Genomic DNA, 115,343 nt, shown 5'->3' with positions numbered 1-115,343 from the left:
ACTTTGCGGCTTTTGCGAAATGTGTTTTCCATGTTGAATCTTCCTCCTCATGTCTGGGTTGGGGTTCGGCAGATTGCACGCAGAGATGACGTGATTTTTCTGCACTGTTTTTTCTCCACCAGGATGACTGGGTTATCCCGAAGTTGTTTCCCCTTCTATCAGCAAAGCCCTTGCCAACTCTTGCCCTGAACTCAAAAAAACCATTCAAGCCGCTGATACTAAAGGATTTTTTCCAAAAAACAAAAATCTGTGGACCTGTTGACAGGAGGAAAATGCTTGTGCAAATATGAGACATGTTTATTTTTCGGCAAGCATTCAGCTGCAATACCCCATCGCTCCGCAACCCGTGGTGGCTGAGTGCCGCAGTGAATGTTTGAGCCGCAGGCGAGTTATCATCGCAAGCGATGCCGCCACGGCCTGCGACGCATGCTGAACCGGTACATTTTACGAAAGGAATCTGGATGAGTATCTGGTCACTCAAGCGGGGATTGAGTCTGCGGGTCTCACTGCTGCTGTATCTGGTTCTGCCACTGATCATCGTGCTGGCCGTCACCGGCTACTACAGCTTGGAGCGTCTGGAGCAGCAGGTTGAAAAACGCATGCAGGAGGATATTGAACTCATTGCCCGCGCTATCCGCGGCCCCCTGGAGCATTCCCTTGAGCATGGCCGCGAGGGGGGCCTGGCGCAAACCCTGGCCTCGGCCTTTCGCATCGGACGAGTCTATGGGGTTTACGTGTACGATGCCGGCGGCAGAAAAATCGCTTCCAGCGGCCCCCGCGAACCCGAGGTTCACAGCGTGGAACTCGCCGAACTCGCCGCCAAGGGCGACCGGGTGGGTGGTTATCAGGACGCGCGCGGCGCACAGATTTATTCCTACTTCGTACCCCTTTCCGACTCGGTGGGGCGCAATACCGGACTGTTGCAACTCACCCGCGAAGGCCGTGATTTTCAGAATTATATCGAGCGGGTACGCAAACAGGCTCTGGTTCTGCTGAGCCTGCTTGCGCTACTGCTGGTGGGCATTGTCATTTACGCTCACCACCGAGTTATCGGGCGCAATCTCGCTGCCCTGGTGGGCTGTATGGCACGCATCGAAAAAGGCGATCGCTCGCACCGGGCGGTTGCCTGCGGACCCCGGGAAATGCGCCACCTGGCGGTGGGCATGAACGCCATGCTCGACAGCATCGCCCGCTCAGAAAATGAGTTGGAACAGCGCCGCCGGAACCAGATCGAGCTTGAACAAAGATTGCTGCAATCTCAAAAAATGGCCGCCATCGGACAACTGGCCGCGGGGGTCGCCCATGAGTTGGGTACGCCCCTGAGCGTCGTATCCGGAAAAGCTCAGCGCATGCTGCGCAAGCCGGATTTACCGGCCCCTATCGCCGAGGTATTCGGTCAGATTCGCGACGCGGTGCAGCGCATGGAGCATATCGTGCGGCAACTCCTCGACTTCGGCCGTAGCAATCCCTTACGCCTGCGGACCGCCGCCCTGGATGCCCTTGCCGAATCCGCCGCCGCACAGGTGCGCGAGGAGGCAACGGCCAAAGAGGTTACCCTCAGGCTTGAAGGCCCGCAGCCAGCACCGCGCACAGAGATCGACACGGTGCGTATGGAGCAAGTCCTCATGAACCTGCTGCTCAACGCGATTCAGGCCACCGACCCCGGCGGTCGCGTCGATCTGCGCTGGTTTGCGGATGACCAGACTCTAGGCTTTGAGGTCGCTGATGACGGGCCTGGTGTGCCGGAAGAGCTGCACAACCGGCTTTTCGAGCCTTTTTTCACGACCAAGCCCGTCGGCGAAGGCACCGGATTGGGACTGGCGGTCGCCCAAGCGGCGGCACGGGACCACGGGGGGCGCCTGAGCATCGGCCGCTCCGAATCGGGCGGAGCGCTGTTCACCTTGATCCTGGAAAAATCCGGAGAAAATAAATGAAAAAGCTCGCAAGACGAACGGCAGCCGAACGAGAAAAAATTCTGGTGGTGGAGGATGACGCAGCACTGCGCGCGCTGCTTGAAGAAGAGTTTCGCGACGCCGGGCTGCGTGTGCGCACCGCCGCCGATGCCGCTGCGGCCTGGTCACAAGTCGAGCGCTGGTCTCCCGACCTGGTGGTCAGCGACCTGCGCTTGCCGGGAGCCGACGGCCTGGCGCTGCTCAGCCGCATCAGAGAACTGGCGGCGCCGCCGGCATTTCTCATCATGACTGCCTTCGGCACCGTATCCCAAGCCGTGGAAGCGCTCAAACAGGGCGCCGACGAATTTCTCACCAAGCCTCTCGACCTCGACCACCTGATGCTCTGCACCCGGCGCCTGCTCGAAAACCGGCGCCTGCGCATGGATGTGCAGCGCTTCCGCGAAGTCCTTGGCAGCAGCGATTTTCACGGCATCATCGGGCGCAGCAGCGTAATGAACCAACTGTTTGCAACTCTCAAGCAGGTAGCTCTGGCAACCGGTCCGGTACTGATCACCGGCGAAAGCGGTGTCGGCAAGGACCTGATCGCCCGCGCCGTGCACCAGGAAAGCCCGCGCAAGCAGGGCCCTTTTATCGCCGTCAATTGTGCCGGCATCCCCACCGAGTTGCTGGAAAGCGAATTTTTCGGCCACGCCGCCGGCTCCTTCACCGGCGCCGGCCAGGCCCGCAAGGGTTTGTTTGCCGAAGCCGAAGGCGGCACCCTGTTCCTCGACGAAATCGCCGAGATGCCCATCGAATTACAGGTCAAACTTCTGCGCATTCTCCAGGACGGAAAAGTGCGTCCCGTCGGCGCCAACCGCGAAACTCAGATCGATGTGCGGATTGTGGCCGCCACCAACCGCAACCTCGAAGAACAGGTCCGCAGCGGCCGTTTCCGCGAGGATCTTTATTTTCGACTGGAAACCTTCGGCCTGCATGTTCCTCCCCTGCGTGAGCGCGGCGAGGATCTCGATCTGCTGGCCGCGCGCTTCGTCGACATCCTGAGCACACAAATGGAGCGCGAAGTATGGGGCATATCGGACGACGCCCTGAAGTTGCTGCGCAGCTATCCTTTTCCGGGCAATGTGCGCGAATTACGCAACGCGATCGAACGGGCGGTCGCCTTCTGCAACGGCCGCGAAATCGCGCCGGGGCACCTCCCCGAGCGCATCCGCAAACACCAGGGGAGCTTGCCGCAAGGCGGTGGAAACTCTCTCTTGGCGGATCTGCTGCCCGACGACCAGCTTCCAAGTCTGGATGACCTGGGAAACCGCTATGTGACATTTGTTCTGGAGCGTTTAGGCGGCAACAAACGACGCGCGGCACAGATACTCAACATCAGCCGGGCAACCCTTTATCGCCGACTGGAATTGTGCGCGGAAACGGATAGCACAGGACAGCCTGCAGAAAACCTGTGACAAAAAAAACACGCTCCCCAAGATGGAACCTATGCCCGAAGAACTTCATGAAAATGACCGGAATGCCGAATTGAGTGCCATCAAGGGGTACAATGAGAGTAGCGCCATGGCCACCGAGGTGGGGGACAATGGAACCAAGACGATGTTGGAAGCAATTCTCAAAGATGAGGAAGAGCATATCGACTGGTTGGAAGCCCAGCAGGATCAGATTGAGCAGATGGGAATTCAGCTTTACCTGGCCGAGCAGATCGGCTGAAAGACCTCGCACTGGCGGCAGGTTGACTATTTCGCGAGTAAATCCAAACTTGAGGAGGGCTGAACAGCCCGCCTTTTTTCATACAAACAAACCCTCAGAACCAAAACCTTGCTTTTTGATTTCGGTCAGGGGCTGATCACAACAGGACGGATCAGTCCGGACCACTCTGCGCCGGCAACCATTTTTTCAGCATCTGCTTCAGGGATTGAGTATCAATGGGCTTGGAGAGGTAATCGTTCATTCCGACCTCTAGACAGCGGAGCCGATCGGCTTCCATGACATGGGCGGTCATGGCCACCACCGGGATATCCGGATTGCGCACCGCGGATTGAGCCTGGCGGATGCGTCGAGTCGCTTCATAGCCATCCACTTCCGGCATGGAAACATCCATGAACACCAGGTCGTAAGGTCGCTCCTCCAGAGCCCTGACCGCCTCGGCGCCGTCGGCCACGGCATCCACGCGCAGACCCATTTTTTCGAGCAGGCGCACGGCCACCAGTTGATTGACGCTGTTGTCTTCGGCCAGAAGAATCCGCGCATTGCAAAAAAATGTCGTGTTTGGCTGCTGCGTATCCGGCGGTGACGGCCCCCCGGCAGCATCTAAGGCAGCCGTGCGCGGCAGCATTTCCGGAACATCCGCAAGGCTCTGCAGGGACAAGCGCGCCGTGAACCAAAAGAGCGAACCTTCCCCGTCGTCATTGCTCTCGACACCGATACTGCCGCCCATCATCTCCGCGAGCTGTTTGCAGATGGCTAGGCCCAGACCTGAGCCACCGAATTTGCGCGTGGTCGAGGCATCAAGCTGAGAAAAGGCCTGAAACAATTTTTCCTGCCCCTCTTTCGCAATACCGATGCCGGTGTCGCAAACAGAAAATTTGAGAATTACTTCGGACTGCAGTTCCTCCTGCACAACCACCTGCACCGCCACCCTGCCCTGAGGAGTGAACTTGATGGCGTTATCCACCAGGTTGGTCAGAATCTGCCGCAGGCGCCCGGGGTCGCCCTGCAACAAATGCGGGACATCGGCGGCAGCCTCGCAGGAAAATTCCAGGCCTTTGTTCCGGGCATGCAAAGCCATCAACGCATTGAAGTCTTCGAGAAACTCCCGCAGGTCGAAATCAAGAATCTCCAGATCCAGCTTTCCCGCTTCGATTTTCGAAAAGTCCAGAATACTGTTGATCAAAACCATGAGGGACTCGGCGCTGCTGCGCACCCCTTGGGCGTAGTAGCGTTGCTCTTCATCGAGGCGGCTGTCGAGGAGCAGACCAGCCATCCCGATCACCCCGTTCATGGGAGTGCGGATTTCATGACTGATGGTGGCGAGAAACTCACTCTTGGCCAAATTGGCGCGCTCGGCCTGACGCGCAAGATTCGCGGCGTGCTCCATGGCCGTTTCCAGCCGCTGGTTGGTCGCCTGCAGATCCTCGGCCGCCTGCCGTCGCTCGGCAATTTCGATGCGCAGTTCTTCAGTTTGTTTGCGTACGGTTTTGCGCAGGGCGCGCGACCAGAGAAGGGCTCCGACCAACAGCAGCAGGATGGGAATGACGATCCAGAGAAAAACTTTCAGAACGTCGAGAAAAACAATTTCGGGCTTTTCATAGCCGCCGAGCCAAGCCGCGTAAATCTCTCGAAATTCGCCGGTAGCGCGAAGGTTGGCCAGTCCCTCGCTGAAGTGAGCCAGCAACCACTCGTTGTGCCTCGGCACGGCGTAGCAGTACTCGGGCGAGCGCACCGAATGATCGGAAAGTTGCAAATTGCCCCAACCATACTTCTCGACCCAGTACAGAGCGGGCAATTTTGCCACCAGTGCGACGTCATGGTTGCCCTCTGCCAGCAAGCGCAGGGCCTCTTTCTGGGATAGGACGGGGAAAATCTGCTCGGCTAAGCCCAGGTCGAGGGCGGCATCATGCATGATATCGCCCTCCATCACCAAAATGGAGAGTCCGTCAAGCTCCTTCAGGCCACCGGGCATCCGTGCCCCGGCTCTTACCACGATGGCATGATTAACAATGGAATGCGCTGGAGTAAAATCAAAGACATCCTCGCGCTCCAGTGAATAGAACATCCCCTGCACCACGTCGATTTCGCGGCGCTCCAGAGCCTGGCGGATTTCCTTCCAAGGGCCGAGCCGGATGCTGATGTCCAGGCCCAGTTGTCGGGCAATAGCGCGCGTCAGATCAACATTGAAGCCGGCCGGTTCACCGTTCTCATCGAGAAATTCAAAGGGCGGATAATCGCTGTCGCCGCCGACAACAATGCGGCGCCGCTCCTTCAGGAGATTTTCAATAGGACCCAACCATTTGTTGCGCAGGCGCTGAAAGGTGCCATCGGCCATGACGATGGACAGGCCCTCGTTAAGAATGCCGAGCAGTTCCTTGTCGCCGGCGCGCACGGCAAAACAGAAAGCCTGGGAAAATTCATCCAGAGGCGGGCCGACAATCCGCAGGTTGCTCAACCCCTGCTTGGCGATCAGCTGCTGGGCGACCAGCTTCTGTACGACCACCGCATCATGGCGACCTTCGGCCAGTTCGCGCAAAGCATCTTCGAAGGTGGCGGTGGTGACGATGCGGGTGTCGTCAAGGTCGATGCGGCGCAGAAACTCTTCAGCGTTGTCGCCGCGCATGACCGCGACCTGCCGGCCGGCCAGATCATCCGGAGAGAGAATGTCGGTCGTGGTCTCGCGCACCACGAGGGTGCCGTGCAGGGTGATGTAGGGCACGGTAAAGTCAAAGATTTCCTCGCGCTCCGGGGTGCGCCCCACCAGTGGCAGCACCTGCACCCGGCCTTGAGACAAAAATTCTTTGACCTCGCTCCAGGGGCCGATACGAAAGGAAACTTCGCGCCCCATGGCTTTCAGAGCGGCGCGCAGAAGCTCAACGGAAAAACCGTCCGCCTGATTATCCTCGGTGACAATGCAGAAGGGGGGAAAATCGTACTCGCTCGCCGAAAGGATTACAGAGGAACCAGGCGGCGTTTCCGCTAATTTTGTTGGCTCAGCCTGAGCCGGTCCAAGCCAAAGCAGAATAAACACAAAAAGCAGCGCGCCTTGCGTCAGAGCTGAAGCACCCAAAAGCTCAAGCGTCTGCTTTAATTGAAGAAAATATCTTGTGCTTCCAGCCATGGAAAGAGAACTCTCTGTTTTTCCTAACCTGCCGATTTCGATTTTGACACAAAAACATTTTAATGTAAATCCTTAGGCAGCAACTGTTCTTCAGAAAATCCAGGTGGCTGGCCGAACCGTAAATCAGGAAGAGCATGCTGCGCGGGAATTAACTTCTGTGAAAAATTGAAAAAACACCAAGACATGCTAGAAATACCAGATAAGATTTAACCATTAACAAATCAGCCTTGAATTGGTTTGCCTTCAGACACAGAAGCGCAACAACATCATAATGTGAGGGGCAGCGAATGGTCTCAGCGGGAGCACGATCCAAAAATCTGAAACTGGGTGAACTTCTGGTCACCTATCAGTTGATTACCAGGAAACAACTGGAGGAGGCGCGGCGTCTCCAGGACCAGTCGGGCGAGCGCCTCGGCTCGGTCCTGGTAGGACTCGACTATATTTCGGTGGATGCCTTGCTGGATTCTCTTGGCAAACAGTACGGCCGCCCCACTGTCGATTTGTTCAAGACGGATATCGCTCCCAAATTCCTTGACCTGATCCCGTTGGAAAAGATGAAAAAATATCGGGCGATTCCCTATGCCATCTCCGGCCAGCGAATCAGCTTGGCAATGGTTGAACCCAACGACCTGGCGGCGGCCAAGGAACTTCAGTTCATTCTGGGAATGGCAATGGAGCTGCACGTGGCTCCAGCCTTCCAGATCATGGCAGCCCTTGCCCTGCGGGAAAAAATGCAGGGCGGCCCCACCAGAGCGATCACCGGCCAACAAATTCTCCAGGTCTGCACGGGCAAGGTTCGCGCCGCCAACCTCGAGGCACCCGACATTGAAGAGCTCTTCAGCCTGCTGCTCCAGGAAGATGCGTCTGATTTGCTGCTGGTCGCAGGGGCGCCGCCGAGCATCAAAAAAAATAACGAAATTCGCAGACTCTCAAGCTCCTTTCTCACTCCGCAGCAGGTTAAGGTATATGCCCAAAAGCTGATGAGCGAGGGCCAGCTCAAGCGTTTCATCCAGGAGAAAGAACTGGACTATGCTCTCACCATTCCGGAACTGGGGCGCTTCCGGATCAACGTCTACCGGCAACGCAACTCCCTTTCGATCGCGGTGCGCCCGATCATCGACGAGATTCCAAGTCCGGAGAAATTACGGCTGCCGCCCTGGCTCGCCGATATCGCCATGAAAAGCCAGGGGCTGATCCTGCTGACCGGCCCAACCGGCCACGGCAAAACCACCACCCTGGCCGCCATGGTGGATATCATCAACAGCCGCTGCAAAAAAAACATCATCACCATCGAAGACCCCATCGAATACCTGCACCGCCACAAATCGAGCAACGTCAACCAGCGGGAGGTGGGCGTGGACACCGACTCCTTCCAGGTCGGCCTGCGTCATGTGCTGCGCGAAGCTCCCGATGTCATCGTTATCGGCGAAATGCGCGACCCACAGAGCTTTGCCATCGCCCTGCAGGCGGCTGACACGGGCCACCTGGTCCTCAGCTGCCTGCACGCCAACAACGCCATCCTGGCCATCAGCCGGATCATCGACGTTTTTCCCCCTGAACAGCAGCGCCAGATCCGGGTGCAGATGGCCGACAATTTCCTGCTGGTCCTCAATCAACGGCTGGTCGCGCGCAAAGATGGCAAGGGCCGGGTTCTGGCATACGAAAAGTTGACCAACAGCTACCGGGTACGCAACCTCATCCGGGAAGGCAAAGAGCACCAGATCCGCAGCCTGATGCAGCAATCGATGGAAGATTTCGAATCCATCGACCTCAGTCTGGCGCGCCTATGCATCGAGGGAACCATCACCACCGAAGCGGCCATGTATTACTGCCAGGATGAAGTCTTCTTCAACGATCTGCTGCGCAAGGGGCGCGGACTTCTTCAGCAGAACACGGCATTGAGATAACCTGTGAGCTCACACCGGGATTCGTGAGTGCAGAAACTTTCAGGGCGCGAAACCATCACGGTGTAACAAAAAAAGGGCGGGCTGCCATGGCAACCTGCCCTTTTTTCCGTCTGTTTTCCGGCCTTCTATTTCACCAGGTATTTCCCCACCCAGTTTTTCGAGAACTGAAAGGCCGTGCGACCGCAGCGCTTGCTCTTGTCGTGGCTCCACTTGATGGCGGCCTGCTCGACATCCTTGCTCCAGGGAACTTCCCGCTGCAATTGCTTGCTCCAACGCTCAAGACAAAGCTTGACGGCTTCGAGGTAGCGGTCCTGGGAAAAAACATGAAAGGGCACCCAAAGACCAAAACGGTCGGAAAGGGAACTTTTCTCCTCCTGGATTTCGCTCTGCTGCAACTCGCCCTTGACGTACTTGCCGCCAAGATGGTCGCCGTCGTATTCGGGCAACAGGTAGCGGCGGTTGGAGGTGACATAGATCAGCACGTTTTCAGGCGCCGAATAGACCGAACCGTCTAGAGCGCTTTTGAGCATTTTATACGAAAGCTCACCGGTCTCGAAGGTCAGGTCGTCACACAACATGATGTAGCGATAAGGCTGATCCTCAATGGCGGCGAAGATCTCGGAGATGTAGATCAGGTCTTCTTTCTCCACCTGGATAACACGCAAGCCCTGGTCGCCGTACTCGTTGAGCAGGGCCTTGACGATGGAGGACTTGCCGGTGCCGCGCGAACCCCAGAGCAAAGCATTGTTGGCCGGCAGCCCCTGCAGGAACTGGCGGGTGTTGTTGACCATGATCTTCTTCTGCTCGTCGACGCCGAGCAATTCGTCGAGGCGCGTGGTGTCGGTCACCTTGACCGGTTCGAGATAGCCGGAAAAAGAGTGGCGACGCCAGTTGGCGGCGTGGCAGGTTGTCCAGTCCACCGGCTTGGTGGCCCGAGGCAGCAGCATTTCCACGGAGCCGAGCACCCGCTCAAGCTGCGCGACGACTTCAGGTTTGATGTTGATCATCCAAGATTCTCTCTTTCAGAAACAGATATTCAGGTCGGTTGCACGGACCAGGGGCGCAAGCGATGTGCATGTGAATGCAGCTGATGCGGGATCTTTTTACCAGGGAAAGAACCTGCCGGAGGGCACTGCACAGCCGGAAAAGCGCGCCGCCTGTATACGCCAGATCGGCACGTGCTGTCAAATCGAAAGTCAACAATTGTTCTGCGGCTTCCAACTGTTAGAATACAGGTGACGGCTCAGCTGCAACGTTCGAGAGTGCCGTAGGGTGCGGAGGTTGAGTGCGGCGCATGCTGAACAGCGACGAATGCACATTGTATAAAACCGCCTGTTTGCAAGGAACGATGGTAGGCGAGATTATTTAAACAAGCGCGGAGGTACAGCTCATGCAAACCACACCGAGAAAAACCACGGCGGTCGGTATCAACCACGTCGCCCTTGAGGTCGGCGATGTGGATGAGGCCCTGGCCTTTTACGGCGAACTGTTCAACTTCAAGTTGCGCGGGCGCAAAGACAAGATGGCCTTCATCGATCTGGGCGATCAATATCTCGCCTTGAGCGAGGGACGCAGCCAGGACCCCGACACCAAACGCCACTTCGGCCTGGTCGTCGACGACCGCGAAGCCATGCGCCCCCTGGTGCAACGGCTCGGCTGCAGAATCCTGCCCAGCCCGTTTCCCTCCGGTCTGGATTTTCTCGACCCCTGGGGCAATCACATTCAGGTAGTCGAATACGCCTCCGTGCAGTTCACCAAGAGTCCTGAGGTCTTAGCCGGCATGGGCCTGCCCGAGCTGCGCAAAGAGGAACAGGCGCTGAATGAACTCAAGGACAAGGGGGTGGCTTAGCCTTTCGGGCAATGATATGCAGGACCGGGACCAAAAGGGAGGTCCTATGCCGGGGATGGGGGTGTGCGCGGGCAGATAAAGGGCATTTTCCCATCGCTGCCCTTTCAAGCCATTTTCCCTCTGCCCTTACGCGGGAAATGGAGTTATAATCCGCCGACTCTCAGGCTTTGAATCCGCGCTTTTATCTCCTAAGGTTTCTTTGTGTCCGAACAGCCGGCAGCTCGTTAATCTTTACGCCGAAACCATCGGCGGCTGGTCACGGCCCCTGATTCTGACCGCCGCCTTCGTCCCCATGTTCAGTACCACTCTAACCTGCGTCGACGGCTATCCGCGCGCTCTGGCTGCCTGCTGCAGCCTCATCGGCGATCTGCCGCCCAAACGCTTCCGGCAGATCCAGAATCTGTGGACCATTCTGGCGGTGTGCAGCGCATCCCTGGTGGTGCTGTTTTTTGTCCAAAACCTGGTGCAGCTGCTCACCTTTGCCGCCATCATCTCCTTTATGACCTCGCCAATTCTCGCCTACATCAATTACCGCGTCATGTGCGGCGCCAACGTGCCCGCCGCCCAGCGCCCAGGTCCTATCCTCAAAACCCTCAGCTGGTTGGGCCTGGCTTTTTTCACGTTGATGGCCGCCGGTTTCCTTTTCGCAACCTTCGTCCACAGAGGATGAGATGCTCGAAGAAAAACAACTACACCGAAACGGCCTCCCGGCATGGCAGGCAATTGCCATTTCGAGAGATTTTCCAGCACGGGAAAAAGGTAACGGGGCGACAGAAAACTTTACACTGCATGTCGAAAAACTTTACACATCTTCGCCTTTTTCATTTTTCAATAAAAATTCCCATTACACTTCAGACACATAGAAAATGGCGCAATTCATGCTTAATACGCTTAAACAAATCTTTCTCGCGAGGTAAAAAGCATGAAAACTCTCTCCACTTTTGTCATGGCGGCGCTGCTCAGCGTTGCATTTTTCTCAAACGCCGATGCAATTATGCTCAATGCGACAAAAGACGCCTATGTCTTTGCCAACGCTGCGAATACAAATTTCGGCAGCGAGCAGATCAACCTTCTTAAACGCCAGGGAAGCACGCAACATAATCGCAAGAGCTACATCGGTTTTGACCTCAGTGGTCTGGGTCCGGCACCGATTACCGCGGCGACGCTCACTCTGAATTTCGTTGACAGCAACTTGGGAACTCTCAATAGCGACGGTCTTAACACGGCCTTCGAATTTGAACTTTTTGGACTTATGGACCAAACCTTGGATGGATGGGGAGAAAACTCCATCACCTGGAACAACGCCCCGGCCAACATGTCTGGATATTCCCTGGGTGCCTCCGCCGTATCGCTTGGCACCTTCAGTCTTCTGGGGAAAGGGATCGGCACCTACGATTTCAGCAGTCTCCTGCTGGCCGATTTTCTTAATGCCGATACCAATAATCTTGCGACGCTCATTCTGCGGCGAAATACCGACCAGACAAGTGCCAACGTCAACACCTATGTCCACGCTTTTGCGTCTCTGGAATCCCAGGCTGGTGCAAAACTCACCATCGAGCAAATACACGCGCCCATTCCCGAGCCATCCACGGTTATTCTTTTGGGTGCAGGCCTGGCGGGACTCGGCTTCATGAGGTGGCGCAGAAAATCCTGACACCGCGCGCGGCTGACCGCAGCGAAGAATTCTGACAAAAAGAGGGGCCAGGCTACTAAATAGCCTGGCCCCTCTTTTTTACTACGCATGTCGAGATGCAACCGTCGCCGAGAATAAGGGGACAGGCTGGTTTTTGTTCAACATCTCAGACTGTCCCCTTTTTGAGGTTCTGTACCCCTATTGGCCACGAGCCATAGAGAGTCCAGCCGGTTTTCAAACTCAGAGCGATGGCCGGCAAAGCGCCCATGAGATTCACCCGCAGGATCTCTGGCAAGGGTTGGAGGGCCTGATGCTCATACCTTACCCACCGGCGCCAGATAAACGGTGAACTCCTCCGCGCCGTCCACCCCGAGCAGTTGGTCCATGAGATCCTGGCGGTAGGCGGCAATGGCGCAGGTACCGGCACCGATGGCTTCGCAGGCAAGGTAAAGATTCTGGCAGACATGGCCGGCATCGAGAGCGATGACCTTGTAGGAGGCTTCGGCATAACGCCATTCGCTGCGCGCCGGAAGCGCCGTCCAGACAAAGGTCACAGCCCCCCCACCGGCAAAACCCTGGCCATGTGTCGCCTCGGTGAGGGATGCGGCCAGATCGGCGGGGGTACGCTCTTTGGTCAGCGCATGATCGAGGGGCAGGTAACGATAGATGCCAGGGACAAGTCCCGCGACGTTGAGGACGCAGAGATAGGTTTCAAAAGGATGGCGACAACCCGCCGAGGGTACGGTGCGTAAAACCGCCGCCTCGTGCAGACGCTCGCGCACCCCCTGTGTGGCCCAGAGCAAAAAGGCCAGTTCGTCAAGACTCAGGGGTGATGAACGAAAGCGGCGCCGGCTTGCGCGCCGGGCGATAGCGGTTGCCAGATCACAGGGCGGTGTATTCCACGCGTCCGGCGCCGCCAAAACGATGAGCTCGGAGCTCGGCGCGACGGGCTTCTGCATCGGCAACGGCGCCTCGCCCCGCGCCTGCGGCGTGTTGCGCCAGTTGACCTCCGGACGAATGTAATCGGTAAGAAACCAACGGCCAGCGTCCTTGGTAATGGTTGGCTTGCGCATACAGACCTCCATATGTTTTTCAGAAGTCTATCAGAAACTCGCCGGCGCTTGGGGACGCTGGTAACTTATGTAACTTTTGTCCTATCCTCAATTGCCCGCCTCTTCCGGATTGCTTTAATGCCCGCAACATGTGTGCGGCCGCTCATCCTTGCCAACTCCGTCAATGTCGCCCCGGTTTCTTTGTGCGCGCGTTCAAAAAATTGCGCTCGGGCGGCGCTCACCGACCTGCTGCGACCTACGCCAAGGATTTCATCCACCGTGATCCCGGTGTGGCGCGACACTTGTGCCAAAATATCCTCGATCGTAATTTTTTCCCGGCTCTTTTCCCTCCCCTGACACGCAAGAACCGCATCCGTGAAAGTCTTACCGCCGAGGATTCTGGGATCTCCGCCGCCACCGGCCTGATTTCCTCCGCGGGCGTGGCCTAATTCCAGCCGCGTTCCCTGGCCGATGCCATCGGCGACAAAATCGCGGTAGGCGGACACGGCCCGGTTGCGCGTCGCGGAAAATCTCGACAGGACTGCCTCCACCTCTTGCCCCACACGTGCCTTCTGCCCGACCAAGGCGGCATGCCCGGCATAGGGGTAGTTTTCCAATTCCTCAAGACTTGCGAGGGCACCTGCACGCACCGGATTAAGATGAATGTACCGGACTAGTTCCAGAAAATACGTCTCTTCCTCAACGACAAGGCTCTTGTAGCGATTCTGGAAAAGATGGCCCTGGCGCTTGTGGCGAAGGTTGAACCGAACCGCATAGCCAGTCAGCAACCGGCGCATCATCGTGGGCAAAGCCGTATCGGTCGGCTGAAGAAGCAGATGAACGTGATTGGCCATAAGCGCCCAGGCATACAGACGCGGTGCGCCGGATTGGGCAAGAAGCCCGCCGAGTCTGTCGAGAAAATTCTCGTGATCGGGTTTATCCCGAAAGATATTGCGCCCCTCGATGCCTCGGGCCATAACGTGGTGAAATAAGCCCGGGGCATGGATTCTTGGCTGACGTGGCATGGCTCCCTCCTGATTACATAAAAAACACAATAAGTTACAAAAGTTACCAGCGTCCCTTGGTGGAGATACGCCTTTGAACTCAGGGCAGAATTGTCGATAGATATGCCTCGCGGTCAAAATCTTTAAAGAGAATCAAACTTATGTCTTCCAACTCTGTCCCCTTGAGCGATTCCATAAGTTTTTCTGCTTCGAGTTGAGCTTGTGGCGCTCGAGCAAACAACAAGGCACCGACACGATTGATTTCGTTGAGCGGATCTTCACCATCTATTTCACTATAGGCTTCCGCCACTTGCTGGTAGCACCTCTGGACATACAATCCGTTTTCACCAGTTCGCTCACCCAGCATGCAGCGCAACATCAGCAAGGAAAGATCGCGATCCAACTCAAGGACATCATCCAGAACATGTTTTGCCGTTTTATAATTCCCCTTTCCAACTAAGCCTAAGGCCCGATCTTTCAGCAAAGCGATTTCTTCGGTTTTGCCAATTTGAATTGAAAAATTATCCTGCCCAGTTTTTTGTTTTTCGTCGACAAAGGAAGAAGTTCGGTTGACGGGCATTTCCTCAGGATGAGAATCTTTTCGGCACGCAACAAGCCCCAAGGCAAGAAGAAAGCATAGAATTTGAATCAGGCTACGCATCAATTCACTCCACTACACGTATTGGTATTTTTATATATCCCAGCGCAGGAATCGGGGCCACTTGGCCGCCTAGGCCAGAAAAAACATACCCGCCCTTCAACTCTAAAACCAGATCTTTTCCGATAACTGGTTCAGGGAGTGTAACTTTAGTGGATCCGACAGGTGAATATCTATCATTAGCCCACATCTCATCGCCACTTCGCGCAAAGGAGCTTTGTGCCAGGATTTCATTCTGAAAATGAACAGTTGCAGTCATAAAAAATCGGATATGCCCAACTCTACCTGCTGCAGTAAATCCACTGGATGAAATATAGAGTTCAAGCCCACGTACAACAATACTTCCTTTGAAAATGAAAGCCCCATTAAGCCCCACACCTTCAGCCGGTAGATAAGCCACTTGTCGCACTTGATAGTTTTCAAGTGATGGTTGGTAGTAGAGGTTTCCAAAATTTGAACTTTTGGTTTGGGGAAAAATGTGATGAATCCCTCGTGCCTTAAGCGCCTGCGCGGCCTTGACCGCGGGCATGGGCACAGCAGCGCAGATCTGATAACTGGTCGGGCCATTGAGGCTTGCGCCGCCCTGCCCGCCCAGGGTAACGGTTTTGCCGAAGATGCGCACCCGCCCGTCGGCGGTGACGATGAAGCCGCCGCCGTTTTGGGCGAAAGTCAGATCGCCGCCGCCCAGGCCCTGGATGTTGATGTCCTTGGCCGATTGAATGTGGATGGCGCCGTTGAGCACGCTGAAAGTCGCCTCGGGTCCACGCACGGTGAGTTTCTGGTTGTGCGCAACGTCAAAGTGCAGGCCCTCGGCGCTGGTCATTTCGGTGTTGCGGGCGCTTTCCATGTGCAGACCGGCGGCGGCCTGATGGCGCTGGTCGGTGGCGGCCTGGTGGTGGATTTCGCCGTTGCGGGTCAAAGTGGCGTGGCGGTTCAAGATGCTCTGGCGTCGGTCGTTGCCGCTGCTTTCGGTGAGGTCGGCGCCGCATTGGAGTTTTTGGGTCTTTTTGGCCTGCACCTGCATGGCGCCCTGGTGGGAGGCAAGAGCGATGCGCTGCCCGAGGGCCTGGGCGTTGAGTTCGAGGATGTTTTTGCCGGCGAAGGTGGCGAGGCGAATCACCTCCTGGTCTCGGGCATCGTCCATGAGCAGATGATTATCGGCAGCGGTGCGCAGCAGATTTTGGCTGCGGTTGGCGCTGGTGACCGGGTTGCGCACGGCGGGGTTGGGCAGCGCACCGATGAGGATGGGTCGGTCGGGATCGTTGTTGAGGCAGCTCAAGAGCACCTCGGCGCCCTCGTGCAGGGGAAAATGCAGTCCGGCAGATTGTTCGCCGGGCAGGCCTCCGTGTGGGCTTAAGCGCCGCAGAGGGATGCTCGCCTGGCCATGGGGCGCAGCGCCTGTATCGAAGTGGGCGCGCGCCAGGCTTCTGCCCTGTTCGTCGAGAGGGGCTTCGGACCCAGCGCCTTCGATGCGCGCGCTGAAAGTAAAGGGGATCTCGGGGGGCGCGGGGTGCGGCGGACGAAAGGAGGTGGCGCGGGGAATCAGGGTTGCGTCACAGCTCAGGGCCAGATCGGCGCCCGCGGCCTGCTGCCCTGCCGGCTGGCTGAGGCGCAATTTGATGGCGGTGACCAGATAGTCGCCGCTGGTTCCAGGCGCAAAGGATTCGGCGTCGAGCGCCACCACCGAGCCGGGCGCCAGGTCGGCGACATCGGCTTGAGCCTCAAGGTGAAAGCGCTGCACGCCGGCCTGCTCGGCGAGTATCTGCGCCTGGCGCTGGGCGTGGTGCGGATCGCCCGCGCCGGGAGCAAAGTGGGTCCGGCGCAGACCCGTGCAAGCTTCGGGGCCGACCAGCGCGGCGCTCGCCGTAAGGGCCTGGGCACAATTGGCGGCGCTGCGATCGAGCACTTGGAATTCATCGGCCGTCAGGCGCCGACGTGCGCGCAGCGAGCGAATGCCGCAAGCCTGGGGCTCAAGTCCGGCCCCGGGCCGATAGCGCAGGGGCATGCCGGGGCGCTCGGGCACCTGCGCGTTGTGATCGCAGAAGCAGAGAACTTCACCCTCCGGCCCAGCTTCGCTCCAATAAAAGATTCCGTCTTTGGCGAGCAGTCGCGTAAGAAAGGCCAGATCGCTTTCAGCGACTTGCAGCGTCCAGGGATGAACCGGATAGGGCCGCGAAAGCCGCAGGCACACCGCGGATTCTTCAATGCCGTGGGCTGCAAGGATTGCGAATAAAATCTCGGGCAGACTTTTCTGGAGAAAAATTCGCGTATCGCGTTGCAGGCGCAAGCGCGAGAGCACCGATTCGACGCTCAAGGCAAAACGCGGCCGCCCGTCGGGATGGCGGCCCTGCTCTTCGCAGGCGGTGAGAATGCCGCACAGGCTGCGGCGACTGCCGTCGGGGCCGAGGACGTCGACAATTGCTGCCTGGCCAAGCAGGTCGACGGGAGAAAGCTCTGCAGGCGCAAGCACCTCGAGACGACAGCAGAAAGGGTGTGAGAGTTTTTCGTCACCGGACAGGGACAGAGCGGGCAGGTCAAGACCGCCCACCCGCACGTGGAGACGCGCGTTGCGAGCATTCAAGGGCATGAGAATTCCCCTCCAGGGGCTGAAACCATTTCAAAAAAACCGCGTCTGAGACGCGAATTTTCATTAATAGACGGATTTTGGCGGTGAAGCAAGAACTTTTTGCGGGGTTAATCGAATGCGCGGCAGCCTGATTACACTCTCCTCGCTTAAGAGTAACTCAAGGCTACAACCGCTTATTCGCCGCCACCTCTTTCCCCCAGCATGGCACGCAGACCCAGGAGTACGACCCCAAGGGCGTCCGGAGGAGTTTTCACCTCGATGGCCGTGGCAGCGGCCAGGCGTTTTCCCATCCCCGGCACCAAAGATCCACCTCCGGTAAGAACGATGCCGCTCTCGATGATCTCGCAACCAAGGTCGTGAGGCGCCGAATGCAAAAAGTCGGCGGCAGTGGCGACCATGCGCCCGACCACAGGTTCCAGCATAGCCCATATTGCCGCCTGCGTAACGACAACCCGCACCGGGGCGGCAACATCAGACCGACTTCCGTTGATGGTCACCGGCTCATCGACCCCATCGCTTCCGTCGACACCCACGCGCATCAGAATCCGCGCGGCTTCTGCTGATGTGATGTTGATTCTTTCGCTAGCGAGGAAGCCTTGGCGCAGCTGTTCACGCAAATCGGCACAACCAATTCGGGCGGCACTTGAGACAAGAATCCCGCCTGTGCGAAGGATGGCACAATCCGTCACACCCTCGCCCACGTCGACAATCATTTGGGCATAATGCGAGCTGATGTCCACCGCAGCCCCCAGGGCGGCGGCGCGCGGTTCAGGAATAATTTCAACCTCAGATGCGCCCGCGGCGCGCATGGCAGCACACAGCAAGTCGCGTTCGCTCTCCTGCATGTCCGTCGGTGCGCCAACGAACACACGGGGTCCAAGGATTCCCCACCTTCTGGCTTTCTCCAAACAAGGGCGAAGGATCTCTGCAACCGCCTGGGGATCGGCAACGACCCCCTTTCGCAACGGCGGCTGGGGGGCGGCATCCAAGGCAAAGATGGAGATTTCGCCGTGACTCGTCGCCACCCGGATAAAGGCGGTGCCCAAATCGACGGCGACCTGGGCGCGCCAGGAACGCAATATGTGAAAGTCAGTCACGCCAGCCCTCCTTGCCGGGGGCCTCCAAGGCTGCGCACAACCGTGGAGTACAACGAAAAAAGGCCACGGACTCCTGAGTCTGCGACCTGGCGTTATCGGGGATTGGGAAAGTCAGGATTCTTATTCAAAATCCATCCTTGCGCCCCCTGGGCCGGCTGCGCGCCAAGGGAGTGTTCAGAAACTTGGTTTCGATATTTTTTACGAGGGAAGACTTCATGATAGAGCCAAGCTAGCAGAAGGTACCGATGGAATCAAGCCGTTCCGGCATCCAGCCACATCCCCACACCATCCAGTAACGCATGCACCGCCTCCTCGAAACTTCCCCGCCCGTCCCTCCTCTTGTTGCCGCAGAGTTGCCGCGGCAACGAAAAAGATACAAAATCCGTGATAACGAGGGCTTTTTTGCGTTTTTTCAGGCGCCGTGACAATATAACGCCAAATTGCTGTAATATTTGAAATTGGCGACCTGGGTGAAGTCTGGGCTGACGTTTCCTTGCGCGTTCAGGCGTGGTTGCGTGGCTGAGAAAAAGTAGAATGGCAAAAGCCATCCAGAAAACAATTTTTGGGGATCTTCTCCACCCGCTGAATGCAGCCCTCAGCTGTTTCATGCAAGGTTCCTTTCGACGCCCGACCCGACAGGATGCTTTTTGTCTACAATTGTCTACAATAATAACAGTGAAGAGCCGCAGGTGCAGCTCATCAACCAAGGAAAACATTGATGGGCAGGCTCAGCTCCGCGCCTGAGGGCACTGGGGCGGGTCGGACCTATGTAATAAAAAATCGTTCAAAGAAGTCCCTGATGTCAATCGTTGAGACCTGCCCCCCCTAAGTGCCCCATGTCTTTGAAATTGAGAATTTGGGGCACTAGGTTCTGATATCCGGTAAACGAGCGTAGGTCGTATTTACGCAGGCTGCTGCAGGAAGGATTATTTATGAAAACCATCGTGACTATGACCTTGAACCCGGCCATCGACAAGAGCGCAGGTGTTGATCACGTCGTTGCAGAGCGGAAACTCTATTGCAAACCGCCTCGTTTTGAACCCGGAGGGGGCGGGGTGAATGTTAGCCGGGCTATAAGAAAATTAGGCGGAGATTCCCTTCTCCTTTATCCCGCGGGAGGGTTGACCGGCGCGCGACTGAAAGAACTCCTGGTTCAGGAAGGCCTCAACCATCGGCCGTTTCCCATCGAGGGAATGATCCGGGAGAGTCTGGTCATCCTGGAGGAATCCACCGGCCTGCAGTATCGTTTCGGAATGCCGGGACCAGCACTTCAACCGGAAGAATGGGAGCCATTTATTCAGGAGCTGGAGGCCATGGAGCCTTCACCGGATTATGTGGTGGCCAGCGGGAGCCTTCCGCCGGGTGTGCCCCCTGACTTTTATGCACAGGTTGCTCGTGCCGGAAAGAAGAGAGGTGCAAAAGCGATTATCGACGTTTCGGGTGAAGCCCTGGAGGCAGGCCTTCAGGAAGGGGTATTTTTGATCAAACCCAATGTCCGCGAATTTCAAGAACTGGTCGGCAAGGAGGTCAAAGAAGAATCGCAGATCAAGGCTGAGGCCCAAAAGATGGTCAAGAGCGGTCGGTGCGAGGTGCTGGTGATCTCTCTTGGCGCGGCAGGCGCCCTGGTGGTCTCAGAGGAGTTTGCCGAACACATCATTCCTCCCACCGTGCCCATTGTCAGCAAGGTCGGGGCCGGGGACAGCATGGTGGCCGGCATCGTCTTGAGCCTTGCCCGGGGAAACCCGCTCAGGGAATCCCTCTTTTTTGGCGTGGCAGCCGGTTCGGCAGCCGTCATGACGCCGGGAACGGAGCTATGTCGGAGGGAGGACGCCGAGAGGTTATATGAGAGCATTATTACCAGGGCTTGAAGAACTGACGTGGGATCGCATGTGCAGGGTCGGACCAAGTCAAACTGCCGACATATAATAACACTCATCCCCAAAATGGGCATTATTCGGCGCTATGGGCCGATTTTCGGGGGTGAAATCGACCCCGTAGCTTTCCTGAGATTCGCGCAACACAAATGAATCTCCCACCGATACCACGTCACGACCCTTCCCTCGCATTCCGAGCATCTGCTGTGTTTTCCTGACGAAATCCGCGCCCCCACGGCGATGCTCTTCGACCAGAAATCCTCCCTCCGGCGTCGCTCATAACTTAACGCCTCTTCTATCCATTCGCGATGGGCTCTTGCCAACTTTTCCCGGATGTAAGTAAAATCCATGGTTTGAGTCTAACTGTCCCCATGGAAAGGGAGGGGGGGAGGAATCTCAGTAATTCAGCCTGATCGTTAGATCTATGTTTTGTCCATCATATGAAAAACTGGCGGCAGAAAACGCAGGCGCGCCGAATTCGTCAATGGTCGTATTTGAAAAACCGTAGCCTTCCTTGGGGACACCAAGCCAATTGGTATCAAGCTCGCCGTTCATGTTCTCATCATGGATGACTGCGATCGCATAGGTTCCCGGTGGGATATCCGAAAAGAAGCATTGCGCTTTTGTCTTCTGAATTTTCCTTATTGTAATTGCCTTTGCCGAACCCAGAAATTTATCGGGAAAACCTTCTGGTGATTCGAAAATTCCACACGCAATATTTCCAGTACTGTTTTTTATGTTCGGAATTTTCACGTGAATTCCCGGGCATGATGATTGGGCGAAAGCGGTGGCGGGAAGATGCGCAAACACCAGCACTGCACACAATGCCACACACCGAACTCCCCTAGAGACCCGCGTCACCGGATAACTGACGGCAGAGACCAACGCGGACTTCCGATGAGTTGACTCACTCATGATCTTCCTCATAATTCCGATATCCGTAGCATGGTTGAATCCACCGTTAGACACATAACGAATGCGTGAGGCTCACAAATAAAGCGTACCCCATTTTTTAGACCATAAAAAGTCACCGGTCAAATTTTCCAGATCGACTTGTTAGTTTGGATACCTGGCCCCATGTATCTTTGTGTTTCACGCGAAAATCGACGGACCCGGGCAAGCCGCCGGGCAAGCCCGCCGGCAAACCGGGTCGGACCTGCGCAACATAGCGTTAATGCGTCACTTCCTCGCAAAAAAAGCCGCCTCAGAAGCCTTAGAGACCACTTTTTGATTGTAAAATGGCCCATCTAAGCTCGTTTTCCCGAAAAATACACCACGAGCGAATTTGAGCAGAAATTCTTTTTTATGGCAGCGGTGTGTGATGTGCCAGACGTGTCCTGGCAAAAAGTAGCGACATGCGCACGGCATCCTACCCCCCCTCCTCTTAAACACTTCATTTGATAGCCAAAATGGGCCGTTTAAGGGCCAAAACAGCCTATCAGATCGATGTTTTTCGACGTATATTCAAATACTTGAGAAGGTCCGACCCCGCACAAGGTCCAGCCGGCAATTTTACTTGCCCAAGTTAATGTCTAGCCGCGGGAAGTTCTCGCGGAATTTCTTTTCGCTCATATTGATCAGTTTTTGTCCTTCAGAAATTTCGCTTCTGCCGCGCTCAATATCATCTTGACCTCTTTTAAGCTCACGTTCCGCCGATTTCACGCGCTTTTCTCCATCCTTGACACGCTTCTCACCTGTCTCCACCAGTTTCGCACCTTTCTCCCAATCTTTCGTAAGTTGGTTTTTCAGGTCTACCTGCGCTCCCCCTTCGGTCGCGTGCTGCCTCATAAGATCTGCAGTAGTCGGTGGTTTATTTGCGCAGCCAGCCAATGCGAAAAGACAGAGGCTAATGATTACCCAAGATTTTACTAACGGTTTTCTCATAACTTTACTCCCTACAGGGTTGATTGAGTACAACTACTTTTTGTTTGATTGTCCATTAGGCGGCCAAGAGGGACCGGAAAAGGGCCTGGTTATGTCTCCACGTCTTCCCGGAAGGAGTTCTGAAGAACAGATCCCTTTATAGGCATGGCCTTTGATGTGCGCGCACATCTGGAGTGTGCTGTGCCTAAGTAAGTATAGGCAACGAGTGTGCCGGTGGGGACCTGAGAGGAAGAGGACCTCAATCTACTGATTTTACAAGGCATAAATAACGAGGATGTGCGGGGAGAAAAAAAACCGTCATTCGTATACTGCCAAACTAGACATATCTGCTATATGTGACGGGCAGAGAGAGCGAACTCTTTTTGCTTAATGGTCTGGGTATCGGGGAAAGGGGGGGACGCTCTTAGGAGAAAAAAATAACTTTCCCCTCATGCTTGAAACCATTGGTCCCTGTAAGCACCTCCCCGCGAAACTTAATTTCTCTGGAGCGTCCCCCGCCTCCGCATGTGTATTCCAGGATATTGAATTCGTAGCGGTCTTCCCATTTCCCCTCCAAACCAATCCAACTGTTCATTTGTCAATGTGTAGACCTGACACCTCTCCTTTCGGCGTAAACGGAATTGTGAGATAAAAGCAAAAACCGTCGGGACGCTCACCGACTGCCCACCTCATCCATGAACGCTTCCAACTCTTCTTCGAACACCGCCCACACCCGCTGCGACAAGGCATCGAAGAACTCACGGGTGGCGATGCGCGGTACCTTGAGGTGCGGATTGGGATCGTCGAATACTTCGGCGGGCAGGCAGTATTCTTGCTTGGTGTAGCCTTGGCGCAGCTCCAGCGCCAGCCCGCGTAGAAAGGCGCGGCGCACGGCGGCGCGCAAATCGACGGTGCTGACTTCGAGGCCATGCTCGCTCTTGAGGCAGACTTGCACCATCTCCGAGCAGATGCCTTTGGGCATATCGAAGAACTTGCACAGTCCGATCATATCGAAACCAACGATCTGCAACTTATCTGCGGTAATCGCCTGCACCCAGGAATCCAGATCCGCCTTGCCTTCGCGAATAAGCATGCCGTAGGTGCCCATGGACATATGACCGCCGGCGATGGCCCAGGCGTAGCCGGGGTTGGTTTCGGGCTGATAGGCCGCGATTTCCAATCCCTTGACCTGATAGGCGTAAGCCTCTTCGCCAGTGCTTTGCGCCAAACGTTGGGAGCCCTGGCCAATCTCAGGATACTGGCCGCGCCCGGCGCGCTCGACCAACTCCTTGATTTTGCCGAAATCGCCGAACACGGCGCCGTTGAGCAGCGGTTGGTCGGGATGGCGCGCGTTATAGGAAAGCACGTAAGACACCGTCACACCTAGGGAGATGGCGTCCATGCCGTAGTTGTCGCACAGGTGAATGAGCGCGGCGGCCTGCCCGGCATCGTGCAGGCCGAGGTTGGTGCCAAGCAGATTCAGGGGTTCGTAGTCGAATTTGGCGAGGAATTTTCCGGCGCTGCCGTCAGGCAAGCGCTCGTGGATGTTGTTGTGGCAGGTGATGCCGCACCGGAAACAGGCCTCGGTCTTGATGAAATAATCCTTATCAACGTTTTCGCGGAAGAGCTTTTCGGGCAGATCGTTGCCCTGGGGACGAAAGTTGTTGACCGGCACCGCATGGAAGGGCTGCATGACGTCGTAGGCGCCCCAGGTGCCGCCACCGCCGCCACGGCTGACGGGTTGCAGTCGCAAAGAGCCGCCGCCTTTGACGACGTTGAGGTTGACCTGCTTCATCTCGGGCGTAAGGGGCTTGAGCTTGTCAGCGCTTTGCGCCACCAGGGCCAGCACGTTTTTGTAGCCCATGAGGCTGCCCAGGCCGCCGCGTCCGGCAAACCGGCTCTTATCCTCACCGGTGCGCAACTGATTCTCGGTGCTGCACGCCACGGCGCCCATGAAAACCTCTTCCCAGTTTTCGCCGGCCGGGCCGATGGCGGCGAAATGCGCATCGGCGTAGTCTTTCTGCAGCCGCATGATCTTGTCGTGGGTGAGCAGACCGCGCAGATGCCCGGCCGGCTTGAGCTCCACCACCGGCCCGCTCTTCCCTTCGCGGATCAGCACGTAAACGGGTGTTTCGCTACGGTTTTCGAAGACCAGTTCATCGAGGCCGGTCCACTTGAACTTGGCGCCGAACTTGCCGCTGGCCGCCGACCACATGGCCGCGGGCGCTCCCTTCTTCGGCGCCTTGATGGGACTGTAGCCGGAAAAATAGATGCGCATGCCGGTCATGGCGCGGCTGCCGGTGAGCAGGCCGGTATTGACGATGAGGGGATTCTCGTCGCAGTAGGCATGCATGATGCGCCGTGCGGCGAGATCCTGAAAAGAGCGACCGAAACCGCCGAGGACATCCTCGAGATTGCGGCAGGGAACGTCATTGTAGGTCACCGACCCGCTTTTCAGATCGACGACGGCGCGCTTGTAGAAAATCTTCTGCGGTTCCCTGACAGGATCGGTGGTCAGAATTTTCATGGTTGAGTCTCTCCCTGTGATGAAAAACGTCCTTGTGCTCAGCCCCCGTCGAGGAGGGGCAGAAGCATCAGGCAGTCGCCGTCCTTGAGTTCCTGGGCGATACTGCAATGCACGTCGTTGACGATCACCGTACCGAGCAACTGATCGGAAAAGCCAAGGTCCCGCACCACGTCCGCCACCCGCGTTCCGGCAGGATAGTCGAGGATCTCATCCTTGAAACGATCGATGCGGAATACGCCGTAGAGCTTCACGCGAATCTTCACAAGTAAACCTCAGGGCGCCGTGTAGGCGGTCTTGACGATGGTGAAAAACTCCCGCGCGTAGCTGCCCTGCTCGCGCGGCCCGAAGCTCGAGCCCTTGCGTCCGCCGAAAGGCACGTGATAATCGACCCCGGCGGTGGGCAGGTTGATCATCACCAGTCCGGCCTGGGCGCGTTTTTTGAAATCGCTCGCATGTTTGAGCGATGTGGTGACGATGCCCGAGGTCAGACCGAATTCGGTGTCGTTGGCCACCGCCAGGGCCGCTTCGTAGTCCTTGACGCGAATGACTGTGGCGATGGGGCCGAAAATCTCTTCGCGATTGATGCGCATGCTGTTATCGGTGTCGGTGAAGAGCGCCGGAGACAGATAGAAGCCCTCTTTGTCTCGGCTCAGCAATTCGCCGCCGTATGCCAGGCGGGCCCCCTCGTCGCGGCCGAGACGCAGATAGGCGAGATCCTGATCAAGCTGGGCCTGATCCACCACCGGGCCGATGTCGGTGCCCTCCTTGAGGGCATCGTCGACGCGCAGGGTCTGCATTTTTTCAACCATTTCCTGCACGAAGCGATCATGGATGCCATCGGTGGCAATCAGGCGGCTGGATGCGGTGCAGCGCTGGCCGGTGGAATAAAAGGCGCCCTGGATGGCGCAATGCACCGCGACGTCAAGGTCGGCGTCATCGAGAACCACCAGGGGATTCTTGCCGCCCATCTCCAGTTGCACGCGCGCGCCGCGCGCCACCATCTGCGGTGCCAGGCTGCGGCCGACGGCGTTGGAGCCGGTGAAGGTCAGGGCGTCGACCTGCGGCGATTCGATGAGGGCTGCGCCCACCTCCGCGCCCGATCCCATCACCAGGTTGAAAACTCCGGCGGGCAGGCCGCTGCGCGTAATGATTTCGGTGAGCGCCCAGGCCGAGCCCGGCACCAGGCCGGCGGGTTTGAACAGCACGCAGTTGCCGCAGGCCAGCGCCGGGGCGATTTTCCAGGCGGGGATGGCGATGGGAAAATTCCACGGCGCGATGACCGCCACCACGCCCACCGGCTCGCGACTCACCTCGACGTCGACGCCGGGGCGCACCGAGGGCAAGTGTTCGCCGCCCGGCCGCAGCACTTCCCCGGCGAAATACTTGAAAACCATGCCGGCACGGGCGACTTCACCGATGCCTTCGGGCAGGGTCTTGCCTTCTTCGCGCGACAGCAGGCGTCCGAGTTCCTCGCGGCGCGCCAGGATCTCCGAGCCGATGCGATCAAGGATGTCGTGGCGCTCCTGAATGCCCACCGCCTGCCAAGGCTCAAAGGCAGCACGCGCGGCGGCCACGGCAGCCGCGGCCTGCCGGCGGTCGGCCTGGGCATAGACGCCGATCAAATCGGCATGGTCGGAGGGGTTGATATTGGGTTTTTCGCCGTCGCCGGCCAGCCACTCTCCGTTGATGAAATTTTTGTAGAGCATCAGTCCTCCTTTGGCCCAGGCTCCTGACTCATGACCTCGAGCAGTACCGCGCGCAATTTCGGTTTCAACGCATCGACCTTGTCGCTGTAGCCTTTCTGTAGAGCGATCTGAAATTTTTCGAACAGGCGTCGCCGCTCGACAGGCCATCCCGCTGTCATCCCCTGTTTGCCCTCGGGCAGTGCCACCGCCGTCTCCTCACGGCGGGCATGGGCCCAGTTGCTGACGCACTGAAAATAAATCAGCGCGCGGTCGAGCAACACAAACATCAACTGCGGATTACGCAGCGGGCCGACCTGGACCCGACAGCCGCCCAGCTCACGGGTAAAGGGTCCCAAATCGACTTTGAGGCGCGACAAGGGCCGGGTGCCGCTCCATCCGGCCAAGCCACCGGCCAGACCACCACCGAGGGTAAAAATGCCAAAGGTGGTGCCCGCCGCCGCGCCATCCATCGCCGCCCCGAAAGCGGCACCGGCAGTGGCCAGAGCCAGGCTCAGCTGGTTGCGCGTCAGACCGAGCACCTGCCAGGTTTCGGCAGCGAAAAGATCCTTGTCCACAACCGTTTCGGCCACCAGGTCGGCATTGAACTTGTTGTGCAGAAACCTGGCCTTGAGATTCTTCCAGCACTTCTGTTCGAGGTCACTGAGCCTGACCTGAAAGTCCGCGACCAGTTTGTCATGCAGGCGCTGCCTGGCGGACTCATCTTCGCCTTCACTGATGTCTGCGAGGGTCAGGGTCAGAGACTCTTCGAGCAGATGCAGGATGGCATCGGCGGAGGCTTCCAGGCGTCCGTGCCAGTCGTCCCGCAGGGCCTCGACCACGCGCGCCAGTGGCCGGCCCCAGTCCTGCTCGATGTATTGCAGGGCCTGCAGGAGGGTGATGCGCTCATGAAAGGTGGCGCGATGGGCGTTGAACTGCAGATTGGCATTGAAGGTCTTGGCGAAGGCGGCTTTCCACTCCGCGACATAGGAGGTTTCGTCAGCCTTGGGATTGATCACCGCCATGCGGGGGCGGCCGGTGAGGCGCAGAATTTCCATTTCCGCCTCGTCATTGGCGCGCAGGGGCCGCGAACCATCGACCACATAGACAATGCCGGCGTTGTCAAGCAGTGGCCGCAACAGCTCGCAGTCGTCGCTAAAGCGCGGATCGCCTTCGTGGGTGCGGATAAAATCCGCGAGCATCTCTTCGGCAGGGCCGCTGTAATTGTGCATCCAGCGCAAGGTCTGCACCGGCATCTGAAAACCAGGGGTATCGATGAAGCGCACCAGGGTTTCGCCGTCGATGCGAATAGCGTAGGGCGTACACACCCGCGTTTCGCCCGGTACCGAACTGATGGGCACCAGATCATCCTCGGTCAGGGTGGAAACCACCGAGGATTTGCCTTCGTTGGGATGCCCCACCACCGCAAACACCGGCACTTCAGCCATGGGATACCCCTCCCCAGTTATGCACCAGCAGCCAGGGATCACCCAGGGCCGCCAGGCGTTGGCGCCAGATATCGAACTCATGCTCCGGGGTGGAACTTCCCCAGCGTCCCGGCGTTTCGCGCCCGACCAGGCCGATGACCAGCAGGCGCCCCGGTCCCAGGGTGCGGCGCAGGGCCTTGAGATATTCCAGGGTGGCGACAATGCAGGGCTGCCAGCCTTCGAGAATCAGCAATACGGCGACCTTTTCGTCTGTTTCGCCAAGGGTGTCCAGGATCGCGGCATCCTGCTCTTCATCCAGGTCAACCTCGGCCAAGGATTGCACCTCGGCACCAAATTCCTCGCGCACCTCGGTTTCCAGGCGCTCGGCAGCGGGCCGTTGCCGCAATTCCACGGGCACCAGCACACGCAGGGCCGCAAAACCGGTGTGAGCTTCCTCGGGCGGGAAATCACAGACAGAAGCCTGCTGCGCCTCGCCCGCGTTTTCGCGGCCAAGCTGCACCTGGGGATGCTGCATGCGCCGGACCAGAGCCTCACAACGGGCGTCCCGAAACGAGAGCCTGCGTCGCGCATGGCGCGCCCCCCACCAGGAGGCGCCCAGCAACATCAAGCGCGGCACGACGGCATATAACAAAATCGCCCAGAGCAGAAAATACCACCAGGATTGCAGATCGGTGCTGACCAATTGCTGCAAGCCTTCTTTGAGAAAGACGCGCGACCCCGCCACCTGCTCCAGGGTCGGGTGCGACAGGGGCGGATCGAGAAAGGTGCTCCAGGGCCGCGCCAGGGCCACGGCGAAGCCATGCACCTGCTCGGCTGACAGACGGGCGGTGGTCTGCCAGCTGAAGGCCAGATCAGCGATCCAGCCCCGCAAAAAAACCGCCGCCAGCACCCCCAGCGAGAATCCCACGGCCGCCAGTTGCATCAACCCGTAGGCCAGCCAGCCCATGGCGCCGACATAAAGACCGCCACGGCCGCGTAGCACGCCCCAGCCCTGCGCCATGGCCATGCGCCCCTGGCTCGCGCCGCGCCCGCCAAGAAAGGCGTAAGCGCGGCGGGCCACGCGCGCCAGCAACGCCCCGGTCAGCCAGAAGCCCAGGCGGCCGGCCGGCGTGCCGCGGCGGAACAGGCGCACGGCGGGCAACAGAACCGACACCAGGCTCGCCGCAAAGGGCAGCCCCACCAGCAGCCCCAGGGCTGCAAACAGGTTAATGGGCCGATCGCCCGCGTAGCTCAGAACCCCCCAGGCGAGCCCCGCGCCAAACAGACCGCCGAGGAAAAACAGCAGCAAGCGCAGGGGACGCAGAATGAGCGCCACCACCTCTCCCGGCAGCGGCGCGGCGCCGGACTTGCGGAGCGCCTCGCGGCGCAACTCGACCCAGCGGCGCAGCAGGCGGCGGCGATCCTCTTCAGCGCTCAGATGCGCCCGATACAGGGCTCGATCACGGCGGGCCAGGGTCGCGGCATCGGTTTCGCCGTCCTGGAGCAGAAGATACTCCAGGTCGACGAGATCGGCGACCGTCCAGTCTGGAGAAGCGTTTTTCGACATAAACTCAACAGCGCAGGTTGAATAGCGGCAGCCATTGTCCGGCACGAACCGGCCAAACGGTTAAATGCAGAAGTATACGGGAATTCTAAGGGCAAGTGGGTCTTGAGGCAAGGAGCTTTGCGCGGAAAAGCGGAATGGATGAGCGAGCCAGGCCTCGTGCGCGCCCCTGCGGAAACCAGAGCCTCGATTTCAAGGCCCTGGCGTCGCAGGGGGCACATCAAATGAGGGGAGGTATTAATCAGCGCAAGTGAAAAGTCAGCGTCGATGTATAGGTCTGATAGTCACAGAGTTCAGGGGTCGGGTGCGGCTCCTGCATTCTTGCGACGATCTTCCAAAAACCTGCGCTGCTCAGAGGAATGCGCGCCTCGCCCGCCTCATCCGTCTCGGCGCTCAGCGCATATTCCTCGTCGCCCCTGTAACCGTCCCAAGTGGCTTCGAGGGTGCCGCTGAAAGGCGCGCCGCGAAACAGCACCCGCACCGGAAATTCGTCACCGGCTTGGAGGGCGGCAGGGTCGGCCAGGGGCAGAATTTCCAGGGGATGTCCCACCGCTTGCCCAGGGGTACCCTCCGTTCCGCCGCGAGAAATCAGGGTTTTCATGCTGTTTTCCGACTGGCTGCAACTCAGCGCTTCGGGATAATCAGCGCGCGAACCGCGTTTTCCACCATCAGCGGTCAGGGAATAAAAACTCGGCACCTGCGTCGCGGCCAGCACATGCAGGCCGGTGTCCGCCAGGGGACCGGCGCTGTGCGCATCTCCGGGGCTCAGGACAAGATCGCGAACGCTACCGTCGGGAAGCACCAGATGCACCGCGGCGATGCGCTCGACAGCGAGGATGCCGTCGCGGGGAAACTCGTGCCCCCAGCTGAGCTCGAAGCGCAGGGGATTTTGTTCCAGCACGGTAAGCCAGGGATAGTGGGCATGTGCCGGGGTCAGGACCAGGCACAACAGAAGCACGGCCGGAAGCAGGGAACGCATCACCAAAGAGACGGATTGCGGCATGACAAGATTTCCTTTGCAAGCAGTTTTAGAAACGGGCATTGAGCCCGGCGACGACGCTGCGGCCCTGGCGGAAGGCAAACTCCTTATCGCCCTTGTTGGACTCAAAGATGTTGCCGAAATCCAGGGAGGCGGTGACCTGCGGTCCGAGTTCGCGCCACAGGCGCACATCGACGATCTGATGGGCGTCGACGCGCTGGGTGTTGGCCGTGTTGCGATACTGACGGCCCACCGCCAGCAGGGTCGTTTCAACCCCGGTCAGACCGTCGGCCGCGACGTAGCCGGGAATCAGCGCCGCCGTATAATTGGGCACGTAGGGCAGATCCAGGTCGGTGTCGCGGTTTTCCGCCGAAGTCCAGGCGCCGCTGCCGCGCAGGGTGAAGCCGCGCGGGCCGCCCGCGCGAAAGGCCAGTTCAGCTCCTTGGATACGCGCTTTCTGAACGTTCTCGTAGCTTTCGATGGGCAGTGCCAGATCATCCTCGGAGATGCGCCCCGTATCAAAACGCACGACCATGTCTTTGATGTCCGTGCGGAACACTCCGAAACTTCCCCAGAGCAGCCCCCCCCACCAGGTTTGCTCGACACTCAGGTTGGCATTGATGGCGGTTTCGGGATCGAGGTTGGGGTTGGATTCATGGTAGGTGTCGCCGTGGCGGTAAAGCCCTTCGTAGTAGAGCTGGCGGATGGTCGGGGACTTGAAGGCGCGGCCCACGGAAGCCCGCCAAGTGGTGGCTTCGCCGGTGCGCAGACTTGCCGAGAACTTGGGATTGAATTCACCGCCGAAGCGGGAATGGTCCTCAAAACGCACACCCGGCACCAGAATCAGCCTCTCGTTGAGGAGCCAGATTTCATCCTGGATAAACACACTGTAGATATCGACATTTTCCTTGACCTTGACCTGAGCCTCCAGGGCCCCGTCGCGGTAATTATTGAACAGATAGTCAAGGCGCTGGCGCTGAGCTTCTGCCCCTACCGTCAGCCAGTGCCGCTCACCGAAATAGGTGTAGACGGTCTCGGCCTGATAGTAGCCGATATCGCCGAAGCGAAAGCCATGGGGGAACCCATCGTAACCCTGCTCGAAATCCTGGTTGAAGCGGTATCCCGAGAGGGTCCAGGCGTGGCGGTCATCCTTGTAATTAAGGGCTGCGGAGGCCCGGTAGTCATCGAGTTTGCGATCATAGCGCGCGGTTGCCGGCGGCGCGTCGCGGCGCGACCAGGCCAGGTCGCCGGCCAGATCGACGGACCAGGTATCGGTCAACGCGGTATGCCATTTGCCCAGGACCGAGTCGCGGCGGGTCGTTTGCGGGACACGGTCGCTGCCCTCGTCGGATTGATGGGCGAATTGCAGCATAACGCCCGAGGATTCGCCGACCGGCGCCCCGAGATTGGCATGCACCAGGGCGGTGCGCCGCGTCGGGTCTTCGGCCTTGACCCCGGCGCGCGGCAGAACGTCGTAGAGGCCGTAATTGATTCCGCCGGCGACACTGGCCTGCGCCGGCACCGCGCGGGTAATGATGTTGATGACTCCCGCCATGGCATCAGCGCCGTACAGAGCGGAGCTGGCGCCTTTGACCACCTCGATGCGCTCGATCATGCTCAGGGGAATCTGGTTGAGGCTGATGCCGTAGTCGCCGTGGGCGCCCAGGCCGCCGTGGATGCGCTTGCCGTCCACCAGAATCAACCCGTAGCCTTCGTTGAGCTGCAGCCCGCGCACGGTCAGGCGCAGGTTGTCCGAAGCCAGGGTATCGTCGAGATTGGTGGCGGAAACTCCCGGCAGAGTGCGTAGCAGCTGGGGAAGATTCTGCACCGGGGCGCGTTCGATCTCTTCGCGGCTGATGACCAGGGTTTCAACGGGCACATCCGCCAGGGCGTGGGGCGAGCGGGTACCGGTGACCACCACGTCCTGCAGATTAACGGGTTGCGCCGCCGCCGTGGCGGCAACGACCGGCGACAGCAACAAGGCAACAGCAAAAGCAGTGGGAAGCCAACGACTCATACACATGGGCAAAACAATCCTTTCCTGTTTGAATTCTTTTCGACAATGAGAACCTGCCCAATGCCAATCCACGGGAAACATGAAGTGTGACTTTTTCCTTTTTCGTGCCACCATAAGGAAATAGACTTCGTCCGTCAAGGCTTTTAACACACCTTTTTTGTTTTCGTGCTACGCCATCAACGCTTGGGGTGGCGCGCTTGGTCTGTTGGAAATTTTATTAGATTTCGCGCAGAGTGAAGGTGGCCATTTGGCTGGACCCGCCAAGATGCAGATGAACAGCTCCGAGATCGGCAAAAACCACCGCATAGCCGTTGCGCGCGGCAACGCCTTCGGCCCAGGATTTGAATTTGGCCCGCGTCCATTCAAAGCGATGGCCACGGTGGCGCATAACCCCTTCGGCCAGACCATGCAGGACATTGTAGTCACGGTTGGGTGTGGTAATCACCACCAGCCGCGGGCGATAAGCGTCAAACACCGCATGTTCCACCTGCGACAGGCGACTGGGGTCAAGATGCTCAATGGTTTCAACCAGCAGCGCCGCATCAAAGCCGTCCAGCCCTGCGACGGGCTGAGTGTAGGAGCCATGCACCAGGTCAAGGCGTTCCTCTTGTCCCGCACGCAGACCCTGCGCCGCCTCCAGGGCCTGCGGCGAGACATCCATGCCGACGATCCTGGTGAACTGGGGTTCGGCAAGCAGGAGGGCGAGCATTTCGCCGCGGCCGCAACCAAGATCGAGAACCGACTGCACGCCATGGGCCAGCAGCACCTGCAAGACTGTCGTGAGACGCTCATCGTGAAGAGGAGTGGGCATAGCAGCCTTTCCGTGAGTTTTTCAGGTGCGGTAAAGCGCCTGAAAGGCAACCACCTTCCGGGCAGATTAGATCAACCCGCAAAAATCATCCACCCTTTGGCGCCGAATCGCCAATGAAATAACCTTTTCCCAGCGGGTCATTCCGACCCAGCGGGTCACAATGACCCAGTGCACAGCTTCCGCGCGAGACCACTACAGCCTTCGCCCTGCCCCTCTAACTCATTAGAAGTACACGCAAAAAAACTTACCTCACAATGCCGTAAACATCTGGCACAACTGTTGCGCTAAGGGCGACAACCTGTAATGCGCAAGGCATTACATTCAATGACGAAAGGAGAGAGAGGGATGGGTATTTCCCGGAGGAACTTTTTGAAAGGGAGCGGCGCTGCCGTCGGGGCCGTCGCCCTGAGCCGCACCCCGGCCGAGGCGGGACCGGATTCACCGGATCTGCGCACCAAAGGCCTGCAAAGCACCACCACCATCTGCCCCTACTGCGCGGTCGGCTGCGGCATGATCGTGCACACCAAGGGCGGACGCATCGTCAATATCGAGGGCGATCCCGAGCACCCCATCAACCGCGGTTCGCTCTGCTCCAAAGGCAGCGCCATGTACCAGGTGGCCAACAACGAGCGGCGCCTGACCAAGGTACAGTACCGCGCCCCGGGCAGCGACCGCTGGGAGGAGAAGTCCTGGGATTGGGCCATGGACCGCATCGCCAAGCTCATGAAGGAGTCGCGCGACCGTAACTTTATCGCCAGCGAAACCATCGACGGCAAAACCTATCGCGTCAATCGCAACGAGGGCATGGCCTTTCTCGGCGGCGCAGCCCTGGACAGCGAAGAGTGCTACCTGTGGAGCAAGTTCTCACGCGCCATGGGCGTTGGGTACCTCGAACACCAGGCGCGAATATGACACAGCGCTACGGTCGCCGGTCTGGCGGCCTCAATCGGTCGTGGTGCCATGACCAATCACTGGAACGACATTCAGCACGCCGATGTCATTCTGGCCATTGGTTCCAACCCCGCTGAAAACCATCCCATCTCCTTCAAATATGTGGAGAAGGCCATCGACAAGGGCGCCAAGCTCATCAGCGTCGACCCACGCTTTACCCGTACGTCCTCCAAAGCCCAGATCTACGCCCAGTTGCGGCCGGGCACCGACATCGCATTTATGGGTGGGCTGATCAATTACACCCTGGAAAACGAACTGTTTCACAAGGAATATGTCCTCAACTATACCAACGCCGCTTTCATCGTGGACGACAATTACGATTTCGACGAGGGCATCTTCTCCGGCTTCTCACCCGAAACCTACAGCTACGACAAAAAGAGCTGGCGCTACAAAACCGCCGCGGATGGCCAACCCCTCAAGGATATGAGCCTGCAGGACCCGCGTTGTGTTTACCAGTTGCTCAAAGCCCATTTCGCCGAATACACCCCGGCCAAGGTGTGCGAGGTCACCGGCACTGCCATTCAGGACTACATGGCCGTGGCACGCGCCTTCTGTGAAACGGGGCGCAGCGACAAGGCGGGCACCATCATGTATGCCATGGGCACCACCCAGCACACCTACGGCACCCAGAACGTTCGCTCCTACGCCATGCTGCAACTGCTGCTGGGCAACGTGGGCATCGCCGGGGGCGGCATCAACGCCCTGCGCGGCGAGTGCAACGTGCAGGGCTCAACGGACTATGCCTTGCTTTTCCACATCCTGCCCGGCTACATGAAATCGCCCGAATACGACGACGTGGACCTGTCCACCTGGTTGAAAAACGTCACGCCGGTCGCCACCGACCCCAAAAGCGCCAACTGGTGGAGCAACATGCCCAAATATATGGTCAGTCTGCTCAAGGCTTTCTGGGGCGAGCATGCCACCGCGGCCAACGATTTCGGCTACGACTATCTGCCCAAACGCAGCGGCAACTACTCCTACATCATGCTCATGGAGCGCCTGCAGCAGGGTGGCTTCGATGGGATGTTCTGCATGGGGACCAACCCCATCGTCGGCGGACCGGATTCCCTGGGCATCGGCCGGGGGCTGGACAAACTCAAATGGATGGTGTCCGCCGATCTGTGGGAGACCGATACCAGCGTCTTCTGGAAACGCCCCGGCGTCAATCCCAAGGATATCCAGACCGAAGTGTTCAATTTGCCGGCCGCCAGTTCGGTGGAAAAAGAGGGCAGCATCTCCAACTCGGGACGCTGGGCCCAATGGCGCTACAAAGCGGTGGAGCCGCCAGGTCATGCCGAAAGCGACGCCTTTATCATCGATCAGCTCTATCGTCGCCTGAAGAACCTCTATTCTCAAGGCGGCGTGTTCCCCGAGCCCATCGTCAACCTGGCGTGGAATTACGGCGACGGCCATGAACCGGACATCGAAATGGTCGCGAGAGAGACCAACGGCTTTTTCACCCGCGACGTGCAGATCGGCGGCAAGCTCTACAAAAAGGGCGAGCAGGTGCCGGCCTTCACCGCGCTGCAAGACGACGGCTCGACCGTTTCGGGTAACTGGCTCTATTGCGGCTCCTACACGGAAGAAGATGGCAACAAGTTGAAACGTCGCGGCCAGGAAGACCCCACCGGCCTTGAAATGTATCCCAACTGGTCCTGGTGCTGGCCGGTCAACCGCCGCATTCTCTACAACCGCGCCTCCGTCGACCCCGATGGTCGCCCCTGGAATCCGAAGAAAATCGTCATCGCCTGGAATGAGACGACAGGTCGCTGGGACGGCGACGTGCCTGATGGTGGCTGGCCGCCCATGAACAAGCCCGGCGGACGCTATCCCTTCATCATGGTCGCCGAAGGCTTCGGCCGGCTGTTCTCCGCGGGTCTTGCCGATGGTCCTTTCCCGGCGCATTACGAGCCCATGGAGAGTCCCACGGAAAATCTTTTCTGTAAGCAGCAGACCAACCCGGCGGTGCGCCCCCCGGCCAGGCTCAGCGATCGCGAGAAATTCCCCTACATCGGCACCTCCTACCGGGTGTCCGAACACTGGCAGGCAGGCTCCATGACCCGCAATCTGCCTTGGCTGGTGGAACTGGTGCCGGATATGTTTGTGGAAATGAGCGAAGGACTGGCACGCTGGAAAGGGATCAACAACGGCGATATGGTCACGATCTCATCGGAACGCGGCGCCATTGAAGCACGCGCCCTGATAACCTCGCGCATCAAACCCTTGCGCGTCGGCGGACGGATGATCGAGCAGGTCGGCCTGCCCTGGCATTTCGGCTTCGCCGGACTGGCTAAGGGTGACAGCGCCAATGTTCTTACGGCGGCGGTGGGCTGTGCCAACACCACCATCCCCGAATACAAGGCGTTTCTCTGCAACATCGAGAAAGGGGGTAAGAAGGCATGAGTGCACAAAAAGATTTCAGCCGCAACAAGGCATTTCTCATCGACCTGACCAAATGCACCGGCTGCCGCGGCTGCCAGGTGGCATGTAAGCAGTGGAACCAATTAAAGGCTGAAGAGACCACCTTCTTTACCGGCGAGGGCTACGAGAACCCCCCCGCTATGAGCGAATTCACTTTCACCCGCATCAAATTCCGCGACTATGAGCGCAACGGGCAGAACGAATTCGCCTTCTACAAAGAAATGTGCATGCACTGCAACGATGCGGCCTGCGTCTCGGTATGCCCCGTCGCCGCCTTCGTCAAGACCCCCGAAGGCCCGGTCATTTACAAGGACAAGACCTGCATCGGCTGCCGTTTCTGCATGATCGCCTGCCCCTTCGGCGTGCCGACTTACGAATGGAGCAAGGCCTTTCCCCTGGTGCGCAAGTGCACCGGCTGTTACAGCCGCGTCAAGGAAGGCCTCGAACCGGCCTGCGTGACCACCTGCCCCACGGCCATCACCTACGGCCCGCGCGACGAGATGATCAAGGAGGCCGAGCGGCGTTTGGCCGCTTTTCCGGACCGTTACCTGCAGAAGGTCTACGGCAAGGACGAGGCCGGCGGCACCTGCGTCATTTACCTCACGGCGCTACCCTTCGATGAACTCGGCTTCAAACCGGTGACCATGCGCGCCCTGCCCTCCTACACCTGGCAGGCCCTGCGTCTGGTTCCGGGGGTGTTCATCGGCGTAGGAGCCACTCTCTCGGCCGTCTCCTGGTTCCAGCACCGCAAAGAGCGGGTGAAAAAGGAACAGGCGGGCATGCTTTCAGCCATGTTTCAGCATCCCGAAGAGCAGAAAGAAAGCGCGCAAAAAGGAACGGAAGCAGATCTCCCCGCACGCGGGAAGGCTTCCGCAGATGCCAAGGAGGATCAGCACTCATGACCGCCGCCAAATCCGTCATTAATGAAATACAGGGCTATCACCGCTTCATCAAATTTCTCATTTTCCTCGTCGCTCTGGCTGCGGTGGGTGGTGCGATCCGTTTCATCTTCGGCCTCGGCGCCACCACCAATCTCAACGACACCTACCCTTGGGGCCTGTGGATTTCCTTTGACGTGGTCACGGCCGTGCCCTTGGCGGCCGGTGCTTTCACCGTCGGCGTCGTAGCCCATGTGTTCCGCATCGAAAAGCTCGAACCCCTGGTGCGGCCGGCCATCGTCACCGGTTTCCTCGGCTATTCGCTGGTGTGTGTCGGACTGCTCCTCGATCTGGGTCAGCCGCAACGCGGCGTCTATGTTCTCTTCCCCTGGAACTGGAACGTGCATTCACCCATGTTCGAAGTCTCCATGTGCGTCATGGCCTACACCACGGTGCTGTTTCTCGAGTTTCTGCATCCAGTGTCGGAGCGTTTCGGCTGGCATATTCCCCTGCGCCTGCTGCGCAACCTGCAGGTGCCTTTTGCGATTCTCGCGGCGATGATTTCGACCCTGCATCAGTCGACCCTGGGCACCTTCTTCCTCATCGCGGTGGATAAGCTGCATGCCCTCTGGTACACGCCGCTGCTGCCCCTGCAATTCTGGCTCTCGGCGATCTTCACCGGCTTGTGCATCGTCATGCTCGAAGCCAGCCTCTGCCACCGCTACATGAACCAGCCTGATGAATCCAAGCTGCTGGCGACCTTGACGCGTATCGTACCCTGGGTCATGGGCGCCTACATGATCGCCAAATTCGTGCCCCTTATTGCCGCGCCCCAGGGGCCGCTCTTTGATCGCCCGGTCCTGACCACTCTGTTCGTGGTCGAGATCACCGTCGGCCTGCTGCTGCCTTTCTGGATGTTTCTCCAGAGCCGCATCCGCACCGACAAATCCATGCAGTTGCGCGCCGCCGGTCTGGTCATCTTCGGCCTGGTGCTCAACCGCTTCAATGTGTCCATGTTCGCCATGATCCAACCGGGCCAGCAGATATATGTCCCCAACATCCTTGAATCGGTGGTGACCATCGGCATCATCGCCGCGCACATTTTGTTCTTCGTGCTCATTGCCAAATACTTCCCGATCTTCGAGCATCATCCGGAAACCGTCGACTACTCCATTCCCGACCGCTTCCACAAGATCGAGAGGGCCGAAGAATCACAGGCCGTCGAGCCACAGTCTACATCTCGGACTAAACCGATCCCCGTGGTGGATCCGCAGTAACCTCGAAGCTGCGCGATCTGCTCGTCTGATGATGAAAAAAGCCCGCGACTTGCATGTCGCGGGCTTTTTTTTAAGAGGCAGAAACACCCTGACAAAAAAGGATCGGCGAGGGACGGGTAGAACAGGATCGGATCAGTGCGATTTCGTGATCATCGGCAGGTGCACGGTGAAAGTGGCGCCCCGGCCGGGTTCGCTATCTACATCCAAGGCTCCGCCAAGAGCCTGTACGATGCCGTAAGAAACCGCAAGTCCAAGCCCCGTACCTGTCTTTTTGGTGGTAAAGAAGGGATTGAAGATCATTGCACGCACCTCGGGAGCAATCCCCGGCCCGCTATCCGCGACCCGCACCTCAAGACGACTCGCGTCGCAACCGGTGGTGACACGCAGAATCCCGCCGTTCTCCATGGCTTGCACCGCATTGAGCACAAGGTTGGTAAACACCTGGCGCAATTTTTCCCGGTCGGCTGCCAGAAGGGGAAGATCGGCGGCAAAGCTGCGCACCACCTCGATTCCGGCAAAACTGACCTGATGCGAGGCCTGGGCGAGAATGTCGTCGAGCAGGGCATTGATCTCGACATCTTCGCGCGCCGCGGGGGGAAGATTCTGCTCGCGCGCAAAGAGCAACAGGCTCTGAGTAATGCGTGAAATACGCTCGGTGTGCTTGAGGATTTCCAAAACCTCTTCGCGCCCGGCATCTTCGTCTTTGAGACGACGGCGAAGAATTTCAACATTGCCACGGATGATGGCCGCGGGGTTATTGATTTCATGGGCGACGCCGGAAGCCAGGGAGCCGATGGCAGCCAGCTTCTCCTTGCGCACCAGCTCTTCCTGGGTGCGCAGCAGTTCACGGTTCTTTTCTTCCAGCGCCTGGGTGCGCTCGACCACCTTGACCTCGAGGCTGCGGTTGAGGTCATCAAGTTCCGCGAGGGTTTTTTTGAGGGCGGCATCGGCCTGCTTACGCGCAGTGATATCGACAAATGTCACCACCGCTCCTTCGATCAGCCCCCGCTCGTTGTGAATGGGCGTGGCGGTGTATTCGCCGGAAAAAGCGCTCCCATCGGGTCGCAAAAACAAATGGTCCTCGTCTCGTATCACCGCACCATCCTGCAGAACCTGATTCAAAAGGCCGGGTGTGGCACAGGGAGGAGTCTGCCCGTCGGGCGACCGATAAAAGATGCGGCGATGATCACCGCCGATGATTTCATCGGCAGGGGAGCCGAGTAGGCGCGCACCGGCGGGATTGATGAAGGAGGCCCGCCCGGTGCGATCCAGCCCGAGAATGCCCTCCCCTGCCGAGTTGAGAATCAGCTCGTTGTGCCGTCGCAACCGGCCCATAATCCTGACCTGATTTCCCACCCGGCGTGAAATCAGCCAACCCAGGCCAAGAAAGCCGCCCATGACCAAAACGCTGAGCAGCATCAGATTGCTCAGTCCGCGCATCAGACTCTCCTCGGCCTGGCGGGTCACCGTCCGGCTCCGCAGACTGGCCAGTTCAGCCATCACGGGATGTATCTGTTCAATGCGGGCGAAGAGTTCCTGCGCGCGTTCCTGTAGCCCTTCGCGCTCTTGGCGCAGAAGGAGGGCATCGGCACTGAGACGGAACAGCCCGCCCTCGCCGAGGCGAATGGTCTGGTATTCAGCGAGGACCTGATGACCACGCCCGAAGAGACCATCGCGCAAAGCAAGCACCTGCCCCGGCGCCAACCCGGCGGCATCCACATCGTCCTGCGCCAGCCAGAGGAGTTGCTGTTCGAGACGATCGAGGACCGGCTTGAGCTGATTATCACGTAGATCGGCGAGGTGATCGAGCTGATCCTCTCCCGCCAGGGTTTCCACCAGCCGCGATAGTTCAGCCAGTTCGGTGCGAACTTCCTTGACGATGCGCGAGCGCAGATCGGCCTGCATTTCGAGAAATTCCTGCGCCAGGGCCGCGGAATGGCGGGCATCGGCCTGCCGCCAGCGTCTCAAGACCTTGGCTTCCTCCAACCGCTGACGACCTTCGAGGGTCTCCGCCGCGGCGCGCATTTCTTCGAGAAGCAAACGCATCTGCCCAAGGGTGCGCTTTTCGCGCTGGTCGGCGGCGACCGGAATATAGCGCATCACCCAGGCCATCGCCTGGGAGCGCAAATCGGCAAGGTCGCGCCCCGCGGCGTGCAGATCATCAAAGGTTCGGGCGCCGGAATGCTCAACGAACTCGTTGGCCAGAGTGCGGGCAATCGCGGTGAATTCGTCGGCTGAAAACTCCTCAGTGCGCACCAGATTTCCCTGCAGCAGCAGGCTGATGTCGCTGCGCGCGTCCTGTCCCAAACGCTGTAGGCGCTCGGCAGACTGGACCAGTTGACGGTCCTGCTCGAACATCTGGATCCGCTCGCGATTCAAGGTCAGCAGCGTCCAGCCGACCAGACCGTTGGTCAGAGCGCCTGAAAGCAAGCCGATGGACACCAGGGTCCAGACCAGCAACAGTACGGTGCGACGATGATCGCCGGACATCAGGGGCGCTCCGGAACCAAGTCGGCGATTTGCGGCCAATCCATAGGCATCAGACGGCCCTGGCGCAGAAGGGTGGGCCACACCTGGTCACTGGCCTGGTGACGCTGGGGGCCGAGTTGCAAAGGGCGCCCCAATCCCAGATCAATACGCCCCAGAGTCTCCAGGGCATCGATCAAGCTCTCGCGGCTCGGCACGCCCTGCACCCGCGCCAGGCCCAGTCCCAACAATCGCGCCGCCAGATAACCTTCCATGGCCGCAAAGGTCGGTGAAAGTTCGGGAGCCAGGCTGTGCAGGTCGCTCAGGTAATCATCCACAACCCTCAGGCTGCGATCCCGTGGGTGAGGAACCACCTGGGTCACCACCACGCCTTCAACCCCAGGTCCCAACGCTTCGGCCAAAAAATCTCCGCCGACAAACGAGACGCTCAGAAACAGGGATTCGAGCCCGGCTTCGCGGGCCAGGCGCACAAACTTTGCGCAGGGGTCATAGGCGCCGACCATGATGATGGCGCGCGGCGTTTTTTCGGCAAGCAGAACATCGGCCAAGGCGTTTTCCACCGCCAGGGTGTTGCGCGGATAACGAACATGCAGAACCTGGCGCTCATCGGCAAGACCATGACGACGCAGGGCTGAAAAACCTGAAACGTATCCGGAATCTCCATAACCGTCGCGCTGGGTGAAAAAGGCGATATCCTCCGGTTGCAACCCGCCGTGGCGCACCAGTGCATCGACCATGGCATCGATTTCCTCGGTGTAGCCGGCGCGCAAATTGATGACGTAGCGTTCGGGGGGGGTCTGACGCAGCACGCCGGCGCCGGTAAAGGGCGCAAAGAACAACACCCGGTGCTCGCGAATCACCGGCAGCGAGGCGATGGCGGTGGGCGTTCCCACGTTGCCGATGATCGCCAGCACCTGTTTTTCTTCGATAAGCCGCCGCATGTTGGGCGCCGTGCGCGCAGGCTCATACCCGTCGTCAAGAACCACCAGGCGCAGTTTTCGACCATCGACGCCGCCGTCGCGATTGATGCGCTCGAGTCCCAGCAGCACGCCGTCGCGCATGGCGGTGCCCAGTTCGGCAGTGGGCCCGGTCAGGGCGGTGGACATGCCGAGCAAAATGTCCGCGGCGTAAACACTTTGGACCGGCAAGAGCAGTATCAGCAGCAAAATGACGCGGACACGAAGCATGGCTGGCCTATGCAAAATAAGGGATCAAAGGGGATAACCTTGGCCGTTTATGGCTTGTCGAGCGACAGATCGTAATCTTGGATTTTACGATCCAGGGTGCGGCGGGTAATGTCGAGCATGCGGGCGGCGCGACTCTTGTTCCAACCCGTGCGGCTTAAAATCCGTGCGACCTGCAGACGCTCGGCATCGCGCAGGGTCAAAGGCTCCGTGCCGTCCTCGCACTTATCCAAACTTTTCGGACGGCTGAGTTGCAAGGGCAGATCCTCGGGCCCGATATAGGGTCCCCGAGCGAGAATGGTTCCGCGCTCGATAACATTCTGCAATTCGCGCACATTGCCCGGCCAGGAGTAATTGCGCAGGGCTTCCAGGGCCTGCGGAGCAATACCTTCAAAATTGCGCCCCAGGCGTATGGCGGCGCGTTCCAGGAAATGCCGGGCCAGGATTTCCACGTCTTCGGGACGCTCGCGCAAGGGAGGCAACTGCAGGGCAAACACATTGAGGCGATAAAAGAGATCTTCGCGAAAGGTTCCCGCAGCCACCATTTCTTCAAGATCTTTGTTGGTCGCGGCGACAAAGCGTACATCGACGCGCTTGGCACGGGTCGACCCGACAGGGATAAATTCCCCTTCCTGTAATACCCGCAGCAGCTTGGCTTGCAGGCCGGGACTCAATTCGCCGACTTCGTCCAAAAACAGCGTGCCCCCATCAGCCTCTTCCAGAAGACCTTTCTGGTTTTGTGCCGCGCCGGTAAAGGCCCCGCGCACATGACCGAAAAGCTGGCTCTCGAGCAAAGTTTCCGTCAGCGCCGCGCAGTTAATGGCAAGAAAACGCCGCTCGGTGCGCGGGCTGGCGTAATGAATGGCGGCCGCGACCAGTTCCTTGCCGGTGCCGCTTTCTCCCAAAAGCAGAACGCACACGTCGCTCTCGGCCACGCGCAGCGCCATATCGTGCACCTCACGGAAGCGGCGGCTGCGATAGATGATCTCTCCAGGCGCCAGGCGACTTTGCAGATCCTTTTTCAGGGCGCGGTTTTCCGCCACCAATTGCTGACGCTCGAAACAGCGCCCGAGGACCGTTTCCAGGCGTTCTTCAGGAAAGGGCTTGGTGAGGTAGTCGAAGGCACCCTGCTTGATGGCGTCCACCGCCGAATCGATGGTGCCGTAGCCGGTCATCATGACCACACCAAGCTCCGGATATTTCTCGCGAACCCGTGCCAGGACCGCCAATCCATCCATCTCGGGCATGCGAATATCGAGCAGCAGCACTCCACTCTGCTCTTCCTCTTTTTCCAGAACCGCGAGCAACTCCAGTGCCGAGGCGAAGGTTCTCACATCGAAGCCCCAGTCCGACACGGTTTTGCTCAGATAGCGCAGCATCCCTTCTTCGTCGTCGCAGATATAAATTCGTCGTGTCATCAAGTCTCCACAGCCACCGGCAACACTAACACACGCCAATGAATAAAAAAACACCGTTTAACATCTTCCCAATCAACGACCTGGATAAAATGTATACACTGTATGAAAAAAATATACAACCGCGTCATTCCGCCCGAGGCGCGCCCCTATCATCAGGCCAAGCCCTAACATTCCGTAAACACAACCTATTTCACAAAATTAGAACGTTGGTATGGGGCTTGCTCTTATGGCGTCAACGCTATTTTGTCCATGGTCGGCAGAAGACTGGCAGAAGACACTTTGACCGGTTTTGTCGCCGACATATTTTTTTCACTGGAAAGGAGTCGAGGATGAAGCTGAATAGACGCGGTTTCCTCAAAGTTTCGGGCGGCGCGGTAGGCGCCTCCGTTCTGGGCATCGGTCTGAAACCCGCCGAAGCCTATGCCCAACCCCTGGCGATTCAGTACGCCCGGGAAACAACCACCATCTGCCCCTATTGCTCGGTGGGCTGCGGCCTCATCGTGCACAACCAGGGCGGAACGATCATCAACACCGAGGGCGATCCGGATCACCCCATCAATCGCGGAACCCTGTGCCCCAAGGGCTCGTCGGTGTATCAACTGCACCACAACAAAGCCCGTGTCAGAGAGCCCATGTATCGCGGCAAGGGCGAGCGTGAGTGGCGCAAGGTTTCCTGGGACTGGGCCTTCGACCAGATTGCGCGGCGCGTCAAGAGCACCCGCGACGCAAGTTTCATGGAGACGAATGAAAAAGGCGAGACGGTCAACCGCACCGACGCCATCGCCTCCATCGGCAGCGCTGCCCTGGACAATGAGGAATGCTACCTTTATCAAAAATTTCTGCGCGGCCTGGGACTGGTTTACATCGAACACCAGGCACGTATATGACACTCCGCCACGGTTGCCAGTTTGGCAGCCACCTTCGGCCGCGGCGCCATGACCAATCACTGGATCGACCTCCGCAACGCGGACGTGATCCTTATGATGGGCGCCAACCCCGCTGAAAACCACCCCATCTCCTTTAAATACGTTCTCGAAGCCAAGGATCGCGGCGCCACCCTGATCAGCGTCGATCCGCGCTTCACCCGCACATCGTCCAAAGCCGACATCTACGCCGCCCTGCGTTCGGGCACCGACATCCCCTTTCTCGGCGGGATGATCCACTACATCCTTGAAAACCAGTTGTTCCAGGACGAATACGTACGGCTCTATACCAACGCCTCCTTCCTGGTACGCGAAGACTTCAAGATGCCCGGGGAACTCGACGGCCTGTTCTCGGGCTACAATGCCGAGAGCCGCAGCTACGACAAATCGGCCTGGTCGTTTCAGCGCAATGAAGACGGCACTCCCAAGACCGATCCGACCATGCAGGATCCCAATTGTGTTTTCCAACTGATGCGCAAGCACTACGCGCGCTACACCCCTGAGGTGGTCTCCGATATCACCGGCACCCCCCAGGACAAACTGCTGGCGGTTTATGAAGCCTACGCCGCCACGGGCAAGCGCGACAAGGTGGCGACGATCATGTACGCCATGGGCTGGACCCAGCATACCGTGGGCACCCAGAACATTCGCACCATGGCCATGATTCAGTTGCTGCTCGGCAATATCGGCCTGGCCGGCGGCGGGGTCAACGCCCTGCGCGGCGAATCCAACGTCCAGGGCTCAACCGATTATGGCCTGCTCTTCCACATCCTGCCCGGCTACCTGCCGACGCCGACGGCGAATCTGCCCGATCTGGAGAGCTACATCAAGCGTCACACCCCCGCGACCAGCGACCCCAAAAGCGCCAACTGGTGGGGCAATCGCGGCAAGTACATCACCTCGCTGATGCGCGCCTACTACGATCACAGCCTGGGCGCAGAACAGGGCTTCGGCTACGACTACATGCCCAAGCTCGACGCCGGGCAGAATGGCTCCTGGCTGATGCTCTTCGATCGCATGTTCGAGGGCGGCATCAAGGGCTTCTTCGCCTGGGGCCAGAACCCCGCCTGCTCGGGCTCCGATTCGAACAAGGTTCGAACAGCTCTGAGCAAGCTCGACTGGATGGTGACCGCCAACCTGTTCGACAACGAAACCGCCTCCTTCTGGAAGGGCCCGGGCGTCAACCCGGCCGAAATCGACACCGAAGTGTTCTTTCTGCCGGCGGCCGCCTTCTTCGAGAAAGAGGGCTCGGTCACCAACTCGGGACGCCTGGCGCAGTGGCGCTACGAAGGCGCCAAGCCGGTGGGTAATTCCAAACCTGACGGCGATATGATCAATGAGCTGTATTTCCGCATCCGGCAGCTATATGCCACCGAGGGCGGCGCATTCCCCGATCCGATTCTCAACCTCTCCTGGAATTACGGCTTCAAGCTGCCTAACGGCTACATCCCGCACATCGACCCCCATGTCATTGCCAAGGAGATCAACGGGTACTTCGTCGAGGACAAGGAAATCGGCGGACGCCTCTACAAAAAAGGCGAACAGGTCCCGAGCTTTGCCCTGTTGCAGGACGACGGCTCGACATCCTCGGGCAACTGGCTGTACTGCAACAGCTATACCGAGCAGGGCAACATGATGGCGCGGCGTGGGCAAAAGGATCCCAGCGGCATCGGCCTGCACCCCGAGTGGGCCTGGTGCTGGCCGGTCAACCGGCGTATCATCTACAATCGCGCCTCCGTCGACGGCCAGGGACGTCCCTGGGATCCCAAACGGCCGGTCATCTGGTGGACGGGCAATGCCTGGGCGGGCGACGTGCCCGATGGCGGCTGGCGGCCCATGGACGACAGCGCCGGCAAAAAGCCCTTCATCATGACCGCCGACGGGGTCGCCAATCTCTTTGCTCCCGGCTTGAACGACGGGCCGTTCCCGGAGCATTACGAGGCCCTGGAGTGCCCCCTGGACAAAAACCCGTTCCACAACCAGCGCATCAACCCGACCATCCGTCTGTTCCCGAAGGATGAATACTTCAGCTGCGATACGCGCTATCCCTATGTGGCCAGCACCTATCGCGTAACGGAACACTGGCAGACCGGGGTCATGACGCGCAACACCCCCTGGCTGATGGAAATGCAGCCGCAGAACTTCGTCGAGTTGAGTGTGGAACTTGGTCGGGAAAAAGGCATCAAGAACGGCGACTGGTGCGTGGTCTCCTCAGGGCGCGGCAAGGTCGAAGCCGTGGCTGTCGTTACCCCGCGCTTCAAACCCTTCAAGGTGCAGAACATGACCATCCACCAGGTCGGGCTGCCTTATCATTACGGCTGGCATTCACCCAAATCCGGGGACAGCGCCAACCTGCTGACGCCGACCATCGGCGATGCCAACACCATGATTCCGGAAACCAAGGCGTTCATGGTCAATGTCGAGAAGAAAAGGGGGTAATAAACGATGGCAAGAAAAGCATTTCTAATCGACATGAGTCGCTGCATCGCTTGCCGCGCCTGCCAGGTCGGCTGCAAACAGTGGAACAAACTTGAACCTGACGCGACGGTCAACCGCGGCAGCTATGAAAATCCGCCGCAGCTCACGCCGCAGCTCTACAACCAGATCAAGTTCATTGAACAGGAAAACGGCGATGATCTGCGTTGGCTGTTTCTCAACAAACGCTGCATGCACTGCGCCGACGCCGGCTGCGTCAAAGTCTGCCCCTCGGCAGGTGCCCTCTACCACACTCCCGACGGGATGGTGGGCTTTGATCAGAACAAGTGCATCGAGTGCCACTACTGCGTCAACGGCTGCCCCTTCGACGTGCCACGCTACGACGCGCGCAAGAAGGTCACCAAGTGCCATGCCTGCATCGACCGCATCGCCAACGGCATGGCTCCGGCCTGCGTCAAGTCTTGCCCGACGCAGACCCTGCGCTTTGGCGACCGCGACACGCTTATCGCCGAAGCCAAGGCCGCAGGGAAAAAGGTCTACGGCGAGAACGACCTCAAGGGTCTGGGCGCCGTCTACATCCTCGAGGATTCACCCGAGACCTACAACCTGCCGGCGAAACCGGCCATTCCGGCCTCCGTCTTCCTGTGGAAGGACGTCGTCAAGCCCTTAGGCATCCTCGGCTTCTGGGGCGCCGTCGGCGCGGCACTGCTGCATTACGTGACCTTCGGACCAAATAAACTGGAGGATTACGGCCGCAGACATGATGATGAGATGGACAACAACGAGCACGACACTCCGCAGAAAGGGGCATAATCCATGAGCAGATTTGTTGAGCGCTTCAATGTCGTCGAGCGGGTCCTGCACTGGTTCATGGTGGTGGCCTTTTTTCTGCTGGTCTTTACCGGGCTGGGCCTTTACGCTCACACCTTCTATGGCTACTTCGACTTCTTCGGCGGGCCACATCAGTCCATGCTGATTCACAAGTGGGCGGGCTTGGTGTTTTTCACCTCGTCGCTGCTGCTGGCCTTCAACCACTTGAAGGAACTCTTCACTTTTGACCAGGACGACCTGCTGTGGATGAAAAAATGCGGGGGGTACCTGTCCAAGGGGCATGAGCATATTCCTCAGGGCAAATTCAATTGCGGCCAAAAACTGTTCGGTGTCTTTTCCTTGTTCGCGACGCTGATCATGGGCCTCACCGGTCTTGTCCTGTGGTTCGCGGACGGCCTGGGACGCAGTCTGGTTCAATACTCGCTGCTTCTACACAGCCTGTTCTTCGTTCTGTTCGTGATAGCAGCCATCGTGCATATCTATCTGACGACTCTAGGCAACCCGGGGACGATTTCCAGCATGCTCTACGGCACCGTCACCAAAAGCTGGGCGAAAATGCACGCCAGCAAATGGTACCGTAAAGTTGAAAAAGGCTAAAGCATCATTAACGACTAAGTAGCCATAATGAACGAAATGGACGGGGTGAACCGGGTACAATCAACTGGTATGATTGAACTGGCTCATGCCCGTCCATTCTTTCGTTTCGGAGGTTCCCCAATGCATGGAAAGAAATTCTGTTTAGTTTTACTGATCTTGTTGTGGGCGACGGCCGCGGCGGCCGTCGACATTCCCCTCGACCGGGCGCCGGTGCGCGGCCCCGCCGATGCGCCGGTCACCATCATCGAATTTCTCGATTTTCAATGACCCTTCTGTCAGGCGGTCGGTCCGACCGTCAATCGGGTGATTGAGGAATACGGCGATCAGGTGCGGCTGGCGATCATCCATCACCCCTATCGCTACCGCGACTATGCGCACCTGTCCGCCCAGGCCGCAGAAGCGGCACGGGCTCAAGGAAAATTCTGGGAAATGCACGACCTGATGCTGGAGCGCAAACGGCTTGACCGCGACAGCCTCGTCGGCTATGCGGGCGAGTTGAATCTGGATGTGGCGCGCTTTACCCGCGAACTGGACGGAGAAAAATATCTGGCACGGATCAACCAGGATGTGGATTTGGCACAAAAGCTCGACATCTACCAGACACCCACGTTCTTCATCAACGGCCGCAAGATTGTGGGAGAGCGCCCTTTCGAAGATTTCAAAAAAATCATCGATGAAGAACTTGCGAAAGCAAAATCCACGGGAGACTAAAAAGATGCGCTGGTTCATCTCCTTGGCATTGCTGCTGATAGGGTTCGGCGCAACCTGCCCGGCTCTTGCCGCGCCCGAGGTCAAGCTTCCCGCGCCCCTGGCGCAATTGCAGGCGCCGCCCGCCGAACGCGTGGAGCTGGGACGCATGCTATTTTTCGACCGGCGCCTTTCGGGCGACGGCACCATGAGTTGCGCCGTCTGCCACGACCCCCAGCGGGCCTATGGCGACGGCCGCGCTCTGTCAGGAGCTTATCCGACAACCAGGCACTGGCGACACACCCAGAGCCTGATCAATGTCGCCTATCTTCATACCTTTCTCTGGGACGGGCGCAGTGAGAGCCTTGAGCAGCAGGCCGAAGGTCCGATCCACTCATCCTTCGAGATGAACCTGCATCTGGACTTCATGGTCGAGAAGCTGCGTGAAACCCCAGGATATCCCGAGCTTTTTCGCCAGGCCTACGACAGTGAAATCACGCGCGCATCGATTGCCTCGGCTCTGGCTGACTTCCAGCGCAGCCTCATCGTGCGTGATTCACCCTTCGATCTGTATCTGAAAGGCAACCCTGATGCCCTGAGCAATGCGGCGCGGAGCGGCATGGCACTGTTTTACGGCAAAGCCAACTGTCATCGTTGCCACAGCGGCTCTCTGCTATCCGACCAGAAGTTTCACAATACGGGGGTGGGTGAAACTGAGGAGCTGCGCAAAGATACGCAACGGCGTGCCGCCCGCCATTTCTTTCAGGTGCAGATGGGCCTGGAGCGCAGCGATCGCGACCCGGGGCGTTATGCCGTCACCCACAACCCGGAGGACCTGGGCGCCTTTCGCACACCGCCCCTGCGCCAGGTCGCGGACACCGCTCCCTATATGCACAACGGCAGCATCGCGACCCTGGAAGCGGTCATTGCCTTTTACAACCGTGGCGGCGGCGAGGATCCCGACAAATCGAGATTGTTGCAGCCCCTGGAGTTGACGGCCGAGGAAAAAGCCGATCTGCTCGCTTTTTTAACCAGCCTGTCGGGAACGGTTCCGGTGGTAGGCCCGCCGGTGCTTCCCTGATGCCGAAACCCGGTCATAAATAAGAGGAGTGTCTAGCATGGAGTATATTGAACAACGTCGCCGCCGGTTAAATGACCTGCGCCGCATTCGCCCGCAATTTTCTGAAATATTCGATTTTTACGGCAGCCTCTACGCATTTCTCGCCGAACAGAACGAACCATTTCTGAAACTCGCACCGAAAACGGAGCCCACCCATTTTGAACAGGGCTTTCCCCTGCTCACGGCCGAAAGCTTTGACGTCAACCCTGCCCGCACCCGCACCTTTCTGCGCGATCTCATCGCGGTTTTGCACCGCCACGGGCAACAGGGCCAGGAAGAGCTGGCGCATATCGACGAATCCCTGAAAAAACAGAGCCTTGACCCCGTACCCCTATTCGGCGCCTATGTGGAACGCGACCGCGCCCTGTTCGCCAAGACCGCCGAGGATCTTGCCTGCGAACCCGCGGTGCTCGAATACATCATCGGCCTTGCCTGCTCCTTTGCGCTCCACCAGGCTCGCGAAAACGGGCTTGCCGCCCCCGAGGGCGAGTGGCCGCACGGCTACTGTCCCCTGTGCGGAAGCGTCCCGGTCATGGGCGAACTCCAGGGCGACGAAGGGCGGCTGGTCCTGCACTGCGGCACCTGCGGCGAAAACTGGCCCGGCGCACGGCGCAGCTGCACCAGTTGCGGCAACCGCGATGAAAAGACCCTGGAATATTTTACCGCCGGCGAAGACAAGGCCTACCGCGTCAACGTCTGTCGTAAATGCGACAGTTACCTCAAGGTGGTCGACAGTCGCGAGGCGGGCCTGAACCTGCCCATGGATATTGAAGACGTCAGCACCCTGCATCTCGATCTGCTCGCCCAGCGTGAAGGCTTCACCCGAATCAAGCGCGACTTCCCCGGCGGGGCAGAGAAAACTTCGGATACTCATTGATCCGCGACCTGTATACCGCTGTGATCCAGGTGGGTGATTTTGACCCACCCTTTTTTACGCAATCCAGGCCGCAAAGCCCATAAACACAGCATTTTTGCAAAAGGCACAGTTTCTGCTTTCCGTTTACGGCATCGCCGGACAGATCCGCACACAAGGCAGGAGTCGACCATGGAAAAAGGCTTGAGACGTGGCATCGTTCGCTTTGAACGCGACCAGTTCAAAAACTTTGAGCGCCCCCTGGTTCAGGAATACCCCCTGGAACTCATCGTCAACGAACGCCCCCTGGCGACGCTGATCAGCTCGCCTCACCAACTCAACTTTCTGATCATGGGCTTTTTGCGGCTGCAAGGGTTCATCAGCAGCATGGATGAGGTTCTGAGCCTCGGCGTTTGCGCCGATTTCGGAAGCGCCCGCGTCCAGGTGCGCGGCGCAATCCCCGAACGCCTCAAGCCGACGCTGACCTCGGGTTGCGGTACCGGTATCACCTTTAACCTGGCACGCACCCTCAGGCCACGGACGGAAACAGTGTCGGCCGAAAAATTCTCACCTGCCGCGGTCTTCCAGTTAATGAAGGATCTCGCGCGCAAGGCCGAAAGCTACGCCAGCCACGGGGGCATTCATTCCGCCGCGGTGGGTGACGGCGTCAGGCTCATGCTGTTTGCCGAGGATCTCGGCCGACACAACACCCTTGATCGCATCGCCGGCGAAGCCCTGTTCCGCGGCATCGACCTGGCGGGACGCATACTCGTGACTTCCGGGCGTATTTCCACGGAAATGGTGGCGAAGGCCGCCTTTCTGGGCATCGCCCTGATCGCCTCGCGCACCTCGCCCACCGACAAAGCCATCGAGCTGGCCGAGCAGGCCGGCATCACCCTGGTCGGCTATGTGCGGGGTGAAACCTTCGAGGTGTACAGCCACGCCGCGCGCCTCGCGCCCGGCGTACCCGATAAAAAAATCGCCGGCATCACCGGCGTCATTCTGGCCGGCGGCGAAAGCCGGCGCATGGGTTGCGACAAGTCGCTGTTGCCCGTGGAGGGCGCGCGCTTCATCGATCACATTTATCGGCGCCTGAGCGCTTTGTTCGACGAGGTGATTATCGTCACCAACTCGCCGAGCCTTTATCAAGACATCCCCTGCCGCAAGGTGCCCGACATCTACTACGCCAAGGGCGCACTGGCTGGCATTCACTCAGGCCTGTGCCACGCTCGCCATGAGCGCATTTTCGCCGTGGCCTGCGACATGCCGTTTCTCAAACCAGATGTCATCCGTGATCTCTGCGCCCATGCCGAACAAGGCGAGGTGGTCATCCCCCAGAGTCCGCGCGGTCCCGAGCCCCTGCACGCCCTCTATCATAAGAACTGCCTGCCCGCCATCGAGCAAGTCCTCGACCAGGGCCGCAAACGCATCGTCGCCTTTTTTCCCGCCGTGCAGGTGCACGAAGTGGCCCTCGCCGAACTTGCCCAACACGACGCCGAGGGCAAGAGCTTCCGCAACATCAACACCCCCGAGGAATACTTCCAGTGCCGCACGGGGCAGCACACAGATCAGCCCGGCGAGCTGCCGCAGGTCTTGCAGAAACAGCAATCCTGATCAGCGCAGGCACTGAAACAGCCCCATGCACCACAGGCAGCTGCCGCAGGGTTCGCTCTGGGCGTGGCAGTCATGCTCGAAGTTTTCGGCCTGCACCAGGTCGCAGGGTGCTACGGCGCAATTGGAGCAGAAGGGGTAGTCGTAGCGAATCACCTTGGCGCGAAAATCCCGGAAGGCCGGGGCGTTCCAGATATCAAGCAGCGCGTTCTCGTTGAGGTCGCCGAAAACCTTGGGCTGCACCTTCTGCTCCCAACCCATGGCGTAGCAGTTGAAGCGGTGCCAGAGAAAATAGCAGGGATAAACCTTGCCATCCCAGGCGACAAACGCCCCGCCCTCTTCCACGAACTCACAGCTGCGCTGGTGCTTGGGCAGAATTTCCGGCAGGCGCAGATCAACCCCGCACTCCGCGGCCACCCGCCGGCTTTCGGCAAACACCGCCGCCACCTCGTCAAGCAAGCCCTCATCCACCGCCATCAGGCTGCGCAGATCAAGCACGATTCCCTGCGCCACCGCCTCGTTCCTCATCTGTTCCACCAGCTTGTAGAGACGCTGTTCGTCTTCGCTGCGCGTGGTGGCGTAGCGGATCAGGCTCTTGAAGTAGCGTCGGATGTCAAGACCCTGATTTCGGGCGATGTCCCGCCACTTGTGAAACAACTGCAAGGCTTCGGCAGTTACCGTGGGATAGGCGGCCTGGACCGCATGCTCTTCATCGTAGGGCAGCATGTGGGTGATGAGGGCAAAACTTGCACCACGCTCGGCCGCCCACCGAATGGCGCGGGGCAGTTCCCGCAGGTTGTCGCGCATGGCGACGAATTCCATGCCAATTTCCAGACGGCTCGCGGGCTGTTCGGTCCTGGCCTTAACCAGGGAATTCATCGCGCGCTCCACGGCGTGGATATCGCCGCCTTCGCGCACCTTACGGAACAACTCCGGGGAGGTCGCGTCGACCGACAGACAGATCTTATCAAGACCCGCTTTGACCAGTGTGCTTGCCCGCTTTTCGCTGATCAGCAATCCGTTACTTTGAAAACCCACCCAGGCTGATTCCGGCATGTGAGTTTTGGCGCGCGCGATCATCTCTTCCAGACGCGGGTGCAGCAGGGGTTCGCCGACGCCGTTGAGAATCAGCGCTTCAAGGTGAGCAAACGCGGGCTTGAGGGCGGCAAAGGTCACCTCGCTGAGATCTCCCTCGCAGATACCGCTGCCGGGATTCTGCTTCATGCACATGAAGCATTCCATGTTGCAGCGGGTGGTCACCTCGACAAACAGCTTGGCTGGAAATTTCGCCAGGGCGGGATGATCTTCCGCGGCAGGCCGAAAATGCCCGCAGGGTTCGCTCGCATTCATGATCCTATCTCCTCTACAGCTTGATCAGCGTAAAAAACAAAGTCCTCCACACAATTTAACCCACAAAGCAGTTCAGGGGTCTTTGATGGAGGTCAAGTCTGATCCATTTTAACAGCTTGAGCAGCCCTAAAAAAGCGGGGGAAGACACGGCTTCCCCCATTGCAACAGGTGGAGAGTGAGGAGGCACTCGCTCGCCAGATTGTTCGGTCGTGCATTTGCTCCCGGAGGCCAGCCCGGAGGAAGCTCGCGTTAAAAAGGAAGCCGCCCGGTAGACATCAGCATGAACGCCGGAAGCCACAGGCCAAGAGGCACCCAGGCGATAAGCGACCAGGCCAGGGTGTTGGCCTGGACCTTACCATAGGCGTTGAGCCAGACCTGCACGGTAAGAACTGTGTAACCCAGGCAGGCAAAGGCGAAATAGTAGCTTTGGGCGATGAGAACACTGCCGTCCGCGGCGACACCGCCGGTAAAGAAGAGCACCATGTAGATAAACGAAATAATCGCAACCCCAAGGCTGACGTTACCCACCGAGCGCAGATCCTCGAGCCCGGCCAGCAGGGCATAGGCGACCGTGCAGTAAAGCAGGCCATGAGCAAAAAGCAGGCCGCCGGTGAAGGGGTCTTTAAACAGCGCGGTTTGCAGAAACGCCCCGAGAACCACGACCAGGCCGACAAAGCCCGTGATCGCGCCGGTGCCCTTGGCCTCGCCCTTGCCGAGAAACAGAATGGCCACGGAAATCCACATCAGACTGATGGCTATCAGTATGGCTAAAGTCATTATTTTTCTCCGTCTTTCAGATTCTCTCACTCCCGAACATCCTGGTTCGGGAGTGAGAGGATGTTGATTATTCGGCCGTGGTCGGATCGATGATGCCGCTAACTTCGGCAATGCTGTCCGCCGGAAAACCGCCTTGCTGAGCGTGTTCCCGCACCAGTTCAGCATTGGGGGCAATGTAGACGCAATAGACCTTGTCGTGCGTCACGTAACTTTGCACCCACTGGATTTTTGGCCCCAACTGGTTGAGCACACCGCAGGATTTCTGCGAAATACCCTGAAGCTGCTCGGCGGAGAGTTCGCCGGCACCGGGAATGCTGCGTTCGATAATGTACTTGGGCATTGCATGACCCCTTAAGGTTTAAGGTTGGTAGATAAAATCAAGGCCTTCATACCCGCAGGCCGGGCACTTTACCGGGACCCTCTCTTGTTGGTCCTTCGGGGTCGCGCAGGCGCTCAGAGAAAAAACCAGCATTGCTGCGACCATGAGCAAGATCAGCTTTTTCATGGGTTGTTTCCTTTCGTTTAGAAATTAACGATCGCGCCCAGGGCGATGGTTTTTGTTTTTTCTTCGGCTGTGCCGATGGAGATTTCGTTGATGTTGTATTCGGCCACCAGCTTAAAGTAGGCATTGACATCATAGAACACCGCCCCGGTTACAGTCTCATTCTGCCACTTGGGGCTGGTCGGGGTGGAATCCAGCTCGTTTTCGCCGTAAGAAATGACGAATCTGGCAGGGCCGTAGGTATAGGAGCCCTGCAGAAGATAACCGCTGCTATCAAGTTCGTCACCTGCCTCAGCCAGGGGCAGGCCAAGGGTCGCATCGGCGCCGGGCCCCAGCAGGAAACCCAGGCCTTCGGCGTTGAAGCCTGAGGCATGCAGGCTGAAACCGGCGTAGCGCGCCCGCACACCGTAAGAAACGCCCTTACTCGTGAGATCGGATCCGGTAGCCAGGGTGGTTTTTGACTTCTGGTAGAGAAAACCGCTCCAGGCGGTAATATCGCCACGCTCAAATTTGTAGTTGTAGGTCAACTCGCCCTCGAAGCGCGGTGCTTTTTCTTGTCCGTCGTCGATGGTTCGCGACGGGTCGACAGCGCCGATCGCGAGCTTAAACCCATGGAACTCAGGCGTGCGGTAGGTGATTTGTGCCGAGGGGAAGGGGTAGGTATAACCGGTGCCGATATTGCCGAAGGAGACACCCGCACCATCGATCAGGCTCAGGGTATCGCTCACATTGCCGTACCCGAGCAGAATTTCATCCAGAAAAATATTCGAGCGGTTGAACAGAGTGAAATCCTTGCCGAAAAGCACCTGGCCCCAATCGGCATCTACGGTGGCGTAGAACTGACGGACATCAATGCCGGTTTCGGTGAGATTATTGTCACTGTCGTTAATGGTCACCCAGAAAGAAGAGCGGCCGCCGAGTTTGAGATCTCCCACCTGTCTGCTGAAATTAAACCCGATCCAGTTGGGCAAAAATCCCATTTTCACCCGGGACTGGTCGCGGTCTTCGACATTCGGGTTTCCTAATTCCTCAAGCAGCGCCCGCATCTCCGCATTCTTGTCGCTGCTGCTGAAAACATAGAAAGTATTGAACGAGCCGTCCACGCTGAAAGTTGTCTCATTGGCGTCGTAGAGGGTTATGGCAGCCTGAGCTGCATGCGGAAGGGCCAGGCAGACAAAAATCCCGATCAGAATTAAGCCCCGAATCTTACCTAACATTGATACCTCCTGAGAGTGGGAAGGGGTGAAATTGCTCTCCTCGAATCACTAGCGGCCGGCGGAGACGGTTCCTTCTTGCAAAAGCCCCGTACTCCAATGTCTCTGTCCTCCTTTGGCGCCCGTTTCACCGCAGCCAAATACCGGGAAAAGCAATTTCGGAATCTGCATTTACACAGGAACTGCTGGCAGGAAGTGCAACGGTGGTGCCAACGAGTAAAACGGTGGTTTTTTCTTTAAAAACCAGAAAAATTGGGCTTGTCTCAAAGAGTCGAAAAGATGCTATAGTGAAGACCGAGATGATGTTCTGGAAAATTGAAACAGTTTTCCAGGTAATCAGGTGCGGAAAGTCTCTACAGCGTGGAATTTCCTCCCAATCAGCTGAGAACATTGAGTCCAGCGAAAACATTATATTCGCTTAACGGGAAACACTGTTTGACAACTGGGTATACCTATTGCTTATGCTTTTATTGACTGTCGCACTCGGGTACGGGGAACGGATGGAAAAACAGCGCGCAAGGAATTAACCATGGGGCAAGATGAAAAAAAGAAAAATCCCGCCCTTCATCATTGCAAATTTGAAGTGCCGGAAATCATTTTCGGACGTGGCCTGCTCACCCAGATCGGCTCCTGCGCCCGGCGCCTCGGCGGCAACAAGGTCTTCCTTGTCAGCGATCAGGGTCTGTTCAACGCCGGCTGGGTTGACCAAGCCATGCACAGCCTGCTGGAAGCCGGGCTGAATTTCGTCTACTTCGACCAGATCACCCCTAACCCCAAGGATCATGAAGTCGAAACCGGAGCCAGGGAGTACATCCGCCAGGGCGCCGACGTCATCGTCGGGCTGGGTGGCGGCAGCGCCATGGACGCCGCCAAAGGCATTGCCATCCTGGTCTCCAACGGCGGAAACATCCGCGACTTTGAAGGCTCGGACAAAATCAGCCGCCCTCTGCCGCCGCTGGTCCTGTGTCCGACGACCTGCGGTACCGGCTCAGATGTTTCCCAGTTCGCCATAATCAACGACACCCAGCGCCACTGCAAATTGACGATCATGAGCCGCTGCGTGGCCCCCGACATCAGTCTCACCGATCCCGATACCCTGGCGACCTTGCCGGAAGAGTTTATCTGCACCACCGCCACCGATGCCTTGAGCCACGCCCTGGAAGCCTATTTTTCAGTGGCCTCCTCGACCCTTACCGACGTAAATGCCATCCGCGCCCTGAGCCTGCTCTCCGACGGGCTGGTCAGGGCGGTGCGCGAACAGCAACCGGACGATCTGGAACGCATGGCACGGGCCAGCCTGCACGCCGGCATGGCTTTTTCCAATTCTCTGCTCGGCATCGTTCACGCGCTTGCTCACCCCATCGGCGGCCTCTACGACATCAATCACGGCAGCGTCAATGCGGTACTGCTTTCCGAGGTGATCCGCTACGACCTGCCGGTGGTAACCGAAAAGCTTCCGGAGCTGGCCTGGACCCTGGCACGACACAAAGACCTGAGCGACCGGGACGCGGCCGAGGTGGTCGAGGAAAAAATCGAGCACATGCTCGATGCCGCCGGCGCACCTCGCACCCTGAGCAGCCTGGGAGTAAAGCGCGAGGATCTGCCCCAACTGGCGCACAATGCCCTGAGCGATGTGTGCATTCTGACGTCACCACGTGAGGCTGACGAAACCGATCTGCTGCGGATTCTGGAAAGAGCCTTTTGATGGACGAGATCAAGCCAACCCGCATCGATGAGGCGAGCCTGGATCGCCTGCTTGGCATCGAGAGCTCGAAAATCGGCTACTATGCTGAGGTCAAACAGAAAATCCGCGAGCTGGAAGTGGCCAACGCCAGCCTGCACGCGAAAAAAAGCGAGCTGCAGGCGGTGTTTGACTCCATCAGCGACGGGGTGCTGGTGTACAACGGCAGCGGGCGCATCCAGCACCGCAATCACGTCTGCCCACAGCTGTTTCCCGAACAGACCATGCCGGGAAAAACCTGCCGCGACCTGTTTCATCCCGAAGCGGAGAATGCGCCCGCACAGTGCCCGGTTGAAAAAGCCCTCGGCGGCGAAAGCAACCAGATGTCCTTCACCAACAGCAGCGCCGGGGACGAAAACCGCTATTTCGACGTAACCGCCTCGCCCATTTTCGATCCCCAGGGGCAGACTCGCGCCCTGGTGTTTTTGCGCGACGTCACGGTACGCCGCGTTCAGGAACTGCAACTGGTGCAAGCCGAAAAAATGTCGAGCATCGGCATGCTCGCCGCCGGCGTCGCCCACGAGATCAACAACCCCCTGACCTCGGTGGCCGGCTATGCAGAGGCGCTGCTGCGGCGCTTGCGCGAAAATCCGCGACTGCAAGAGAATCTGGGCCTGGAGGTGTTTCCCGAGTACCTCCAGGTGATCATGCGCGAAGCCTATCGCTGCAAAAATATCATCGACAGCTTGCTGACTTTCAGCCGCCGCTCCGATGGTTCGGTGGGGTTGGTGGACATTAACGAGGTCATCGACGAAGTGCTCGACCTGGTCCGCAACAAAGCCAGCCAGGAAGAGGTCGGCATTGAGGAAGACCGTCAACGCGACATCCCGCGCATCAATGCCGATGCCGCCGCTCTACGCCAGGTGTTCATGAACCTGACCATGAATGCCATTCAGGCCATCAAGGGGCCGGGACGCATCAGAATCCGCACCCTCGCCGTCGACGACGAAGTGATGGTGGAAATCCGCGACTCAGGATGCGGCATCCCGCCGGAGCATCTCGATCAGATCTGGGATCCGTTTTTCACCACCAAATCCGTCGGCGACGGCCTGGGGTTGGGCCTGGCCATCACCCACAGCATTATCGAGCGACACCAAGGCCGCATTGAGGTGGCCAGTCAGGTGAACAGAGGTTGCACTTTCAAGGTGAGATTACCTGTATGTCAAATGTAAAGCGTGGCGATGTCGCCAAAGTTCTGATTGTGGAAGACGAAAGACCCCTGCGCGAGCTGCTGCAGTCCGAGCTGCGCCGCAGCGGCCACAGAGTTCAGGTCGCCGGCAATGGCGAGGAAGGACTGGCCCGTTACCGCGAAGAGATTTTCAACGTGGTGCTGCTCGATATCCGCATGCCCGGCAGCGACGGCGTCGAAATACTCAAGCAGATGAAGAGCGAATCCAGCGTTCCCGAGATCATCATGTTCACCGGGCACGGCACCATCGAAACAGCCGTTGAATGCATCAAGCACGGTGCCTACGATTACCTGACCAAGCCCGTCAAGCTCGACGAGCTTGACCTGGTCATCACCAAGGCCCATGAAAAAAACCGCCTGCGACTCGAAAACATCAGCCTTAAACTCGAAATGCAGAAACTCGACAATCACCAGATCGTCGGCAAGAGTCAGGCGATTACGCAGGTGCTCGACACGGTGAAACGCTGGGGGGCCGTCGACGAGCATGTGCTTATTTTCGGTGAGAGCGGTACCGGCAAGGAACTGGTGGCGCGCGCGGTGCACGAAAGCAGTCCCCGGGCGCAAAAACCCTTTGTCACCGTCAATTGCGGGCGCCTTGACGTGAACACCGCCGAGAGCGAGCTGTTCGGCCACATGCAGGGCGCCTTTACCAGCGCGGTCAAAGGTCGCGCAGGGCTGTTCGAACTGGCGCATCAGGGCACGCTGTTCATGGATGAAGTCTCGGAAATGACTCTCGATGTCCAGGTCAAGCTGCTGCGCATCCTCGAAACCGGCACATTCCGGCGCCTGGGGGGAAATCGGGACATCAGCGTCGATGTGCGCTTTGTCTTCGCCACCAACAAAAAGCTCGAAGACAAAGTCGATGCCGGCGAGTTTCGCGATGACCTCTTTCATCGCATCAACATGCTGCCCATTCTTATCCCGCCGCTACGCGAGCGCGCCGAGGACATCCTGCCCCTGGCCTGGTTTTTTCTGCAAAGCAGCTCCGGACCCGGCCAAGGCCCTTGGGAGATATCGCCTGAAGCCATGGCCTCCCTGCGTGCCTACCACTGGCCGGGCAACGTGCGTGAGTTGCGCAACACCATGCGCCGCGCTTCGATTCTGGCCGCAGAGCGGGTGATTACCGCCGATCTATTACCCTTTGCCCCGCCCAAACTCTTTCCTGCCGAGGTTCAGCTCGGCGCGACCCCGCAAGCGCCGCCCCTGCCGCTGTGGGTTATTGAGCGTGAGCACATTCGCAATGTTCTGGACAAGGTTGAAGGCAACAAAAGCAGGGCGGCGAAGATCCTCGAAATCGACCGCAAAACCCTCTACACCAAATTGGACCGCTACGATTTGCCGGCTTAGGGGTTTGAGGGTTGTGTGGCATTTCTCCCCAACATCCCGTGTCGTTCATTGGGTAGCTTCTCCACACTGTGGACATTTTCTCCGCCGGAAACCGACAATGACAGAACCATGGAACCCTCGACCGCAACATCCGACAACCTGAAAGGCCTGCTTCGCCGGGCAGGCCTGCGCCCACCACACACCCTGACTCTTGCCATCACCGGCGCCTGCAATCTGCAATGCCGTCACTGCTGGGTCGAAGGGGGCGTGTCCACCTCCGCCGCGCATGTGCCGGCAGCAAAGCTGCGCCGCGTCATGCAGGAGTTTGCAGATCTAGGTGGCCAGGGCCTGCGCCTGACCGGCGGCGAACCCCTCTGCCATCCCGAATGGCTCGAACTGCTGCGCTTCGCCCGCCATCTCGAAATGCCCCACCTTGGCGTGCAAACCAACGCCAACCTGATCAAAAAAAACCAAGCGGCGGCCTTGCGCGACCTTGATTTTTCCGGACTCTCCATCCAGGTCAGCCTCGACGGGGCGTGCGCCACCAGCCATGATCTGGTGCGCGGCGAGGGCGCCTTCGCCGGGGCCATGGCGGGCTTGCAGCACCTTATTGCCGCAGGACTCGCGCCACGTCTGAGCCTGTTCTTTACAGAGATGCGCCACAACCTCGATGAAATTCCGGCGCTCCTGGAACGCGCCGACGAACTCGGCATCGCCTCCGTCGTCAGCGGCTCGCTGGTGCGCTGCGGCCGTGCTGCCGAGGATGCGCTCATCGCCCCGGCCGAAACCGAGCAATATCTGCGCCTCCTCGAACGCTACGAAACCGATTCCGGCTTCAGGGCTCTTTATCGGAAAATCGGCAGGATCGCCGCCCTGGAATGGCAAACACCGAACAAGACGACGAGACAAGACTGCACCTTTGTCGAAAATCCCTACCTCACCGCGGCCGGTCGCCTCTACCCCTGCGTTCTGTGTCATGCCGACCCCTATGCGGTGAGCGGCGTATTCGACAAACCCCTCGCGGAAGCATTCTCCCTTGGGGCACCCTTGTGGGCATCCCTGCTGGAAATCAGTCGCAGTCGGGCCGAAACAATTCCCCAATGCCACGCCTGCGCCGATCGCGATACCTGCGGCGCGGGCTGCATGGGTCGCGCCTGGGGCAGTTGCGGCGATTTTTTCGCCAGCGAGGACCGCTGCGCCCTGCGCCGCGCCGTTTATGCACATCGCAAATCCGCTGCAAACCCGTCCTGAGCGGGGCAAAACTCCCCAGTGTGGACAAACGCCCTAGGCTGCCACGCCCATCCTCCCTTCAACCTGTTTCGGAATTCCCCGCACTCTCACAGCGACCCCTGACGCCCTCCCTCAAAAGCCCGCAAACCGGCACTATAAAACAGTATTTCCGTTTGGCACCCTCCTTGCTCTGTAGACAACCCAGTGTCGCCACAGGCTTGGATGAACATTAACCAAGTGTTTAATGGAGGCCACCAAAGGTTTCGCTAAAACAAAGTTATGAGGAGGTGGCGGAGTGTCTCAGACACCGGCCACCAAGGATGCGGCAGCAAGTAAACTCTCACCAGCAACAGGAGGAAGTACACATGCCCCATTTCAAAGACGCAAAACGCAAGCTCTCCAACGAACGACAGGAATATCCCATCAGGATGCAGCACGCCTACCCTTCGGTGAACGTCGGCTGGGGTGCGCATACCATGGTCGGCAACGAAGCCAAGGCCCTGGGCATGAGCAATGCTCTCATCGTCACCACCGGTCTCAGAGGCACCGGGATCATCGAGACCATCCAGGGCGTGCTCAAGCATGCCGGCGTTTCCTCCGAAGTTTTTGACAAGGCCACCCCCAATCCCAAAGACTTTGAAGTCATGGAGGGCGCCAAGGTGCTTTCCTCGGGCAAGTTCGACGGCATCATCAGCATAGGCGGCGGCAGCACCACCGACTGCGCCAAAGCGATCAAGCTGGTTTACAGCCACGACGGTCAGGACGTGCGCAGTTTCGAAGGCGCCTTCAAAGCGACCAAGAAGAACAAGCTCCCCCAACTCGCCATCAATACCACCTCGGGCACCGGGTCGGAAGTCTCTTGCTTCTCGATCATCAACCACACCGAGAAAATGTACAAAATGGCTCTGTTCGATCCGGCATGCACCCCGAGCAAATCGATCAACGATCCCTTGCTGCACCAGTGCATGCCCGGCGATCTCGCCGCCTACACCGGCATGGATGCTTTGGCCCATGCCGTTGAAGCCATCGCCTCACGCCTGTGCGTACAGTCGGCCTACGGGCCGGGCCTCTGGGCGATCACCGAAATCTTCGGCAACTTGCGTCAGTCGGCTGCCAACCGCAACAACGATAAGGCCATCGAGCAGATGGTGTGGGCGGAGATGGCCGCCGCCTACAGCTTCAACAGCGCCGGTCTGGGCATCATTCACAGCATGGCACACGCCATGGGCGGTCTCTATGACTCACCCCACGGTCTGTGCAACGCCATCGCCATGGTTGACGTATGCCGCCTCAACCTGCCCGCCTGCCCCGAGCGCTTCGCCATGATGGCGCGTGCCGCCGGTATCAATACTGAGGGAATGTCTGACATCAAAGCCGGTGAGAAGTTCATCGATATGATTCAGGAACTCAAGGATGACCTGGGCATCACCACCCGGTTCGGGGATCTCGGGCTGCAGGAAAAAGACCTCGACGGGCTGTCCAAGTTCGCCGCGGCAGACATCTGCTCCGAAGGCAACCCGGTGGATATCGGCTTTGAAAATATGCGCGCCGTGTTCAAAGGCTGCATGTAAATTGCACAGTAACCGAATAGACCGGTAGTTCATAGGCCGCTGGGCCCGGAGAGTTTCTTCTCGCCGGGTCCAGCGGCGCTCTTGCGTTGGCAACTATTATTTTCCTCACCCCACGAGGCTGACCATGATGACTCAACTAGAGGTAAAAGATGGGCTGCGCGACGGCGGCTATATCGCCGACGAAGCCATCGCCACCGCAGTTTTTCTCGCACTGCGGATGGAAAAACCAATACTTATCGAGGGACCGCCCGGTGTTGGCAAAACGGGCCTGGCCAAGACCCTCTCCCAGGTCATGGACTTTCCGCTGGTGCGCTTGCAATGCTATGAAGGGATCGACGAAGGCAAGGCTCTCTATGATTGGGAATACGGCAAGCAGCTGCTCTACACCCAGATGCTGCGAACCCAGCTCGACAACCGACTCGCCGAAGCAACCGACCTGCGCGACGCCGTGGAGCAGTTGGCCAGTGAGGAAAGTCTGTTTTTCTCCCGCAATTTTCTGGTCCAACGCCCGGTGCTGCGCAGTTTCCTCTCGGAAAAGCGCTCGGTTCTGCTGATCGACGAGATCGACCGTTCCGATGATGAATTCGAAGCCCTGCTGCTGGAGTGCCTGAGCGATTTTCAGGTGTCGATTCCCGAGTTGGGAGTGATCGAGGCCAAAAGAAAACCCCTGGCCATCCTTACCAGCAACGGCACCCGCATGATTTCCGACGCCCTGCGGCGTCGCTGCCTCTACCTCTACATCGACTACCCTGAGTTGGAGCGCGAAGTGCAGATCGTTCGCGCCCGCTTTCCCGATATCTGTGAAGAACTGGCGCAGCAGATGGTGGGCTTTCTGCGCAAGGCCCGCGAACTCAACCTGCGCAAGCCCCCCAGCGTCTCGGAAACCCTCGACTGGGCGGAAGTCCTTTCCATCCTGCATGTGTCCAAACTGACGCCGGACGTGGTCGCCAACACCGTCGGCGTCATCTCCAAGCATCAGGCCGACCTGCAGCGGGTGGTGGAACTGGCCGCCGAGGAACTAGGCTGAGCATGGAAACCATCATCACCAGATTCGTCGCCGAATTGCGCAAGGAAGGTCTGCGGGTCTCACCCGGCGAGAGCCTTGATGCAGTTTGCGCTTTGGCGCATGGCGGTTTGGAAGGACGCGGAGCGGTGCGCAGCCTGCTGCGCCTGACCCTGGTGAAGAATATTCATGACATGGAGAGTTTCGACAGGGTTTTCGAGCGCTTTTTCAGCAGCGGAGCCAACGGCGAGGGACCTGACCCCGCCGACCTGCTGCAGGAAGCGATCCTGAGCATGGAAGCCGAGGAGATGCTCGGCACCAACCCGGACATGGTCAATGAAAACATGAGCCTGGCCATGGTCGAAGCGGGACTGAGCCCCGAAGATCTCAAAGACCTGCAGAGCCTCAAGGAAATCGGTCTCGATCAGCTCGACGGCTCGGAAATGGAGATCCGCCTCAAGGATTACCAGGGGGCGATGCAAGCCCCGCGACCCTCCATGCGCATGCCGCAGAATCCTGTCACCATGGCCTTCAAACACCCCAGCGGGCAAAAGCGTCCTCTGACTTTTTCCCAGCAGGAACTCGACGCCATGCATGATGCGGTTTCGCGCATGCTCATGCGTCTGAAAAAAGACATCCGCCGCGTCAAAAACATGGAGAACCGCGGCAAAATCCATGTCATTCGCACCATCCAGAAAAACTATCGCCACGGCATGGTGCCCTTTCATCTGGTCCTGCGCCGCAGGCGCAAGCAGAAACCACGCCTGGTGGTGCTGTGCGACGTGAGCTTTTCCGTCAGCCATGCCTCTCAATTCATGCTCTTGCTGCTGCATACCCTGCACAACCGTTTGATGGATGTACGCAGCTTCATCTTCAACGCGGAGCTGGCTGAAATCACGGAAATGCTCGCCAATGCGCCCATCAACACGATGATGGAGGCCATTGACAGCGGCGAGATCGTCAACCTGGACGACAACAGCGATTACGGCAAGGTCTTTGAAACCTTCAAAGAGAAATTTCTCGAAAACCTGCGCGGGCGCCCGGCGGTCATTTTTCTCGGCGATGCGCGCAATAACTACAACAAGCCCAATGACTGGGTGCTTGAGCAGTTGCGCGAGAAGGCCGGCTACATGCTGTGGCTGACCCCCGAAGACCGTGAGCTATGGAAAAGGGGCGATTGCCTGATCGATACCTACGGCGCTTATTGCGACAAGGTCGAGGTGGTTAAAAATGTTGAGGAATTAAACCAGGTTGTCGAAGATCTGTTCCGCAATATTTATCTTGAGGAGGACCACCGCTCCATGCGCGAGATCAAAAAAGCCGAGGAAGAGCAGGACGATGATTATCGCCACTATTACACGCGAGGAGGCGGCAATTCGACGCCAAGCCTCGATCCCACAGGGCGCAGCCACTGGTAAGCCGGCGCCGGAAACCCACAGGAGGAACAATGCATTGCGACAGCAAGGACCACTCAAAGCACATGTGCGCTTTTAAGTCCCAGGGGTTGGATGACTGCATCAAGGCCCTGTCCGACAAACCGACCATTCATTGCAACCATTGCGGTGCCCCGGCCAACAGCAGCAAGAACGTTTGCGCTGCTCACCTGGGAGAGACAGCGCCCAGTGTTGAAGGCGGCCACGGTGTTGTCGGCCTTGATGAAATCGGCAAACCGCACGCGGGAGGAAAGAAACCGGCCGACAGCAAGGCGGATATCGAGATGAAAGAGGTTGCGGAGGACGGTTTCTGCGGGGGATACTGAGCGGGTGATCGCCAAACTTCTCATCAACGGCCTGCGCTTTCGCCTTCTCAAGCGCCGCGGCAAGCCCCACCGGCTCGAATCCCTGAGCCTGGAGGTGACGCACCGCTGCATCTGCCGCTGTGATATGTGCAACATCTGGAAAACACCCGCTACAGTTTCTGACCTGGATCTCACCGAATGGCTCGCCGTGCTTCGCTCGCCGGCGCTTCGGCACCTCAAGGAACTCGACATCACCGGCGGAGAGCCCTTCCTGCGCAGCGACCTGGGTGAACTTATTCGGCAGATCGCCGCTTTGCAGCCTGACCACTTTCCCGCCCTGCGCACCCTGTCGATCACCACAAACGCCCTGCTCACCGAGCGCGTTGCGCACATCGTCCGCGAAAGCATCGGCCCCCTTCACGCGCGCGGCATCGACATGGTTCTGGCTTGCGGCGTGGATGCCGTGGGCAAGCTTCACGATCGCATCCGCAATTATCCCGGCGCCTGGGGGCACTTTGAGCAAACCCTGTCAGCTTTGAATGACATCAGGGACAAACATGCCAACCTGATTCTCGGCCTCAAAACCACGATCGTGCCGCTGAACGTCCACGAACTCCAACGCATTGCCGAATTCGCTGCCGAACACCAGTTGTTTACCATTATCTCCCCGTGCATCCTGACGCCCAACCGCTTTGCCAACCTGGACAAGGCCAAGGATCTGCGCTTCAGCCCCGCAGACATCAAAAAGATGATCGATTTCTACAAAAGTCCCAGGTTCGCCTGGAGCGGCCACCGCGAAGCCATGCTCGGCTATCTCAGAACCGGAAAAATCGTCAAGCCCTGCACGGCGGGCTTCAATACCCTGTTCGCGCGGCACAATGGCGAGATCTTCCCCTGTCCGGTCCTGGCAGAGTCCTTGGGAAATGTCCGGTCGCAGTCTCTGGAGAGTCTCTATCGCTGTACGGCCGCCAACCGCTTTCGCCAAAAGGTCGGAGCCTTTGCCGAATGCAGCCAGTGTACCGAGCCAGGGATGGAGCGCATCGCCTGGCCTCTCGAAGGTTTTACCTTGCTGGGCTTTCTGGCCGAAAGAGGAGGAAAGGATTTCCGCGATCTGGTCCGGCACATGGGACTGGATAAATACCTGTAGTGTGCCACGTGCGCCCAAGATGCAGAGGAAAGGCCTTTGAACAAACACCAGGAAATTCCAACCCAACAGACCACTGCGGAGGCTCAAATCGAAGAACTGCGCTGCCGCCTTGAACGCCTCGAGGCCTCGCGCGACAGATATGCCCAGCTCTACGATCAAGCCCCCGTGGGGTATTTCACTTTGGACGACGCAGGCGGGATTCGCTTGGCGAACCGGCTGGGCGCCAAGTTTCTGGGGGTCGAATCCAGCGCACTGATTGGGCGCAATTTCTCGCAGTTCGTCGCCGCTGACGCCCGCCTGGCTTTCGCAGAATTCCTGCGCCGGGTCTTTGCCGATCAGAGTAAGCAGACCTGCCGGCTGCGGCTTGCACAGCCAAGCCCCAACCCGCTGTATGTGCGTATCGAGGCTCTGGCGAGCGAAGCCGGCGGCGAGTGCCTCGCTGTGCTGGTGGATATCAGCGAGAAACAACGCGCGGAACAAGCGCTGGCGGAGAGTGAATACAATCTGGCCAAGGCCCAGAGCATGACCCATGTGGGCTCCTGGAGCTTTGATCCGGAATCCGGGGAGGTTCAAGCCTCGGCCGAGCTGTTGCGTATTTTGCACCTGCGGCCTGAAGAAACCACCCAGGAAGCCTTTGCCCGGGTGGTGCACCCCGAAGACTACGACAGCGTCATGGAACACCTGCGGTTGGGGGTCGAGCAAGGCAAAACCTATGAGATCGAACATCGCCTGCTTTTTGACGACGGTGGCTTGCGCTGGGTCTATTCCATCGTCGAACCTGCCCTCAACATTGCGGGTAAGGTTATCAAACTCTACGGAACCACCCAGGACATCACCCAGCGCAAACAGGCCGAGGTCGACTTGCGCAACAAAACAAACGAACTGCAAACCATTTTTGATTCCATAGGCGACGGTATCTCGGTTTACGACCATGACGGCCGGATCCAGCATCACAACCTGATCAGTCCGCGGATTTTTCCTCAGGAGACCCTGCCGGGCAAGTCCTGCCAGGACATCTTTCATCCCGAATCCGCTGCCGAATCGCACGACTGCCCCGTCGAAAGGGCGCTCCAGGGCGAGCGGGTGGATACATGCCTGGTCAGCGCAAACGAGGGGCAGCCAACCCGTTATCTAGACATCACCGCAACCCCGATCCGCGACACCCTCGGCGAGAAGAACCGCGCCCTGGTTTTCTTCCGCGACGTTTCCGAGAAGCGCTTGCAGGAAATGCATCTCATCCAGACTGAAAAAATGTCGAGTATCGGCGTGCTGGCCACCGGCATCGCGCATGAAATCAACAATCCTCTGACCTCGGTGGCTGGCTGCGCGGAGGCGCTGCTGCGCCGCTTCCGTGATGAACCCATCCTCAAAGAGGATGTACGCCTCGATGTCTTTCCCCATTATCTCGAAGTGATCGTGCGCGAATCCTACCGCTGCAAGGACATCATCGACCACTTGCTCAGCTTCAGCCGCAAATCCGACGGCACGACCGTCAAGGTCGACATCAACCGCGTTCTGCGCGAGGTAATTGAACTGTTGCGCTACCAGCCGGGCTACCAGAAGATTCAGGTCATCACCGACCTCAGGGGGGATCTCCCGCGCATTTCCGGCGACCCCTCCGGCCTGCGCCAGGTCTGTATGAACCTGCTGGTCAACGCCCATCAGGCCATTGCGGAGCAAGGCCGGGTTGAGGTCAGAACCTCCAGGGAGGATGACACCCGCATCGCGGTCGTGATCAGCGATACGGGCAGCGGCATGGAGCCGCAAATTCGCGAGAAGATCTGGGAGCCATTTTTCACCACAAAAGAAGTAGGCCAGGGCGTCGGCCTCGGCCTGGCCCTGACCTACAACATCATCAAACGCCATGGCGGCGAAATCCGGCTGGAAAGCAGAGTCGGCGCAGGATCGCAATTCACCGTGCTACTGCCCATCGGGCGGGAGGAGCAGCTATGAGCATTGAATACCTCGGCGAAAAGGTATTTCTGCAAGAAAGCAAAGACGCCGCACAGGTCTGGGTGCTCAGGGGCACCCACAAGAACATTTACGCCATGGAGTTGGACAAGACGGGTTTTTCTTTGCCGGTCTGGTCAAGCGAGGAGAAAGCCGCCGACTTTGTGAAAAACGCCAGACCCATTGGACAGAAATATAAACCCGAGGCGGTTCCCCTGGGAGTTTTCTCCCAGACGTGGTTGTCGGACCAGAGCATGGCGATTGCCGAACTGCAAATCAACCCGGACGGCAAATCGACCCGGGTGCTGGTCATCACCAAGGAGGAATTCTGGTCCATCCAGGCCTAGACATAATGGCTAGCGCTCCTCTTCGGCCCGCGTTTTCTGCCCGGCCTGGTGAATCCCGAGAAAAAACCGGTGGGGGCCGGGTACGCCCGGCGGCACAAAGGCAACGCGGTCGCCCGGATGAACGCGGTGGTCCAACTCGTAAGTCCGATGGTTGCAGAAAACCGCCTCGATGCGATCCAGGGGCAACTCCAGATCCAGGGCGATCTCACGCGCCGTTCGACCTTCCGGCGGCAGTTCAAGCTCAACGGTTGTCGCAAGCCCCCGGCTGCGGCGCAGGCTGTGCAGAACGCCAAACATGCGAACGGTGACCAGAGTGGACTCTTTTGCCGAGTTATTTTCCATGGGACAATCCTTCGATGCATGGTATTAGAATGTCTTTCGCTCCGTCTCACACCCCCGTTAATGTATGCAAAAAAAGAGCCCGACCCACCCTAAACTCCGGATTAGCCCGCGAGGATCATGCCCGACTGGTACTTTTTCAGCATAGCGGCCCTTGGTCTCTTGGGAGCCCAGCGCTTTCTCTACAAGGTCGCAGCCGAGCGCAACTGCAGCGCGCCTCTGACCACCGCCGTGTTCATGGGCACGGTCACACTGTTGAGCAGCCTGGTCTTTTTCATCTCCGCCGAACCTGCGGGCGCCCTGTTGCCCCTGGCGCTTCTGGCCTTGGTCAACAGCCTGTCCTTTACTCTGGCCACGGTCGCCAACATGGAAGCCCTCAAGCACCTGCCGGCCGCCATTACCTTTCCCCTCACGCGAATGAGCCTGCTGGTGGTGATCGTTTTTTCCGTTGTTTACTTCGGGGAACGACCAGGGCTTTTTCAATGGATGGGAATTCTGCTGGGATTTGCCGTCGTAGCGCTTCTCGCAAGGGAATCAGGCAGCGCAACCCTGCCGCGCGGCAAGGCGGCAACCGGGCTGCTGCTAATCGGGATCTGCGTGGTGTGCGGAGCGACCGCCGCCATCTCCAGCAAGTTTGCGGCGATCTCCACCAGCAAATCCGGATTCATGGCTCTGTCCTATTTTCTGGCCACCCTGTTCTCCCTGATGATTGAAAAAAAATGGATCCGTGAACAAACTCCGGCGCGCACCGGCGACGCCGTAAAGATCGGTCTGTTCATGGGCTTGCTCAATTTTTTCGGGTTTTATGCCTTTCTCATCGCCCTGGAAAGCGGGCCGCTGTCCATCATCGCCCTGATCACCGGTATGCATTTCGTCATCGCCATCGCCCTCTCAGCCCTCATCTATCGCGAAAAGCTGACCTCCACGCGCCTCCTGGCTATCGTCCTGACGTTGCTTGCGGTGTTCTTCATTCAGTTGTAATGCGCCCAGGAGCACCGACCTGGTCGCGGCCGCAATTCAATCCGCACAGCGCGTTCTCGCTTAGTGGCTTTTCAGCCATTCAATGGCTTCGTCTTGCCGGGTAAAGGACATCAGGGTGTATCCGGCGTTCTTGAACGCCAACTCGATGAATTCATGGGAATCGTCGCCTTGATCGAGCAAAAAGGCTGAGATCGCCGACTTTGGAAATTTAATCTCGGGCAATTCCTTATAGGCAAAGACGTAATTTTTGGCGACGGATTGAATATTCGGCGCTCCTCTGACATCAAAAAGAAACTTTTTGAGATTAAATTCCTCGCCGAGCTTGCGGGCCTCACAGCCAAATTCAAGGGCGAAATTGCTGGTGATGGGCTTGAAAACTTCAATCAGAACATAGTCCTGCCCTTCAGGTATAGATACCCGGAAATCCATGGTTTTCCTCTTTTTTTAACGGTCGAGGTCGAAAGGACACAACCAGACTGAGAAGTCGCGGAGATCATCGGAAAGAAAACGGCAGATTTCAGCGTCTCAAAACAATATTAAGGAATTATAGCGACATTTCAAGCCTTCTGCCGCGCCAAAGAGCAGCGTGCTTTATTACGACTTCTTGCTATGCTTTTCGGTAGGGTTAAAAAATGCCCGCATCCTCGCCGATACCTCCAAGAACCTCGTATTTTACGGGGCAGCAATTGGGAGAATATTAAATCCATGAAGAGTCTACCCTCAGTCTTGTTGCTTTTTCTGTTGGCTTCTCTATCGGCCTGCAGCTCCGTCTATTACGGAGCCATGGAAAAGGTGGGAATTCACAAACGCGACATCATGGTGGATCGCGTCAAGGTCGCGCGCGACACTCAGCAGGAAGCCAAGGAGCAATTTCTAACGGCCATGGAGCACTACAAGAGCGTGGTCAATTTTGAGGGCGGGGATCTGGAGCGGGCTTACAACCGGTTCAACGCCACCTTGCAAAAGAGCGAGGCCAAGGCGGCCGAAGTGCGCAGACGCATCAAGGCGGTCGAGGAGGTCTCAGGGGCACTGTTCAAGGAGTGGCGCGCCGAAATCCGACAGTACTCCAGCGAGGAGTTGCGCAGATCAAGTCAACGACAGTACGACCTGACCCGGCAGAGGTACACGGATCTGATGGCGGCCATGAAGCAGGCGGAGGCAAAATTGGAACCGGCGCTGGTGCCCCTGCGTGACCAGGTGCTGTTCATGAAGCACAATCTCAACGCGCAGGCCATCGCCGGGCTGAAAAATGAGGTGGTCGTCGTGCAGGCCAACGTCGACAGCCTGGTGCGCACCATCGAACAATCCGTCGCCCAGGCCGATGCGTTCATTGCATCCTGGGAGGCGGAGTGATAAGAAAACCGGCACCTTGCACAACCTAGGGGACAGCTCGCGCATTCCGTCCTTCGCACTCGGGGTGCCCCCCTTCGAGCATCCACCCGCACGCCTTTTTTCAGCCTGTCAGGTGGATGCTCTTTTTGCGAAATGGCTCTGAACTCCTTTCTCTTTTCGGCTTTCAGGAACGGGTGCGGCGAATCCCGTATCCCGCCGAGAGTTCCCCATCGCCGCGACGCTGGGCGAGGCGCAAGTCACCGCTGGCCTCTCCGGTCACGGCCACCAGCAGGGGTACGAACTGGCCACCGGCCAGACGCAGCGGAATTTCGATCTGACCCTGCAAGCCGACAATTTCGACGGCTTCCAGATTCTGATGTTTGATGAAATTCACCTTGACCGGGGTCGCGGGTCGGCCGCCGCAGGTGAAGATTCTCGACCCGGCCGCGGCTTCGATCACCGTATCGCAGGATCCGCATTCCACGCGCAGCTTGGTGCGCTGCTCAATGATCACCGCGCAACCCTTGCCGTCCTCGCCGGTGCGCACTGGAACCTGCTGCTCCTGAACCGCTTGTCGGATGCCCGCCGTGAATTGTTTCATGGCACGCGCATCGGCCAGGTGCAGGCGGATGGAGATTGCCCCGCGCAAAAGGGTGGCATCGACGATCAGGGTCGCCACACCGAAGACATTGCGGCTACCGGCGACCATACCGACAAAGAGGTCGGCATCGGCATCTGCGGCATCGACGATGCTGATGTTGCGCTGGGCAATGTTGTTGTTGCCCTGCACCGGCACCGACAAGCCGCCGATGGGATCGGGGCCGTCATGGGGTGAAGCCTCCACCAGCAGACAGGGGTGCCAGTGGACCGTGGCACCGCCGACCACCACTGTGGCCGGGGGAATCAGCGCCTGCGGCCAGGTAAACTTCACGATCTGGTCGGCACCCACCCCCAGATTGTCGATGCGCTCCTCGCCGATCAGGTAGGTGCCGGGAACCAGCGGGTTGGGAACCGGCGCGCCGACGTTGTTCGACGGCTGAAAATCGGCCGGATAGACAAATTCCAGCCCGGCCCAGTGCGTCAGCATGGCGCGCACATAGACCGTGGTTGCCGCCGCCGTGCCCCGGTTGCGCACCCGGCAGAACAGCGCGTTGTTTTGTCCGCGCCGGGCATTCTGATGGGGCGGGGGATCGCTCCAGGAAAGCGCCGGAATGGGCGTTGCGGCATCCTGGCGCACCCAGATGTCCGGGCTCGCCCACCAGCTTCCACCGGAAGGAACATCGCCAATGTCGGCGAGATTCTCGCGCACATAGACATCGGAAAGCGGCAGCCCCCCATCCAGGGCCAGCCCCACCGCCGTCTGCACATCGAGGCGCCCGGCGCCGTACCAGCGGCTGTAATCGATCTGTCCATTGCCGTCGAGATCCTGCCATTGGCCGATGGCGTTGGTCTGGGCAGCGTCGATGCGCGCGCAGGATTGGCGCAGAATGTCGCGCACCTGCACCCAGTTCAGGTTGGAACGCGCGGACAGGATGAGCGCCACGGCCCCCGCCACCGTCGGGGTGGAGTGGCTGGTGCCGCCGAAAGAGACGGCATAGTCGTTACAGGTGGCCGGCCCCGGGCAACCATCGACGTTGCCCGTGCCGACGCGCACCGCCGAGAGAATCGGATCGATGAGGTTGCCCGCGCCATTGTAGGCCGTATGCGAGGGCGAAACCAGATCAGGCTTGCGCAGGGCGGTGGCGCCGAAGGGACTGAACAGAGCCCGCCGGTCAACGGCGGTGGCAATGTTGTTGGTGTTGCCGTTGGGATCGGCGTGAAAGGAAACCGGTATTGGATTGGTGGGATTGACATTGATGCTTGAGCCGATGGCCAGGGTCTTCTGGTAGGTTGGCCATGCCCTGAAAAACGCCCCCGCGGCATTGGTGAAATCGAGGTAGCCGTTGTTCCCCAGGGAAAAAAGCAACACGCATCCTTTGCCGCCGCGGCCATAGGTGGTGAGAAAATCAAAGCAATCGCGGATGGTGTTGGAGAGAGCCAGACCATTGGCGCCCCAGGAACTCGAGATAACGTCTGCGGCACGTGCCGGCGGTGCGGCCGGAAATCCTGCGGCGGTGGACCCGTTGAGGAATCCGCCCACCCACAGATAGATATCGGCCATGAGCACCGTATTTGCAGAGCCGCCGATACGCGCGCCGATAAGATGGCAGTTGGGCGCGACGCCCGGAATGCCCCGATTATCATCGAAGGCGGCAGTCGCCGAGGCGGCACACTGGGTGCCGTGATCGCCCCCCAGGCCAGCCACTGTTTGCGCGGCGATAGGCGAAACCACAAAATTCATGGAAGTCACCAGTTTGCTGGTGCCATCGGTCAAGTTGGCCGTCAACTCCGGATGATTGGGCGCCACCCCGTGGGGGTCGATGACGCCGATAGTGATATCCGGTGAGCCGCCGCGCAGGGTGATGGCCACATTGTCCAACAGATCCCAGGCATCGTCGGCCCCGATCAGCGGCAAGTGCGGCACCTGCCCGTACAGCGGATCGTTCGGCGTGTACTGATCCAGTTCGAGGGCAAAAGTCAGATTGGGTTCGGCATAGATGACCCGACCACTGTGCGCCAGGGCATCGGCCGCCTTGAGCAGATCGTAGGAGGGAAATCCCTCGCGCGCGAGCACGAAAGCATTGCCGGCATGCCTGAGTTCACGCAGGATTCTCAGGCCCACACCTGCGGCCAGGCGATCTGCCTCCTGCCGTCTGACATCATCCCGAAAACGTACAATGAGCTCATTGGTCAAACCAAAGGCCGGACGCTCCCCGTGTGCGATGGGGCGCGAAATCTCGACATTGAGTTTGCCGGCGCTCAGCTCCTTGGCCAAGGCCTGAACCCCTTCCACATCGCCTTCGACATGTACGAAAAGATCCTCGGGCGAACTCGCGGCCTGTGTCGAGACAGCCCGCCACTTGAGCTTCTGTCCGCGAGCCAGCTTGGCGAAGACATCGGCCGCATTCTTGCCCCAGACGCGCAGCAACAACGCATCCTCCACCGGCGCGAAGGCAAGCCGATCAAGCCCGTAACTGTAAGAAAGCTGTCCCGGTTGGCGCAACCCGATGACCACCTGGGTCAGCTCATCGCGCAATTCGACGACGTGCGTCTCGGATTCGAAGCCCTGCGCCCCAACCTCAAGGATCACCCGCGCGCCGGGCATGCCGCGCCCGACCCAATGATCCTCTTCGAACTCCAACTTGATGTCTCTCTGGTCGCCGGCGAGGGCACGCACGCTTGCGCCTCGGAGCATCTGGAAATTTGCGTCAACGATTCTTATCCAGAAGGTGTTCATGGCTTGTCTCCTTTAGGTTTAAACAAGGGCTTTTTAAAAATAACTCTCCACCACCTGCTTTCCCTGCCACCTCCCTTTCCCGGCTGGAGGCCAGGCAAATGACAACGCTCTCGATGCCATTTGTTAATTAACAATTCACCCTTCAAGATAACTATGCCGCAGAGTACAAACTTGTCAATTTACAAAATCAAAAACCCACAAAAACACCTTAAAGCCCTTAAAAACCGACACAAAACATCAAGCACCGACTCCAAAGTGCGCGTTCAAATCTTTGATAGCCGGAACAACAAGAACCTTAATACAGAATGGCTGACATGCTTTTTATTAGGGAATGAATCGGTGAGATCAAAGAAGGAGTGGTCGGTCGTTATTTAGGAAAAATAATCGATCCTGTTCTGATTTGGGGAGAATCAGGTCGCCGCCGACCTATTTCTTGACCCGAAAACCAGATTTCTCCAGGGCTGCCGCGAGATCCGTATTGACGTTGACCGGCGGCTCTTTCTTCTTTCTTTCCCCCGTGCCCTGCGGCTTGCGGCCCTGGGTCTCTTTTTTACCCGCCTGGACCTCGCCGCTGCGCATGGTCAGAGCAATGCGCTTGCGCTGCGCATCGACTTCCAGGACCCGCACCTGTACCTGCTGCCCGACCTTGACCACTTCGTTGGGATCTTTGACGAAACGATCCGCCAACTGGCTGATGTGCACCAAGCCATCCTGGTGGACGCCGATGTCGACGAAAGCGCCAAAGGCGGCGACATTGGTCACGATGCCGTTTAGGCTCATCCCCTCCTTCAAATCGGCGATTTCCGTAACGTCCTCGCGAAAGCTGGTGGCGGCAAAACTCTCGCGTGGATCGCGTCCCGGCTTTTGCAGTTCGGCGAGGATATCGCGCAGGGTCGGCAGGCCGACATCCCCCGCCACATAGCGCTTGAGGTCAATCTGTTCCAGCAGCTGCGGCTGGGCGATAAGGGCCGGTACTTTCACACCGGCATCGCCGGCCATGCGCTCCACCAGGGCGTAGCGCTCCGGGTGCACGGCGGTATTGTCGAGGGGCTGGGCGCCGTTGCGGATGCGCAGAAATCCGGCCGCCTGCTCGAAAGCCTTTTTCCCAAAGCGCGGCACCTTGAGCAATTGCTTGCGCGCGTTGAAAGCGCCCTGCTCGTCGCGATACTGAACAATGGTTTTGGCAAGTGCGGGGCCGATGCCCGAGACAAAACCAAGCAGCGCCCAACTGGCGGTGTTGAGATCGACGCCGACATAGTTGACGCAGGATTCCACCACCTGATCGAGGGCTTTTTTCAGGGCAGTCTGGCTGACATCATGCTGATACTGGCCGACGCCGATGCTCTTGGGATCGACTTTGACCAGCTCGGCCAGGGGATCCTGAAGGCGCCGGGCAATGGAGATCGCGCCGCGCACGGTCAGATCCAGCTCGGGGAACTCCTCGCGGGCGAGGTCGGAGGCGGAGTAGACGCTGGCGCCCGCCTCGCTGACCATCACCACCGGCAATTTCGCGCCGCTCTCCTTGAAGCACTGGCGGACGAACTGCTCCATCTCGCGACCGGCGGTGCCGTTGCCGATAGCCACCATCTCGATGCGCTGCTGTTCCACCAGACGCAGCAGCTCCTGCCGGGCCGCATCCACCCGCCCACCACCGGTGTGGGGATAGATGGTGACATGCGCGAGAAAGCGGCCGGTCTCATCCACCGCCGCCAGCTTGGAGCCGGTGCGCAAACCCGGGTCGACACCGAGCACCCGGCGGCTGCCTGCCGGCGCCGCAAGCAGCAAATTGCGCAGGTTTTCAGCAAAAACGCGGATTGCTTCCTCATCGGCGGCGTCCTTGGCCTGCTGGCGCAGTTCCACCTCGATGGACGGCGCGATCAGGCGCCCATAGGCATCGGCTACAACCTCCCCGAGCCAGTCGCGGCAGGGACTCGCCTTGGGCAGCAGCAACTGGGCCAGTCGGCTTAAAATCTCCTCTTCGGGCGCCTCGATGTGCAGGCGCAGGATCTCTTCCTTCTCGCCGCGACGCATGGCCAGCATGCGGTGCGAGGGGATCACTTTCAGCGCCTCGCTGAAATCGTAGTACATCTCGTATTTGCTGACCGTGCCTGCCTTGCCACGCTGTGCCTGGGAGCGAAACAGCCCCTGCTCCCAGGTCAGCCGGCGCACCAAAGCGCGGGCTTCGGCCGTATCGGCAAAGCGTTCGGCAAGAATAAAACCGGCACCCTGCAAGGCCGCCGCGACATCGGCGACACCCTGCTCAGGGTTGACATAGGCTACCGCCAGGGCGGGCAGATCGAGGCCCACACCCGTCGCCTGGAAGATCGCGTCGGCCAGAGGCTCCAGTCCCTGCTCCCTGGCCATCGTCGCCTTGGTACGGCGTTTAGGCTTGTAGGGTAGATAGAGATCTTCCAGCTCGGTCTTCTGCCGGCAGGCGAGGATGCGCGCTTGCAGCTCCGGCGTCAGTTTGCCTTGTTCTTCGATGGTCTTGAGCACCGTGCGGCGGCGCTCGTCGAGTTCCTTGAGATAGGCCAGGCGCTCTTCCACCAGGCGGATCTGCACCTCGTCGAGTTCACCGGTGGCCTCCTTGCGGTAACGGGCGATAAAGGGCACCGTGGCCCCGCCTTCGAGCAGGGCGACGGTTTGTTCAATCTGAGAGCGCTGCAAGCCGGTGTCCAGATGCAGCAGGGCGATGAGATCCGGCACGGATGACTGTTTCATGGAAATTCTTATGACCTGGAAAAGGGGGGATAGAAGCGTTGAGAGGCAAAAAAACCGTGGGCGAAACTTGAGGCAAGCATAGCGGCAATGAGGATTGTCGACAATAGGCTTTTTGCCCCCTCTGCCCCGAGCTCCCACTTAAATCGCTGATCGCACCCCGGGCCTGAAGAAACTCTGAGTCCCACAGCCTCCTGGACACCAGGGATAAGGCCCTTGTATGATAAGTATTTATTCGAATCGGGATTTTTGTCTGTCCGTGGAGAGATCGCATGAAACTGAGCCTCAGCGTCAAATTGGTTGCCGGATGCAGCCTGATTCTGCTGGTCGCCCTCAGCCTGACGTTCTATGTCATCAACGAGCGTCAGGAACGCCTGATCATCCGCCAGGCGGAGAATGAGGCGCGCGCCGTTTTCCAGCAGATCGTCATCATGCGCCGCTGGATTGCCGATCACGGCGGTGTGTTCGTTGAAAGACTGCCTTGGGCGCAGACCAATCCCTACCTCAGCAATCCGGAAATCGTCGACAGTCAGAGCCGCCATTATTCCCGCAAAACCCCCGCCATGGTGACCAAGGAACTCGCAGACTATGCCCGGGACGAAGGACTGTACTGGTTTCACATCACCAGCCTCAAACTGACCAACCCCGAAAACCTTCCCGACGCCTTTGAGCGCGATGCGCTTCTGCAATTCGAAGAACAAGCCCTCCCCGAAATCATCGCCATGGAGACTCTGGAGGGGAGCACCTTTTTGCGCTACGTCTCCCCCCTGTATGTGGAAGAAGCCTGCCTGGCCTGCCACGGCGAGCAAGGCTATGAAGTCGGTGACATTCGCGGCGCCATAAGCGTCACCCTACCCCTGAGCAAAGTCTTTGCCGAAGCCGCCGCCAACAAGCGCACCCTGTTCGTCGCCATGCTCCTGGTGGTAGCCACTCTGAGCGCAGCAATGACCTATTTGCTGCGCCGTCAGGTGCTCAGCCCCATGAACCGGCTGTCCACCTCCATGCAGGGCTTTTCCGAGAGCCGCGAACCAGGCGGTCCGATCCTGCGCACCGGCGATGAATTCGAGGATCTCTCGCGTTCCTTTGAATCCATGGCCGACCGCCTCAATCAATACCACGAGGGGCTGGAGGGAAAAATCCGCGCCGCCACCGAGGAACTGGCTGCCGCAAACCGGCAGTTGAGCCTGGCCAGCGAGCGCAAATCCGATTTTCTCATGCGCGCCGCCCATGAGCTGCGCACTCCCTTGACCTCCATCAACGGTGCCATGGAGTATGTGACCGCCAAGCTGGGCGGCTCCGGACCGCCCCTTGACGCCGAAGGGGAGGAATTGCTGGATTTTTGTCACATCATTCAGAAAAACACCCACCGCTTGATCCGCATGGTTAGAACCATGCTCGACATCGAACGCATCGAAATGGGTGCGGAGAGTTCGCTGCAACGCTCATCGGTGGATCTGACCCAGGTTATCCAGGAGAGCGTCACGGGCTTTACGTTTGAAGCCGCCTTAAGCCGGGTGCAGCTCTGTGCCCTGCCCGCGCAATTGCCGAAAATCCAGGCCGACGAGGACCGCATTCGCCAGGTGCTCATCAATCTGCTCGCCAACGCCGTCAAGTTCTCTCCTGAAGATTCCACCATCGAGGTGTGCGCCGCCCTGCGGGAGCGCTTTATCCACGTCGAAGTCTGTGATGAAGGACCGGGAATCGCTGCGCAGGACCGGGACAGAATCTTTGAAAAGTTCTATCGCGCCGGAGGCAAGGAAGGCTGCGGCCTGGGCCTGGCCATTTGCCGCGCCATCATCAAGGCCCACGGCGGCGAAATCGGCGCCACCGACGGCAAAAACGGCAAAGGCGCCTGCGTGTACTTCACGTTGCCGGTGTAATTTCCAGCAATCCATACAGCCGTCGCCTCCGGTCGTGCTCTAGTGCGCAGCGGTTTCTAAAACCTGAGGAAAGTTAATAATGAGCGAACCGACGAAACTTCTCGCCATTGACGATGATCCGGACATCCTCCGGGTGCTCAAGGCCAACCTCGGCCTGCACGGCTTTTCCATCCTCACCGCAGAAACCCTCATGGGAGCGCGGCGAATCCTGGAGTTGCAGCGCCCGGCCCTGGTGCTGCTCGACCTGATGCTGCCCGACGGCGACGGGCTTGATTTTTGTCGCGAGATCAAGGAGCGCCACCCCCTGCTGCCGGTGATCATGCTGACCGCCAAGGATCAGGTCGACGACAAGGTCACGGGACTGGAGATCGGCGCCGACGACTATATGGTCAAACCCTTTGAAACCAGCGAATTGCTGGCGCGCATTCGCGCCCGACTGCGCCAGCCACCCCCCGTGCCGCCGTCTGAGGTCGTGGTCGCGGGAGATCTTGAAATCGACCTGCCCAATCACCAGGTCAGACTGCGCGGTGAGGAGGTTTCTCTCACGCCGAAGGAATTTCAGTTGCTGAGTTGTCTGGTGGCTAAACGCAACCAGTTGGTGACGCGCGAAGAGATCAGGCGTTGGCTGTGGAAGGATTCGCGCCTCTATTCCTGGAGCCGGGTGATCGATGTACACACCCAGCATCTGCGCCAGAAGATCGAGGACAATGCCGCCGAGCCGCGCTACATCGTCACGGTAATGGGGCAGGGTTATCGCTTCGAAGGGTAGTATTTTCACGGCCACCAATGCAAAAGCCCACGCCGATCCTTTGAGAACCGGCATGGGCCTTTTCTTTGGTGCCGACGACCAGACTAAATTTTCAGACGTACGCCCGGTTGCCGCAGATCCCTGAGCTTGATGACGTGGCCTGCCTCATGGCAGCCCATGCAGGCTTCGGTGTGTTTGCGATACTCGTCATGGCGCTCTTTGAAAAAGGGCATCAACGCCAGCCGCTCTTCTTCAAAGTGGCAGGCGATGCAGTTGTCATTAATTTTGTCTTTGTAGCTCGGCAGATTGTCGCGGTGCGGGTCCACCTGATCCGTGAGGGTCAGAAAGACCTTGCGCATCCCGGCGGTCTTGTCCCGCACCATCCCCTTGGTATGGCAGGCAATGCAGCCGACTTCGGGATGCTTGCCGTAATCCCAGGAGACCTTCTCGTAGGCATGGCAGGTCACGCAGAAGCTGTCCTTGGACGTCTGCCGGGCCATGCCCAAGGCGGCGACCACCAGGATAACGACCAGCGCCGTGCCCCCGATCAACCATAGCTTGGTACTAAGTTTTTCCATAATCGCTCCCTTTGAGGGGGATCACAAAACGCCTCCCCCGCTTGGTCTCAATCCATTTCCAGAAGGTCCGCACCTCTCAGCGCACCCGCCCGTAACCGTCCCAAATCAGTTCGGCTTCGGGAAGTTTCGGCAGGTACTGCAGCCAGAAGTGGCTGTCGAGATGCTCCTGGCTCTGCTGCAGCTTGCGGCTGTGCTCCATGATGGGGGGCACCAAATCCTGGATGGGCTTATCGAGGCTGGCGGCGATGGCGTAATTGGTTGAACGGGTCGCCAGGCGCACCGCCTCGTCGCTGTACTGTTGGGAAAGAGCCAAGGTTTCCAGCGCCTTGGTCGGATTATGGAAGCCCGCGCTGTTTTCCGCCGAGACATAATCCCAGAACCACTGTCCCTTGCGCACCATTTCGCGCGCCTCAGCCAGCACATCCTTGTCGACCCCTTCGAATTCCATGGCCTGACGCACCGCCTCGTGGGCACGCACCGATTTTTCCTGAGCGACCATCAGCTGGTTCCAGGTTTTTTCCTGATGGTAGACGACGCGGCTCTTAAGAAATTCCGGTGACTTATCGCCATGGCAGCCCATGCAGGACGAGCGGATCATCTCATCGCTCTTCAGCGGCGAAGTCCAGTGGTGCGAAGAAATCGTCGCTGGGCCGACCTTGACGCGCGGCATGTGGCAATCGGCGCAGGACACGCCGGCAGCGCCGTGCACGCTGTCATGGTACATTTCATATTCGGGATGCTGGGTTTTGATCATGGGGGTCTTGGAAACGGCATGCGTCCAGTCGACAAACTGACCCTTGAAGCCGTCGCGCTCTGGGTCGCCGGCGGCGAAGAACGCGTAAATATCGTCCGGGTTCATGCCCTTGTCCCAGGGAAAATGGGGTTTTGCGGCCACACCGTAATCCTTGGTCTCGAAGTAGTACTCGACATGACACTGGGCGCAGACCAGAGAGCGCATCTCCTGGCGTGAAGCTTCGCGCCAGTCCTTACCTTGACGCTTGAGGGCTTCATCCAGAGGTACGCTGGTGATGGCCAGTCGCATGGCCTGATCCGGATCGTGACAGTTGGTGCAGCCGATGGAGTGCATCTTGCCGTCATGAACCTCGCGGTACTGGTGAAATTCGGAGGCCCAGAAATCGTCTCCATGCTTTTCGAGGAGATCGGGAATCGTATTGGTTTTGCAGTTCAGGCAGGTGGCCGGCAGCCCGGCCTGCTCGCTGTAGCGGTTGATGCGGTCGATTTTGAAGACATCGTCCAGCGCGTAGGTATGGCCGCGGGCGCGATCATATTCATAGCTAAAGGGGTAGCCGAGCCAGAGATTCTTCAGATAGGGCTGGGCGTGCTTGTAACCCTTGGGCAGGGGGTTGACCCCGTCGTGTTTGCGGTGCGGTACCGACCCGCCGTACTCGGTCATTTGCGAATCATCGTTGTTCTTCAGATAGGTCTGATACTGGGGCAGATTCTTGAAACGCAGATTTCCCTCGCCCAAGTCGAGATCGGCGGCCTGGAGCAGGCTCAAAGAGCCCGACGACAGCAGCAGTGCTACGCTCAGAGCAATGAATTTTTTCATGGTTTCCTCTTCTCTCCGGTTGAGTCATCGTGAGGGTGACAGAAACTAAACCTTGGGCCGACACCTGCCGCGAATTGATTCATCACCTCCTTGCCTGCAGAAATGCGTCGGCGGTCCGCGGATGGAATACCTTGTCTGTCTTTTACCCCGGATCGATGTAAAGGTGATGTAAATGTGACCAGATGGACGCGTTACTTGGGCGGGATTTGTCGGGTAAATTCAGGGAGAAAGGTGGGGATATATCGGTGCAGCCTACGATGGATGCACAACAATTACTCGAAGCGAATTCCGAGCTCTTCGAGTTGCCGCTCGACGGTGCCGGCCCAGTCGCGATTGGCGGCTGGACTGGCCGGGCTGGGATGCAGGATGCGGCCGATACGCAGGTCCTGTCCGGACAGGGCCTCACGGGCACGCTCCTCGGCATATTGCCCTATGCCGACAAGGGTTTTTGCCCCCAGCACCGCAACCATGCGCCGCAGCGCCTCATCGCAGATTTCCATGATTTTTTTGCGTTCCGCAAGCGGCAGTTGCACGGGTGTGCGGTTGCGTCCCGACTGCTCAAGAAACAGCAGCGGACAGTAGTTGAGTACAAAAAAACGTGAGAAAAATCTCTCCGGCGTATTCGTTTTCTCCCGGAAAAGCCCCCACAGCCGCCGCCCGCTGACTTCGCTGCGCCGACACGCCAGGCCCGTCACCGGCTTTGCGGGATTTTCCTGCGCCGGACGCGCGACAAGCTCATCGATTTGGAGCCAATCGCGCACAACGGCGACCTCGCCGAAAGGAATCCCGGTCTGCGCCATTCCCCAGGGCCCGGGATTCATCCCGAGAAAAACGATCTCTTTGGGTCCCTGCCCATAGCGTTGCAGATAGGCTTCGTGGCACTTCCAGGCATAATCCAGGGGATTATAGACATGGCTGACCGGCTCCTTGAAACTCAATTGATCCAGATCCGCTGCAAGACGGCGGGTTATTTCTATCAACGTCATGGACTCTTCCTTTGTAACGACTTCAGCTGCAATGCCCCTTCGCGCCGCAGGCCGTGACGGTTGAGTGCCGCGGGCGAGTTTTCACCGCAAGCGATTCTGCCGAGACCAGCGGGGCAGGCGGAACAGTGATCCCCATTTTTTCATCACCTCGCCAAAAGTCTGGCAGGATCGTTCCAGGAATGCAACCACAGGGGGCGAACTGCCATTTTTCACAAAGACCTTGGTGCAAAATCCATCTTGAGGCCCTTGATCTGAATCGTTGCGACAGAATTTTTTTCAACGAGGCTATATTTCCCCGTCGGTCATGATAGGCTTTTTTGCAGAAAAAAACGTCTTCCCAGGAGTTTCCACCGATGGAAGAGAAAGCAAAGGTTTTCGTCGCCGGGGCAACGGGCTTTATCGGCCGGCGCCTGGTCCCTGCGTTGCTGGAGCGGGGCTTTCCCGTGCGATGTCTGTCGCGCCGCATGACGCGCGCGCTTCCCGAGGGCACCGAGATCCTGAAAGGGGATCTCCTGCAAGCGCAGACGCTGGATGGGGTTTTGGCCGATGTGGACACAGCATACTACCTGGTGCATTCCATGGGCGAAAAAGGCCGTTTTGCCGAAAAAGAGCGCATTTCGGCTCAAAACTTCGCTGCGGCAGCGCAGCAAGCCGGAGTTCGCCGGGTGATTTATCTCTCCGGCCTGGGCGAGGGCGAAGAAACCTTGTCTGCGCATCTGTCCAGTCGCAGCAAGGTCGCCGACATTTTGCAAGCCGCACCTTTCAAGACGACGACACTGCGCTCAGGCGTGATCCTCGGCGAGGGAGGCACCTCTTATGAGATCATTCGTTTTCTGGTCCGCACCTCAATCGTACTTCCCACAAAAGACTGGCTTCACGCCCGCTGCCAACCCCTTGCCGTGGACGATGCCATCCACTATCTGGTCGGCTGCCTGGAAAACGAGCAAACGGCCGGCCGAACATTTGATATCGGCGGCCCCGAAATCATGACCTATTACGATCTCATGGAAACCTTCGCCGACGAAATGAAAATTCCCCACCTCAACGCGCCGGTACCCTTTTTCATGCCGAAAGTTCTGGCCGGATGGATTGCCATGATGACGCCGGTGAATGCCGGTGTGGCCCGGGCTTTGCTCGAAGGAGTCCACCTCGACGTCCTATGCCGGGATGACAGTATCCGCGAGTTGCTCCCCTTTGAATTAACGCCCTGCCGGGAAGCGATCCGCAAGGCGCTGGCCGAGCGGGCCGCGCGCCTTAAAGCAGGCCGGAGCTTTTCAGAGGCATAGCTACGCCCTCCCCCGCTGCGCAAAAAACCGCGCAGCGATCTCGGTATGCATGGAAAATCCCAGTTCCGTCGGTCCCTTGATGAGCTGCACCTCCTGGGTTTCACTGGAGGAAAAAGGTTTCAGACAGTCGGCCCGTCTGGGCGCCGCCAGGCCGAAGACGACAAGTGTACCGTCGAGCCCGTTCATCACGTCGTAGAGCCGCAACTCGTCGCTTGATACTGCGATGCCCGTCTCCTCCAGCGCTTCGCGGCTGCCCGCCTGTTGCCAGGTTTCACCGAAATCAATGTAGCCTCCCGGCAGAGTCAGGGTGCCCTTGCGCGGCTCAGTGTTGCGACGGATGACTACCAGCCCGGCTCCGACAGGCAGGAGCACCACTGCCACGGGCAAGGGGTTGAGATAGCTGGTATTGCCGCAGTTGCGGCAATGACGCGGCCAGGGCTGGGCGTCGGCATAGGGAGCGCCGCAATAGGAGCAATGCGCGTTTAGTTCATGCATAGCTCAACCTTTCACAATAAAAAACCTAACTATCCAGATGAAAACGCCCTATTGCACCGCAGGCAGAGTGCTTGCCGCAAGCGGTACCGCCGCTGCCTGCGGTTAAGGCTGTACGGTTATAAAAAATCAATCTTCCAATCAATGCAAAACATCGGTTTAGAACAATGTAGACATTCGCCATGATGGGGAAAAACGCAACACACATTTTTTCATCCCCCCCTGCAACAGGCTCCTTGGCTGTCCCATTTCTCTACACCCTCATGCGTAAACCCAAAACACCTGGAAGCGGCTAAGGGCTAAGCCCGTTATATACCAACGTTTTACTCATTGGCATCTGCGTTGCAATAACCATGGCAACGCAACGATGCCAAGTGCATTGATCAAAAAACCGCTGAAAAGGAGATTAGCATGGAAGTCGACAAGCAGAACACTGAGGTATGCAACGAAGAGCCGGAAATTCTTGAAGAGATCCAGGTGGAAGAACTGGCCATCGACGGCATCTGCGGAGTGTACTGAGATGGCGGCGGCAGGCATCACACTGCACCCCGCCTGCCGCGTGAGGCAAGAAGGGTTCGGCCTCCTGTTTTACGACAGCAGGGGGCCGCGCCTTCTCTTCGCCGCAACCGGCAGCCTTGTCCCCGCCGATTTTTTCAGCGAGACCCGCACCGGAGACGATCTGCCGACGGGACTCTCGAGCGGGCAGCAACATGCTGTGCGCAAGCTTGTGGCGCAACTTCTCGACAAAGGATTTCTCCGTGAGCAACAGATTTGTTGAAATGGGGCTGCGTGCCCCGGTCAATCTGACCTGGGAAGTAACTTATGCGTGCAACCTGCGTTGCACCCACTGCCTGTCCGCTTCGGGCGATCCGGCGGCGGACGAACTCACCACCGCCGAGGCCCTCGATCTGGTGGAACAGATGTACAGCACCGGCGTCTTTCAGATCAATTTCGGCGGCGGAGAGCCCTTCATGCGCCCCGACTTCGAAGAGATTCTCGCCGCCTGCCATGCGCGCGGCATCATGACCTGCATTTCCACCAACGGCACCCTGCTCGACGCAGCGCTGATCGAGCGTCTCTCGCGCACCCGCCTGGTGGCTATCCAGGTGAGTCTCGACGGCGCCGAACAGGTCACCTGCGAAGCGATTCGCGGAAAAGGCACTTACGATGACGCCATCAGAGCGTTGCGCCTGCTCGCCAGGAGCCCCATCCCCACCAGTATCAATACGGTACTTACCCGGCAGAATGCGAGCGAAATCCCCGCCATGTACGATCTGGCCGACGAGTTGGGCGTGACCCTGCGGGTGAGCCGTTTTCGCCCCTCGGGGCGCGGCAGCGACAACTGGGAAACCTTGCGTCCCACCCCCCAGCAGCTACTGGATTTTTCCACATGGCTGGAGAGCCGCGGTGATGTGCGTACCGGCGACAGCTTTTTCTCCCTCACCGCGCAGGAGCGCCAGGGCCTGGGACTCAACCTGTGCGGAGCGGCCAAGCTGACCTGCTGCGTCGGCCCCACGGGCAACGTTTACCCCTGCGCCTTTATGCAGCTCGAGCAGTTCACCGCCGGATCCCTGCGGGAGAGCGATTTTCAGACCATTTGGGATAACTCGGCGATTTTTGCGTCTCTGCGCGGGCTGCGTATTCATTCCTGCGAGGATTGCAAGCGATTCGACCAGTGTCACGGTGGCTGTCCGGCAGTGGCGTATCATCTCAAAAACGACATTCAAGGGGGCGATCCCGAGTGTCTGGAGCGCTGCGTGACCTCGATTGCCGATGAACGGAAAACGGCGGCGGCCTGATAAACCTGATGTCACCGCCCGTTCGCTGCGCTCACTGGAGATCGCGGAGAATACCGTGAAGTTCGGAGAAATAATAAAGCCCTTCCTGATTTTTCTCAGCGATCTCAGCGCCCTCTGCGGTGCAAGGAATCTTTCATAACCAGGAGCCTACACCATGATGTTCGATTACCTGTTCTCGCCCATCAAACTCGGCCAGGTCGAGGTGAAAAACCGTATCTCATTTCAGCCGCACCTGACCAATTTCGCCGAGCACTGCATGCCTAGCGAGCGCCACATGTACTACTGGGGCGAGCGGGCGAAAGGAGGCGCGGGGTTGATCATCACCGAAGAGATGAGCGTACACCCCACGGACACGGCTTACGAAAAGCTGGTGGAGGCCTTTCATCCAGAGGTGATACCCGGTTTCCGCAAGATCACCGATTACGTGCATCAGTTCGATACGAAAATGTTCTGCCAGCTCAACCACAACGGCCAGCAGTGCGACGGCAGCATCTCGCGCCTGCCGGTGTGGGCGCCAAGCCCCATGCCCGACGTGCTGTTCCGCGAGACGCCCAAAGAGATGGAGCCCGAAGACATCGAAGAAGTCTGCCGCTACTTCGCAAAAAGTGCCGTGCATGTGCGCGAGGGCGGTTTCGACGGAGTAGAGCTGCAGTTCGGGCATTCGAGCCTGGCGCGCCAGTTTCTCTCGCCCCTGACCAACTTCCGCGCGGATGAATTCGGCGGCAGCCTGGAGAACCGCATGCGCGCGCCCCTCATGTTCATCGAGGCGGTGCGCAAAGCGGTGGGCAAGGATTTCACCGTCGGCATCCGCCTGTGCGCCGATGAGATGATCCCCGGCGGCCTCGATCTCGGCCAGATCCAGGAAATCGGCGGCAAGTTCGAGGAATCCGGCCTCATCGATTTTATGGACCTCTCCATCGCCACCTTTTACAACCTCTACCTGGTGGAAGGCTCCATGCACACCCCGCTCGGCTACACCATTCCCCTAGCGGCGGGCATGCGCGAAAAAATCAACCTGCCGGTGTTCTGCACCGGGCGCATCAACGATCCGGTCATGGCTGAAAAAGTGTTGGCCAACGGCCAGTCGGACATGATCGGCATGTGCCGCGCCCTGATCTGCGATCCCTTCCTGCCGAAAAAAGCCCAGGAAGGCCGGCTTGAGGACATCCGCTACTGTGTCGGCGACAATCAGGGCTGCATCGGCCGCATGGGCATCAACCGCTCCCTGGGCTGCATTCAGAACCCGGCCGTCGGCCTGGAAAAGGAATGGGGCGAAGGCACCCTCAAACCCGCATCGGTGAAGAAAAAAGTCATGGTCGTAGGCGGCGGCCCCGCAGGCCTGTGGGCGGCGAAGATGGCCGGTCGTCGCGGCCATCAGGTCGATCTCTTCGACCGCAACGAAAACCTCGGCGGCCAGGTGCTCACCGCCATGAAGGGCGCCGGACGCGACGAGTTCGGAGTCATCATCCGCAATGAGAAGGACCAGGTCGATAAGGCCGGAGTCAAGGTGCACCTGCAAAACGAACTCACCCCCGAGCAGATCCTCAAAGACAATCCCGATGTGGTGGTGGTCGCCACCGGCAGTCAACCCAAGGGTCATCCCGTGGGCGGGGCCGACGGACCGGGCGTGTTCAACGTCTGGCAGGTGCTCGACGCCAAGCCGGAACTGGGCGAGAAGGTCTGCCTCATCGACTACGACGGCCATCACCGCGCCACCGCCACCGCCGAGCGCCTCGCAGATATGGGCAAGACGGTGCACATCATTACCTCGAGCCTGTTTATCGGCGCCGAACTCGGTCCCACTCAAGATCTTTACCTGACGCGCCAGCGCCTGCTGCAAAAGGGCGTGACCTTCACACCCGACATCGCGGTGATGGAAGTCGGCGGGGAAGCGGGCTCTAAGGAAATCAAGGGATTCAACGTTTATTCCAACCAGTGGGATACCTGGGGCCCCTTCGATTCGGTGGTGCTGGCCATGGGTCAGCAGGTCGACGCTGACCTGTATTTCGCCCTCAAGGGCAAGGTCAAGGAACTCTACCGCATCGGCGACTGCGTGGCTCCGCGCAAGGTCGACATGGCCATCTGGGAAGGCCACAAAACAGGGAGGTCGATCTGATGGCCCTCGGCAAATCTCCGCAACCTTTTGCGCCGGGCCCGATTCTGGCCGTGGTCGAACTGCCCGGAGGCGAACTGGAAGAAACCGGCAAGGGCCTGCTCAGCGAGGCCTCGCGCCTCGCCAAGAAACTCGACGTCTCTTGGTCGACCCTGTGCTTTTCCGGCTTTGCGCCCGAGGTGCCGGAGCAGTTCGGCGCCTACGGCGTGCCACGCATGCTGATTCTGGCTGCCGACGAGGCGGTCGCCGATTCCCCCGAACTGCAGGCAAGGCTCATCGCCCAGGTGGCCCGCGAGCAGGGCGCGGGCGTGGTGCTGTTGCCGCACAACGATCTCGGCCAGGCCCTGGCGCCGCTGCTGACAGCGCGACTCGACGGCCCCCTGTTCACCGAGGCGGTTGCCACGACACGCGACGAAAAAGGTCTCAAGCTCATGCGCCGCGCCCTGGGCCGCCGGGTGCAGGAAGCCTGGTTCTGGGACGGCCAGGGCACTCTGGTTTTGACGGCTCTGCCGCAGATTCTGAGCGCGGCGCTGCTGCCCTCCATGCGCCGCACCACGCCCGAGCAGGTGGAAATCAGCGGCCCGCCACCGGCCACTCCTGGGAAAACCCGCATCATCGAGCGCATTCCGCCCGATCCGCAGACCGTGGATGTTTCCGAAGCCGAGGTGATTTTCAGCGCCGGTCTGGGCTGCAATGAGGCCTGCTTTGCGCAACTGCTTGAGCTGTGCAAGCTGCTCAACGTCTCCCTCGGCGTCACCCGGCCGGTGTACGATCTGGGCTGGACCGGCTTCGAGCGCATGGTCGGTCAGACCGGCAAAACCGTGGCGCCGCGCCTCTATGTGGCGCTGGGCATCTCCGGCTCCATGCACCACATCGGCGGCATCAAGGATTCGCGCCGCATCATCAGTCTCAACATCGACCCCAAGGTGCCGATCTTTCCCAATTCGGATGAAGGCTTCGTCACCGATCTCAACACGGTCATGCCGCTGCTGCTGGAACGGGTCAAAGCCGCCGCAGGAGGTGCCGCATGAAACGCTCTTTTGATGCCATCGTCATCGGCGCCGGTCCCGCCGGCTCCTCGGCGGCCCTCACCCTGGCCAAGGCCGGCCTGGATGTGGCGCTGCTCGAACGCGGCACCTTTCCCGGCGAGAAAAACATGTTCGGCGGGGTGCTGCATCGCCTCACCGCCCTGGAGGAACATTTCCCCGACTTCTGGGACCAGGCGCCCCTGGAGCGCCACATCGTCAAGAAATCTCTGAGTTTTCTCACCGACGAGGCGTCTTTCAACGTCAACTTCGACACCCAGGCCTCGGATCGCACTCCCTACAACGGTTACACGGTCTACCGTCCCCGCTTTGATCGCTGGCTGGCGGACGAGGCGGTCAAGGCCGGGGCCAAGCTCTACTGCGGCTGTACGGTGGACGATGTGATCCGCGACGGAGCGCGCATTGTCGGCGTCAAAATCATGCGCGACGGCGGCGATTTGCGCGCGCCGGTGGTAATCGCCGCTGACGGCGTGCTCTCCTTCACCGCGAAAAAAGCCGGCCTGCGCCGACCCAGTTTCGACCCGGCCCAGATGGCCGTCGGTGTCAAGGCCCTGATCGACCTGCCCAAGGAAGTCATCGACGAGCGTTTCGGCCTGGTGCGCGACCAGGGCGCCTCCAATGAACTGGTCGGCTGCACCCAGGGGGTACGCGGCGGCGGCTTTCTCTACACCAACTACGATTCTCTCTCCCTCGGGTTGGTCATGCACCTCGGAAGCCTCAGCGAAAGCGGCAAGACCCCCTACGATCTGCTTAACGGCTTCATGGAGCAGCCGCAGATGGCCAAACTGCTCAAGGGCGGCAAGCTGCTCGAATACTCGGCGCACCTGGTGCCCGAGGGCGGCTATGACATGGTGCCCGAAACCTACGGCGACGGCATCCTGGTGGCGGGCGACGCCGCGGCCTTGTGCATCGTAACCGGATTGAACCTTGAAGGCATCAACCTCGCAACGCATTCCGGCATGCTCGCCGCAAAGGCCACCATCGAGGCGCATGAACGCAAGGATTTTTCCAAACGCAGCCTGGCCACATACAAAAAGATGTTGGACGCAAGCTACGTCATGCAAGACCTCAAACTCTACCGCCGCACACCGCACATGCTGCACAACGATCGCATCTACACCGCCTATCCCGATCTGCTGTGCGGCATCATGGACGAAATCTACCGCATCGACGGCACGCCGAAAGACACCATGACGCGTCTGCTGATGCGCACCGTCAAGGAAAAGATCGGTCTGAAAAACATGCTGGCCGATGTCTATTCAGGATGGAGAGCCTTATGAAAATCAACGTCGACGAAATTTTCGACGTCACCAGTTTCCATATCGACCGCGAGCCGCACATCGTACTCGACACGACGGTGTGCGTGGGCTGCGATCAGCGCGGCTGCACCAACTCCTGCCCGGCGCGCTGCTATACCTGGTCGGAGGAGGATCAGAAAATGACCTTCGTCTACGACGGCTGCCTGGAGTGCGGCACCTGCTATGTGGTGTGCCGCCAGGACGCCTTCACTCGCTGGAGCTATCCCCGAGGCGGATTCGGGGTCTCTTTCCGCATGACCTAGGAGATGCACGGCATGGCTCAAAACAAACTTGAAATACTGGTCATCATACGAGAATGCAGCGACCCCCGGCCGCCCGTGCGCCTGATGGCCAAAGGCGCAGGAATTCGCGACCGCGGCCTGCGCCGTCTGGTCAACCCCGCAGACCTGGAGGCTCTGGAGCACGCCCTGGCGCTCAAGGATGCAGGCGTTGCCAAAGTCACGGCTGCCGCCCTCGGCCCCAGTCACCTCGACGACAGCCTGCGTCTGGCGCTGGCTATGGGCGTCGAGCGGGCTATCCGCATCTGGGATGGCGGCCTTGACGGGGGCGATGCCGTCGCCGATGCGCACCTTTGGCAAAGGCTCTTTTCCATCCTGCGCCCCGATCTGATCCTCACCGGCAATCGCCTGCTCGACTGTGGCTGCGACCCGGCGCCGGCGCTGGCGGCAGCGCGCCAGGGCCTGGGTTGTGTCAGTGCGGCTCTGTCCCTGCAGGTGAACACTCCCCAGGTGGAAATACTGCGCAAAGGCGACCGCGGCGCGCGGCAGAAAATCCTCGCGCGCCTGCCTTGCGCAATCCTCTGCGAGAGCGGATTCAAAGAAATTCGCTACCCCGCGCTGGAAGCGGTGATGGATGCCCTCTCGCGCCCCATCGAAGCCTGGGGCCTGTCCGAACTGGGCCTTGCCTCCTGGGAGGTCGGCGGTTCGGGTTCCGTTCTGGAGCCCGGCGAATTCGCCTTCCCCCGTCCCGACCCCCTGCGTTCGAGCACTCCCGATCCCAGCCTGCCGGCCTTTGAACGCATCCTGGCGCTCCTTTCCGGCGGCATCCAGCCGCGCGAGGGCAAGATGCACTTTCTGCCGCCCGAGGAGGTGGCCGACAACCTGCTGCAAATTTTTCACAACGAAGGTCTGCTGCCCGAGGCCCGCCCATGATGTATCGTCTGTTGTCATCCGTGCGCCTGGAAAAATCTTCTTCCGGCACCTTTCTCGTGTCCGCGCGGCCCTACCGGGTGCTGCGGATCAACGCGCAACTGGAGCGCCTGGCGCACAAGGCCCTGAGCGAAGCGGTCGCGGCCGCCACGGCCGGGGAAAAGAAAATCTGGGAAACCCTGGTCAGCCAGGGCTTGGCATTGCGCGAGACACGGGAGGACACAACGGACAAAACATCTTCGCCCAGCGTCAGCGTGGTGATTCCGGTGCTTGATCGCGCGGATGATCTGCGTAAATGCCTGGAATCTCTGTTCCAACTCAATTTCCCCCAGGAGCGTCTGGAAATCATCGTCGTCGACGACGGCAGCCGTGACGCATCACCGCAGGTCGCCAAGGAATTCGGCGCGCGTGTCGTCCACACCGGCGGCACCGGCCGCGGGCCGGCGGCTGCACGCAATGCCGGCGTGGCTGTCGCCACGGGGGACATCCTGGCCTTTATCGATTCCGACTGCACCGCTTCGCCTGAATGGCTTAACGAATTGCTGCCCGATTTTGCCGCTGCGGAGGTCGCTGCGGTGGGCGGCTGGGTCGACGGCATGAACAGCGACCGCGCTCTGGACCGCTACGAGACGGTGATGTCGAGCCTCAACCTGGGGGGCCGCGAGCGCTACGGAAAGGAAGGCAACGACACCTTTTACCTGCCGAGCTGCAATTTGCTGGTGCGGCGTACGGCCTTTCACCTCGTCGGCGGCTTTCGCGAGGATCTGCATGTGGGCGAAGATGTCGATCTGACCTGGCGCCTGCGGGACTGTGCCTACCGAATCGCCTATCTGCCCAAAGGACGGGTGTGCCACAACCACCGCAGCCGGCTCTGGCCGTTCATGAAGCGACGCTTTGATTACGGCACCTCCGAGGGCACCCTGCAGACCCTGCACCCGCAACGGCGCAAGAAGATGCTGCTGCCGCCCGGTCTGTGCGTGGCGCTTCTGTTGCTGATGATCGGCCTGGCGACCCTGCGCCTGCCGGTGTTCACGGCCTGCGCCGCGGTCCTTATCCTCGACGCTTTCACGACTCACCGCAAACTGGTGGGGCGCGGCTTGCGCCAAGGATTTTTCGCGGTATTTTTGGCCCGCCTGCGCGCTTTTGCCGGGCTCACCTATTATCTCGGCTACCATCTGCTACGCTATTACCTGTTGCCGATCATTCTGCTCGGAATTCTGCTGCCGAAAGTGGGCTTGGTTTTTCTGCTTCTCGGCCTGTGGGTGGTGGCGGTGGACTATGGGGTACGCCGCCCGCAAAACTCGCCCTTGGCCTTTGCCCTGTTCTATCTTCTGGAGCAGCTCTCTTACGGTTGCGGTGTGTTTGTCGGCTGCTGGCGGCGGAAAAATTTCGCCAGCTACATATTTGAATTTTCGTAGGGGCGCACCACTGTGCGCCCAAGGCGAGGGCGGATGCAATCCGCTCCTACGGCGTCATATTTTTTAAATTATCGTTCCTCCGAGCTGCACGACCTAAAGGGGAAGGCCCCAAGGGTCGCGCGGCCGATGGGTTTCGCTGGAAACGGCGGAGCCTCCTTTTCGGAAAGGAGATCGACCATGATGGAAAACCTGAATCACGAAGAAAGGGAGAAGCACGCATGGACAAGATTTTCCGCGTCAACATGACCAATCTGACCACCTCCGTCGAAGACTGCCCCGCTGATTGGGCCGGGCTTGGCGGCCGCGGTCTGACCTCGGCGGTGGTGGCCAAGGAAGTGCCCCCCACCTGCCATCCCCTGGGCCCCAACAACAAGCTGGTGTTTGCCTCGGGNCTTGGCGGCCGCGGTCTGACCTCGGCGGTGGTGGCCAAGGAAGTGCCCCCCACCTGCCATCCCCTGGGCCCCAACAACAAGCTGGTGTTTGCCTCGGGCCTTTTGACCGGCACCCCGGCGGCTAACTCGGGGCGGCTTTCGGCCGGCGCCAAAAGCCCGCTCACCGGCACCATCAAGGAGAGCAACGCCGGCGGCACGGCCGCGCAGATGCTCACCCGCATGGGCGTCAAGGCCATCATCATCGAAGGCCAGCCCAAAGAGCAGGCCTGGTACCGTCTGGCCATCACCAAGGATGGCGTCAAGATCGAAGAGGAAACCGAGCTGGTCGGCAAGGGCAATTTCGCCGTGGTGGAGGCCGTGCAGGCCCAACACGGCAAGAAGGTGGGCGTTCTGAGCATCGGGCCGGCGGGCGAGATGCGCATGAAGGCGGCCAACATCTCGGTCATGGATCCCGACGGCAAGCTCAGAAGCCATGGCCGCGGCGGGCTGGGCGCGGTGATGGGGTCAAAAAAAATCAAATACATGCTGGTCAACCCCGAAGGTGCGCCGGGCGTGACCCTGGCCGATCCGGAGAAATTCAAGACCGCGGCGCGCACCTTTGCCAAGGCGCTGCTTGACCATCCGGTCTCGGGCGAGGGCCTGCCTACCTACGGCACCAACATTCTCATCAACGTGCTCAACGAGGCCGGGGGGCTTCCGACCAAGAACTTCCGCTACGGCCAGTTCGAGGGCCACGACAAGATCTCGGGCGAGACCATGCACGACACCATCGCCGCGCGCGGCGGCAAGACCAAGCACGGCTGCCACGCCGGCTGCATCATCCAGTGCTCCCAAGAATACGTGGACCAGGCCGGGGTCTATGTCACCAGCGGCTTTGAGTATGAGACCATCTGGGGCTTTGGCGCCAACTGCTGCATCGACAATCTCGATCACATCGCCGAGGCCGATCATCTGATGGATGACATCGGCATCGACTCCATCGAGTCGGCGGTGATCATGGGCGTGGCCATGGAAGCGGGCCTGGTGCCCTGGGGTGATGGCCCCGGCGTCAACCGCCTGCTGCGCGAGGAGATCGGCAAGGGCACGCCTCTCGGGCGCATCCTCGGCAACGGCGCTTCTTCCGTCGGTGTGGCCTATGGCCTGACGCGTGTGCCGGTGGTCAAGGACCAGGGGATTCCGGCCTACGATCCGCGCTCGGTCAAGGGCATCGGCATCACCTATGCCACCAGCACCATGGGCGCCGATCATACCGCGGGCTACTCGGTGGCGACCAACATCCTCAAAGTCGGCGGCGACGTCGATCCGCTGAAAAAAGAGGGCCAGGTCGAGCTTTCGCGCAATCTGCAGATCGCCACCGCGGCGGTCGATTCCACCGGCCTGTGCCTGTTCGTGGCCTTCCCGGTGCTCGATATTCCCGAGGCGCTGGTGGCGATTGTCGATATGATCAATGCGCGCTTCGGCCTCAGCCTCACCGGCGATGACGTCACGGCCTTGGGCATGAGCATTCTCAAGACCGAGCGCGCCTTCAACCTGGCCGCGGGCATCACCAGCGCCCACGACCGGCTGCCCGAATTCTTCAGCGAGCCGGTGCCGCCGCACAACGCGGTCTGGGATTACACCGACGCGGAAATTGACGAATTCTGGAATTTCTAGCATGATGGGATAAAAGCCGGAGTCGCTCCCTGCCACTGCGGCCCTTTGCAACCTTACCCGCCCCCCCCCCCCCCCCCCCNCACGACCGGCTGCCCGAATTCTTCAGCGAGCCGGTGCCGCCGCACAACGCGGTCTGGGATTACACCGACGCGGAAATTGACGAATTCTGGAATTTCTAAAATCGGCACAAAAAACAGCGGGGTGACATGGTCACCCCGCTGTTTTTTTCGTTAATCGTCTGGCATAACCCGCCGAGACCCATTGTGATTATCCTTGGCGCGGCGGGGTCGGTCGGTGGGCTACGCGATCAAACCGCTAATCCAACCGAGCAAGATCGCAGAAAAAACCAGGACGCAGATGAACGCGGAAAAGGCTGGATCAGGGCGGATCAATCTGGAATCTGTTGGATTTTAATCCGCTTTGATCTTTTAAATCCGCGTCCTCCGCCCTTGCCTTTGCCCCTCTCGCACTTCATCGGTTGCCGTTCGAGGGTGGGCCGTGTTATTCAAGGGATGGATTTCTCCTGGGTTTCAACCGTCAACTCCATCCCCAGATATTCTGCCGTGGAATTTTTGTTTGAAGCTCTCAGCGCCGCACTGGTGTTGATCATCAATCTGGACCGCGAGGTCATGGTCATCGCCTGGACCTCGCTGTGGACCTCGTCGACAGCTATCCTGCTCGCCACTCTGCTCGCCGCGCCCATCGGGCTGACGGTGGGTGCGGTCGCATTTCCCGGGCGCCATACCATCCGCCTGCTGCTCAACACCTTCATGGCGCTGCCCACGGTGGTCATCGGCCTGTTTCTCTTCGCCCTGCTCAGCCGCCAGGGGCCGCTTGGCCCCATGGGGTTGCTGTTCACGCCCTGGGCCATGGTTATCGGCCAGACGGTTCTGGCCCTGCCCATCGTCGCTCATTACATGACCACCGCGGTGGCCGGCGCCGATGCGCGCATCATCCCCACCTTGCAGACCTTGGGCGCACATCCCCTGCAAGCGGCCTGGCACATTCTTCGCGAGGTGCGCTACGGCCTGCTCGCCGCCGTGGTCGCCGGCTTCGGCCGTGTGGTGGCGGAGGTGGGAGCGGCCATGATGCTCGGCGGCAACATCCGCAATTCGACCCGCACCCTGACCACCGCCATCGCCCTGGAAACCAGCAAGGGTGATTTCGCCTTCGCCATGGCCCTGGGGATTCTCCTCATGGGTCTGGCTCTGGGGGTCAACTTCCTGCTTCATACTTTGCAGCAGAGGTAGAGTATGGCGCTAATGACTCTCGACGAAATCGAACTCGGCTATCCCGACGGCTTCAATCTGCACGTCGAACATCTGGCTCTTGAACCCGGTCGCATTTACATCCTCAGCGGCCCCAACGGCGCGGGCAAATCGACGCTGCTGCACACGCTGGCCCTGCTCAGCCGCCCCCGGCGCGGCGTCATCCGCTTCGGCGAGGAAGCAGTCACCTGGGGCGGCTCGCAACTGCGCCGCCTGCGCCGCCGTGTGACCCTGGTTCATCAAACCCCCTACCTGTTCAGCGGCTCCATCCAGCATAATCTGGCCATGGGCTTGTCCCTGCGCGGCATCCGCGGTTACGAGCAGCGTCGCCGCATCGAACAGAGTCTGACCGCCGTGGGCCTGAGTGACTTTGCCAAACGACCGGCACGGGAACTTTCAGGCGGCGAAACCCGCCGCGTGGCCCTGGCGCGCGCCCTGGCTCTGTACCCCGACATTCTTTTACTTGACGAACCCACCGCCAACCTCGACAGCGCCACCATCGCCACCTTCGAAGACGTCATCCAGATCCTGCCGGCACAGGGCATCACGGTGGTCATGTCCAGCCACGACCCCGGCCAGCCCCGCCGTCTCGGCGGCGAACTGCTACGCCTCGGCGGCGGTCGCCTGCTGCCGGTGCGCAGTCGCGCCGAGAGCGCTGCGTTGGAAGTTCTGCGCTGAGAGAGCGCTACGCCTCAGGCTTGCACCGGCATTTCTCAGAATGCGCGCTCTGCGCCTTTGTTCTTGCCCCGCATATCCGTTGACGTTAGTGTCTTGTACATCGAATGTTATTTTATGGGCATTGGCGTAACGAGAGGGTTGGCGGGATAGAAAAACCACTGTCGTTGATATTTAAGGAGCGCTGATCATGGAAAACAACGGACACCAACCCGGCAAGCTGCTTAACCTTTCAGGAGCCTACTGGGAAACTTGCACCCTGCACGCTGCCGTGAAACTGGAACTCTTTTCAATCATCGCCGACCAGGCACTTGCCGCACAGGAAGTCGCTCGTCGCGGCAACGCAGACAGCAGAGCGACGGCCATGCTTCTCGACGCCCTTTGCGCCATGGGTCTTTTGCAAAAAGAAGCAGACACATACCGGAACACAAGGGACGCACGAACGTTCCTGTGCAAGGACTCGCCACGCTATGTGGGGTACATGATCATGCATCACCACCATCTGGTGGAATCCTGGGCGCGACTCGATGAGGCCGTGGTTACGGGAAAACCGATCTCGCCCCTGCTTGCACATGACGAAGATATTCGGCGGGAGAGCTTTCTCATGGGCATGTTCAACTTGGCCATGGGAATGGCGCCCGAGCTGGTTCCGACCTTAGATCTGGCGGGAAAAACCCGACTCCTGGATTTGGGGGGCGGCCCCGGAACCTGGGCCATCCATTTCTGCAAACACAATCCGCAACTCAAGGCGACGATATTTGATCTCGCCACCACCCGGCCCTTCGCAGAAAAAACCGTTGCCGGATTCAACCTGGCCGAACGCATCAACTTCGTGTCTGGAGATTTTCACAAGGATGCTTTCGGCGGGCCCTACGATGTCGCCTGGCTGTCCCACATCCTGCACGGAGAAGGCCCTGAGGATTGCCGGAAAATCATCCGCAAAACCGCAGAGGCGCTTGAATCGGGAGGAAAAATGATTATCCACGAATTCATCCTCGACGATTCAAAAACGGCCCCTCTGTTTCCAGCTTTGTTCTCCTTGAATATGCTGGTGGCGACCGATGCCGGTCAATCGTACACAGAAAGTGAAATCCGGCAAATGATGGAGAACGCAGGAATCGAGGACATCCAACGAACCGCATACCGAGGCCCCACCGACTCAGGGATTCTGGTGGGCATCAAAAAATGAGGGCGGATTTAGGCGATGCCGCAACCCCGCTCGAACCAGCGTGAATCGTTATAGATGGTCAGATCTAAATCCTACGCAGCATCTGTCGACTTGGTAGATTTTTTTGAAAAGGCGCGGTACAGCGCTTTTTCAAGCTCTACCAGGACAAACACCGAAAAAGCCACGAGAATGATCAGCCCCCAGGTAAACAGGTCAATGGCCGCTGTGCCGAAAAGTACCTGCATAGGACCGGCGTAGGTGAAGAGAAGCTGGAAGACAATGACGACGCCGATCGCCCAGAGAACGTAGCGATTGCCGAAAAGACCCTCGCGATTCACCACCGAATCATGCAGGTAGCGGCTGTTGATGAGGTAAAAGACCTCGAAAAACACCAGGGTGTTGACCGCAACGGTGCGAGCGCGTTCGATGTCCATGCCCTGAGCCCGCTCCCAGAGAAATAAACCAAAGGTTCCGATCACCAGAATGAGCGACACATAGCTGATTCGCCACAGTAGGAAACCTCCAAGAATGGGTTCCTGGGGGGGGCGCGGCGGGCGGCTCATGACGTTGCTCTCCGCCGGCTCGAAGGCCAGCGCCAAAGCCAGGGTGACGGCGGTGATCATGTTGATCCACAGAATCTGCACCGGCGTGATGGGCAGGGTGCGCCCCAGCGCGATGGCGACAAGAATAATCAGCGCCTCGGCACCGTTGGTAGGCAGAATGAAAAGAATAGCCTTTTTGATGTTGTCGTAGACCGTACGACCCTCTTCCACGGCATGGGCAATGGAGGCAAAATTGTCGTCCAGCAACACCATTTCGGCGGCCTCCTTTGACACTTCGGTCCCCTTGATGCCCATGGCCACCCCGACGTTGGAGCGCTTGAGAGCCGGGGCGTCGTTGACCCCGTCACCCGTCATGGCGGTCACTTCGCCGTTGGCCTGCAGTGCCTCGACCAGGCGCAGCTTGTGTTCGGGGGCAGCGCGGGCGAAAACATCGACGTCGCGCACCACCGCGCGCAGCGCTTCGGCATCCATCCCCTCCAGCTCCGCCCCGGCGATCGCGCGCTTGCCGTCGCCGATTCCCATCTGTTGTGCGATGGCGGCAGCGGTGATGATGTGATCGCCGGTAATCATTTTGACACGGATACCGGCATTGCGGCATTGACGGACCGCCTCTATGGCCTCCGGGCGAGGCGGGTCGATGATGCCCAGCAGCCCGAGCAGGCTCATGCCGGTGGACACCTCGTCGACCTTTAATTGCCGCACTTCATCGGAAAAGGGACGCGACGCCACGGCAAGAACCCGCATACCGCGCGCAGCCAGGGCTTCCATTTGCTCCAACCAGTAAGCCCGGTTGAGGGGCATATCCTCGCCTTTACTTCGCTGGCGCGTGCACATTTGCAAGACGCGCTCCGGAGCACCCTTGAGATAAATAAAACCGTGCCCGGCGTGATCGTGGTGCAGTGTCGCCATGAAACGGTGCTGAGATTCGAAGGGAATAACATCGTCGCGCGGCCAGCGTTTGTTCTCCAGTGCGGGATCCAGTCCCATCTTGCGCGCCATGACCACCAGCGCTCCTTCGGTAGGGTCCCCCTCGACCAGCCACTGCGCATCTTTTTGGATCACGGCAGAATCATTGCACAACAGAGCCGCGCGTCCGATTTCTTCCAGGGACGGATGCTCGTTGAGGTTGACCTCTTCACCGCCGAGACTCAAAACACCGTGGGGATCATAACCAACCCCGCTGATTTCAAACTGATTGGTAGCAGTCACCACCGCCTGGGTTGTCATCTCGCTGCGGGTCAATGTGCCGGTTTTATCCGAACAGATGACCGTTACCGCGCCCAGGGTTTCCACCGCGGGCAGACGCCGGATGATGGATTTGCGCTGCGCCATGCGCTGCACCCCGATGGCCAGGGTGATGGTGATGATGGCGGGCAGGCCTTCAGGGATGGCCGCCACCACCAAGCCGACAGCGGCCAGAAACATCTCGCTGAGGCTGTAATCCCTCGCCAAAAACCCGAAGGCGAAAGTTCCAGCGGCCAGCAGGATGATGCCGATGGAAAGGATTTTGGCGAATTCACCGATCTTGCGCAGCAGCGGAGTGGTCAGGGTTTGCACATCAGTGAGCATTTCGCTGATGCGTCCCAGTTCGGTCGCCTGACCGGTTGCGACCACGACGCCGGTGCCCTGCCCGGCAGTAATCATGGTTCCCGAGAAAGCCATGTTGAACCGGTCGCCGACCGTTGCCGTTTCCGCTATCTGCGCGGTGGCTTTGCCCACCGGCAGAGATTCGCCCGTGAGCATCGCTTCATCCACATGCAGATCCTTGATGCTCAGCAGACGCAGATCGGCGGGCACCTTGTCACCTGACTGCAGAAACACCACATCGCCGGGCACCAACTCTTCGGCGGGAATCTGGCGGCGAGATCCGTCGCGCCACACCATGGCATCCACAGAGAGCATCTTGCTGATGGATTCCAGGGCTTTTTCCGCCTTTCCCTCCTGCACAAAACCGATGAGCGCGTTAACCACCACCACAGCCAGAATAACCGCGAAATCAATCCAATGGCCCAGCAAGGCGGTGACGACCGCCGCGGCAAGCAGCACATAAATGAGAACGTTTCTAAAATGTTCAAAAAAGCGGCGCAGGGCGCTGGCCCGTTTGGGCGGCGGCAGCCGGTTGGGGCCGAATCGCGCAAGGCGTTCGGCGGCCTGGGCTTCACTCAGCCCCTCGCTGCGACTGTCGAGATTTTTGAGGGTTTCTTCTTCGCTCAGACCGTGCCAGGACGTTTTGGGTGGAGTCTGGAGAGAATCGGACATAGTTATCCCTGTGTGGTAAGTGTTTATTTCAAACGGACCATGCGAAAAGCAAAAGGGCTCGGGCTGCCTTTAAGTATAGATGCCAAATGTCCGGGTCGCCACTCCCGGTGTGCATTAAACCTGAGCAGCATTTTCCTTGGATTCCTCCAAGTCAATGAATTCGCTCGCTTGCAGGGTGTAGACCTGGCACCTGTGTCCTCTCCATGGCGCTATAATGCATTCTCATCCTTCGGTCCGACCCAAAAGAGAGGATTATGTGCCACCTCCCAGAGATAACCATCCGGGTCGGTGAAGTATCCGCAATATCCACCCCAGGACACCTTTTGAGATCCTGCAGCAATGCCTTCACATTGATAGATACACCAAACGCACCAGGCTTGATCTCAATGGCATCCGCGCGTTTTCCGGGAACACTGAGGGACTGCGGGTACTGGAGTACGTCTTCCTGCCGGCGGACCATCTGCGCAAGCGCCCCGAAAACGCGGTAGATACAGTCTGGCTTCTCGCGAAAGTCAGAGAACCACACGATGGCCCACGTACTGCTTAGCGGGCTGAAATCTGCGAAATTCTCACGGATGCCGAGCATGAACGGATCTTGTTCACGGCCCATGCGCTCTCGCACACACCCTGGCCATTCCTTCACCTCGATCTGCTTAAACGTGTCTCCGCGTGCGCTTCGGAAGGCTCGAACAACCGCACCCTTGAGGCCAAGCTCTTGGCCAAAGGGGTCCGCTTGCGTCTCGAATTCTTCCGTGATGGCAGTTGTATAATCGTTCCAAGCCACCAGGAAGAAAGAATAAACAGCCTTCAGCTTCAAGTTACAAAAGTTACCAGCGTCCCTGTCCCATCTCCCCAGCGTCCCTGTCCCATCTCCTGCGATCAGGGCAAAGTTGCCAAATCGATCCAGTTGACACAACGAACACTCGCCGTCGCCGGGAAAGGTGTTCCATTCAACATGCCGTGGAAACGCTCGGCCACCTCCCGGTCGGTTTCCCTCCAGATCTGTTCACGGGCTGCATTTTCCACCAAAATGTCCAAGGGCGATCCCGTTACGGAAAAGGCCGTGAAATCAATGGAGGAGCCGTTGATGCAGAGGGGATTGACGCGACTGAAATCGCCGAGGTAATTAAAACCGAAGTTGACTGTGATCGGACCGACCGACGGCACTTCGGACAGGGAGGCGCAGTTGAGGGGATTGACCGGCCTTGTCGAAAAGACATAGGTTCCACCCACCGCCACAACCCCCACCCTGTCAATCACTCCGCCCGCATCAAGAGTCAGCGTCATGGGCAGGGTCAGGGTCTGTCCGACCATTTCAAAAGCATCCACGCACCCAGGCAGGGGTCCGTCGACGATTTGGTCCTCAAGGGTGGTGGGCGCTCCGGGAACCGCCACACTGCCGGCACCAGAGGGCGCCGGGTCCGGACGCGGCGGGCACCCGGCCAAAAGTACAAGGAGGCAAATCAGCATCATAAAACGGCTAGTCATGGCCGAACTCCTTTCTTTTTTGCCAAACACCCAAGCAGAAAGCGGCAATCGTCGACTACCTGAGTCCCGGCTTCTCTTTAATGAAAATTTTAGCCGTATTTTTCCGCCAGTCAATTGTCCCTTCGAATCAAAAACTTGAATTCAAAGCCGCCGCCCGGTCTTATGAATGGCGCCGCAGCCTCCATTCACTCAAGTCTGTCATCCGCCGCTGAAAAGCATCCAGTTCGAGGGCTCGGGGATCACATCAGTGTGGTGGGTAAAAACCTCAGTCACCGCCCTGACTGACGCAGGGACAGTTTTTCGGATCGCGCGGACCGATCGCCGCAGCTTCCAACCCAATCCAGTTATGCACGCTCTGGACGTCGAATCCAGCAAGTCGTGAATGTCCAACCTGCATGAGTGGCCTGACGATGAACAGAGGTTCGGCAAGCATCATCTCAAGGGCTTTTTCCGCGGGAATCTGCTCAGGGACGACTTCTCTCGATTTGATTTGCGGATTGGATGGATTGAACCACTCCGCCACGGGGCGATCACCGAAAAAGTTGCGCAATTCTTCTTTTGTCCAGGGTTCGGTCAGCAGGTTGCGCAACTCAAGCTGATGACCGGAAGCTCTGAGGATTTCCTTCTGCGTGGCGTTGCCCTTGCACCCAGGCTTTTCCCAGAAAATCACGTTGGCCATGGTCTCTGTCCTTTGTTTTTGTCGCGCGCTGCGCGAAAATGGCGGCGGCAGGGCAGGAGGCAAGGAATCCTCCACCTCCTGCCCGAGGTCAATACTTTAGCCGTTCCAGGTTCGTCGCCCCAAATCAGGCGGTTTCTTTGCTGCTATAGGTGCGAATCGATTCGATCTTGCTCCAGTCATAATAGCTGTTGATTGCACTCTCGGCATCGGTTTCGGTGATGCGCACAAACTCTTCACCGAGAAACAGGCTGGCCGATTCAAAAGTTTTCCCATCGTTGATCTGGATTTTTACTCCTTTGCGCAGTTTTCGCGACAAACTGCCATGCAGCGGGCTGGACGCATACTCGAACACTTTTTCCCATGTTGCTTTCATCATCTTCTTTCTGGCTCCTTTTGGGTTGGGGTTCCTGAGGAGAGAGGCTGCGCAATCGATTCGCCGGCCGCTCAAGACGCAAAAAGCCCGGAGAAAAAGACTTATCTTTTCTCCGGGCTTCTTTGCCTAATGTCAGAACACAACTTTGTGTCGTGGTCTGATTCTGACAAGAACGCTGCCGCAAGTCAATAGCAGGACGGATGGTATCACGTCTCCACATTGACATTTCTCAACCGCGCCCGAACCTATTCGACGAATTCTTTCAAAGCAAAGGGGGGAGAACGCTCTTAGGAAAGAAAAACAACTTGCCCATCAAGTTTGAAACCATTGGTCCATATAAGCACTCCCCGGTCTCAACGCACCAGGGCCAGGCCCAGGCGCAGCGACTCGGTGCGCGACTGGTAATCCAGCAGATTTTCGGCCAGGGCATTGACATACTGAACATGAAAAAACAGATCCAGGTTGCCCGACACCAGGCGATGCAGTGGATAGGTGGCATCGACCTGTACGGAAGCGCCCTGGCTTGCCCAGCGCAGCTTGGCGCCGACCACGATGAAATCGTCTTTGCCGAGCTTGGTTTCCAGTTCGAAGTATCCGCGATAGCGGTGCAAGTCAGGGTTATGGTCGCGGGAGTTGTTCACGTAGGTCCAGGCCCGCGCAGCCAGCATGAGGCCCAGGCCGGAATCCTCGCTGTAGAAAATGGTCATGGGGCGGACATAGAGAAAATTGGTGCTGCGCGACATGTCGCCGCCGCGGCCATTGGATTCATGTTGAAGACCGGTCTTGATGAAAAAGCCCTGCATCGATTGGGGCCGGGAATCAAGATTTTCCGTGATAAAAAAAATTTCCGGCTTGTAACTGGTGTCCTCAAAAGGCGTCGAAGCCTCTTTCAGGTCATAGAAAGTGGTTTGCGTATAGGCAAGAAAAACCCTCTGTAGCCAAGGCCGGGCCTGCACCCAGGAGCCTTGTGGGTTGAGGGGCCGATATTTGAAGCTGATCTGAAAAGAACTTTTTTCCGGATTGGTGCCGATCAGTCCGTAAATGGGCTGGTAGGCGCTGAAATTGTCGGCGTGCGTCTGATAGAGGGAAAACAGATCGTCGTATTGCAAATATTTTTCCTGCGCTGGCTCTAAGTCCTCATCCGCCAAAGCGAAACTCGCAGACAGCAGGCCGCACAAGACCACAAACATCCAAAAGATTTTGAACACTTTGCCCCCCTAAAATGCGCCACGTCATTGCGACATCACGCCTGCCCCCTTTTGTCCCTCACGGCACAACAGAAAAAGCAACAGATTCAGAACTCAGCGCGAAGGCTGGATGACAGACAAGAGAAAAGCGCCGCGAACTGCAAGCCAAACAGATCAAGCTGTCGCTGCTGATGAAACGCCCCCTGCAACTGGAGCACGCCCCCGAATACCGTGACCGGGTTTTCGAAAAATTCCGCGGCTGAGAGGATTCAGACACTGGTGCGGGTCAGGCGTTCCCATCGTCGTATAGAATCAGTTCCCAGCTCTGGGATTCGACATCCTGCCGCATAATGTACGTTGCGCCCTCTGGATCGCGTACCTTGAAGTAGCGATGATCGGGCGCAAGCCAGCGGTCGAGAACCTCTTCCACCTCGGTGGATTTTTCGCCCAGAGTGAAACGCCGCGGCGCTTCCTCGCCCCGGTAGCCGGCATAACATTCAACCCGTACCCGAAAGCATTCAGACATCGGCTCAAGCTCCCGGCACCCGGCGGGGCGGTTCTTTCAGCCGCACGCCTTCAGCAGCCAGCTCGACCAAGCCCTCTTTGTAGAGTCCGCCCACGGCTTTTTTGAAGGCTTTCTTGCTCATCCCCAGAGACTGGCGGATATCCTGCGGCGAACTCTGATCGTGCAGGGGTAAAAACCCCTGCCGGGTCAGCGCTTCGAGCAGAATATCCCGATCTTCCCGGGCGCCTTGCGCGCCGCCACGGCGCAGAGTGACATCAACCTTGCCGTCGTCGCGAATGTTGCGCACATAGGCTTTGAGTCGCTGGCCGCGTTTCATACCGCCGCGAATCTCATCGCGGTACAGCAATCCAGAGAAAAGATCGTTGATGATGACCTTGACGCCAAGATCGGTGAAATCCCAGAGCAGCGCATCCACCTCGTCCCCGATCTGCAGATCGGCGGGCGCTTCGTCCAGGCACTTATCGACGCGCGCGGTGGCAACGACCCGGCTGCGGTCATCGAGACATACCTTGACCAGATATTTGCGGCCCGCGCGCATGCGTTCCGGCTGCTCGCTGTAGGGGACCAGCAGCTCCTTGTCGAGACCCCAGTCGAGAAAGGCCCCGTGTTTGGTGACTTGACTCACCTGCAACAGGGCAAACTCGCCGACCTGGGCTTTGGGATGTTTCAGGGTCGCGACCGGTAGACCCTCGGAATTGAGATAGACGAACACCGCCAGCTCAGCGCCCGGGGTCGCGGCGGCGGGCACTTCGCGCGCCGGCAGCAGAATGCGCACTTGGTCGCTCTCAAACCAGGCGCCGTTCTCGTCGATAGTGCGGATTTTCAGTACGTTGATGCGACCAAGTTCGATCATGGGAAATCTCCGGAAATAAGTCTGTATGTTGTCCAGGTTATGCACAAGGCATCTGGCCAACGAAAAAAAATAATGTTGGGCAAGATTATCCTGAATGGGCACTGCGCGCCTAGAGTTTTTGCGCCGCAAGCAAAGCGCGCGGCATGATATGCTTTTATAAGGCTGTCGAAACGCAGCGCACCTGCCTTGTGAGGGACCTGCCGTGAGACGATTTCTGAATCCCAAAGTTCATCCGCGCGCCCGGGAACTTTTCCGTTCGCATCTGGCCAACCGTTCCTTTGCCGCGCTGCTTTTTGAATATGTGTGCTTGCTCGCCCTGTTAAGCGTGATCGGCGCCGGCGTCGAGGCTCTGTTGCGGTCGCCGGCCGATCCTTCGGCCCTGATCCATCAGTCGTTGGCGCATTTCGCCTTTCTGGTCGGGGGTGAGGCTCCGGCTTCGGCTCAGGGCGCCCTGTGGGGCTTCCTTCGTCTGTTGCTGCACACGGTTCTGTTGGGCGGCCTGGTCTTCAAACTCCTGCTGACGCGGCAAGTGTTTGTTTTTCGCCACAAGGTTTCCATCTTTTATGATGCGCAGCAGCGCGCCTGGATGTTGGCCATTCGCCTGTACAACGCTTCAAGGTTGCAGGTCAGGGACGCCTCCTTCGCTGCCTACCTGCGTGTCCCCTTCGTGCGCGACGGCGAACAGCTTATCCGCAATCCGCCGCTCACCATCGCCACCCCGAAAAACAAGTGGCACTTCGCCCTGCCCTTCGTTCCCTACACGGTGAAATTAAGGCTGGAGGACACCGATGTGCTCTGCCATCCCGAGGGTCCGCAACTTGTCGCCATTCAGGGGACACAGGTGCGCCCGGAGAATTTCGATCCGGCGGGCGAGACGTTTCTGGTGCTGTGCGTTGAGGGGCGCTGTCCGCAAACCGGTCAGAACATTAGTGAATCCTTTTGGGCGCGCATGACGGATGCGCATGAGAAAAGCCGGCTCAGCTGGGGAAGGCCCGCGGGTGTGCAAACGACTCCCGGAAAAAAACCCAGAAGCACGGGGAGCAAGCCGAAAAGCTGGAAGGGCTGGCCCGAGTTCGAGAAAAACCGTCGCGGACAATGCCTCGGCTACGTGCTGGGCTACGGCTCCCTGGTTGATCCGGCGGACACCTGGCGCCTGCTTTGCGGGTTCGACCTGATGCATGAAAAACCCGTCTGGCATGAGCTATCCGGTTTTCGCCTGACCTGGAACGTGGCCATGGACAACAGCGCGGATCTATCCGATTACAAGTACTACGTTGAACCGGGTTCAGAGGTGCGGCCGGATGTCTGTATCACCTATCTCAATCTCGAACCCGATAAAGCGGCGACCACCTGTGGCCTTGCCGTTCCCGTGTGCGCGGCGCTGCTCGAACACCTGGATCAGCGCGAGCGAAACTATCAACGGACCGAGGTGGGGCGTATGGCGCGGCAAGGCGGCGCTGTGCCGATATGGGCTTACCTGGCAAAAGAAGAGAGCCGCGCGCGCTTTGAAAAGGCCGCCGCATGCGGCAAAGCGGTCATCGTGCAGAGTTACCGGGAGAAAGTGGAATCCGGTTATGCCGCTCATGGCGAACAGCGCCTCGCGCAATACCGCCAGGCGGCAAAACACTCCCTGCGCGTCCTTGATCTCGAACTGCGCCGCACCAGGTCGGCGTAGGTGACGGGCATTTGTGCAATTGCAGCGTGCTGCTATACTTCGACAACTTGTTTCGATCAAAAAATATATTTGGAGGACAGGATGAGATACCACGGACTTTTTACCTTGCTCATGATTCTGCTACTTTGCGCACCGGGCTTTGCCCTGGAGACCAACGACTTACTGATTGAGTCCGAACGACCGGAAGCGGTGGTATCGCTCGAGCGTATCCTTGAGGAGGGAAGGGCCTTGGTTCGCGTCGCCGATGCCGACAACAACCCCATTCTCGGCCTGACAGAAGCAGACTTTTCAGTAACCAAGTTCGGCAGAAAGGCGCGCATCACCCAGGTGGAATCTTTTGCCGAAAACATCGATGTGCCGCGCCATATCGTGATGATTCTCGACAACTCCGATTCCATGCGCCAGCGCAACGCCGTACAACCGCTGCTCGCAGCCATGGATGAACTGCTCAAGATCGTGCGCCCCATCGATCAGGTGCATCTGGTGGTTTTTGCCGACCGCGACCCGCAGCGCATGGGCGGGCGTGATCTGCATGTACGGATATTCAGCTCCAACAATCCCATAGAGTTGAAGAATTTTGTCAATCAAGTCTTTCTCGGCCGCCTGACGGTGAACACCTTTCTCTACGAGGCGATGCTCGCAGGCCTGGATATCATCGGGCGCATGCCCGCCGACGAACCTAAATTCATGGTGGTGTTTTCGGACGGAGAGGATCTGAACAGCCGCTACTCCCGCAACGATGTCACCCGAGCCATGCAGGATCTTGATCGCTTCGAAACCTACGCCGTCGACTTCATGCCCGGACCCGCCGTCGACCCCTTCCTGAAATCCTTCGCCGCGCGTGGCGGCGGCAAGATCTGGAAGGCCGAAGACGGCACGGCGCTGATTCCGATTTTTCAGGATGTCGCCTCGAAACTGCAATACAACTACGTCGTCAGCTATATGTTTCCCCTCGAAGGCCGCCTGGCTGTCTCGCCCACCGAACTGACCATCGAGGAAATCAAAACCATCGACGCCTCGCCCCTGCTCGGCCATATTTACTTCGCGGAAGGATCGAGCGAGATTCCGCAACGCTATCATCGTTTCGACCAGCAGGTCGCCACGGTTCTTTTCGAAGAGCAGAGCCTGCGCGGCACCCTGGAGAAGTACGAATACGTCCTCGACATCATCGGCAAACGATTGCGCGATAATCCCCAGGCAACTCTCACCCTGGTCGGGACCAACGCCGATTTCGGCGAAGAAAAAGGTCGGCAGGATCTGTCCATGCTGCGCGCCATCGAGGTCAGGAATTATCTGCAATACATCTGGAACGTCGACCCCGCGCGGATTCAGGTCGAAGCCCGCAACCTCCCGGAAAAACCCAGCTCCAGCCGTATTGAGGAAGGCCGCGCCGACAACCGGCGCGTCGAGATTCACTCGGATCACCCGGCGATTCTCGATCTGGTGCGCAGCACCTACACCAGCCATCGCTTTGACAACACGGCACTCATCGTGCGTCCCCTGATCGACAGTTTCTACGATATCGCCGACTGGCAGATCAGAGTCACCGGCGGCGGCGAAATGCTGGCCGAATTAAAGGGTGAAAGAGCGCTGGAGGAATTCTACCGCCTGCCCCTGCAGGTCGACAATCCCGGCCGTGTCGGCACAGCGGGCAACATCGAGGTCAGCATGCAGATCAGGGACAGCAAGGAGCAAGAGCTCTTGCTGGATTCCGAGCCGGTCAGAGTCCGCTATATCCAGACCAGCCAACTGCTGGCGCAGAGGCTGGACTATCGGGTACAGGAAAGGTACGCTCTGATCCTGTTCGACTTTGACCATCACAGCATCGATCCCCGCAATCAGCAAATCGTCAACGAGATCGCCACGCGCATCCGTGATCTGCCTCAGGCCGACGTCGAAATCGTCGGCCACACGGACAACATCGGCTCCGAAGCCTACAACCAGCAACTCTCCGAGCGCCGCGCAAAAGCCGTTTACGATCTGATCCGGAATGCGGCTCCCGACAGCGCGGCACGCATCCAACACCGCGGCGCCGGCATGATCGATCCGCCCTATGACAATCAGTCCCCGGAAACCCGGGCCTTCAACCGCACGGTGACGATCACCCTGGAATATCTGGCGCGGCAATAGCTAAGACTTGACGGGGCTGAGCACAATTGAACGCTTAACGAGAGGCGCGGCGATGAAAAAACCTTTTTGGGGTGGAGATCCGGGATTGGAGAGAATACTGGATGAGTTTTCGTCCGAACTCGGCGCATCGGAGCGTGCAGAAAAGGCTGACCAGGATGCGGAGTGCGACATTTGGCTGGGGGAGGCGAAAGAGACGATACACGGCCGAATCCTGGGTTTTCTGCCCTACAACAGCTACGACCGCGCCTGGGGGTTGATACACCAGATTCGCCACCGCCTCTGCCGAATCCTCAGCCCCGAGAAGTTGCTTATAGTGGTCCTGCAGATCCGCGCCAACCTCGATTATATTTCCGATCCCGGACACAGGGAGGAATTGCACAAAGAACTTGCGGCCCTGGAGCGATCTATGGCGGCGCACAACGTCTCCGCCGAAACGCAAACCCTCGGCGAGCAGAGGCTGCGGCTGGAGCAGATCTCGCGCTTCACGGCCGAAGCGCGAGAAAGCCATTGGCGCAAAATCAATCTGCTGCGCATGCGCCTGGTGGCGACCACCCTGTTTCTCGCCGCCTTTCTTCTTTTGAGCCTGGGGCTGGTCCCCCTTGTTCTCAGCGACGCCGGGATCGGTCCCGGCCAGGTTCTGGCGATGATCGTCTTCGGTGCCCTGGGCGGGCTGGTTAGCGCCCTGCGCAGTACCGAACCCCTTAATGCCCGCGCGTCCGACTATTTTCTGCAACGCACCCTCTTGGGCCTGCGCCCTGTGGTGGGGGCGGCGGCCGGGCTTCTGATTTATCTGATTCAGCTCTCCGGAATCCTCACCCTGCTTCCCGACGCCTCGCATCCGGGCGCGGTTCACCTGACCCTGGCGTTCACCGCCGGATTCAGCGAGCGGTTCTTCATCGGCCAGATCGAGCATTTGGCCAAGAGGGGTTCGGGCACGGCGCGGGATCAGGAGTACGAACCGGATAAGGAAGGCGCAACGAGCACCTGAGCAGACCGCAGAACCAGATGCCTGTGCCTATCGGGCTGTGGTCTGCTGCGTCGCCGCGCCCGTTTTCAGGGGCGCGAAAAAATAGCGGATGAGTTCTTCTCCATCTATGGGAACCTGATACATATCCGGATAACGTAGATAATCACTGTAGAGGCCGAGCATGAACGCGTAAAGGCCGAGGGCGAGAACGCGCGGCTGCGCGTCGGCGCTGATTCGCCCGGCTTTTTTCAAGCGCTGGAAAAAATCCTCCAACCCCACCGTGATACGCTCCTTCGACACCCTTAACCTTTCGGTCAGCGCACTCATCTCCTCGGAGTATTCGCACTTGAGCAGCAGAATGCTGTAAACCCGCCGACTGCGCTCATCCGCATGGAGCTGGGCGAAAGAGGCCGCGCAGTGGTCTTCGAGACGTTGCAGGGCATGGGCATCGTCGGCGTCGAGAATGCGGAAGAAGACCTCCTCCATGGGCAGGTGCACCTCGGCGTGAACGGCGTTGATCAGGTCGGCCTTGTTCTGAAAATGCCAGTAGATGGCGCCGCGCGTCATGCCGGCGGCGCGGGCGATCTGCTCCAGGGTGGTGCGGGTGATGCCCTGATCGAAAAACACCCGTTCGGCGGCTTCCAAAATCGCCCTGCGGGTTTTTTGGGTCTCTTCCTTGGTGCGTCTCAAAACAGAACTCCCCGTTGCAAAAATATCGAAACCTGATTGGAAATCTTTTTCCTTTACAAACATACAAGAATGTATGCTAGCATCTATTTCAACCTCCGGCAATGGTTCTTTTCATTGTCGACCCTTTTCGCCCAAACCAGCGCGCTTCCCGCGGGAGCGAGCTGAAAACACATCCGGAGCAATCACATGCCGACTCCTCTTGCCCGTCGCTTTCTGCGGCGTGTTGCGTTTTTCACGTCCGCCGCCCTGATCCTGACCGGTTGCGGCTCCGATTCGGAGCAGCAGCCCGGGCAGGGTTGGGCGCCGCCCGTCACCGTTATCACCACGGAAAAAACCTCGGTACAGGTCGAGCAGACCTATGCCGGACGTCTGCGCGGAGCACGGGATGTCGAGGTCCGCACGCGCGTTCAGGGCATTGTTGAACAACGTCTCTATGAGGAAGGCCGGCATGTCAACAAGGGAGACGCCCTCTTCCGCATCGATCCAGAGCCGTTTGCCGTCGCCTTGCAGGCGGCGCGCGCCGAAGAACAAACCGCCGAGGCCGACTTGAGTCAGGCCCAGCGCGAGTGGGATCGCATTTCCCGTCTTTACGAGCAGGACGCGGTCAGTCGGCGGGAGCGCGACAACGCACGCTCGGCCCTGGAACTGGCTCAGGCGCGCAAGGCCCTGGCGCAGGCGCGCACGGCGCAGGCGCAACTTGAGCTTGGCTACACCCGGGTCGAGGCGCCCTTGAGCGGCGTCACCAGCCTGGAGGTTCTGCCCGAAGGCAGCCTGGTGGAGCGCGGTACCCTGCTCACGACCATCGTTCAGCAGGATCCCATCCATGTACGCTTTTCTCTGCCGGAGGAAGATGCCGCCCTGCAACGCGGCGCGCGCGCGGCTCTGGCCGGCGCTGGGCATTCCGACCACAGCCGCAAAGCGCGTCTGGTGCTGCCCGACGGCAGTTGTTATGAGAAAACCGGCGAGATCGATTTCACCGCTGCCACGGTCGATCCGCGCACCGGGTCGGTTTTGGCCCGAGCCGTCTTCGCCAACCCCGAGAACCTTCTTATCCCCGGCCAGTTCGTGCGTGTGCGCGTCCTTCTGCAAACCCTCGACGAAATCATCCTGGTGCCTGAATCGGCCGTTTTCGAAGGCCGCGAAGGACCAAGTGTGTACGTTTTAAACGCGGATGACAAAGTTGACGCCCGCCGGATTGTCCTCGGCCCGGTCGTCACCGCCGGACAGGTGGTTCTGGAAGGGTTGGAGCCGGGCGAGCGCGTGGTGATCAACGGCCAGGTCGGGCTGCAGCCCGGCATGCCCGTCAATCCCCAGGATGCCGCTCAGGAGGAAAGCCGCTGATGCTCAGCTTTTTTATCGACCGCCCGATTTTCAGCTCGGTCATCTCCATCATCATTGTCATTTTCGGCATCGCGGCTCTCCGCATTCTGCCCGTCGAGCAGTACCCGGACGTGGTGCCGCCCCAGATCGTGGTCAGTGCCTTTTATCCCGGCGCCAGCGCCGATGTGCTAGCCGAATCGGTGGCCGCGCCCCTGGAGCAGGAAATCAACGGCGTCGACGACATGATCTACATGGAGTCGACCGCCACCGATGCAGGCAGTCTGCAGATTACCGTGTCCTTTGAGTTGGGCACCGATCCCGACCAGGCCGCCATCAACGTCAACAATCGCGTG

At 58.9% G+C, this 115,343-nt stretch carries 94 protein-coding genes, 4 pseudogenes and 1 riboswitch (2 of these 99 only partly in view); of the genes and pseudogenes, 53 read left to right on the top strand and 45 right to left on the bottom strand.

The window, feature by feature from the left end:
- On the bottom strand, positions 1 to 32 hold the start of the coding sequence (locus GFER_RS06150; RefSeq protein ID WP_040097001.1) for a DUF4168 domain-containing protein. 373 nt of this gene lie to the left of the window's left edge; only the first 32 of its 405 coding nucleotides appear in the window; its start codon is at positions 30 to 32; its stop codon lies off the left edge, out of view.
- A 429-nt stretch (positions 33 to 461) separates the two neighbouring features.
- On the opposite strand from GFER_RS06150, the gene GFER_RS06145 reads away from it, so the two are divergent.
- The 3 genes and pseudogenes from GFER_RS06145 to GFER_RS06135 all read left to right on the top strand — a co-directional run.
- Complete coding sequence (locus GFER_RS06145; RefSeq protein WP_040096999.1) at positions 462 to 1,934, top strand: sensor histidine kinase; 1,473 nt, start codon at positions 462 to 464, stop codon at positions 1,932 to 1,934.
- Complete coding sequence (locus GFER_RS06140) at positions 1,931 to 3,367, top strand: sigma-54-dependent transcriptional regulator (RefSeq protein WP_040096997.1); 1,437 nt, start codon at positions 1,931 to 1,933, stop codon at positions 3,365 to 3,367. Before GFER_RS06145 ends, GFER_RS06140 begins: the two co-directional genes overlap by 4 nt.
- A gap of 40 nt (positions 3,368 to 3,407) precedes the next feature.
- Positions 3,408 to 3,623, top strand: a pseudogene (locus tag GFER_RS06135) (ferritin-like domain-containing protein); the annotation flags it as partial.
- Between the two features lie 151 nt (positions 3,624 to 3,774).
- Here the strand turns inward: GFER_RS06135 and GFER_RS17560 are convergent.
- On the bottom strand, positions 3,775 to 6,654 hold the full coding sequence (locus tag GFER_RS17560) for a transporter substrate-binding domain-containing protein (RefSeq protein WP_161807387.1): 2,880 nt from the start codon (positions 6,652 to 6,654) through the stop codon (positions 3,775 to 3,777).
- A gap of 377 nt (positions 6,655 to 7,031) precedes the next feature.
- On the opposite strand from GFER_RS17560, the gene GFER_RS06120 reads away from it, so the two are divergent.
- Positions 7,032 to 8,651, top strand: a complete 1,620-nt coding sequence (locus tag GFER_RS06120) for a PilT/PilU family type 4a pilus ATPase (RefSeq protein ID WP_052446015.1) — start codon at positions 7,032 to 7,034, stop codon at positions 8,649 to 8,651.
- Between the two features lie 125 nt (positions 8,652 to 8,776).
- Here the strand turns inward: GFER_RS06120 and GFER_RS06115 are convergent, their stop codons facing one another.
- Entirely contained in the window at positions 8,777 to 9,658 is an 882-nt protein-coding gene (locus GFER_RS06115; RefSeq protein WP_040096995.1) for an ATP-binding protein, read from the bottom strand.
- A 383-nt stretch (positions 9,659 to 10,041) separates the two neighbouring features.
- Here GFER_RS06115 and GFER_RS06110 point away from each other — a divergent pair, with 383 nt between their 5' ends.
- From GFER_RS06110 to GFER_RS06100, 3 genes are all read left to right on the top strand, one after another.
- A complete protein-coding gene (locus GFER_RS06110; RefSeq protein ID WP_040096993.1) occupies positions 10,042 to 10,500 on the top strand; it encodes a VOC family protein in 459 nt (152 codons plus the stop codon).
- Positions 10,501 to 10,699: 199 nt separating this feature from the next.
- Entirely contained in the window at positions 10,700 to 11,170 is a 471-nt protein-coding gene (locus tag GFER_RS06105; protein WP_052446012.1) for a hypothetical protein, read from the top strand.
- 252 nt (positions 11,171 to 11,422) lie between these two features.
- The gene (locus tag GFER_RS06100; protein WP_040096991.1) at positions 11,423 to 12,154 is read left to right on the top strand and encodes a DNRLRE domain-containing protein; all 732 of its coding nucleotides are present in this window, start codon (positions 11,423 to 11,425) and stop codon (positions 12,152 to 12,154) included.
- 293 nt (positions 12,155 to 12,447) lie between these two features.
- Here the strand turns inward: GFER_RS06100 and GFER_RS06095 are convergent, their stop codons facing one another.
- The 6 genes from GFER_RS06095 to GFER_RS06070 form a co-directional block, all read right to left on the bottom strand.
- Positions 12,448 to 13,206 carry a SagB/ThcOx family dehydrogenase gene (locus GFER_RS06095; protein WP_040096988.1) on the bottom strand — a complete coding sequence of 253 codons (759 nt, stop codon included), beginning with the start codon at positions 13,204 to 13,206 and terminating at the stop codon, positions 12,448 to 12,450.
- Between the two features lie 65 nt (positions 13,207 to 13,271).
- Entirely contained in the window at positions 13,272 to 14,210 is a 939-nt protein-coding gene (locus GFER_RS06090) for a transposase (RefSeq protein WP_040096986.1), read from the bottom strand.
- Positions 14,211 to 14,289: 79 nt separating this feature from the next.
- A complete protein-coding gene (locus tag GFER_RS06085) occupies positions 14,290 to 14,850 on the bottom strand; it encodes a hypothetical protein (protein WP_040096984.1) in 561 nt (186 codons plus the stop codon).
- Between the two features lie 4 nt (positions 14,851 to 14,854).
- Positions 14,855 to 17,434 (bottom strand): type VI secretion system Vgr family protein, encoded by a 2,580-nt coding sequence (locus GFER_RS06080; protein WP_040096981.1) that lies wholly within the window; start codon positions 17,432 to 17,434, stop codon positions 14,855 to 14,857.
- Positions 17,435 to 17,607: 173 nt separating this feature from the next.
- On the bottom strand, positions 17,608 to 18,531 hold the full coding sequence (locus GFER_RS06075) for a rod shape-determining protein (RefSeq protein ID WP_052446010.1): 924 nt from the start codon (positions 18,529 to 18,531) through the stop codon (positions 17,608 to 17,610).
- 251 nt (positions 18,532 to 18,782) lie between these two features.
- Positions 18,783 to 19,139, bottom strand: a complete 357-nt coding sequence (locus tag GFER_RS06070) for a hypothetical protein (protein WP_040096975.1) — start codon at positions 19,137 to 19,139, stop codon at positions 18,783 to 18,785.
- 324 nt (positions 19,140 to 19,463) lie between these two features.
- Here GFER_RS06070 and GFER_RS06065 point away from each other — a divergent pair, with 324 nt between their 5' ends.
- Positions 19,464 to 20,399, top strand: a complete 936-nt coding sequence (locus tag GFER_RS06065) for a 1-phosphofructokinase family hexose kinase (protein WP_040096973.1) — start codon at positions 19,464 to 19,466, stop codon at positions 20,397 to 20,399.
- A 402-nt stretch (positions 20,400 to 20,801) separates the two neighbouring features.
- On the opposite strand, the gene GFER_RS06060 is transcribed toward GFER_RS06065, so the two are convergent.
- From GFER_RS06060 to GFER_RS06015, 11 genes and pseudogenes are all read right to left on the bottom strand, one after another.
- Positions 20,802 to 21,320 (bottom strand): DUF2141 domain-containing protein, encoded by a 519-nt coding sequence (locus tag GFER_RS06060; protein ID WP_040097574.1) that lies wholly within the window; start codon positions 21,318 to 21,320, stop codon positions 20,802 to 20,804.
- Positions 21,321 to 21,680: 360 nt separating this feature from the next.
- Positions 21,681 to 21,773 (bottom strand): annotated as a pseudogene (locus GFER_RS19705) (transposase); the annotation flags it as partial.
- Positions 21,774 to 21,917: 144 nt separating this feature from the next.
- Positions 21,918 to 22,289 (bottom strand): hypothetical protein, encoded by a 372-nt coding sequence (locus GFER_RS06055; protein ID WP_040096970.1) that lies wholly within the window; start codon positions 22,287 to 22,289, stop codon positions 21,918 to 21,920.
- A gap of 652 nt (positions 22,290 to 22,941) precedes the next feature.
- Positions 22,942 to 24,795 (bottom strand): aldehyde ferredoxin oxidoreductase C-terminal domain-containing protein, encoded by a 1,854-nt coding sequence (locus GFER_RS06050; RefSeq protein WP_040096967.1) that lies wholly within the window; start codon positions 24,793 to 24,795, stop codon positions 22,942 to 22,944.
- Between the two features lie 38 nt (positions 24,796 to 24,833).
- Positions 24,834 to 25,058 carry a MoaD/ThiS family protein gene (locus tag GFER_RS06045; protein ID WP_040096965.1) on the bottom strand — a complete coding sequence of 75 codons (225 nt, stop codon included), beginning with the start codon at positions 25,056 to 25,058 and terminating at the stop codon, positions 24,834 to 24,836.
- A gap of 9 nt (positions 25,059 to 25,067) precedes the next feature.
- The gene (locus GFER_RS06040; RefSeq protein ID WP_040096963.1) at positions 25,068 to 26,501 is read right to left on the bottom strand and encodes an aldehyde dehydrogenase family protein; all 1,434 of its coding nucleotides are present in this window, start codon (positions 26,499 to 26,501) and stop codon (positions 25,068 to 25,070) included.
- Positions 26,501 to 27,925, bottom strand: a complete 1,425-nt coding sequence (locus GFER_RS06035; RefSeq protein ID WP_040096962.1) for a DUF3482 domain-containing protein — start codon at positions 27,923 to 27,925, stop codon at positions 26,501 to 26,503. The genes GFER_RS06040 and GFER_RS06035 overlap by 1 nt, the downstream gene beginning before the upstream one ends.
- Positions 27,918 to 29,471 (bottom strand): DUF2868 domain-containing protein, encoded by a 1,554-nt coding sequence (locus tag GFER_RS06030; protein ID WP_040096960.1) that lies wholly within the window; start codon positions 29,469 to 29,471, stop codon positions 27,918 to 27,920. Before GFER_RS06030 ends, GFER_RS06035 begins: the two co-directional genes overlap by 8 nt.
- Before the next feature lie 238 nt (positions 29,472 to 29,709).
- Complete coding sequence (locus GFER_RS06025) at positions 29,710 to 30,471, bottom strand: DUF4198 domain-containing protein (protein WP_052446008.1); 762 nt, start codon at positions 30,469 to 30,471, stop codon at positions 29,710 to 29,712.
- A gap of 25 nt (positions 30,472 to 30,496) precedes the next feature.
- A complete protein-coding gene (locus GFER_RS06020) occupies positions 30,497 to 32,470 on the bottom strand; it encodes a TonB-dependent receptor plug domain-containing protein (RefSeq protein ID WP_040096957.1) in 1,974 nt (657 codons plus the stop codon).
- A gap of 211 nt (positions 32,471 to 32,681) precedes the next feature.
- Positions 32,682 to 33,275, bottom strand: coding sequence for a methyltransferase domain-containing protein (locus GFER_RS06015; RefSeq protein ID WP_040096955.1), 594 nt, complete (start codon positions 33,273 to 33,275; stop codon positions 32,682 to 32,684).
- Positions 33,276 to 33,620: 345 nt separating this feature from the next.
- On the opposite strand from GFER_RS06015, the gene fdnG (GFER_RS06005) reads away from it, so the two are divergent.
- Genes fdnG (GFER_RS06005) through nrfD form a run of 3 tightly spaced genes read left to right on the top strand, consistent with a single transcriptional unit; the run spans position 33,621 to position 38,802 of the window.
- Positions 33,621 to 36,629 carry a formate dehydrogenase-N subunit alpha gene (gene fdnG, locus GFER_RS06005; protein ID WP_082047881.1) on the top strand — a complete coding sequence of 1,003 codons (3,009 nt, stop codon included), beginning with the start codon at positions 33,621 to 33,623 and terminating at the stop codon, positions 36,627 to 36,629.
- Positions 36,626 to 37,549, top strand: coding sequence for a 4Fe-4S dicluster domain-containing protein (locus GFER_RS06000; RefSeq protein WP_052446007.1), 924 nt, complete (start codon positions 36,626 to 36,628; stop codon positions 37,547 to 37,549). Before fdnG (GFER_RS06005) ends, GFER_RS06000 begins: the two co-directional genes overlap by 4 nt.
- A complete protein-coding gene (gene nrfD / locus GFER_RS05995; RefSeq protein WP_052446006.1) occupies positions 37,546 to 38,802 on the top strand; it encodes an NrfD/PsrC family molybdoenzyme membrane anchor subunit in 1,257 nt (418 codons plus the stop codon). Before GFER_RS06000 ends, nrfD begins: the two co-directional genes overlap by 4 nt.
- A gap of 132 nt (positions 38,803 to 38,934) precedes the next feature.
- Here nrfD and GFER_RS17555 read toward each other — a convergent pair whose 3' ends face one another.
- Genes GFER_RS17555 through GFER_RS05980 form a run of 3 tightly spaced genes read right to left on the bottom strand, consistent with a single transcriptional unit; the run spans position 38,935 to position 43,891 of the window.
- Positions 38,935 to 41,292: a two-component system sensor histidine kinase NtrB gene (locus GFER_RS17555; protein ID WP_052446005.1), complete on the bottom strand. Its 2,358-nt coding sequence runs from the start codon at positions 41,290 to 41,292 to the stop codon at positions 38,935 to 38,937.
- Entirely contained in the window at positions 41,292 to 42,476 is a 1,185-nt protein-coding gene (locus GFER_RS05985; protein ID WP_040096948.1) for an ABC transporter substrate-binding protein, read from the bottom strand. The genes GFER_RS17555 and GFER_RS05985 overlap by 1 nt, the downstream gene beginning before the upstream one ends.
- 47 nt (positions 42,477 to 42,523) lie before the next feature.
- Positions 42,524 to 43,891 carry a sigma-54-dependent transcriptional regulator gene (locus tag GFER_RS05980; RefSeq protein WP_040096946.1) on the bottom strand — a complete coding sequence of 456 codons (1,368 nt, stop codon included), beginning with the start codon at positions 43,889 to 43,891 and terminating at the stop codon, positions 42,524 to 42,526.
- A 329-nt stretch (positions 43,892 to 44,220) separates the two neighbouring features.
- Between GFER_RS05980 and fdnG (GFER_RS05970) the strand changes: the two genes are divergently transcribed.
- The 8 genes and pseudogenes from fdnG (GFER_RS05970) (at position 44,221) to fdhD (ending at position 52,952) form a co-directional block, all read left to right on the top strand.
- Entirely contained in the window at positions 44,221 to 47,253 is a 3,033-nt protein-coding gene (gene fdnG / locus GFER_RS05970; RefSeq protein ID WP_082047879.1) for a formate dehydrogenase-N subunit alpha, read from the top strand.
- Positions 47,254 to 47,259: 6 nt separating this feature from the next.
- Positions 47,260 to 48,063 carry a 4Fe-4S dicluster domain-containing protein gene (locus GFER_RS05965; RefSeq protein ID WP_040096941.1) on the top strand — a complete coding sequence of 268 codons (804 nt, stop codon included), beginning with the start codon at positions 47,260 to 47,262 and terminating at the stop codon, positions 48,061 to 48,063.
- 3 nt (positions 48,064 to 48,066) lie between these two features.
- Entirely contained in the window at positions 48,067 to 48,678 is a 612-nt protein-coding gene (locus GFER_RS05960) for a formate dehydrogenase subunit gamma (RefSeq protein WP_040096939.1), read from the top strand.
- Positions 48,679 to 48,705: 27 nt separating this feature from the next.
- Positions 48,706 to 48,945, top strand: coding sequence for a hypothetical protein (locus GFER_RS18970; RefSeq protein ID WP_161807386.1), 240 nt, complete (start codon positions 48,706 to 48,708; stop codon positions 48,943 to 48,945).
- A 12-nt stretch (positions 48,946 to 48,957) separates the two neighbouring features.
- A pseudogene (locus tag GFER_RS05955) lies at positions 48,958 to 49,389 on the top strand (DsbA family protein); the annotation flags it as partial.
- A 4-nt stretch (positions 49,390 to 49,393) separates the two neighbouring features.
- Complete coding sequence (locus GFER_RS05950; protein ID WP_040096937.1) at positions 49,394 to 50,446, top strand: cytochrome-c peroxidase; 1,053 nt, start codon at positions 49,394 to 49,396, stop codon at positions 50,444 to 50,446.
- Between the two features lie 37 nt (positions 50,447 to 50,483).
- Positions 50,484 to 51,362 carry a formate dehydrogenase accessory protein FdhE gene (locus GFER_RS17550; RefSeq protein ID WP_052446003.1) on the top strand — a complete coding sequence of 293 codons (879 nt, stop codon included), beginning with the start codon at positions 50,484 to 50,486 and terminating at the stop codon, positions 51,360 to 51,362.
- A 168-nt stretch (positions 51,363 to 51,530) separates the two neighbouring features.
- Positions 51,531 to 52,952 (top strand): formate dehydrogenase accessory sulfurtransferase FdhD, encoded by a 1,422-nt coding sequence (gene fdhD / locus GFER_RS05940; protein WP_052446002.1) that lies wholly within the window; start codon positions 51,531 to 51,533, stop codon positions 52,950 to 52,952.
- Here fdhD and GFER_RS05935 read toward each other — a convergent pair whose 3' ends face one another.
- From GFER_RS05935 to GFER_RS05920, 5 genes are all read right to left on the bottom strand, one after another.
- Positions 52,953 to 54,299: a radical SAM/SPASM family putative metalloenzyme maturase gene (locus GFER_RS05935; RefSeq protein ID WP_040096935.1), complete on the bottom strand. Its 1,347-nt coding sequence runs from the start codon at positions 54,297 to 54,299 to the stop codon at positions 52,953 to 52,955. It abuts the gene before it with no gap.
- Positions 54,300 to 54,548: 249 nt separating this feature from the next.
- Positions 54,549 to 55,076, bottom strand: coding sequence for a hypothetical protein (locus tag GFER_RS05930; RefSeq protein ID WP_040096932.1), 528 nt, complete (start codon positions 55,074 to 55,076; stop codon positions 54,549 to 54,551).
- 67 nt (positions 55,077 to 55,143) lie between these two features.
- The gene (locus GFER_RS05925; RefSeq protein WP_040096929.1) at positions 55,144 to 55,416 is read right to left on the bottom strand and encodes a DUF4242 domain-containing protein; all 273 of its coding nucleotides are present in this window, start codon (positions 55,414 to 55,416) and stop codon (positions 55,144 to 55,146) included.
- 18 nt (positions 55,417 to 55,434) lie between these two features.
- A complete protein-coding gene (locus tag GFER_RS18905) occupies positions 55,435 to 55,581 on the bottom strand; it encodes a hypothetical protein (RefSeq protein WP_153304558.1) in 147 nt (48 codons plus the stop codon).
- A 17-nt stretch (positions 55,582 to 55,598) separates the two neighbouring features.
- Positions 55,599 to 56,795 (bottom strand): porin, encoded by a 1,197-nt coding sequence (locus GFER_RS05920; protein ID WP_040096928.1) that lies wholly within the window; start codon positions 56,793 to 56,795, stop codon positions 55,599 to 55,601.
- 526 nt (positions 56,796 to 57,321) lie between these two features.
- Between GFER_RS05920 and GFER_RS05910 the strand changes: the two genes are divergently transcribed.
- The 11 genes from GFER_RS05910 to GFER_RS05860 all read left to right on the top strand — a co-directional run bounded on the left by GFER_RS05910 (position 57,322) and on the right by GFER_RS05860 (position 70,034).
- The gene (locus tag GFER_RS05910) at positions 57,322 to 58,497 is read left to right on the top strand and encodes an iron-containing alcohol dehydrogenase (protein WP_052446001.1); all 1,176 of its coding nucleotides are present in this window, start codon (positions 57,322 to 57,324) and stop codon (positions 58,495 to 58,497) included.
- On the top strand, positions 58,497 to 59,705 hold the full coding sequence (locus tag GFER_RS05905) for a two-component system sensor histidine kinase NtrB (protein WP_040096923.1): 1,209 nt from the start codon (positions 58,497 to 58,499) through the stop codon (positions 59,703 to 59,705). The genes GFER_RS05910 and GFER_RS05905 overlap by 1 nt, the downstream gene beginning before the upstream one ends.
- Complete coding sequence (locus tag GFER_RS05900; RefSeq protein WP_040096921.1) at positions 59,693 to 61,069, top strand: sigma-54-dependent transcriptional regulator; 1,377 nt, start codon at positions 59,693 to 59,695, stop codon at positions 61,067 to 61,069. The genes GFER_RS05905 and GFER_RS05900 overlap by 13 nt, the downstream gene beginning before the upstream one ends.
- A gap of 108 nt (positions 61,070 to 61,177) precedes the next feature.
- Positions 61,178 to 62,299: a radical SAM protein gene (locus GFER_RS05895; RefSeq protein WP_040096918.1), complete on the top strand. Its 1,122-nt coding sequence runs from the start codon at positions 61,178 to 61,180 to the stop codon at positions 62,297 to 62,299.
- Between the two features lie 344 nt (positions 62,300 to 62,643).
- A complete protein-coding gene (locus tag GFER_RS05890; RefSeq protein ID WP_040096915.1) occupies positions 62,644 to 63,849 on the top strand; it encodes an iron-containing alcohol dehydrogenase family protein in 1,206 nt (401 codons plus the stop codon).
- A gap of 124 nt (positions 63,850 to 63,973) precedes the next feature.
- Positions 63,974 to 64,876, top strand: coding sequence for an AAA family ATPase (locus tag GFER_RS05885; RefSeq protein WP_040096913.1), 903 nt, complete (start codon positions 63,974 to 63,976; stop codon positions 64,874 to 64,876).
- Positions 64,877 to 64,878: 2 nt separating this feature from the next.
- Positions 64,879 to 66,270, top strand: a complete 1,392-nt coding sequence (locus GFER_RS05880; protein ID WP_040096911.1) for a VWA domain-containing protein — start codon at positions 64,879 to 64,881, stop codon at positions 66,268 to 66,270.
- 62 nt (positions 66,271 to 66,332) lie between these two features.
- Complete coding sequence (locus GFER_RS19090; RefSeq protein WP_167334940.1) at positions 66,333 to 66,611, top strand: hypothetical protein; 279 nt, start codon at positions 66,333 to 66,335, stop codon at positions 66,609 to 66,611.
- Positions 66,612 to 66,615: 4 nt separating this feature from the next.
- On the top strand, positions 66,616 to 67,737 hold the full coding sequence (locus GFER_RS05870) for a radical SAM protein (protein ID WP_040096906.1): 1,122 nt from the start codon (positions 66,616 to 66,618) through the stop codon (positions 67,735 to 67,737).
- Positions 67,738 to 67,773: 36 nt separating this feature from the next.
- Positions 67,774 to 69,690, top strand: coding sequence for a PAS domain-containing sensor histidine kinase (locus GFER_RS05865; protein WP_052446000.1), 1,917 nt, complete (start codon positions 67,774 to 67,776; stop codon positions 69,688 to 69,690).
- A complete protein-coding gene (locus GFER_RS05860) occupies positions 69,687 to 70,034 on the top strand; it encodes a DUF2750 domain-containing protein (RefSeq protein ID WP_040096904.1) in 348 nt (115 codons plus the stop codon). Before GFER_RS05865 ends, GFER_RS05860 begins: the two co-directional genes overlap by 4 nt.
- Before the next feature lie 9 nt (positions 70,035 to 70,043).
- Here GFER_RS05860 and GFER_RS05855 read toward each other — a convergent pair whose 3' ends face one another.
- Positions 70,044 to 70,376, bottom strand: a complete 333-nt coding sequence (locus tag GFER_RS05855) for a MoaD/ThiS family protein (RefSeq protein WP_052445999.1) — start codon at positions 70,374 to 70,376, stop codon at positions 70,044 to 70,046.
- A 117-nt stretch (positions 70,377 to 70,493) separates the two neighbouring features.
- On the opposite strand from GFER_RS05855, the gene GFER_RS05850 reads away from it, so the two are divergent.
- Positions 70,494 to 71,354, top strand: coding sequence for a DMT family transporter (locus GFER_RS05850; protein ID WP_040096902.1), 861 nt, complete (start codon positions 70,494 to 70,496; stop codon positions 71,352 to 71,354).
- A 60-nt stretch (positions 71,355 to 71,414) separates the two neighbouring features.
- Here the strand turns inward: GFER_RS05850 and GFER_RS05845 are convergent, their stop codons facing one another.
- On the bottom strand, positions 71,415 to 71,783 hold the full coding sequence (locus GFER_RS05845) for a hypothetical protein (protein ID WP_040096899.1): 369 nt from the start codon (positions 71,781 to 71,783) through the stop codon (positions 71,415 to 71,417).
- Between the two features lie 276 nt (positions 71,784 to 72,059).
- On the opposite strand from GFER_RS05845, the gene GFER_RS05840 reads away from it, so the two are divergent.
- Positions 72,060 to 72,707, top strand: coding sequence for a DUF2959 domain-containing protein (locus GFER_RS05840; RefSeq protein WP_040096897.1), 648 nt, complete (start codon positions 72,060 to 72,062; stop codon positions 72,705 to 72,707).
- 163 nt (positions 72,708 to 72,870) lie between these two features.
- Here the strand turns inward: GFER_RS05840 and GFER_RS05835 are convergent, their stop codons facing one another.
- The gene (locus GFER_RS05835) at positions 72,871 to 76,023 is read right to left on the bottom strand and encodes a S8 family serine peptidase (RefSeq protein WP_040096894.1); all 3,153 of its coding nucleotides are present in this window, start codon (positions 76,021 to 76,023) and stop codon (positions 72,871 to 72,873) included.
- A 426-nt stretch (positions 76,024 to 76,449) separates the two neighbouring features.
- Positions 76,450 to 78,750 (bottom strand): Tex family protein, encoded by a 2,301-nt coding sequence (locus GFER_RS05830; protein WP_040097543.1) that lies wholly within the window; start codon positions 78,748 to 78,750, stop codon positions 76,450 to 76,452.
- 263 nt (positions 78,751 to 79,013) lie between these two features.
- On the opposite strand from GFER_RS05830, the gene GFER_RS05825 reads away from it, so the two are divergent.
- Both GFER_RS05825 and GFER_RS05820 read left to right on the top strand, forming a co-directional pair.
- Complete coding sequence (locus GFER_RS05825; RefSeq protein ID WP_040096892.1) at positions 79,014 to 80,621, top strand: sensor histidine kinase; 1,608 nt, start codon at positions 79,014 to 79,016, stop codon at positions 80,619 to 80,621.
- A 79-nt stretch (positions 80,622 to 80,700) separates the two neighbouring features.
- Positions 80,701 to 81,390: a response regulator transcription factor gene (locus GFER_RS05820; RefSeq protein WP_040096889.1), complete on the top strand. Its 690-nt coding sequence runs from the start codon at positions 80,701 to 80,703 to the stop codon at positions 81,388 to 81,390.
- A gap of 83 nt (positions 81,391 to 81,473) precedes the next feature.
- On the opposite strand, the gene GFER_RS17545 is transcribed toward GFER_RS05820, so the two are convergent.
- The 3 genes from GFER_RS17545 to GFER_RS05805 all read right to left on the bottom strand — a co-directional run bounded on the left by GFER_RS17545 (position 81,474) and on the right by GFER_RS05805 (position 84,503).
- A complete protein-coding gene (locus GFER_RS17545; protein WP_052445998.1) occupies positions 81,474 to 81,947 on the bottom strand; it encodes a multiheme c-type cytochrome in 474 nt (157 codons plus the stop codon).
- 76 nt (positions 81,948 to 82,023) lie between these two features.
- A complete protein-coding gene (locus GFER_RS05810; protein ID WP_040096887.1) occupies positions 82,024 to 83,517 on the bottom strand; it encodes an ammonia-forming cytochrome c nitrite reductase subunit c552 in 1,494 nt (497 codons plus the stop codon).
- Positions 83,518 to 83,789: 272 nt separating this feature from the next.
- Positions 83,790 to 84,503, bottom strand: coding sequence for a uracil-DNA glycosylase family protein (locus GFER_RS05805; protein ID WP_040096885.1), 714 nt, complete (start codon positions 84,501 to 84,503; stop codon positions 83,790 to 83,792).
- 353 nt (positions 84,504 to 84,856) lie between these two features.
- On the opposite strand from GFER_RS05805, the gene GFER_RS05800 reads away from it, so the two are divergent.
- Complete coding sequence (locus tag GFER_RS05800; protein ID WP_040096884.1) at positions 84,857 to 85,789, top strand: NAD(P)H-binding protein; 933 nt, start codon at positions 84,857 to 84,859, stop codon at positions 85,787 to 85,789.
- Here GFER_RS05800 and GFER_RS05795 read toward each other — a convergent pair whose 3' ends face one another.
- The gene (locus GFER_RS05795) at positions 85,790 to 86,284 is read right to left on the bottom strand and encodes an NUDIX domain-containing protein (RefSeq protein WP_040096882.1); all 495 of its coding nucleotides are present in this window, start codon (positions 86,282 to 86,284) and stop codon (positions 85,790 to 85,792) included.
- A 408-nt stretch (positions 86,285 to 86,692) separates the two neighbouring features.
- Between GFER_RS05795 and mftA the strand changes: the two genes are divergently transcribed.
- From mftA to GFER_RS05735, 13 genes are all read left to right on the top strand, one after another.
- Positions 86,693 to 86,800 (top strand): variant-type mycofactocin precursor, encoded by a 108-nt coding sequence (gene mftA, locus GFER_RS18145; protein WP_074669601.1) that lies wholly within the window; start codon positions 86,693 to 86,695, stop codon positions 86,798 to 86,800.
- Position 86,801: 1 nt separating this feature from the next.
- On the top strand, positions 86,802 to 87,059 hold the full coding sequence (gene mftB / locus GFER_RS05790) for a mycofactocin biosynthesis chaperone MftB (RefSeq protein WP_040096881.1): 258 nt from the start codon (positions 86,802 to 86,804) through the stop codon (positions 87,057 to 87,059).
- Positions 87,040 to 88,080 (top strand): mycofactocin radical SAM maturase, encoded by a 1,041-nt coding sequence (gene mftC, locus GFER_RS05785; RefSeq protein ID WP_040096879.1) that lies wholly within the window; start codon positions 87,040 to 87,042, stop codon positions 88,078 to 88,080. The genes mftB and mftC overlap by 20 nt, the downstream gene beginning before the upstream one ends.
- 154 nt (positions 88,081 to 88,234) lie before the next feature.
- On the top strand, positions 88,235 to 90,196 hold the full coding sequence (locus GFER_RS05780) for a mycofactocin system FadH/OYE family oxidoreductase 2 (protein WP_040096878.1): 1,962 nt from the start codon (positions 88,235 to 88,237) through the stop codon (positions 90,194 to 90,196).
- On the top strand, positions 90,196 to 91,224 hold the full coding sequence (locus GFER_RS05775; protein WP_052445997.1) for an electron transfer flavoprotein subunit alpha/FixB family protein: 1,029 nt from the start codon (positions 90,196 to 90,198) through the stop codon (positions 91,222 to 91,224). The genes GFER_RS05780 and GFER_RS05775 overlap by 1 nt, the downstream gene beginning before the upstream one ends.
- On the top strand, positions 91,221 to 92,519 hold the full coding sequence (locus GFER_RS05770; protein WP_040096876.1) for an FAD-dependent oxidoreductase: 1,299 nt from the start codon (positions 91,221 to 91,223) through the stop codon (positions 92,517 to 92,519). Before GFER_RS05775 ends, GFER_RS05770 begins: the two co-directional genes overlap by 4 nt.
- Complete coding sequence (locus GFER_RS05765) at positions 92,516 to 92,800, top strand: ferredoxin family protein (RefSeq protein ID WP_235264007.1); 285 nt, start codon at positions 92,516 to 92,518, stop codon at positions 92,798 to 92,800. Before GFER_RS05770 ends, GFER_RS05765 begins: the two co-directional genes overlap by 4 nt.
- A gap of 12 nt (positions 92,801 to 92,812) precedes the next feature.
- Entirely contained in the window at positions 92,813 to 93,709 is an 897-nt protein-coding gene (locus GFER_RS05760) for an electron transfer flavoprotein subunit beta/FixA family protein (RefSeq protein WP_040096873.1), read from the top strand.
- Positions 93,706 to 95,124 (top strand): mycofactocin biosynthesis glycosyltransferase MftF, encoded by a 1,419-nt coding sequence (gene mftF, locus GFER_RS05755; protein WP_040096869.1) that lies wholly within the window; start codon positions 93,706 to 93,708, stop codon positions 95,122 to 95,124. The genes GFER_RS05760 and mftF overlap by 4 nt, the downstream gene beginning before the upstream one ends.
- A gap of 65 nt (positions 95,125 to 95,189) precedes the next feature.
- A riboswitch (molybdenum cofactor riboswitch) is annotated at positions 95,190 to 95,310 on the top strand.
- Between the two features lie 32 nt (positions 95,311 to 95,342).
- Positions 95,343 to 97,169: an aldehyde ferredoxin oxidoreductase family protein gene (locus GFER_RS05750; protein WP_040096866.1), complete on the top strand. Its 1,827-nt coding sequence runs from the start codon at positions 95,343 to 95,345 to the stop codon at positions 97,167 to 97,169.
- Positions 97,170 to 97,732: 563 nt separating this feature from the next.
- Complete coding sequence (locus GFER_RS05745; RefSeq protein ID WP_040097534.1) at positions 97,733 to 98,419, top strand: ABC transporter permease; 687 nt, start codon at positions 97,733 to 97,735, stop codon at positions 98,417 to 98,419.
- 3 nt (positions 98,420 to 98,422) lie between these two features.
- Positions 98,423 to 99,115, top strand: a complete 693-nt coding sequence (locus GFER_RS05740; protein WP_052445996.1) for an energy-coupling factor ABC transporter ATP-binding protein — start codon at positions 98,423 to 98,425, stop codon at positions 99,113 to 99,115.
- Positions 99,116 to 99,302: 187 nt separating this feature from the next.
- On the top strand, positions 99,303 to 100,301 hold the full coding sequence (locus tag GFER_RS05735; RefSeq protein WP_040096864.1) for a methyltransferase: 999 nt from the start codon (positions 99,303 to 99,305) through the stop codon (positions 100,299 to 100,301).
- A 71-nt stretch (positions 100,302 to 100,372) separates the two neighbouring features.
- On the opposite strand, the gene GFER_RS05730 is transcribed toward GFER_RS05735, so the two are convergent.
- The 8 genes and pseudogenes from GFER_RS05730 to GFER_RS05695 form a co-directional block, all read right to left on the bottom strand.
- Positions 100,373 to 103,102: a cation-transporting P-type ATPase gene (locus tag GFER_RS05730; RefSeq protein WP_040096862.1), complete on the bottom strand. Its 2,730-nt coding sequence runs from the start codon at positions 103,100 to 103,102 to the stop codon at positions 100,373 to 100,375.
- Between the two features lie 209 nt (positions 103,103 to 103,311).
- A pseudogene (locus tag GFER_RS19700) lies at positions 103,312 to 103,431 on the bottom strand (VOC family protein); the annotation flags it as partial.
- 550 nt (positions 103,432 to 103,981) lie between these two features.
- A complete protein-coding gene (locus tag GFER_RS05720) occupies positions 103,982 to 104,590 on the bottom strand; it encodes a hypothetical protein (RefSeq protein WP_040096857.1) in 609 nt (202 codons plus the stop codon).
- Between the two features lie 265 nt (positions 104,591 to 104,855).
- Positions 104,856 to 105,269 (bottom strand): thioredoxin domain-containing protein, encoded by a 414-nt coding sequence (locus GFER_RS05715; RefSeq protein WP_040096855.1) that lies wholly within the window; start codon positions 105,267 to 105,269, stop codon positions 104,856 to 104,858.
- 124 nt (positions 105,270 to 105,393) lie between these two features.
- Positions 105,394 to 105,645 (bottom strand): hypothetical protein, encoded by a 252-nt coding sequence (locus GFER_RS05710; protein WP_040096853.1) that lies wholly within the window; start codon positions 105,643 to 105,645, stop codon positions 105,394 to 105,396.
- A 350-nt stretch (positions 105,646 to 105,995) separates the two neighbouring features.
- Positions 105,996 to 106,850 carry a phospholipase A gene (locus GFER_RS05705; protein WP_040096852.1) on the bottom strand — a complete coding sequence of 285 codons (855 nt, stop codon included), beginning with the start codon at positions 106,848 to 106,850 and terminating at the stop codon, positions 105,996 to 105,998.
- 265 nt (positions 106,851 to 107,115) lie between these two features.
- Positions 107,116 to 107,355 carry a hypothetical protein gene (locus GFER_RS05700; RefSeq protein WP_040096851.1) on the bottom strand — a complete coding sequence of 80 codons (240 nt, stop codon included), beginning with the start codon at positions 107,353 to 107,355 and terminating at the stop codon, positions 107,116 to 107,118.
- Positions 107,356 to 107,359: 4 nt separating this feature from the next.
- On the bottom strand, positions 107,360 to 108,208 hold the full coding sequence (locus GFER_RS05695; protein WP_040096849.1) for a CvfB family protein: 849 nt from the start codon (positions 108,206 to 108,208) through the stop codon (positions 107,360 to 107,362).
- A 202-nt stretch (positions 108,209 to 108,410) separates the two neighbouring features.
- Between GFER_RS05695 and GFER_RS05690 the strand changes: the two genes are divergently transcribed.
- From GFER_RS05690 to GFER_RS05680, 3 genes are all read left to right on the top strand, one after another.
- Complete coding sequence (locus GFER_RS05690) at positions 108,411 to 109,883, top strand: gamma-glutamylcyclotransferase (RefSeq protein WP_040096847.1); 1,473 nt, start codon at positions 108,411 to 108,413, stop codon at positions 109,881 to 109,883.
- Positions 109,884 to 109,964: 81 nt separating this feature from the next.
- The gene (locus tag GFER_RS17540; RefSeq protein WP_052445995.1) at positions 109,965 to 112,013 is read left to right on the top strand and encodes an OmpA family protein; all 2,049 of its coding nucleotides are present in this window, start codon (positions 109,965 to 109,967) and stop codon (positions 112,011 to 112,013) included.
- Between the two features lie 52 nt (positions 112,014 to 112,065).
- Positions 112,066 to 113,001, top strand: a complete 936-nt coding sequence (locus tag GFER_RS05680) for a hypothetical protein (RefSeq protein WP_052445994.1) — start codon at positions 112,066 to 112,068, stop codon at positions 112,999 to 113,001.
- Positions 113,002 to 113,028: 27 nt separating this feature from the next.
- Here GFER_RS05680 and GFER_RS05675 read toward each other — a convergent pair whose 3' ends face one another.
- Positions 113,029 to 113,670 (bottom strand): TetR family transcriptional regulator, encoded by a 642-nt coding sequence (locus GFER_RS05675; protein WP_074669562.1) that lies wholly within the window; start codon positions 113,668 to 113,670, stop codon positions 113,029 to 113,031.
- Between the two features lie 186 nt (positions 113,671 to 113,856).
- Here GFER_RS05675 and GFER_RS05670 point away from each other — a divergent pair, with 186 nt between their 5' ends.
- Together GFER_RS05670 and GFER_RS05665 are read left to right on the top strand one after the other, a co-directional pair.
- Positions 113,857 to 115,011, top strand: coding sequence for an efflux RND transporter periplasmic adaptor subunit (locus GFER_RS05670; RefSeq protein WP_040096845.1), 1,155 nt, complete (start codon positions 113,857 to 113,859; stop codon positions 115,009 to 115,011).
- A protein-coding gene (locus tag GFER_RS05665) for an efflux RND transporter permease subunit (protein WP_040096843.1) crosses the window boundary here: on the top strand, positions 115,011 to 115,343 show its 5' end (the start). The gene runs 2,793 nt beyond the window's last position; 333 of the gene's 3,126 nt are visible here — the first part of the coding sequence; it begins with the start codon at positions 115,011 to 115,013; its stop codon lies off the right edge, out of view. The genes GFER_RS05670 and GFER_RS05665 overlap by 1 nt, the downstream gene beginning before the upstream one ends.

Origin of the sequence: Geoalkalibacter ferrihydriticus DSM 17813 (genome assembly GCF_000820505.1) — a bacterium.
In the GTDB taxonomy this organism is placed as follows: Bacteria; Desulfobacterota; Desulfuromonadia; order Desulfuromonadales; family Geoalkalibacteraceae; genus Geoalkalibacter; species Geoalkalibacter ferrihydriticus.
This window is presented reverse-complemented; position numbering and strand designations above follow the sequence as displayed.

What these genes read in the sequence shown, in the direction of transcription:
- GFER_RS06145 (WP_040096999.1), top strand. Translation starts at nt 462, where the DNA reads ATGAGTATCTGGTCACTCAAGCGGGGATTGAGTCTGCGGGTCTCACTG.
- GFER_RS06140 (WP_040096997.1), top strand. Translation starts at nt 1,931, where the DNA reads ATGAAAAAGCTCGCAAGACGAACGGCAGCCGAACGAGAAAAAATTCTG.
- GFER_RS06120 (WP_052446015.1), top strand. Translation starts at nt 7,032, where the DNA reads ATGGTCTCAGCGGGAGCACGATCCAAAAATCTGAAACTGGGTGAACTT.
- GFER_RS06115 (WP_040096995.1), bottom strand. Translation starts at nt 9,658, where the DNA reads ATGATCAACATCAAACCTGAAGTCGTCGCGCAGCTTGAGCGGGTGCTC.
- GFER_RS06110 (WP_040096993.1), top strand. Translation starts at nt 10,042, where the DNA reads ATGCAAACCACACCGAGAAAAACCACGGCGGTCGGTATCAACCACGTC.
- GFER_RS06100 (WP_040096991.1), top strand. Translation starts at nt 11,423, where the DNA reads ATGAAAACTCTCTCCACTTTTGTCATGGCGGCGCTGCTCAGCGTTGCA.
- GFER_RS06095 (WP_040096988.1), bottom strand. Translation starts at nt 13,206, where the DNA reads ATGCGCAAGCCAACCATTACCAAGGACGCTGGCCGTTGGTTTCTTACC.
- GFER_RS06090 (WP_040096986.1), bottom strand. Translation starts at nt 14,210, where the DNA reads ATGCCACGTCAGCCAAGAATCCATGCCCCGGGCTTATTTCACCACGTT.
- GFER_RS06085 (WP_040096984.1), bottom strand. Translation starts at nt 14,850, where the DNA reads ATGCGTAGCCTGATTCAAATTCTATGCTTTCTTCTTGCCTTGGGGCTT.
- GFER_RS06080 (WP_040096981.1), bottom strand. Translation starts at nt 17,434, where the DNA reads ATGCCCTTGAATGCTCGCAACGCGCGTCTCCACGTGCGGGTGGGCGGT.
- GFER_RS06070 (WP_040096975.1), bottom strand. Translation starts at nt 19,139, where the DNA reads ATGAAACAGCTGAGGGCTGCATTCAGCGGGTGGAGAAGATCCCCAAAA.
- GFER_RS06065 (WP_040096973.1), top strand. Translation starts at nt 19,464, where the DNA reads ATGAAAACCATCGTGACTATGACCTTGAACCCGGCCATCGACAAGAGC.
- GFER_RS06060 (WP_040097574.1), bottom strand. Translation starts at nt 21,320, where the DNA reads ATGAGTGAGTCAACTCATCGGAAGTCCGCGTTGGTCTCTGCCGTCAGT.
- GFER_RS06055 (WP_040096970.1), bottom strand. Translation starts at nt 22,289, where the DNA reads ATGAGAAAACCGTTAGTAAAATCTTGGGTAATCATTAGCCTCTGTCTT.
- GFER_RS06050 (WP_040096967.1), bottom strand. Translation starts at nt 24,795, where the DNA reads ATGAAAATTCTGACCACCGATCCTGTCAGGGAACCGCAGAAGATTTTC.
- GFER_RS06040 (WP_040096963.1), bottom strand. Translation starts at nt 26,501, where the DNA reads ATGCTCTACAAAAATTTCATCAACGGAGAGTGGCTGGCCGGCGACGGC.
- GFER_RS06035 (WP_040096962.1), bottom strand. Translation starts at nt 27,925, where the DNA reads ATGGCTGAAGTGCCGGTGTTTGCGGTGGTGGGGCATCCCAACGAAGGC.
- GFER_RS06030 (WP_040096960.1), bottom strand. Translation starts at nt 29,471, where the DNA reads ATGTCGAAAAACGCTTCTCCAGACTGGACGGTCGCCGATCTCGTCGAC.
- GFER_RS06025 (WP_052446008.1), bottom strand. Translation starts at nt 30,471, where the DNA reads ATGCCGCAATCCGTCTCTTTGGTGATGCGTTCCCTGCTTCCGGCCGTG.
- GFER_RS06020 (WP_040096957.1), bottom strand. Translation starts at nt 32,470, where the DNA reads ATGTGTATGAGTCGTTGGCTTCCCACTGCTTTTGCTGTTGCCTTGTTG.
- GFER_RS06015 (WP_040096955.1), bottom strand. Translation starts at nt 33,275, where the DNA reads ATGCCCACTCCTCTTCACGATGAGCGTCTCACGACAGTCTTGCAGGTG.
- GFER_RS06000 (WP_052446007.1), top strand. Translation starts at nt 36,626, where the DNA reads ATGAGTGCACAAAAAGATTTCAGCCGCAACAAGGCATTTCTCATCGAC.
- nrfD (WP_052446006.1), top strand. Translation starts at nt 37,546, where the DNA reads ATGACCGCCGCCAAATCCGTCATTAATGAAATACAGGGCTATCACCGC.
- GFER_RS17555 (WP_052446005.1), bottom strand. Translation starts at nt 41,292, where the DNA reads ATGTCCGGCGATCATCGTCGCACCGTACTGTTGCTGGTCTGGACCCTG.
- GFER_RS05985 (WP_040096948.1), bottom strand. Translation starts at nt 42,476, where the DNA reads ATGCTTCGTGTCCGCGTCATTTTGCTGCTGATACTGCTCTTGCCGGTC.
- GFER_RS05980 (WP_040096946.1), bottom strand. Translation starts at nt 43,891, where the DNA reads ATGACACGACGAATTTATATCTGCGACGACGAAGAAGGGATGCTGCGC.
- GFER_RS05965 (WP_040096941.1), top strand. Translation starts at nt 47,260, where the DNA reads ATGGCAAGAAAAGCATTTCTAATCGACATGAGTCGCTGCATCGCTTGC.
- GFER_RS05960 (WP_040096939.1), top strand. Translation starts at nt 48,067, where the DNA reads ATGAGCAGATTTGTTGAGCGCTTCAATGTCGTCGAGCGGGTCCTGCAC.
- GFER_RS18970 (WP_161807386.1), top strand. Translation starts at nt 48,706, where the DNA reads ATGAACGAAATGGACGGGGTGAACCGGGTACAATCAACTGGTATGATT.
- GFER_RS05950 (WP_040096937.1), top strand. Translation starts at nt 49,394, where the DNA reads ATGCGCTGGTTCATCTCCTTGGCATTGCTGCTGATAGGGTTCGGCGCA.
- GFER_RS17550 (WP_052446003.1), top strand. Translation starts at nt 50,484, where the DNA reads ATGGAGTATATTGAACAACGTCGCCGCCGGTTAAATGACCTGCGCCGC.
- fdhD (WP_052446002.1), top strand. Translation starts at nt 51,531, where the DNA reads ATGGAAAAAGGCTTGAGACGTGGCATCGTTCGCTTTGAACGCGACCAG.
- GFER_RS05935 (WP_040096935.1), bottom strand. Translation starts at nt 54,299, where the DNA reads ATGAATGCGAGCGAACCCTGCGGGCATTTTCGGCCTGCCGCGGAAGAT.
- GFER_RS05930 (WP_040096932.1), bottom strand. Translation starts at nt 55,076, where the DNA reads ATGACTTTAGCCATACTGATAGCCATCAGTCTGATGTGGATTTCCGTG.
- GFER_RS05925 (WP_040096929.1), bottom strand. Translation starts at nt 55,416, where the DNA reads ATGCCCAAGTACATTATCGAACGCAGCATTCCCGGTGCCGGCGAACTC.
- GFER_RS18905 (WP_153304558.1), bottom strand. Translation starts at nt 55,581, where the DNA reads ATGAAAAAGCTGATCTTGCTCATGGTCGCAGCAATGCTGGTTTTTTCT.
- GFER_RS05920 (WP_040096928.1), bottom strand. Translation starts at nt 56,795, where the DNA reads ATGTTAGGTAAGATTCGGGGCTTAATTCTGATCGGGATTTTTGTCTGC.
- GFER_RS05910 (WP_052446001.1), top strand. Translation starts at nt 57,322, where the DNA reads ATGGGGCAAGATGAAAAAAAGAAAAATCCCGCCCTTCATCATTGCAAA.
- GFER_RS05905 (WP_040096923.1), top strand. Translation starts at nt 58,497, where the DNA reads ATGGACGAGATCAAGCCAACCCGCATCGATGAGGCGAGCCTGGATCGC.
- GFER_RS05900 (WP_040096921.1), top strand. Translation starts at nt 59,693, where the DNA reads ATGTCAAATGTAAAGCGTGGCGATGTCGCCAAAGTTCTGATTGTGGAA.
- GFER_RS05895 (WP_040096918.1), top strand. Translation starts at nt 61,178, where the DNA reads ATGGAACCCTCGACCGCAACATCCGACAACCTGAAAGGCCTGCTTCGC.
- GFER_RS05890 (WP_040096915.1), top strand. Translation starts at nt 62,644, where the DNA reads ATGCCCCATTTCAAAGACGCAAAACGCAAGCTCTCCAACGAACGACAG.
- GFER_RS05885 (WP_040096913.1), top strand. Translation starts at nt 63,974, where the DNA reads ATGATGACTCAACTAGAGGTAAAAGATGGGCTGCGCGACGGCGGCTAT.
- GFER_RS05880 (WP_040096911.1), top strand. Translation starts at nt 64,879, where the DNA reads ATGGAAACCATCATCACCAGATTCGTCGCCGAATTGCGCAAGGAAGGT.
- GFER_RS19090 (WP_167334940.1), top strand. Translation starts at nt 66,333, where the DNA reads ATGTGCGCTTTTAAGTCCCAGGGGTTGGATGACTGCATCAAGGCCCTG.
- GFER_RS05860 (WP_040096904.1), top strand. Translation starts at nt 69,687, where the DNA reads ATGAGCATTGAATACCTCGGCGAAAAGGTATTTCTGCAAGAAAGCAAA.
- GFER_RS05855 (WP_052445999.1), bottom strand. Translation starts at nt 70,376, where the DNA reads ATGGAAAATAACTCGGCAAAAGAGTCCACTCTGGTCACCGTTCGCATG.
- GFER_RS05850 (WP_040096902.1), top strand. Translation starts at nt 70,494, where the DNA reads ATGCCCGACTGGTACTTTTTCAGCATAGCGGCCCTTGGTCTCTTGGGA.
- GFER_RS05845 (WP_040096899.1), bottom strand. Translation starts at nt 71,783, where the DNA reads ATGGATTTCCGGGTATCTATACCTGAAGGGCAGGACTATGTTCTGATT.
- GFER_RS05840 (WP_040096897.1), top strand. Translation starts at nt 72,060, where the DNA reads ATGAAGAGTCTACCCTCAGTCTTGTTGCTTTTTCTGTTGGCTTCTCTA.
- GFER_RS05835 (WP_040096894.1), bottom strand. Translation starts at nt 76,023, where the DNA reads ATGAACACCTTCTGGATAAGAATCGTTGACGCAAATTTCCAGATGCTC.
- GFER_RS05825 (WP_040096892.1), top strand. Translation starts at nt 79,014, where the DNA reads ATGAAACTGAGCCTCAGCGTCAAATTGGTTGCCGGATGCAGCCTGATT.
- GFER_RS05820 (WP_040096889.1), top strand. Translation starts at nt 80,701, where the DNA reads ATGAGCGAACCGACGAAACTTCTCGCCATTGACGATGATCCGGACATC.
- GFER_RS17545 (WP_052445998.1), bottom strand. Translation starts at nt 81,947, where the DNA reads ATGGAAAAACTTAGTACCAAGCTATGGTTGATCGGGGGCACGGCGCTG.
- GFER_RS05810 (WP_040096887.1), bottom strand. Translation starts at nt 83,517, where the DNA reads ATGAAAAAATTCATTGCTCTGAGCGTAGCACTGCTGCTGTCGTCGGGC.
- GFER_RS05805 (WP_040096885.1), bottom strand. Translation starts at nt 84,503, where the DNA reads ATGACGTTGATAGAAATAACCCGCCGTCTTGCAGCGGATCTGGATCAA.
- GFER_RS05800 (WP_040096884.1), top strand. Translation starts at nt 84,857, where the DNA reads ATGGAAGAGAAAGCAAAGGTTTTCGTCGCCGGGGCAACGGGCTTTATC.
- GFER_RS05795 (WP_040096882.1), bottom strand. Translation starts at nt 86,284, where the DNA reads ATGCATGAACTAAACGCGCATTGCTCCTATTGCGGCGCTCCCTATGCC.
- mftA (WP_074669601.1), top strand. Translation starts at nt 86,693, where the DNA reads ATGGAAGTCGACAAGCAGAACACTGAGGTATGCAACGAAGAGCCGGAA.
- mftB (WP_040096881.1), top strand. Translation starts at nt 86,802, where the DNA reads ATGGCGGCGGCAGGCATCACACTGCACCCCGCCTGCCGCGTGAGGCAA.
- GFER_RS05780 (WP_040096878.1), top strand. Translation starts at nt 88,235, where the DNA reads ATGATGTTCGATTACCTGTTCTCGCCCATCAAACTCGGCCAGGTCGAG.
- GFER_RS05775 (WP_052445997.1), top strand. Translation starts at nt 90,196, where the DNA reads ATGGCCCTCGGCAAATCTCCGCAACCTTTTGCGCCGGGCCCGATTCTG.
- GFER_RS05770 (WP_040096876.1), top strand. Translation starts at nt 91,221, where the DNA reads ATGAAACGCTCTTTTGATGCCATCGTCATCGGCGCCGGTCCCGCCGGC.
- GFER_RS05765 (WP_235264007.1), top strand. Translation starts at nt 92,516, where the DNA reads ATGAAAATCAACGTCGACGAAATTTTCGACGTCACCAGTTTCCATATC.
- GFER_RS05760 (WP_040096873.1), top strand. Translation starts at nt 92,813, where the DNA reads ATGGCTCAAAACAAACTTGAAATACTGGTCATCATACGAGAATGCAGC.
- mftF (WP_040096869.1), top strand. Translation starts at nt 93,706, where the DNA reads ATGATGTATCGTCTGTTGTCATCCGTGCGCCTGGAAAAATCTTCTTCC.
- GFER_RS05740 (WP_052445996.1), top strand. Translation starts at nt 98,423, where the DNA reads ATGGCGCTAATGACTCTCGACGAAATCGAACTCGGCTATCCCGACGGC.
- GFER_RS05735 (WP_040096864.1), top strand. Translation starts at nt 99,303, where the DNA reads ATGGAAAACAACGGACACCAACCCGGCAAGCTGCTTAACCTTTCAGGA.
- GFER_RS05730 (WP_040096862.1), bottom strand. Translation starts at nt 103,102, where the DNA reads ATGTCCGATTCTCTCCAGACTCCACCCAAAACGTCCTGGCACGGTCTG.
- GFER_RS05720 (WP_040096857.1), bottom strand. Translation starts at nt 104,590, where the DNA reads ATGACTAGCCGTTTTATGATGCTGATTTGCCTCCTTGTACTTTTGGCC.
- GFER_RS05715 (WP_040096855.1), bottom strand. Translation starts at nt 105,269, where the DNA reads ATGGCCAACGTGATTTTCTGGGAAAAGCCTGGGTGCAAGGGCAACGCC.
- GFER_RS05710 (WP_040096853.1), bottom strand. Translation starts at nt 105,645, where the DNA reads ATGATGAAAGCAACATGGGAAAAAGTGTTCGAGTATGCGTCCAGCCCG.
- GFER_RS05700 (WP_040096851.1), bottom strand. Translation starts at nt 107,355, where the DNA reads ATGTCTGAATGCTTTCGGGTACGGGTTGAATGTTATGCCGGCTACCGG.
- GFER_RS05695 (WP_040096849.1), bottom strand. Translation starts at nt 108,208, where the DNA reads ATGATCGAACTTGGTCGCATCAACGTACTGAAAATCCGCACTATCGAC.
- GFER_RS17540 (WP_052445995.1), top strand. Translation starts at nt 109,965, where the DNA reads ATGAGATACCACGGACTTTTTACCTTGCTCATGATTCTGCTACTTTGC.
- GFER_RS05680 (WP_052445994.1), top strand. Translation starts at nt 112,066, where the DNA reads ATGAAAAAACCTTTTTGGGGTGGAGATCCGGGATTGGAGAGAATACTG.
- GFER_RS05670 (WP_040096845.1), top strand. Translation starts at nt 113,857, where the DNA reads ATGCCGACTCCTCTTGCCCGTCGCTTTCTGCGGCGTGTTGCGTTTTTC.